At 66.8% G+C, this 112,039-nt stretch carries 108 protein-coding genes and 3 tRNA genes (1 of these 111 running past the window's edge); 64 read left to right on the top strand and 47 right to left on the bottom strand.

All coding sequences use genetic code 11. The annotated features are described in order from the left end of the window. Window positions 1–859, bottom strand: partial view of a 4-hydroxy-3-methylbut-2-enyl diphosphate reductase gene (ispH, locus tag KTC28_RS15740; RefSeq protein WP_216708067.1) — the 5' portion only. Its footprint begins 125 nt before the window's first position; the window shows 859 of its 984 coding nt (coding positions 1–859); the start codon lies at window positions 857–859; its stop codon lies off the left edge, out of view. A 195-nt stretch (window positions 860–1,054) separates the two neighbouring features. On the opposite strand from ispH, the gene KTC28_RS15735 reads away from it, so the two are divergent. After that, window positions 1,055–1,651, top strand: coding sequence for an ABC transporter substrate-binding protein (locus KTC28_RS15735; RefSeq protein WP_216708066.1), 597 nt, complete (start codon window positions 1,055–1,057; stop codon window positions 1,649–1,651). A gap of 3 nt (window positions 1,652–1,654) precedes the next feature. Here the strand turns inward: KTC28_RS15735 and KTC28_RS15730 are convergent, their stop codons facing one another. Beyond that, window positions 1,655–4,204 carry an MMPL family transporter gene (locus tag KTC28_RS15730; RefSeq protein ID WP_255602083.1) on the bottom strand — a complete coding sequence of 850 codons (2,550 nt, stop codon included), beginning with the start codon at window positions 4,202–4,204 and terminating at the stop codon, window positions 1,655–1,657. A gap of 217 nt (window positions 4,205–4,421) precedes the next feature. Here KTC28_RS15730 and KTC28_RS15725 point away from each other — a divergent pair, with 217 nt between their 5' ends. From KTC28_RS15725 to gor, 3 genes are all read left to right on the top strand, one after another. After that, entirely contained in the window at window positions 4,422–6,662 is a 2,241-nt protein-coding gene (locus tag KTC28_RS15725; protein WP_216708064.1) for a transferrin receptor-like dimerization domain-containing protein, read from the top strand. Window positions 6,663–6,670: 8 nt separating this feature from the next. After that, on the top strand, window positions 6,671–7,018 hold the full coding sequence (locus KTC28_RS15720; RefSeq protein ID WP_216708063.1) for a tRNA-binding protein: 348 nt from the start codon (window positions 6,671–6,673) through the stop codon (window positions 7,016–7,018). 199 nt (window positions 7,019–7,217) lie between these two features. Next, window positions 7,218–8,561, top strand: a complete 1,344-nt coding sequence (gor, locus tag KTC28_RS15715) for a glutathione-disulfide reductase (RefSeq protein ID WP_216708062.1) — start codon at window positions 7,218–7,220, stop codon at window positions 8,559–8,561. A 746-nt stretch (window positions 8,562–9,307) separates the two neighbouring features. On the opposite strand, the gene KTC28_RS15710 is transcribed toward gor, so the two are convergent. After that, entirely contained in the window at window positions 9,308–10,315 is a 1,008-nt protein-coding gene (locus KTC28_RS15710; RefSeq protein WP_216708061.1) for an NAD(P)H-quinone oxidoreductase, read from the bottom strand. A gap of 15 nt (window positions 10,316–10,330) precedes the next feature. On the opposite strand from KTC28_RS15710, the gene KTC28_RS15705 reads away from it, so the two are divergent. Further along, a complete protein-coding gene (locus KTC28_RS15705; protein ID WP_369426558.1) occupies window positions 10,331–10,558 on the top strand; it encodes a DUF1192 domain-containing protein in 228 nt (75 codons plus the stop codon). On the opposite strand, the gene KTC28_RS15700 is transcribed toward KTC28_RS15705, so the two are convergent. Next, window positions 10,555–10,761, bottom strand: coding sequence for a hypothetical protein (locus KTC28_RS15700; protein ID WP_216708060.1), 207 nt, complete (start codon window positions 10,759–10,761; stop codon window positions 10,555–10,557). The two genes, KTC28_RS15705 and KTC28_RS15700, sit on opposite strands and share 4 nt — an antisense overlap. Then, the gene (locus tag KTC28_RS15695; protein WP_216708059.1) at window positions 10,758–11,159 is read right to left on the bottom strand and encodes a hypothetical protein; all 402 of its coding nucleotides are present in this window, start codon (window positions 11,157–11,159) and stop codon (window positions 10,758–10,760) included. The genes KTC28_RS15700 and KTC28_RS15695 overlap by 4 nt, the downstream gene beginning before the upstream one ends. A gap of 95 nt (window positions 11,160–11,254) precedes the next feature. On the opposite strand from KTC28_RS15695, the gene KTC28_RS15690 reads away from it, so the two are divergent. Genes KTC28_RS15690 through KTC28_RS15680 form a run of 3 tightly spaced genes read left to right on the top strand, consistent with a single transcriptional unit; the run spans window position 11,255 to window position 13,748 of the window. Then, window positions 11,255–12,355: an acyl-CoA dehydrogenase family protein gene (locus tag KTC28_RS15690; RefSeq protein ID WP_216708058.1), complete on the top strand. Its 1,101-nt coding sequence runs from the start codon at window positions 11,255–11,257 to the stop codon at window positions 12,353–12,355. 12 nt (window positions 12,356–12,367) lie between these two features. Beyond that, entirely contained in the window at window positions 12,368–13,588 is a 1,221-nt protein-coding gene (locus KTC28_RS15685; RefSeq protein ID WP_216708057.1) for an acyl-CoA dehydrogenase family protein, read from the top strand. Between the two features lie 22 nt (window positions 13,589–13,610). Beyond that, window positions 13,611–13,748 carry a hypothetical protein gene (locus KTC28_RS15680; RefSeq protein WP_216708056.1) on the top strand — a complete coding sequence of 46 codons (138 nt, stop codon included), beginning with the start codon at window positions 13,611–13,613 and terminating at the stop codon, window positions 13,746–13,748. 466 nt (window positions 13,749–14,214) lie between these two features. Here KTC28_RS15680 and KTC28_RS15675 read toward each other — a convergent pair whose 3' ends face one another. Then, entirely contained in the window at window positions 14,215–14,403 is a 189-nt protein-coding gene (locus KTC28_RS15675; protein WP_216708055.1) for a hypothetical protein, read from the bottom strand. 22 nt (window positions 14,404–14,425) lie between these two features. Between KTC28_RS15675 and KTC28_RS15670 the strand changes: the two genes are divergently transcribed. The 3 genes from KTC28_RS15670 (at window position 14,426) to KTC28_RS15660 (ending at window position 16,888) form a co-directional block, all read left to right on the top strand. Next, window positions 14,426–15,046, top strand: coding sequence for an Npun_F0296 family exosortase-dependent surface protein (locus KTC28_RS15670; protein WP_216708054.1), 621 nt, complete (start codon window positions 14,426–14,428; stop codon window positions 15,044–15,046). A gap of 175 nt (window positions 15,047–15,221) precedes the next feature. After that, window positions 15,222–16,385, top strand: a complete 1,164-nt coding sequence (locus KTC28_RS15665) for an isovaleryl-CoA dehydrogenase (protein WP_216708053.1) — start codon at window positions 15,222–15,224, stop codon at window positions 16,383–16,385. Continuing rightward, a complete protein-coding gene (locus tag KTC28_RS15660) occupies window positions 16,382–16,888 on the top strand; it encodes a molybdenum cofactor guanylyltransferase (protein WP_216708052.1) in 507 nt (168 codons plus the stop codon). The genes KTC28_RS15665 and KTC28_RS15660 overlap by 4 nt, the downstream gene beginning before the upstream one ends. Window positions 16,889–17,032: 144 nt before the next feature. Here the strand turns inward: KTC28_RS15660 and KTC28_RS15655 are convergent, their stop codons facing one another. The 6 genes from KTC28_RS15655 to KTC28_RS15630 form a co-directional block, all read right to left on the bottom strand. Continuing rightward, a complete protein-coding gene (locus tag KTC28_RS15655) occupies window positions 17,033–17,650 on the bottom strand; it encodes a hypothetical protein (RefSeq protein WP_216708051.1) in 618 nt (205 codons plus the stop codon). Between the two features lie 12 nt (window positions 17,651–17,662). After that, window positions 17,663–19,468 (bottom strand): DUF885 domain-containing protein, encoded by a 1,806-nt coding sequence (locus KTC28_RS15650; protein ID WP_216708050.1) that lies wholly within the window; start codon window positions 19,466–19,468, stop codon window positions 17,663–17,665. Window positions 19,469–19,570: 102 nt separating this feature from the next. Further along, complete coding sequence (locus KTC28_RS15645) at window positions 19,571–21,100, bottom strand: hypothetical protein (RefSeq protein WP_216708049.1); 1,530 nt, start codon at window positions 21,098–21,100, stop codon at window positions 19,571–19,573. Between the two features lie 35 nt (window positions 21,101–21,135). Next, on the bottom strand, window positions 21,136–21,804 hold the full coding sequence (locus KTC28_RS23180) for a phosphatase PAP2 family protein (protein ID WP_216708048.1): 669 nt from the start codon (window positions 21,802–21,804) through the stop codon (window positions 21,136–21,138). Window positions 21,805–22,226: 422 nt separating this feature from the next. Continuing rightward, window positions 22,227–22,301, bottom strand: a tRNA-Glu gene (locus KTC28_RS15635). 65 nt (window positions 22,302–22,366) lie between these two features. Further along, window positions 22,367–23,743 carry a class II 3-deoxy-7-phosphoheptulonate synthase gene (locus tag KTC28_RS15630; RefSeq protein WP_216708047.1) on the bottom strand — a complete coding sequence of 459 codons (1,377 nt, stop codon included), beginning with the start codon at window positions 23,741–23,743 and terminating at the stop codon, window positions 22,367–22,369. 349 nt (window positions 23,744–24,092) lie between these two features. Here KTC28_RS15630 and KTC28_RS15625 point away from each other — a divergent pair, with 349 nt between their 5' ends. From KTC28_RS15625 to KTC28_RS15605, 5 genes are all read left to right on the top strand, one after another. Further along, the gene (locus KTC28_RS15625) at window positions 24,093–26,375 is read left to right on the top strand and encodes a TonB-dependent receptor (RefSeq protein WP_216708046.1); all 2,283 of its coding nucleotides are present in this window, start codon (window positions 24,093–24,095) and stop codon (window positions 26,373–26,375) included. A gap of 113 nt (window positions 26,376–26,488) precedes the next feature. Beyond that, window positions 26,489–27,172, top strand: a complete 684-nt coding sequence (locus tag KTC28_RS15620; RefSeq protein WP_216708045.1) for a Fe2+-dependent dioxygenase — start codon at window positions 26,489–26,491, stop codon at window positions 27,170–27,172. Window positions 27,173–27,577: 405 nt separating this feature from the next. Continuing rightward, window positions 27,578–28,186 carry a hypothetical protein gene (locus KTC28_RS15615; protein ID WP_216708044.1) on the top strand — a complete coding sequence of 203 codons (609 nt, stop codon included), beginning with the start codon at window positions 27,578–27,580 and terminating at the stop codon, window positions 28,184–28,186. A gap of 20 nt (window positions 28,187–28,206) precedes the next feature. Further along, window positions 28,207–29,391 (top strand): cytochrome P450, encoded by a 1,185-nt coding sequence (locus KTC28_RS15610; RefSeq protein ID WP_216708043.1) that lies wholly within the window; start codon window positions 28,207–28,209, stop codon window positions 29,389–29,391. Window positions 29,392–29,417: 26 nt separating this feature from the next. Then, window positions 29,418–29,981 carry a hypothetical protein gene (locus tag KTC28_RS15605; protein ID WP_216708042.1) on the top strand — a complete coding sequence of 188 codons (564 nt, stop codon included), beginning with the start codon at window positions 29,418–29,420 and terminating at the stop codon, window positions 29,979–29,981. 85 nt (window positions 29,982–30,066) lie between these two features. Here KTC28_RS15605 and kynU read toward each other — a convergent pair whose 3' ends face one another. Next, window positions 30,067–31,284 (bottom strand): kynureninase, encoded by a 1,218-nt coding sequence (kynU, locus tag KTC28_RS15600; protein ID WP_216708041.1) that lies wholly within the window; start codon window positions 31,282–31,284, stop codon window positions 30,067–30,069. A gap of 117 nt (window positions 31,285–31,401) precedes the next feature. On the opposite strand from kynU, the gene KTC28_RS15595 reads away from it, so the two are divergent. From KTC28_RS15595 to queA, 6 genes are all read left to right on the top strand, one after another. Then, entirely contained in the window at window positions 31,402–32,091 is a 690-nt protein-coding gene (locus KTC28_RS15595) for a DUF1013 domain-containing protein (protein ID WP_255602082.1), read from the top strand. A gap of 263 nt (window positions 32,092–32,354) precedes the next feature. Next, window positions 32,355–32,600, top strand: coding sequence for an exodeoxyribonuclease VII small subunit (locus KTC28_RS15590; protein WP_216708040.1), 246 nt, complete (start codon window positions 32,355–32,357; stop codon window positions 32,598–32,600). Between the two features lie 7 nt (window positions 32,601–32,607). Beyond that, window positions 32,608–33,504 (top strand): polyprenyl synthetase family protein, encoded by an 897-nt coding sequence (locus KTC28_RS15585; RefSeq protein WP_216708186.1) that lies wholly within the window; start codon window positions 32,608–32,610, stop codon window positions 33,502–33,504. A 54-nt stretch (window positions 33,505–33,558) separates the two neighbouring features. Further along, window positions 33,559–34,005 (top strand): pantetheine-phosphate adenylyltransferase, encoded by a 447-nt coding sequence (gene coaD, locus KTC28_RS15580; RefSeq protein ID WP_216708185.1) that lies wholly within the window; start codon window positions 33,559–33,561, stop codon window positions 34,003–34,005. Between the two features lie 65 nt (window positions 34,006–34,070). Beyond that, the gene (locus KTC28_RS15575; RefSeq protein ID WP_255602081.1) at window positions 34,071–34,769 is read left to right on the top strand and encodes a peptidylprolyl isomerase; all 699 of its coding nucleotides are present in this window, start codon (window positions 34,071–34,073) and stop codon (window positions 34,767–34,769) included. A gap of 14 nt (window positions 34,770–34,783) precedes the next feature. After that, window positions 34,784–35,806 (top strand): tRNA preQ1(34) S-adenosylmethionine ribosyltransferase-isomerase QueA, encoded by a 1,023-nt coding sequence (gene queA, locus KTC28_RS15570; protein WP_216708039.1) that lies wholly within the window; start codon window positions 34,784–34,786, stop codon window positions 35,804–35,806. 165 nt (window positions 35,807–35,971) lie between these two features. Here queA and KTC28_RS15565 read toward each other — a convergent pair whose 3' ends face one another. The 6 genes from KTC28_RS15565 to KTC28_RS15540 form a co-directional block, all read right to left on the bottom strand. Further along, entirely contained in the window at window positions 35,972–36,451 is a 480-nt protein-coding gene (locus KTC28_RS15565) for a DUF4142 domain-containing protein (protein WP_216708038.1), read from the bottom strand. 104 nt (window positions 36,452–36,555) lie between these two features. After that, window positions 36,556–37,908, bottom strand: coding sequence for a DUF2254 domain-containing protein (locus tag KTC28_RS15560; protein ID WP_216708037.1), 1,353 nt, complete (start codon window positions 37,906–37,908; stop codon window positions 36,556–36,558). A gap of 67 nt (window positions 37,909–37,975) precedes the next feature. Beyond that, entirely contained in the window at window positions 37,976–40,213 is a 2,238-nt protein-coding gene (locus tag KTC28_RS15555) for an ATP-dependent helicase (protein WP_255602080.1), read from the bottom strand. A gap of 142 nt (window positions 40,214–40,355) precedes the next feature. Beyond that, on the bottom strand, window positions 40,356–40,664 hold the full coding sequence (locus tag KTC28_RS15550; RefSeq protein WP_216708035.1) for an EF-hand domain-containing protein: 309 nt from the start codon (window positions 40,662–40,664) through the stop codon (window positions 40,356–40,358). A 57-nt stretch (window positions 40,665–40,721) separates the two neighbouring features. After that, window positions 40,722–41,264 carry a 16S rRNA (guanine(966)-N(2))-methyltransferase RsmD gene (gene rsmD, locus KTC28_RS15545; protein WP_216708034.1) on the bottom strand — a complete coding sequence of 181 codons (543 nt, stop codon included), beginning with the start codon at window positions 41,262–41,264 and terminating at the stop codon, window positions 40,722–40,724. Then, window positions 41,261–42,325 carry a pseudouridine synthase gene (locus KTC28_RS15540; protein WP_255602079.1) on the bottom strand — a complete coding sequence of 355 codons (1,065 nt, stop codon included), beginning with the start codon at window positions 42,323–42,325 and terminating at the stop codon, window positions 41,261–41,263. The genes rsmD and KTC28_RS15540 overlap by 4 nt, the downstream gene beginning before the upstream one ends. Before the next feature lie 174 nt (window positions 42,326–42,499). On the opposite strand from KTC28_RS15540, the gene KTC28_RS15535 reads away from it, so the two are divergent. The 4 genes from KTC28_RS15535 to KTC28_RS15520 all read left to right on the top strand — a co-directional run bounded on the left by KTC28_RS15535 (window position 42,500) and on the right by KTC28_RS15520 (window position 47,914). Beyond that, window positions 42,500–42,584: transfer RNA gene (locus tag KTC28_RS15535), tRNA-Leu, on the top strand. Window positions 42,585–42,764: 180 nt separating this feature from the next. Next, the gene (locus KTC28_RS15530; RefSeq protein ID WP_304610482.1) at window positions 42,765–44,354 is read left to right on the top strand and encodes a flavin monoamine oxidase family protein; all 1,590 of its coding nucleotides are present in this window, start codon (window positions 42,765–42,767) and stop codon (window positions 44,352–44,354) included. Window positions 44,355–44,656: 302 nt separating this feature from the next. Further along, the gene (locus KTC28_RS15525; RefSeq protein ID WP_216708033.1) at window positions 44,657–47,332 is read left to right on the top strand and encodes a TonB-dependent receptor plug domain-containing protein; all 2,676 of its coding nucleotides are present in this window, start codon (window positions 44,657–44,659) and stop codon (window positions 47,330–47,332) included. A gap of 75 nt (window positions 47,333–47,407) precedes the next feature. Continuing rightward, window positions 47,408–47,914 carry a RidA family protein gene (locus tag KTC28_RS15520; RefSeq protein WP_216708032.1) on the top strand — a complete coding sequence of 169 codons (507 nt, stop codon included), beginning with the start codon at window positions 47,408–47,410 and terminating at the stop codon, window positions 47,912–47,914. A gap of 4 nt (window positions 47,915–47,918) precedes the next feature. Here KTC28_RS15520 and KTC28_RS15515 read toward each other — a convergent pair whose 3' ends face one another. Next, window positions 47,919–48,611 carry a uracil-DNA glycosylase gene (locus KTC28_RS15515; RefSeq protein ID WP_216708031.1) on the bottom strand — a complete coding sequence of 231 codons (693 nt, stop codon included), beginning with the start codon at window positions 48,609–48,611 and terminating at the stop codon, window positions 47,919–47,921. A gap of 28 nt (window positions 48,612–48,639) precedes the next feature. On the opposite strand from KTC28_RS15515, the gene folK reads away from it, so the two are divergent. Both folK and KTC28_RS15505 read left to right on the top strand, forming a co-directional pair. Beyond that, window positions 48,640–49,155 carry a 2-amino-4-hydroxy-6-hydroxymethyldihydropteridine diphosphokinase gene (gene folK / locus KTC28_RS15510; protein ID WP_216708030.1) on the top strand — a complete coding sequence of 172 codons (516 nt, stop codon included), beginning with the start codon at window positions 48,640–48,642 and terminating at the stop codon, window positions 49,153–49,155. Continuing rightward, window positions 49,146–49,221: transfer RNA gene (locus tag KTC28_RS15505), tRNA-Lys, on the top strand. The genes folK and KTC28_RS15505 overlap by 10 nt, the downstream gene beginning before the upstream one ends. Before the next feature lie 154 nt (window positions 49,222–49,375). On the opposite strand, the gene KTC28_RS15500 is transcribed toward KTC28_RS15505, so the two are convergent. Continuing rightward, window positions 49,376–49,966, bottom strand: a complete 591-nt coding sequence (locus KTC28_RS15500) for a Dps family protein (RefSeq protein ID WP_226896023.1) — start codon at window positions 49,964–49,966, stop codon at window positions 49,376–49,378. A gap of 122 nt (window positions 49,967–50,088) precedes the next feature. Between KTC28_RS15500 and KTC28_RS15495 the strand changes: the two genes are divergently transcribed. Then, the gene (locus tag KTC28_RS15495) at window positions 50,089–50,604 is read left to right on the top strand and encodes a 2'-5' RNA ligase family protein (RefSeq protein ID WP_216708028.1); all 516 of its coding nucleotides are present in this window, start codon (window positions 50,089–50,091) and stop codon (window positions 50,602–50,604) included. A 16-nt stretch (window positions 50,605–50,620) separates the two neighbouring features. On the opposite strand, the gene KTC28_RS15490 is transcribed toward KTC28_RS15495, so the two are convergent. Then, window positions 50,621–50,800, bottom strand: a complete 180-nt coding sequence (locus tag KTC28_RS15490) for a hypothetical protein (RefSeq protein WP_216708181.1) — start codon at window positions 50,798–50,800, stop codon at window positions 50,621–50,623. Between the two features lie 70 nt (window positions 50,801–50,870). Here KTC28_RS15490 and KTC28_RS15485 point away from each other — a divergent pair, with 70 nt between their 5' ends. The 4 genes from KTC28_RS15485 (at window position 50,871) to recN (ending at window position 54,769) form a co-directional block, all read left to right on the top strand. After that, window positions 50,871–51,197: a DUF3297 family protein gene (locus KTC28_RS15485; protein WP_369426557.1), complete on the top strand. Its 327-nt coding sequence runs from the start codon at window positions 50,871–50,873 to the stop codon at window positions 51,195–51,197. Between the two features lie 22 nt (window positions 51,198–51,219). Further along, window positions 51,220–52,176, top strand: coding sequence for an alpha/beta fold hydrolase (locus tag KTC28_RS15480; protein ID WP_216708027.1), 957 nt, complete (start codon window positions 51,220–51,222; stop codon window positions 52,174–52,176). A gap of 10 nt (window positions 52,177–52,186) precedes the next feature. Then, the gene (locus tag KTC28_RS15475; protein WP_216708026.1) at window positions 52,187–52,963 is read left to right on the top strand and encodes an outer membrane protein assembly factor BamD; all 777 of its coding nucleotides are present in this window, start codon (window positions 52,187–52,189) and stop codon (window positions 52,961–52,963) included. 153 nt (window positions 52,964–53,116) lie between these two features. After that, on the top strand, window positions 53,117–54,769 hold the full coding sequence (gene recN, locus KTC28_RS15470) for a DNA repair protein RecN (RefSeq protein ID WP_216708025.1): 1,653 nt from the start codon (window positions 53,117–53,119) through the stop codon (window positions 54,767–54,769). Between the two features lie 9 nt (window positions 54,770–54,778). Here the strand turns inward: recN and KTC28_RS15465 are convergent, their stop codons facing one another. After that, a complete protein-coding gene (locus tag KTC28_RS15465) occupies window positions 54,779–55,654 on the bottom strand; it encodes an AraC family transcriptional regulator (RefSeq protein ID WP_216708024.1) in 876 nt (291 codons plus the stop codon). An 85-nt stretch (window positions 55,655–55,739) separates the two neighbouring features. Between KTC28_RS15465 and ligA the strand changes: the two genes are divergently transcribed. Next, window positions 55,740–57,854 carry an NAD-dependent DNA ligase LigA gene (gene ligA, locus KTC28_RS15460; RefSeq protein WP_216708023.1) on the top strand — a complete coding sequence of 705 codons (2,115 nt, stop codon included), beginning with the start codon at window positions 55,740–55,742 and terminating at the stop codon, window positions 57,852–57,854. 87 nt (window positions 57,855–57,941) lie between these two features. On the opposite strand, the gene KTC28_RS15455 is transcribed toward ligA, so the two are convergent. Next, window positions 57,942–58,886 carry a 50S ribosomal protein L11 methyltransferase gene (locus KTC28_RS15455; protein ID WP_255602077.1) on the bottom strand — a complete coding sequence of 315 codons (945 nt, stop codon included), beginning with the start codon at window positions 58,884–58,886 and terminating at the stop codon, window positions 57,942–57,944. Between the two features lie 166 nt (window positions 58,887–59,052). Continuing rightward, window positions 59,053–59,802 carry an SDR family NAD(P)-dependent oxidoreductase gene (locus KTC28_RS15450; protein WP_216708022.1) on the bottom strand — a complete coding sequence of 250 codons (750 nt, stop codon included), beginning with the start codon at window positions 59,800–59,802 and terminating at the stop codon, window positions 59,053–59,055. Window positions 59,803–59,863: 61 nt separating this feature from the next. Here KTC28_RS15450 and KTC28_RS15445 point away from each other — a divergent pair, with 61 nt between their 5' ends. The 7 genes from KTC28_RS15445 to sdhA all read left to right on the top strand — a co-directional run bounded on the left by KTC28_RS15445 (window position 59,864) and on the right by sdhA (window position 65,806). Continuing rightward, on the top strand, window positions 59,864–60,124 hold the full coding sequence (locus tag KTC28_RS15445) for a hypothetical protein (RefSeq protein ID WP_216708021.1): 261 nt from the start codon (window positions 59,864–59,866) through the stop codon (window positions 60,122–60,124). Window positions 60,125–60,317: 193 nt separating this feature from the next. Further along, the gene (locus tag KTC28_RS15440) at window positions 60,318–61,520 is read left to right on the top strand and encodes an acyl-CoA dehydrogenase family protein (RefSeq protein ID WP_216708020.1); all 1,203 of its coding nucleotides are present in this window, start codon (window positions 60,318–60,320) and stop codon (window positions 61,518–61,520) included. Between the two features lie 182 nt (window positions 61,521–61,702). Further along, entirely contained in the window at window positions 61,703–62,683 is a 981-nt protein-coding gene (locus tag KTC28_RS15435) for a phosphotransferase family protein (RefSeq protein WP_216708019.1), read from the top strand. Continuing rightward, on the top strand, window positions 62,683–63,150 hold the full coding sequence (locus KTC28_RS15430) for a DUF6285 domain-containing protein (protein ID WP_216708018.1): 468 nt from the start codon (window positions 62,683–62,685) through the stop codon (window positions 63,148–63,150). Before KTC28_RS15435 ends, KTC28_RS15430 begins: the two co-directional genes overlap by 1 nt. A gap of 62 nt (window positions 63,151–63,212) precedes the next feature. Continuing rightward, a complete protein-coding gene (gene sdhC, locus KTC28_RS15425; protein ID WP_216708017.1) occupies window positions 63,213–63,632 on the top strand; it encodes a succinate dehydrogenase, cytochrome b556 subunit in 420 nt (139 codons plus the stop codon). A 2-nt stretch (window positions 63,633–63,634) separates the two neighbouring features. After that, window positions 63,635–64,015, top strand: coding sequence for a succinate dehydrogenase, hydrophobic membrane anchor protein (gene sdhD, locus KTC28_RS15420; RefSeq protein WP_216708016.1), 381 nt, complete (start codon window positions 63,635–63,637; stop codon window positions 64,013–64,015). Between the two features lie 3 nt (window positions 64,016–64,018). After that, window positions 64,019–65,806 carry a succinate dehydrogenase flavoprotein subunit gene (sdhA, locus tag KTC28_RS15415; RefSeq protein WP_216708015.1) on the top strand — a complete coding sequence of 596 codons (1,788 nt, stop codon included), beginning with the start codon at window positions 64,019–64,021 and terminating at the stop codon, window positions 65,804–65,806. Between the two features lie 18 nt (window positions 65,807–65,824). Here sdhA and KTC28_RS15410 read toward each other — a convergent pair whose 3' ends face one another. The 3 genes from KTC28_RS15410 to KTC28_RS23305 all read right to left on the bottom strand — a co-directional run bounded on the left by KTC28_RS15410 (window position 65,825) and on the right by KTC28_RS23305 (window position 67,131). Next, complete coding sequence (locus KTC28_RS15410) at window positions 65,825–66,568, bottom strand: SDR family NAD(P)-dependent oxidoreductase (protein ID WP_216708014.1); 744 nt, start codon at window positions 66,566–66,568, stop codon at window positions 65,825–65,827. A 115-nt stretch (window positions 66,569–66,683) separates the two neighbouring features. Then, window positions 66,684–66,863, bottom strand: coding sequence for a type II toxin-antitoxin system BrnA family antitoxin (gene brnA / locus KTC28_RS23310; protein WP_369426592.1), 180 nt, complete (start codon window positions 66,861–66,863; stop codon window positions 66,684–66,686). Window positions 66,864–66,897: 34 nt separating this feature from the next. Further along, window positions 66,898–67,131 carry a BrnT family toxin gene (locus KTC28_RS23305; RefSeq protein ID WP_369426556.1) on the bottom strand — a complete coding sequence of 78 codons (234 nt, stop codon included), beginning with the start codon at window positions 67,129–67,131 and terminating at the stop codon, window positions 66,898–66,900. A gap of 137 nt (window positions 67,132–67,268) precedes the next feature. Here KTC28_RS23305 and KTC28_RS15400 point away from each other — a divergent pair, with 137 nt between their 5' ends. From KTC28_RS15400 to odhB, 10 genes are all read left to right on the top strand, one after another. Beyond that, entirely contained in the window at window positions 67,269–68,054 is a 786-nt protein-coding gene (locus KTC28_RS15400) for a succinate dehydrogenase iron-sulfur subunit (RefSeq protein WP_216708012.1), read from the top strand. Window positions 68,055–68,227: 173 nt separating this feature from the next. Next, a complete protein-coding gene (locus KTC28_RS15395) occupies window positions 68,228–68,683 on the top strand; it encodes a PaaI family thioesterase (RefSeq protein ID WP_216708011.1) in 456 nt (151 codons plus the stop codon). After that, window positions 68,680–69,807, top strand: a complete 1,128-nt coding sequence (gene zapE / locus KTC28_RS15390) for a cell division protein ZapE (RefSeq protein WP_255602074.1) — start codon at window positions 68,680–68,682, stop codon at window positions 69,805–69,807. The genes KTC28_RS15395 and zapE overlap by 4 nt, the downstream gene beginning before the upstream one ends. Before the next feature lie 31 nt (window positions 69,808–69,838). Beyond that, entirely contained in the window at window positions 69,839–70,270 is a 432-nt protein-coding gene (locus KTC28_RS15385) for a lipocalin-like domain-containing protein (protein WP_216708010.1), read from the top strand. A 52-nt stretch (window positions 70,271–70,322) separates the two neighbouring features. Continuing rightward, window positions 70,323–71,285 carry a malate dehydrogenase gene (mdh, locus tag KTC28_RS15380; protein WP_216708009.1) on the top strand — a complete coding sequence of 321 codons (963 nt, stop codon included), beginning with the start codon at window positions 70,323–70,325 and terminating at the stop codon, window positions 71,283–71,285. 294 nt (window positions 71,286–71,579) lie between these two features. After that, window positions 71,580–73,403: a putative bifunctional diguanylate cyclase/phosphodiesterase gene (locus KTC28_RS15375; RefSeq protein WP_216708008.1), complete on the top strand. Its 1,824-nt coding sequence runs from the start codon at window positions 71,580–71,582 to the stop codon at window positions 73,401–73,403. A gap of 74 nt (window positions 73,404–73,477) precedes the next feature. Further along, entirely contained in the window at window positions 73,478–74,677 is a 1,200-nt protein-coding gene (sucC, locus tag KTC28_RS15370; protein ID WP_216708007.1) for an ADP-forming succinate--CoA ligase subunit beta, read from the top strand. A gap of 4 nt (window positions 74,678–74,681) precedes the next feature. Then, window positions 74,682–75,557 carry a succinate--CoA ligase subunit alpha gene (sucD, locus tag KTC28_RS15365; RefSeq protein ID WP_216708006.1) on the top strand — a complete coding sequence of 292 codons (876 nt, stop codon included), beginning with the start codon at window positions 74,682–74,684 and terminating at the stop codon, window positions 75,555–75,557. Between the two features lie 80 nt (window positions 75,558–75,637). Then, window positions 75,638–78,490, top strand: a complete 2,853-nt coding sequence (locus KTC28_RS15360; protein ID WP_216708005.1) for a 2-oxoglutarate dehydrogenase E1 component — start codon at window positions 75,638–75,640, stop codon at window positions 78,488–78,490. Window positions 78,491–78,540: 50 nt separating this feature from the next. Further along, the gene (gene odhB / locus KTC28_RS15355) at window positions 78,541–79,884 is read left to right on the top strand and encodes a 2-oxoglutarate dehydrogenase complex dihydrolipoyllysine-residue succinyltransferase (protein ID WP_216708004.1); all 1,344 of its coding nucleotides are present in this window, start codon (window positions 78,541–78,543) and stop codon (window positions 79,882–79,884) included. Here the strand turns inward: odhB and KTC28_RS15350 are convergent. After that, complete coding sequence (locus tag KTC28_RS15350; protein ID WP_216708003.1) at window positions 79,838–80,821, bottom strand: mechanosensitive ion channel family protein; 984 nt, start codon at window positions 80,819–80,821, stop codon at window positions 79,838–79,840. The genes odhB and KTC28_RS15350 overlap by 47 nt on opposite strands. 101 nt (window positions 80,822–80,922) lie before the next feature. On the opposite strand from KTC28_RS15350, the gene lpdA reads away from it, so the two are divergent. Then, entirely contained in the window at window positions 80,923–82,317 is a 1,395-nt protein-coding gene (gene lpdA, locus KTC28_RS15345) for a dihydrolipoyl dehydrogenase (RefSeq protein WP_216708002.1), read from the top strand. 10 nt (window positions 82,318–82,327) lie between these two features. Here the strand turns inward: lpdA and KTC28_RS15340 are convergent, their stop codons facing one another. Then, the gene (locus KTC28_RS15340) at window positions 82,328–83,518 is read right to left on the bottom strand and encodes a cation:proton antiporter (RefSeq protein WP_216708177.1); all 1,191 of its coding nucleotides are present in this window, start codon (window positions 83,516–83,518) and stop codon (window positions 82,328–82,330) included. 474 nt (window positions 83,519–83,992) lie between these two features. Here KTC28_RS15340 and KTC28_RS15335 point away from each other — a divergent pair, with 474 nt between their 5' ends. Beyond that, window positions 83,993–84,619 carry a trimeric intracellular cation channel family protein gene (locus KTC28_RS15335; protein ID WP_216708001.1) on the top strand — a complete coding sequence of 209 codons (627 nt, stop codon included), beginning with the start codon at window positions 83,993–83,995 and terminating at the stop codon, window positions 84,617–84,619. A 179-nt stretch (window positions 84,620–84,798) separates the two neighbouring features. Here KTC28_RS15335 and KTC28_RS15330 read toward each other — a convergent pair whose 3' ends face one another. Then, window positions 84,799–86,082, bottom strand: coding sequence for a c-type cytochrome (locus KTC28_RS15330; RefSeq protein ID WP_216708000.1), 1,284 nt, complete (start codon window positions 86,080–86,082; stop codon window positions 84,799–84,801). A 100-nt stretch (window positions 86,083–86,182) separates the two neighbouring features. On the opposite strand from KTC28_RS15330, the gene fliD reads away from it, so the two are divergent. Both fliD and KTC28_RS15320 read left to right on the top strand, forming a co-directional pair. Next, on the top strand, window positions 86,183–87,643 hold the full coding sequence (gene fliD, locus KTC28_RS15325) for a flagellar filament capping protein FliD (RefSeq protein WP_216707999.1): 1,461 nt from the start codon (window positions 86,183–86,185) through the stop codon (window positions 87,641–87,643). A gap of 10 nt (window positions 87,644–87,653) precedes the next feature. Next, on the top strand, window positions 87,654–88,088 hold the full coding sequence (locus KTC28_RS15320) for a flagellar protein FliS (protein ID WP_216707998.1): 435 nt from the start codon (window positions 87,654–87,656) through the stop codon (window positions 88,086–88,088). Between the two features lies 1 nt (window position 88,089). On the opposite strand, the gene KTC28_RS15315 is transcribed toward KTC28_RS15320, so the two are convergent. After that, complete coding sequence (locus tag KTC28_RS15315) at window positions 88,090–89,100, bottom strand: sigma-54 interaction domain-containing protein (protein ID WP_216707997.1); 1,011 nt, start codon at window positions 89,098–89,100, stop codon at window positions 88,090–88,092. Between the two features lie 191 nt (window positions 89,101–89,291). On the opposite strand from KTC28_RS15315, the gene KTC28_RS15310 reads away from it, so the two are divergent. Further along, window positions 89,292–90,143 (top strand): MarR family winged helix-turn-helix transcriptional regulator, encoded by an 852-nt coding sequence (locus KTC28_RS15310; RefSeq protein ID WP_216707996.1) that lies wholly within the window; start codon window positions 89,292–89,294, stop codon window positions 90,141–90,143. On the opposite strand, the gene KTC28_RS15305 is transcribed toward KTC28_RS15310, so the two are convergent. The 7 genes from KTC28_RS15305 to KTC28_RS15275 all read right to left on the bottom strand — a co-directional run bounded on the left by KTC28_RS15305 (window position 90,058) and on the right by KTC28_RS15275 (window position 96,919). After that, window positions 90,058–91,062: an alpha/beta fold hydrolase gene (locus KTC28_RS15305; RefSeq protein WP_255602070.1), complete on the bottom strand. Its 1,005-nt coding sequence runs from the start codon at window positions 91,060–91,062 to the stop codon at window positions 90,058–90,060. The two genes, KTC28_RS15310 and KTC28_RS15305, sit on opposite strands and share 86 nt — an antisense overlap. A 26-nt stretch (window positions 91,063–91,088) precedes the next feature. Then, a complete protein-coding gene (locus KTC28_RS15300; protein ID WP_216707994.1) occupies window positions 91,089–92,474 on the bottom strand; it encodes a cytochrome P450 in 1,386 nt (461 codons plus the stop codon). 452 nt (window positions 92,475–92,926) lie between these two features. Then, a complete protein-coding gene (locus tag KTC28_RS15295) occupies window positions 92,927–93,721 on the bottom strand; it encodes a PhzF family phenazine biosynthesis protein (RefSeq protein WP_216707993.1) in 795 nt (264 codons plus the stop codon). Between the two features lie 3 nt (window positions 93,722–93,724). Next, a complete protein-coding gene (locus tag KTC28_RS15290) occupies window positions 93,725–94,654 on the bottom strand; it encodes a cation diffusion facilitator family transporter (protein ID WP_216707992.1) in 930 nt (309 codons plus the stop codon). After that, on the bottom strand, window positions 94,651–95,229 hold the full coding sequence (pdxH, locus tag KTC28_RS15285) for a pyridoxamine 5'-phosphate oxidase (RefSeq protein ID WP_216708176.1): 579 nt from the start codon (window positions 95,227–95,229) through the stop codon (window positions 94,651–94,653). The genes KTC28_RS15290 and pdxH overlap by 4 nt, the downstream gene beginning before the upstream one ends. Before the next feature lie 53 nt (window positions 95,230–95,282). Continuing rightward, window positions 95,283–96,119: a YMGG-like glycine zipper-containing protein gene (locus KTC28_RS15280; protein WP_216707991.1), complete on the bottom strand. Its 837-nt coding sequence runs from the start codon at window positions 96,117–96,119 to the stop codon at window positions 95,283–95,285. Window positions 96,120–96,277: 158 nt separating this feature from the next. Then, window positions 96,278–96,919, bottom strand: a complete 642-nt coding sequence (locus KTC28_RS15275) for an Npun_F0296 family exosortase-dependent surface protein (protein ID WP_255602068.1) — start codon at window positions 96,917–96,919, stop codon at window positions 96,278–96,280. 340 nt (window positions 96,920–97,259) lie between these two features. Here KTC28_RS15275 and KTC28_RS15270 point away from each other — a divergent pair, with 340 nt between their 5' ends. From KTC28_RS15270 to KTC28_RS15250, 5 genes are all read left to right on the top strand, one after another. Continuing rightward, window positions 97,260–98,210 (top strand): DnaJ C-terminal domain-containing protein, encoded by a 951-nt coding sequence (locus KTC28_RS15270; RefSeq protein WP_216707990.1) that lies wholly within the window; start codon window positions 97,260–97,262, stop codon window positions 98,208–98,210. Window positions 98,211–98,223: 13 nt separating this feature from the next. After that, window positions 98,224–99,138 carry a YihY/virulence factor BrkB family protein gene (locus tag KTC28_RS15265; protein WP_216707989.1) on the top strand — a complete coding sequence of 305 codons (915 nt, stop codon included), beginning with the start codon at window positions 98,224–98,226 and terminating at the stop codon, window positions 99,136–99,138. Window positions 99,139–99,150: 12 nt separating this feature from the next. Then, complete coding sequence (gene fabI, locus KTC28_RS15260; RefSeq protein WP_216707988.1) at window positions 99,151–99,954, top strand: enoyl-ACP reductase FabI; 804 nt, start codon at window positions 99,151–99,153, stop codon at window positions 99,952–99,954. Window positions 99,955–100,035: 81 nt separating this feature from the next. Then, window positions 100,036–101,109 (top strand): chorismate synthase, encoded by a 1,074-nt coding sequence (aroC, locus tag KTC28_RS15255; RefSeq protein ID WP_216707987.1) that lies wholly within the window; start codon window positions 100,036–100,038, stop codon window positions 101,107–101,109. 52 nt (window positions 101,110–101,161) lie between these two features. After that, window positions 101,162–101,425, top strand: coding sequence for a TM2 domain-containing protein (locus tag KTC28_RS15250; RefSeq protein ID WP_216707986.1), 264 nt, complete (start codon window positions 101,162–101,164; stop codon window positions 101,423–101,425). Here the strand turns inward: KTC28_RS15250 and KTC28_RS15245 are convergent. The 5 genes from KTC28_RS15245 to KTC28_RS15225 form a co-directional block, all read right to left on the bottom strand. Further along, the gene (locus KTC28_RS15245) at window positions 101,422–102,711 is read right to left on the bottom strand and encodes an adenylosuccinate synthase (RefSeq protein ID WP_216707985.1); all 1,290 of its coding nucleotides are present in this window, start codon (window positions 102,709–102,711) and stop codon (window positions 101,422–101,424) included. The two genes, KTC28_RS15250 and KTC28_RS15245, sit on opposite strands and share 4 nt — an antisense overlap. After that, on the bottom strand, window positions 102,704–103,258 hold the full coding sequence (locus tag KTC28_RS15240) for an NADPH-dependent FMN reductase (RefSeq protein ID WP_216707984.1): 555 nt from the start codon (window positions 103,256–103,258) through the stop codon (window positions 102,704–102,706). The genes KTC28_RS15245 and KTC28_RS15240 overlap by 8 nt, the downstream gene beginning before the upstream one ends. Then, window positions 103,255–104,391 (bottom strand): ATP phosphoribosyltransferase regulatory subunit, encoded by a 1,137-nt coding sequence (locus KTC28_RS15235; RefSeq protein ID WP_216707983.1) that lies wholly within the window; start codon window positions 104,389–104,391, stop codon window positions 103,255–103,257. The genes KTC28_RS15240 and KTC28_RS15235 overlap by 4 nt, the downstream gene beginning before the upstream one ends. A gap of 168 nt (window positions 104,392–104,559) precedes the next feature. Beyond that, the gene (serA, locus tag KTC28_RS15230) at window positions 104,560–106,140 is read right to left on the bottom strand and encodes a phosphoglycerate dehydrogenase (protein ID WP_216707982.1); all 1,581 of its coding nucleotides are present in this window, start codon (window positions 106,138–106,140) and stop codon (window positions 104,560–104,562) included. A gap of 109 nt (window positions 106,141–106,249) precedes the next feature. After that, window positions 106,250–107,389, bottom strand: coding sequence for a phosphoserine transaminase (locus KTC28_RS15225; RefSeq protein WP_216707981.1), 1,140 nt, complete (start codon window positions 107,387–107,389; stop codon window positions 106,250–106,252). A gap of 146 nt (window positions 107,390–107,535) precedes the next feature. On the opposite strand from KTC28_RS15225, the gene KTC28_RS15220 reads away from it, so the two are divergent. Together KTC28_RS15220 and KTC28_RS15215 are read left to right on the top strand one after the other, a co-directional pair. Continuing rightward, the gene (locus tag KTC28_RS15220) at window positions 107,536–108,033 is read left to right on the top strand and encodes a hypothetical protein (protein ID WP_216707980.1); all 498 of its coding nucleotides are present in this window, start codon (window positions 107,536–107,538) and stop codon (window positions 108,031–108,033) included. A 79-nt stretch (window positions 108,034–108,112) separates the two neighbouring features. Further along, window positions 108,113–108,985 (top strand): LOG family protein, encoded by an 873-nt coding sequence (locus KTC28_RS15215; protein WP_216707979.1) that lies wholly within the window; start codon window positions 108,113–108,115, stop codon window positions 108,983–108,985. Between the two features lie 119 nt (window positions 108,986–109,104). Here KTC28_RS15215 and KTC28_RS15210 read toward each other — a convergent pair whose 3' ends face one another. Then, complete coding sequence (locus KTC28_RS15210) at window positions 109,105–109,872, bottom strand: c-type cytochrome (RefSeq protein ID WP_216707978.1); 768 nt, start codon at window positions 109,870–109,872, stop codon at window positions 109,105–109,107. Between the two features lie 169 nt (window positions 109,873–110,041). On the opposite strand from KTC28_RS15210, the gene KTC28_RS15205 reads away from it, so the two are divergent. Continuing rightward, a complete protein-coding gene (locus tag KTC28_RS15205) occupies window positions 110,042–110,950 on the top strand; it encodes a prephenate dehydratase (protein WP_216707977.1) in 909 nt (302 codons plus the stop codon). Window positions 110,951–111,217: 267 nt separating this feature from the next. Here the strand turns inward: KTC28_RS15205 and KTC28_RS15200 are convergent, their stop codons facing one another. After that, on the bottom strand, window positions 111,218–111,709 hold the full coding sequence (locus KTC28_RS15200; protein WP_216707976.1) for a hypothetical protein: 492 nt from the start codon (window positions 111,707–111,709) through the stop codon (window positions 111,218–111,220). Then, on the bottom strand, window positions 111,706–112,020 hold the full coding sequence (locus tag KTC28_RS15195; RefSeq protein WP_216707975.1) for a hypothetical protein: 315 nt from the start codon (window positions 112,018–112,020) through the stop codon (window positions 111,706–111,708). Before KTC28_RS15195 ends, KTC28_RS15200 begins: the two co-directional genes overlap by 4 nt. Window positions 112,021–112,039 lie beyond the last annotated feature (19 nt).

Below are 112,039 nucleotides of genomic sequence, written 5' to 3'. Positions count from 1 at the left end.
CCTCGACGTCGCCGAGCGCGCGGAGCGCCGCGATTACCCCCTGGACGAGCTCCTCGGGGGCCGACGCACCCGCGGTCAGTCCGACCGTGGCGATGCCCGCGACCCATGCTGGATCGAGCGCAGAACCGTCGGCGATGAGGTAGCTCGGCACGCCCATCTCGACGCCGATCTCGCGCAGCCGGTTCGAGTTCGAGCTATTCTTTGCGCCGACCACGAGCAGGACGTCGACCGCCGCGCACAGGTCGCGGACCGCGGTTTGGCGGTTCTGGGTGGCGTAGCAGATGTCCGACACATCGGGACCGACGACATCGCTGAAGCGTACCGACAGCGCCTCGATGATGTGGCGCGTGTCGTCGACGCTGAGAGTCGTCTGGGTGACGTAGGCGATCGGCGTATCGAGCGGCAGGTCGAGCGCGGCAACATCCTCGATCGTCGAAACGAGGCGCACCGGGGCGTCGATCTGGCCGATCGTACCGTCGACCTCGGGGTGGCCGGCGTGGCCGATCAGGACGATCGTCCGACCGCGCGCGGCATAGCGGCGGCCCTGAATATGAACCTTGGTGACGAGCGGGCACGTCGCGTCGATCACCGGCAGTGCGCGGCGAGCGGCCTCGTCGACGATATCGCGGGCGACGCCGTGGGCGCTGAATACAGTCAGCGCGCCTTCGGGGACTTCGTCGAGCTCCTCGACGAAGATCGCGCCCTTTGCCTTGAGCTTGTCGACGACGTGCGCGTTATGAACGATCTCGTGGCGGACGTAGACCGGCGAGCCGTGCATCGTGAGCGCACGATCGACGATCTCGACCGCGCGGACGACGCCCGCGCAAAAACCGCGGGGCTGAGCGAGAATTAATCGCATCCGGTAACCTTCTATGCCTATCCTCCGGGCTACTGAAATCCCGGTCCAGCAGCAACCCCGCACGTCGGGTTCACCATCAGACTGTGTCTTTCGCGCCGCGTGCGGATAATGTTACGCAGCGCCGGGCGTTCAGCCCCCGTTCGTGCGTGCAACGGCACTGCGACGCTGCCGATGCGATATGAGGAGATGAAGCACGTGAACAAGGTCTGGACCCTCGCCCTGTTGCTGGCGTGTGCCACGGGTGCAGCGGCAGCGCCAGCGTCAAGCGACCCGGCGGCGGTCGTCGGTGCGTTCAATGCGTCGCTGCTGGCAACGATGAAGGAGGGCAAGGGGCTCGGATTATCGGGGCGGACGGCAAAGCTGCTGCCGCTGGTCAAGGCGACCCACGACATGCCGGCGATGACGCGGCTCGTGGCCGGCCCGGCGTGGGCGACGACGGCTCCGGCCGATAAGACGGCGCTGACCGATGCGTTCACCCGCCACTCGGTCGTCGCTTATGCAACCAACTTCGCGAGCTTCGACGGACAGCGCTTTACCGTCCAGCCCAAGGTCGACATGCGCGGCGAGGATGCGCTGGTCCACGCCGCGATCGTCGCGAAGGATGGCACGACCCCGCTCAATTATCGGCTGCACAAGACCGAAGGCGGCTGGCGGATCGTCGACGTCTATGCCGACGGGATCAGCCAGATCGCCGTCCAGCGCGCCGAGTTCGCCGCCACGGTCAAGGCGGGCGGCGCGGCGGCGCTGGCGGCGAAGCTCAATGCGGCGGACGACGCGAAACTAGCGAAATAACCGTCAGCGGTAATCTGCGCCGGAGCGCTTCGCCGGTCCGAGCAGCGCCGGTTCGAATACCAATGCGCAGACCAGAGTCCACGCGAGCGAGATCATCAGGATCTTGCCCATGCTCGCGGTGCCGGGGTGGTGCGACAGCCACAGGCTGCCGAACGCGGTCCCGGTGGCGAGCGCGCTGAACAGGACGGCGCGGGCGAGGCTCGACTGGAGCAGGTTCGCCGCGCCGTCCTTCCACGCCATGACGAAATAGATGTGGAAGGCAACGCCGACGCCGAACAGCAGCGGGAAGGCGATGATGTTGGCGAAGTTGATCGGCTGGCCGATGAGAACGCACGTTGCCAGCGTCAAGAATCCCGACAGGACGACGGGGGCGAGGGTGAACAGCACCTCGCGCACCGACCGCAGCACGAAGAACAGGAGCAGCGAGATCGCGGCGAGGCCGTAGATGCTCGCAAGGACGAAGGCACGGGCGATCGTCGCTGCCGCCGCCTGGATCGAGACCGCCGCGCCGCTGGCGTGCGGGGCGACCGCAAGGACCGCCGCGACGAAGCGCTTTAGCGTGGCGTTGTCTTCCGGGTCACCCGCCGGGAAGGCTTGTACCCGCGCGCGGCCGTCGGCGGTGATCCAGTCAGCGCGGAGGTCGGCGGGCAGGGTCGCGCGGGTGACCGGCTCGGCGAGGAGCAATGCGCGGGTCTGGTCGAGCAGGACGTTGAGCGGGGCGACGAGGAGCGCCGAGGCGCGGGCGCGCATGGCAGGGGGCCCCGCGGCGATCCGGTCGAGCGCGCCCGCCAATCGCGTTGCGGCAGGGTCGGCAGGGGCGACCTCGCGGAGTTGCGCCGCGGTATGGCGCAGCGCGGCGATCGTCGCGTCGTCGTCGGGCGCGGGCGCGACGTCGAACGGATTGAGCGTCAGGTCGAGCAGATCGCGGGCGTCGGCGACGAGCGCGAGCTTGGCGGGCTGGTCGTCGGGGACGAAGCTGTCGAGGCTCGCGACCTGGCGGACCTCGGGGAGGCGGCTCAACCGTGCCGCGACCGCTGCCGGATCGCGGGTCAGCAGGTCGATCGTGTTCGGGGTCCGGTCGGGATCGCGGGTCAGGTCGGTCAGCGTCGCCATCGCCTCGCCGTCGGCGGCGCGGAGGTGGTACGGGTTGAAGTCGAAGCGAACCAGCGGCAGCAGCGCGATGCTGATCGCAAGCAACCCCGCGAACGCCCACAGGACCGCGCGGCGGTGCGTCAGCAGCCACGTCTCGGCGCGCGCGAGCGGGAGCCCGGGGTTGCCGCGCGCTGCCGGACGGAACAGCAAGAGCAGCGCGGGCAGCAGCGTGACGTTGAGCGCGAGCGCGACGACCATGCCGCACGCCGCGATGATGCCGAGCTCGGACACGCCGACATATGCGGTCGGCAGGAACGCCGCGAAGCCGAGCGCGACCGCGGTTGCCGCGAGCGCCAGTGCCCCGCCAAGCCCCTTCGCCGCCGCGCGCAACGCCGCCGCCGGCTCGATATTCCCCTCGGCACGGAAGCGGATGCTGAGTTGGATGCCGAAATCGACGCCGAGGCCGACGAACAACGGGATGAACGCGACCGAGATCAGGTTGAACTTGCCGACCGCCGCCAGCCCGATCGCGCTCGTCACGACGAGTCCGCCGAGCGTCACCAACGTAATCGCGGCGACGATCCGCAGCGACCGGACTGCCCACCACAGGATCACCAGCATCGACCCGAGCATCACGCCGCCGACGAGCCACGCGCGGTCGGCGAGGCTGGCGAACTCCTCGTCGGCGAGCGGGACCGCGCCGGTCAGGCGGATACGCGCGTCGAGGCCCTTGGCGTCGGCGCGGATCGCATCGCCCGCGGCTTCGCCGGGCTTGAGCGCACCATAGTCGAGGCGCGGCTGGACGAGGACGATGCGGCGGCGCGGCGGGGTGAGTTTGCCGCTGCCCGCGTCGAACAGGTCAATCCACGAAAAGGTCGTGGGCCGCCCGTTCGCGACCGCGTCGAGCGCGGTGCCGAGCGCGGCGACAGGCTTGGCGATGTCGGACAGCTTGGCGGTCCCTGCACCGACCCCGGTCAGCACCGTCGACAGGCTCGTCATCACCCCGCGCAACGACGGGTCGGCGGCGAGCGGGCCGAGGAAGGGTTGTGCCGCGATCAGCGCCGCGGTCGTCGCGCGGACTTCCTCGGTCGAGCCGAGCAGCAGGCCGTTGCGCTGGAGGAACGGCGTCGCGTCGGGGCGGCGGACCGTCTCGAAATGCACGGTATCGCCTGCCAGCCGTTTAGCCAGCGTCGCCGCGGCGATCTCTGCGGCCTCAGGGGTTGCGCCGTCGACGACAACCGCGATCAGGTCGCGGTTCTGCGGGAAGGCGGTGTCGACCGCGATCTCGTCGCGTCGCCAGTCAACCGTTGGCGCGATCAGCGTCGCGGTGTCGGTGTTCATCGCGAAGTGTGTGGAGGCAAACCAGCCCGCGCCGAGCACGACGGCAAGCGCGACCGCGATCGTCGTCCACGGGCGGCGAACCGAAAAAGCGACGGCGTCGGGGACGAGAGACAGGGTCAAACGATTGTTCCAATACGCGACCGTCATCCGCGGGAGAGCGGGGCCATCTCCAGCCGCTGGAGGTGGGCCCCTGCTTTCGCGGGGATGACGGCGTTGTTCAAGCACCGATAAGCGAACCGCGGACGAGTGCGGCCACCGGGCCTACGAAAGCGGATTGCCATACCCCCCGCTTTCATCGCACGTTCATCGCCTCAACGAACCACGGGGCCCGACCAGAATGAACCTCAACATCCGCGTCTTCGGAATTGCCGCGATTCTCGCCTCGACCGCTTATGCCGCGCCGACGACGCAGGCCGCGCGCGAGGCGCAGTTCGACGCGGGGATCAGCTCGGCCGACCAGATGACGTGGCTCAAGGATTTCTCGTCGGAGCCGAACCATGTCGGGTCGCCGCACGACAAGGTCATCGCCGACAAGACGCTGGCGATGTTCAAGTCGTGGGGCTGGGACGCGCACATCGAGCAGTATGACGTGCTGTACCCGACGCCGATCTCGACGACGGTCGAGATGGTCACCCCCAGGCAGATCACGCTCGGCGGGCAGGAGCCGGCGATCCCGGAGGATTCGACGAGCGGCAATACCAAGAACGCGCTGCCGCCATACGTCGCGTTCCAGGGCGACGGCGACGTCACCGCGCCGTTGGTCTACGTCAATTACGGCCTGCCCGCCGACTATGAGGCGCTCGCCCGGCGTGGCATCGACGTGAAGGGCAAGATCGCGATCGCTCGCTACGGCGCGGGCTGGCGCGGCCTCAAGCCCAAGCTCGCGCAGGAGCATGGCGCGGTCGGCTGCATCATCTATTCCGACCCCGCCGACGACGGCTACGGCCAGGGCGACGTCTACCCCAAGGGCGGCGCGCGCCCGCCGTTCGGCGTCCAGCGCGGCTCGGTCGCCGACATGACGACGTATCCCGGCGACCCGACGACCCCGGGCGTCGGCTCGGTTCCCGGCGTCACCGGGCGGCTGACCCGCGAACAGGCGATCACGATCCTCAAGATTCCGACGCTGCCGATGTCGTACGGCGACGCGCAGCAGCTGCTCGGCGCGCTCGCCGGGCCGATGGCGCCCGAGGCGTTCCGCGGCGGGCTGCCGATCGCCTACCATATCGGCGGTACCGACGCGGTCACCGTCCACCTCGCGGTCAAGTCCGACTGGTCACTGAAGCCGCTGTACGATGTCGTCGCGACGCTCAAAGGCGCGAAATATCCCGACGAGTGGGTCGTCCGCGGCAACCACCATGACGGCTGGGTGTTCGGTGCGGCTGATCCGCTATCGGGCAATGTCGCGATGCTGTCGGAGGCGAAGTCGCTCGGCGAGATGGCGAAGAAGGGGTGGAAGCCCGCGCGGACGATCGTCTACATCAGCTGGGACGGCGAGGAGCCGATGCTGCTCGGCTCGACCGAATATGCCGAGACCCACGCCGCCGAGCTCAAGGCGAAAGCGGTCGCGTACATCAACACCGACGGCAACGAACGCGGCTTTTACAACGCCGGCGGCAGCCACGAACTTCAGCATCTCGCCAACGCGGTCGGCAACGACGTCATCGACCCGCAGACCGGAACCAGCGTCGGCGCACGCGCGCGGGCGAAGCTGCTTGCCGATGGCTATGAAGGACATGGGCGCAGCGACGATGCGGCGGTCAAAGCAGCCGAAAACGGCGGCGACCTGCCGATCGCCGCGCTCGGGTCGGGGTCGGACTATTCGACGTTCCTCCAGCATCTCGGCCTGCCGACGCTCGACATCGGCTTCGGCGGCGAAGGGATGGCGGGCGGCGTCTATCACTCCATCTACGACAGTTACGACCACTTCACGCGGTTCGACGACCCGGGCCTCAAGTACGGCGCGGTGATGTCGAAGACTGTCGGGCGGCTGGTCATGCGGATCGCCGACTCCGATACCCCGCCGGTGCGCTTCGCCGATTTCGCCGACACCGTCGCGCGCTACACGACCGAAGTCCACAAGCTCGCCGACGATCGGCGGACCAAGGACAGCCGGCTCGCGAAGCTAACCGGCGACAAGGCATTCGCGCAGGCAAGCGACCCGCTCGATGCCGTCGCCGCGCCGACCACCGTAACGCCGACACCGTTCCTCGATCTCGCCGCGCTCGACAACGCGGTGGCGAAGCTGGGCATGAGCGCCAAGGCGTACGACGCGGCGTATGCGGCGAAGGGCGCGAGCCTCGCTCCAGCGACCCGGGCGAAGCTCAACGCGACGCTTCGCGACATCGACCAGTTGCTCCTCGACCCGAAGGGCTTGCCGGGGCGCAGCTGGTACCAGAACCTCGTCTACGCCCCAGGGCGCTTCACCGGTTACGGCGCGAAGACGCTGCCGGGGGTGCGCGAGGCGATCGAAGAACGCCGCTTCGCCGATGCCGCCGAGTACGCGAAACGGACGGGCGATGTGCTGATGGCATATGCCGCCCGGCTTGATGCGGCGACGGCGATCGTCAAGGGGAGCTAGGGGACAGCATGGCACTTACCCCGCAGACCGACTTCGCGACCTTCATGCTCGCCGACATCCGCATCGGCACGGTCATCGCGGCGGAGGCGTTTCCCGAGGCGCGCAAGCCCGCGTTCAAGCTGGCGATCGACTTCGGGCCGGAGGTTGGGATCAAGCAGTCGAGCGCGCAGATCACCGTCCACTACACGCTCGACCAACTTCTCGGGCGGAAGGTCGCGGCGGTGGTCAACTTCCCGGCGCGCCAGATCGGGCCGTTCATGTCGGAGGTGCTGACGCTGGGGTTTCCGGATGCGGACGGTGCGGTGGTGCTGTTCGCGCCGGATAAGGACGTGCCGAACGGGTCACGACTGTTCTGATTTTCTCTTCCCCTCCCCTTTAGGGGAGGGGCCGGGGGTGGGGGAGTCGCCACGAGCCATCCGCCTGAGAAAGCCCCACCCCCGGGCCGGCGCAAGCGCGCCGTCTCTCGCCCCTCCCCTGCAGGGGAGGGGAGGCTCCGATCACTCTGATCGCCACTCTCCGTTTGCGTGCAGCCCCCCGGCACCTTACCTCCGCCCGATGACTACATACGACTATGATCTCTTCGTCATCGGCGCCGGTTCGGGGGGCGTTCGCGCCGCGCGGATTTCCTCCGGCCACGGCGCGCGCGTCGCCATCGCCGAGGAGTATCGCGTCGGCGGAACCTGCGTCATCCGCGGCTGCGTGCCGAAAAAGCTGCTCGTCTATGGCTCGCATTTCGCCGAAGACTTGGTCGATGCCCGCCGCTTCGGCTGGACGATCGGCGAGAAGGGCTTCGACTGGCTGACGCTGCGCGACAACGTCATGGCCGAGGTCGACCGGATCAACGGCTCGTACACCGACACGCTGACGAGCCATAATGTCGAGCTGTACCACGACCACGCCGAGCTGCTCGACGCGCACACGATCAAGGTCGGCGACAAGACGGTTACCGCCGACAAGATCCTGATTGCTACCGGCGCGCGCCCGCTCGTTCCCGACCTGCCGGGGGCCGAGCTCGGCATCACGTCGAACGAAATCTTCCATCTCGACCGCCTGCCGAAGTCGCTCGCGATCGCGGGCGGCGGCTATATCGCCAACGAATTCGCCGGGGTCTTCCACGAGCTCGGCGTCAAGGTGACGTTGGTCAACCGCGGTGACACGATTCTGCGCGGCTACGACGAAGCGCTGCGCGATCGCCTGCTCCAGATTTCGATGACGAAGGGCATCAAGTTCGTCTTCAACTGCAACGTCGAGCGCTTCGAGAAAATCGAGGGCGGCGGCGTCCGGGCGTTCGTCGGCGGCGACGACCCGATCGAGGCCGAGATGCTGCTGTGGGCAATCGGCCGCCGCCCGAACATCGAGGGGCTGGGGCTCGAGGCGGCGGGGGTCGAGCTCAACGACAAGGGCGCGATCGCGGTCGACGCGGCGAGCCACACCAATGTCGAGAATATCTGGGCAGTCGGCGATGTCACCGACCGGATCCAGCTGACGCCGGTCGCGATCCGCGAGGGCCATGCCTTCGCCGACACGGTGTTCGGCAACAAGCCGTGGACCGTCGACCATGAGACCGTGCCGAGCGCGGTGTTCTCGAACCCGCCGATCGCCAGCGTCGGCATGACCGAGGCGCAGGCGAAGACCAAGCTCGGCACCGTCAAGATCTTCACCAGCGACTTCCGCCCGATGCGCAACGTGCTGGCCGGACGCAACGAGCGGTCGTCGTACAAGCTCGTCGTCGACAGCGCGACCGACGTCGTCGTCGGCGCGCATATGATCGGGCCGGATGCACCGGAGATCTTGCAGGCTCTGGCGATCGCGGTGAAGGCGAAGCTGACGAAGGCGCAGTTCGACGAGACCGTCGCGCTGCATCCGACGATGGCCGAAGAATTGGTGCTGATGCGGTAAGCGCTGGCGCGGCTGGCGAGAGCGCAGCCGGCCCCCTCGCCGATTAGCAGCTGCCGAACTCGCGCCGAGCCGGCCGGCCTAGTGGCGGTCACAAGCCGCCGAACCCGCCCGACGGAGGACGCAGCCCTGGCGCGGCCACCGCCGGATTTCTCCTCCCACGTGACGCTCGCAACATACTGCTGTCCTACACCGCCTCGCCTGCGGTAGCTTTTGCCGTCGCCACCGGGCGGCGCGTGTTCTTTCTCATTGCTGGACTTTGTGAGACGGTTCGCTTGGAAAGCGAGCTGCAAGAAGACACGCTTTAGTGTGAACTTATTTTGAACTTAGCGTTCGCTGGCGCTTGTGACCGGTCGCGGTACGGAGCGCTCGTGTTGCCGTCCCGCGACGCAAGCGCGATAACCCGGTCGTCCCGTGGACTTGTGTAACTTTCGACGCGCCGCGGACGCGAAATACCCGGTCGTTCCGTGGACTTGTGTAACCTTCGACGCGACGCGGACGCGAAATAGCTGGTCGTTCTACGCGCCCGGTCTTCGCCGGCGTGGCGGGAGAAGGCGTCGGGGTAAATCCGCACCGTCGCGCGGCGTTGTCCCGGTCGTACAGCGCGCCAAATCGGCGATGGTGGCAGCGTCGTCGAAGCGCCGATCGCCGCCTGTTCTTTCTCATTGCAGGACCGTCATGCCGTCGCTCGGCGGTCGCGCTAGCACCGTGAACTTCCACGCGAAGAGCGCGGAATTGCAAGGATCGGGTCAGCCTTCCTCAGCGACCTGAAGCACGATCTTCCCGACATGATCCCCCGCCTCCATCCGCCGGTGCGCGTCGGCGGCATCGGCGAGCGCGAAGGTCTTGTCGCTGACCGCGCGGAGCTTGCCAGCCGCGAACAGCGGCCAGACCTCGCGCTCCAGCGCCGCGGCGATCGCCGCCTTGAATGCGACTGGGCGGGCGCGGAGCATCGATCCGCTCAGCGTCAGGCGGCGGCGCATGACAAGGCCGAAATTGACCTCCGCCGTCGCGCCGCGCTGGAGCGCGATCGAGACGTGGCGGCCATCGTCGCCGAGGCACATTAGGTTGCGCGGGATATAATCGCCGCCGACCATGTCGAGGACGACGTCGACCCCCTTGCCGCCGGTGATGCCGGCGACCTTGTCGACGAAGTCGCTCGCCTTGTAGTCGATCGCGTGATCCGCGCCGAGGCCGCGCGCGGCGGCGCACTTGCCCGCCGACCCGGCGGTGACGATGACCTTCACACCGCGTGCCTTGGCGAGCAGGATCGCGGTCGTGCCGATGCCGCTGGTGCCGCCGTGGATCAGGACGGTCTCGCTCGCCGCCGCGTGGCCGCGCTCGAACAGGTTCGACCAGACGGTGAAGTAGGTCTCGGGCAGCCCGGCGGCGGCGATATAGTCGAGGCCGTCGGGGATCGGCAGGCACTGGCCTGCCGGGGCGACACAATATTCGGCGTAGCCACCGCCGACGACGAGTGCGCAGACCCGGTCGCCGACCGCCCAACGCCCGCCGGAGCGACCGACGGCAACGACTTCGCCCGCGATTTCGAGCCCCATGATCGTCGGCGCCGCGGGCGGCATCGGGTACAGGCCCTGCCGCTGGAGGACATCGGGGCGGTTGACCCCGGCGGCGTGGACGCGGACCAGCACCTCGCCATCACCGGGGACCGGCACCGGGCGGGTCACCAGCACCAGCACCTCGGGACCTCCCGGAGCTGAAGGATCGATCGCGGTCATCGTCGTGGGAATCGTCATACGCGCGATATTGACTTGAGCGGGTGCCGGGTCAACGTCTGCGACATGGACGAGGACCTCCCCCGCGCGAAGCCCGACGACGTCGTCGCCGCATTGATCAAGCAGGATCTCGACCGACTGTCTGTCGGCGAGCTCGACGAACGCATCGTCGCCCTCGAAGCCGAGGTCATCCGGACCAAAGCCAAGCGCGACGGCGCGTCGAAATTCCGCAGCGCCGCCGACTCGCTGTTCGAGCGCGGCTAGGCGGTCAGCGCGGCGATCAACCGGGCGAACATCGCGATATTATCGGTCTGGTGCGCGACGACCCCGGCGGTGATGTCCTGCGTCGTGCCGTCGGGCATTTCGAGCAATGCGCGCACGCCGCCGCCGCCGAACAGCTCGATCTGCCGCGCCGCATCCTCCGATTGACGCTGACACCAGTCGGCCAGCTCGGCATTTGAAGTCACGCAGCCGCCGCGACGATCTTGCGCGCGAGCCCGTCGCCGCTGCCAAAGACGATCCACAATGGCGCCCCCGCCGCCGCACCGAGCACGGTCAGCACCGCGAGCCCGCCGCCGAACAGCGCGATCATCGCCGTCGCCCCGCCGACCGCGGCGCGCTCGGGGTTGCTCCGCTCGTCCCACGCGTTGCGCTTGATCGCGTCGCCAAGGCGTTGGATCAGCGGCCATGCCGCCTTGCTGTCGACCGTCGCCATCAGCGCCGACCGCGCCTTGCCGAAACCGTCCTCCGAGTCGACGCGGATCGCGAGCAGCCGGCTCGCCCATGCCGCAAGAGCGATACGCTGCTCAGGCGTCGCGCCCTCGGTCAGCTCAATCGCAACGCGGTCTTCCATCGCTTCGCTCATCGGAGAGTCTCCTTCGTACCCTGTCTACCATGCCGCGGGGGTTGCGCGAGACTGACGTTAACGTAAGGTCGCGCCAAAGCCTCTGGGGAGATGGCATGGATTTCGACTTTTCCGATGACGCCAAGGCGTTGCGCGAGCAGGCCCGCAAGTTCTTCGACGAGCGCGCTGGACCGGCAGTCGCACGTGCCTCGATGAACGGCGACGCCACGTTCGACGCCCAGCTTTGGCAGGCGGTGGTCGACCTCGGCTGGACCGCGGCGCGGGTTCCTGAAGCGCATGGCGGAGTCGGCATGACGTCCGAAGCCGCCTGCGTTCTCGCTGAGGAGGCCGGGCGCAGCCTCGCGCCGATCCCGCTCGCTCAGGCGCTGGCGGCGACCGAGGCGCTGATCGCGCTTGGCACCGCCGAGCAGCAGGCGCGCTGGCTCCCCGGCATCGCCGACGGCTCGGTCGTCGCGGTCACCGGCTGGGCCGAAGGCGGCACCGCCTCCCCCGCCAAGGCATCGGCCACGGTCGACGGCGGCTCGATCACCGGCACCAAGTCGCCGATCGCCGATCTCGCCGCCGCGACGATGGCGATCGTCAGCGCAGCCGGCCCCGACGGCCCCGCGCTCTATATCGTCGACCTGAGTGGCGAAGGCGTCGGTGTCGCCGCGATCGACACGCTCGACCTCGTTCGCCGCCACGGCACCTTGACGCTGACCGGGGCCGCCGCCGACCCGCTCGGCGACGCTGCCGGCTACCATGACTGGCTCGACCGCGCTGCGATCCTCGGCAGCTTCGAGGCGATGGGGACCGCGACCGCCGCGATGGACATGGCGGTCGCCTATGCCAAGGAACGCACCGCCTTCGGCCAAAAGATCGGGCGATATCAGGGCGTCAAGCACAAGTGCGCCGACATGTATATCAAGCTCGAACTCGCCCGCGCCCACGCCCTCCACGCGGCATGGGCGATGGAGGCGGGCGCCCCCGAGCTCCGCCAGGCGGCAAGCGCGGCGCGGGTCGCAAGCCTCGACGCGCTGGCCTTCGCCGCCGAGGAGAATGTCCAGATCCACGGCGGCATCGGCTTCACGTGGGAAAGCGACTGCCAGTTCTACTACCGCCGCAACCGCGCGCTCGTCGCGGCGCTCGGCAGCCGCAATTTCTGGGCCGACCGGCTGGTGCGCTCGCTGGAGCAGCGCAACCGGGTCGCAGCGTAAGGGAGACCGACGATGGACTTCAACGACACCCCCGGCGACGCCGAGTACCGCGCCAAGGCGCACGCATGGCTCGCCACCGCCGCCGCCGAGTACCGGGATCCGCCCGCGCGCGCCGTCAGCCGCGGTGAGAACGTCCCCGAATCGCGCAAGTGGCAGAAGATCAAGCACGCCGCCGGCTACACCGGGATCACATGGCCCAAGGCGTTCGGCGGGCAGGGCCTGTCGCCGATGCACTCGATCATCTTCAACCAGGAGCAGTCGAAGTATCACGCCCCGACCGAGCTGTTCGCGATCGGCCTCGGCATGTGCATCCCGACCGTCTTCACCCACGGCTCGCCCGCGCTGATCGAACGCTACGTCGCCAAGGCGCTCGAGGGCGAGGAGGTCTGGTGCCAGCTGTTCTCCGAGCCGAGCGCCGGGTCCGACCTCGCCGGCATCCGCACCAAGGCGGTCCGTGACGGCGACGACTGGGTGATCGACGGGCAGAAGGTGTGGACGACCAACGCCCATCTGTCCGACTTCGGCATCATCGTCACCCGGACCGATCCGTCCGCGCCCAAGCACAAGGGGCTGACGATGTTCATCGTCGACATGCACGCCCCCGGGGTCGAGGCGCGGCCGTTGAAGCAGATGTCGGGCGGCAGCGACTTCAACGAGGTGTTTTTCACCGGCGTCCGGGTCAGCGACAGCCACCGCCTCGGCGCGGTCGGCGACGGCTGGAAGGTATCGCTGACGACACTGATGAACGAGCGCCTCGCGGTCGGCGGCAAGCCCGGCCACGCCCCCGGCTACCGCGACCTGATGGCGCTTGCCGCGCGGATCGAGACCGACATGGGTCCGGCGATCGAGGCACGCGACGTCCGCCAGCGGATTGCTGCGACCTACATCGCCGACGAGGGCATCAAGCTGACGCAGATGCGCGCGCTTTCGGCGCTGTCGAAGGGCGAGGCCCCCGGGCCCGAACAGTCGATCAGCAAGGTCGTCGTCGCCAAGACGATGCAGGAGATGGCAGCGTTCGCACTTGACCTGTCCGAGGCGTCGGGCTTCACCACCACCGGCGGCGAGCCCGGCATCCACAAGCTCCAAGGCAGCTACATGGCTTCGGCGGGGCTGCGGATCGCCGGCGGCACCGACGAGATCCTGCGCAACATCATCGCCGAGCGCGTCCTCGGCCTGCCCGGCGACATGCGTCCCGACAAGGATACGCCGTTCAACGAGATCAGGGCGGCGTAGGGGGAGAGCCGCCGCGTCCTGCGTGGAAGGTTACACAAGTCCACGCAACGACTATGTTTTCGCGAGCGGCTTCGTCGCAGAACAGGTGACGCCGGCCGACGCGACGCTCGGGTATTCCGCGCGCGTCACCATTGTCCTGCTGATCCTGCTGCAATTCTAGGTTCGTCACCCCGGCGGAGGCCGGGGCCCATGGTCGTGCAAGCACCCGACCTCGCGTTGCTGGGAGAGTTGGGCCCCGGCCTGCGTCGGGGTGACGGAAAGTTACAGAAGTCCACACAACGACCGGGTTTTTCACATCCGTGTCGTGCGGAAGGTTACACAAGTCCACACAACGACCGGGTTTTCGCCTGCATGACGCGAAAGTCCACGGTCTTGGCGCGACCGAGGGTCCGTAAGCTGATCCAGCGATGAGAAAGAACAGGTGCCGCTCGGCACTCCGACGACGCTGACACCATACCCGATCCAGAACCCTGTAGGACAGCGGCGATAACTCGATGACCTTCTCGATCGTCCTGTCCTCTGGCCCGGATCAATCGCCGGTCGAGGCGACGGGCCATCGTGCAGCCACCAAGGTCACGAAGTTAGCGAGCGGCCTGCCCAACAACCGTCGGCCCGGTGTGGCCTGCTCACCGTAAGCTGCGATTTCCGTGCCATAATCCGGCGGCGCTGCCATCGGTCAACAAATCGTAAGGAACGATTTTCTTCATTAAGAAATCGTCGGAATTCTTTACATATCGATAATGTAATATTTCTAAGTCATTGATATTGCATGTGCCGGAAATTGGCACGGTCTCTGCATAGCGGGTGTCAGGCACGTAAGCCCCTTTGGAGAGAAGAATGAAGAGTCTGTTGCTTTTTGCGTCCGCAGTCGCGCTTGCCGGTTCGGCCCAAGCCCTCACGATCACCTCGTCGCCGCTCGACGTCGCTCCCGCAGCCGGCGAAACCGTCGTCTTCGATTTCAACGGCGGCGCGCCCGCAACCGGCTACAGCTACACCGGCGGCACCATCTTCCCGACCTCGGTGGCCAATGTTGCCGCCGCACCCGCCGGCGATGAGACCCCGTTCCTCGCGATCCAGGGTGGCGAGAGCGCAACCTTCACCTTCGCGCACGCGATCAAGTCGTTCAGCATCTACATCGGCTCGGTTGACTCGTATAACTCGCTCCAGTTCACCGGCCCCGGCTATGACTCGGGCAAGTTCTCGGCGTCGGTCCTCCCGGGCGGCGACAACGGCAACCAGACTGCCGGCGACACCAACCGTCGCTACTTCTTCAGCTTCGGTCCCGGCCAGAGCGTCAAGACCGTGACGCTGTCGAGCTCGCAGAACTCGTTCGAACTCGACAACATCGCCGTTGCGAATGTTCCCGAGCCCTCGACCTGGGTGATGCTTGTCGGCGGCTTCGGCCTCGTCGGCTTCGCGCGCCGCCGCAAGTCGGCCACGAAGACCGTCGCCGCGTAAGCGATCGACGCGTTCCGAGCCTTTCGGGGCCCGAAATCGAAATGACTGCGCGCAACTCCGGTTGCGCGCAGTTTTTTTGCCTGCGCTTGCCAAGGCTGCGTGACGACTTGGCTCTGTTCGCGGTCGAGCCGACTGTTTAACGGTCAGCGTTCGATCCTCACCGCATAGGCGCCCGATGACCCTGTCCACGCTCAACTTCGCCCATGGCGAGACCATCGACATGATCCGCGAGTCGGTTCGCGCCTTCGCCGCTGCCGAAATCGCGCCGCGCGCCGCCGCGATCGACACCGACAATGTTTTCCCGCGCGACCTGTGGCCGAAGCTCGGCGACCTCGGGCTCCACGGGATCACCGTCCCCGAGGCCGACGGCGGCGCCGGGCTTGGCTATCTCGCGCACGTCGTCGCGGTCGAGGAGATCAGCCGCGCGTCGGCGAGCGTCGGCCTGAGCTATGGCGCGCATTCGAACCTGTGCATCAACCAGATCGCGCGCTGGGGGACGGCCGAGCAGAAGACGAAATATCTGCCCAAGCTCATCTCGGGCGAGCATCTCGGCAGCCTCGCGATGTCCGAGAGTGGTTCGGGCTCCGACGTCGTGTCGATGCGACTGCGCGCGGAAAAACGCAACGACCGCTACGTCCTCAATGGGTCGAAGTTCTGGATCACCAACGGCCCGGGCGCCGACACGCTCGTCGTCTACGGCAAGACCGATGCCAACGCCGGGGCGAAGGGCATCACCGCCTTTCTGATCGAGCGTGGCATGGCGGGGTTCTCGACCGCGCAGAAGCTCGACAAGCTCGGGATGCGCGGGTCGGACACCTGCGAACTCGTCTTCGAGGATTGCGAAGTGCCGTTCGAAAACGTCCTCGGGATTGAAGGGCGCGGCGTTCAGGTGCTGATGTCGGGGCTCGATTACGAGCGCGTCGTTCTGGCAGGCGGTCCGCTCGGGATCATGCAGGCATGCCTCGACGTCGTTGTGCCGTACATCCATGAGCGCAAGCAGTTCGGCCAAGCGATCGGTGAATTCCAGCTGATGCAGGGGAAGATCGCCGACATGTACGTCGCGCTGTCGACCGCGCAGGCCTACACCTATGCCGTCGCGCAGGCGTGCGACCGGGGCGAAACGACACGCAAGGATGCCGCGGGCTGCATCCTCTACGCTGCCGAAAAGGCGACTTGGATGGCGTTGGAGGCGATTCAGGCGCTCGGCGGCAACGGCTATATCAACGAATATTCGACCGGTCGCCTGCTCCGCGATGCCAAGCTGTACGAGATCGGCGCGGGAACGAGCGAGATCCGCCGCTATCTGATCGGACGTGAATTGTTCGACGAGACCGCATGACCGGCGTTCTCGGCGCGATCCTTGCGGGGGGCGCATCGAGCCGGTTCGGCAGCGACAAGGCGATGGCCGAGTGGCGCGGCAAGCCGCTGATCGAGCATGTGATCACCCGTCTGCGGCCGCAGGTATCGGACCTCGTCGTGGTCGGGCGAGATTATCCCGGCGAGGTCTCGATCCCCGACCGCCCGGCCCCCGGGCTCGGTCCGCTCGGCGGGCTGTGCGCCGCTCTACGCCACGCCGCCGCCGGGGGCTACGATGCGGTGCTGACGAGCGGGTGCGACCTGCCCGAGTTGCCGCTCGAGCTCCGCGAGGCGCTGGGGGAGGGGCCTGCGTTTGTCCTCGGCCAACCTCTGCTTGCGCTGTGGCCGGTTGGATTGGCGGGGGTAATCGAACTCCACCTCGCCCACAGCGATGACCGCTCGCTTCGCGGCTGGGTCGCGCTGACGGGTGCGACGGGAGTCGACATCGGGCCGATCCGCAACGTCAACCGACCAGGGGATCTTTAGCTTTTCTTCTCCCCTTACTCTTGGGGGAGGGACCGGGGGTGGGGCGGTCGCTGCGAGCGATCCGTCTGAAGAAGACCCCACCCCCGGGCCGGTGCAAGGACACCGTCTCTCGCCCCTCCCCTGAAGGGGAGGGGTAGGTTCGACTTACATCGGCGGCACGACGCCCTTCAGTCCGACCGCGACCTGATTCGTCGCGAGCTTGCCGTCGGGGGTCCGCATCGTGAACGCGAAGATATGCGCGCCGGGCACAAGCTGCGCGGCACTGCCCTCGACGAACGACACGATCGGTGTGTTCGCGGGCACGACGACTTCCTGCGTCCCGCCCTTGTAATCGACCGTCAACGTCCGCCCGCTGTGGTGGCGGATCGTGCCGACCTTGCCGACATTGCCGTTTGTCATCGTGCTCGTCGGACCCTGGTCCCACGCGCGGTGGCCCTCTCCGAGGCCGCGCATCGATTCGGCGAAAACGTGGACCTCGGTCGCTTCGAGGACGCCGTTCTTGCCCGGCTTGGCGGCGGTGCCGATGAAGCTGTTCGCCTTGATGTCGTCGAGGCCGATCTTGCTCAGCGCTGCAACCTTGGCTCCGGGAGCGAGGACGACGGTCAGCGGGGTGCCGTCGTTCGACTTGACGCTAAGTGCGCCCGTCGGATCGACCGCGGTGATCGTGCCGCGAACGACGATCGGCGCAGCGGGCTTCATCAGGTCGGCCGACGCGCCGGTGGCGAGCAGGGTAGCGGCCAGCGCCGCGAACATCGTCTTCATCGTCTTGTCTCCTCAGGTCCGCTTGGTCGCGGCGATCCAGTCGTCGATCTTGCTTTCAAGCACCGCCATCGGCAGCGCTCCCGACATCAGCACCTGCGCGTGAAACGCACGAATGTCGAATTTCGCACCAAGCTCGGCTTCGGCCTTGGTCCGCAGGCGGCGGATCGTCAACTGCCCGACCTTGTAGGCGAGCGCCTGTGACGGGATGGCGATGTAGCGCTCGACCTCGGCGGTCGCGTCGGTCTTTCCCATCGCCGAATTGTCGAGCATGTATTTGATCGCCTGATCGCGGGTCCAGCCCTGGCTGTGGATGCCGGTGTCGACCACCAGTCGCATCGCGCGCAGGATCTCGTCGTTGAGGTGGCCGTAATCCTGGTACGGGTCTTTGTAGAAGCCCATCTCATAGCCGAGGCTCTCCGAATACAGCGCCCAACCCTCGACATAAGCGGTGTTGCCGCCGAAGCGCTGGAATGCCGGAAGCGACGTATTTTCCTGCGCGAGGCTGATCTGGAAATGGTGCCCGGGGATGCCCTCGTGGAGGAACAGCGTCTCGAAGCCCCAGGTGAAGCGCGACGGCAGATCGTAGGCGTCGTAATAGAAGGTGCCGGGGCGCGATCCGTCGGGGGTGCCGCCCTGATACGAACCGGCGGCCTCGGTCTTTTCCTTGTACGCCGGGACAGGGCGAATCTCGAGCGCCGACTTGGGGATCGTCGAGAACTCCGTGCCGACGACCGCCATCACGCGCTTGTCGATCGCGAGAAAGTCTTCGCGCATCGCCTCGCGGGTGGCGGGGGCGAAGCGCGGGTCGGTCCGCATGAAGTTGGCGAATTCAGCCAGCGTGCCCTTGAAGCCGGCGGCATCCTTGACCTTCTCCTCGGCCGCATGGATGCGATCGACCTCGCTCAGGCCGAGCGCGTGGATTGCCTCGGGGGTCATGTCGGTCGTCGTCGTCGACGCGACGAGATAGCGATAATACGCCGGCCCTCCCGGGATCGCACCGAGCCCGACCGTTGTCCGCGCCTTCGGCAAATAGACGTCGCGGATGAAGTCGCGGAGGCGGGTGTGTGCCGGAATCAGCTGGTCGCGAATGAACGCGGCATAGGCTGCGGTCAGGCGCGTCCGGTCGGCGGCGGGAATGCTGTCGGGGAACTTCTTGACCGGCTTGTAGAAGGTCGAGCCCTCGACCCCCTCGGCGTTGAGCGCATCGAGCTGGCCGACGACGTTCTGCATGACGAGCTTGGGGTTGGTCACGCCATCGGCGAGCCCATGCTGCATCCGCCCGATCGAGCGATCGAGCAGGACGACGTAACCGGCGAGCCGCTTGAGGTTGTTGTCATAGTCGGCAACAGTCTTGAACGGGGCCGCGCCTTCACCCGACGACAGGTCGGGCATGAAGGTCTGGAAGCCCGAGAAATGGTCGATCGGGCGGTCGGTCGCTGTTCGCAGCAGCGCGGGATCATAGCCCTTGAGGTCGGTCGTGCGCTGCCATTTGAAGACGTCGTAGCTGATCCGGTCGTTGGCGTTGAGCGCCTTGCGGTCGATCTTCGCCAGCGCCGCGAGCTCGTCGACGGCGGCCTGCTTCTCGGCGGCGTAATAAGCGTCGGTGATATAATCGCCGAACTCGTTGGCGTAGCGCGGGTCGCCGCGGACGAGCGCCTGGATCGGATTGCGCTTGAGCTGCCCCTCGTCGCTTTCGTGAAACAGCGCCTTGAGCTGCGCCGCGGGAGTTGTCGCCGTCGCCGCTGGGGGAGGCGTGGGCTGCGCGACCGCCGCGGTGCCGGAAAGGAGGGTGACGGCGAGCAGCGCTGCGCGGAGCATGAGCGAACTTTCAAGGAGGAGGTGATGTCGTCAGCTAATAGTCGCGTCCGCTCGCTTGACGCCAGCCCCGGCGACGCCGCCGCGAATTCGGCGCGCCGGTCGTCAGGCCAGGGTGGCTATACCATCCCCATGCCGCCGCTCGCGCCGCAGCCGCGTCAGCAGCAGCACCGCTCCCGCCGGGATCAGCCAGACGATCCGCGACTGGTAACGCGGGAACGGTCCCGACAGGATGCCGCAGACCGCGGCGTTGAGGATCACACCGGCGGCGAACATGATCGCCACCGCCAGCAGGCGGCGGTCGTCACCGCGCGCCGCCCCGGGCTGGGCCGTCATGCGTTGGCGGATGACGGTCGCGGCGAGTGCGAGTGCCGCCGCTGCCGCGATCAGCCACGCCCCGTGCCACGACCGCGATTGCGCCATCGTCAGCCGCGACGGGCAGCCTTTGAAGTTTTTGCCGCAGTCGGCGACGCGCTCGATGACCGGCGGCAGGTTGGTCTGCCGCCAGTACGGGTCGGTCAAATAGAAATGCGGATTGCGGATCGGATCCTCGACAAAGATCAGGATCAGCTGTTGCCCCCAGTTCTTGAGCGAGGCGGCGAGCTGGGCACCCGGCGCATACGCCAGTGTGCCGAGGACGAAGCGCGGCTCCTGTTCTTCGAGTTCGACCCGCGTCTTATAGTCGGCGAGCATGAACACGCCGTTCTTGGGCAGGTCGGACCAGAGGACATCCTCCGAATTGCTCAGCGGCTTCGCCTTATACCCGCATAAGGTGTAGACATTCCCCTTCGCGCAGGCGTGGCGGAGGTACGTTCGCCCCGGCCCGTCGGCGAGCAGGCGGGCGGTGAGGAATGGCTGGTTGCGCAGCGGCTCGCCGGTCTCGAGGCGGACGACCGCGCCGTAAAGGCTGTTGGCGGCAAGGGCGACGACGATCGCGACCCCGACGCTAGTCAGCCGCCCTGCCGCCGCGCGCCGCCCGGCCTTGAGCCAGATCAGCATCAGCCCGCCGATCCCGAGCAGGGGGACCATGAACAGGATGTGCGAGGTGTGGACCGCGAGCGCGATCGTCAGCAGCGCCCCGACCGCGCGCCGTTCCCACCGCCCAAGCCGGTCGCCGTAGACGAGGATCAGCACCGCTGCGACGACGACGACACCGGCAAAGATGTCGGGCATCGCGAAGGCGGCGAAGAACGGCAGCGGCGAGACGACGGCGATGACCGTGAGCGCGACGAGTGCACTCCAGCGCGGCTCGGCGGGCAGCGCGGTACGCCACAGCAGCAGCACCAGCCAGCTCACCGCCGATGCCTGCGCCAGCGCGACGAGCCACAGCGTCCCGGCCGATTCGGTGACGTACAGGAACACGCTGTAGATCGCCGAGCGCGACGCCATCTGGGTCAGTCCCATGTGCCGGTCGATCTTGGCCTGGGCGACGTCGGCGTCGGACAGTTCGGGCGGCGGCGGCCCGAGCCCGATATCGGTCATCAGCTCCTTGCCCAGCGCGTAATAATCGTCGGTGTCGGTAAACACCGTCGGATGGCCATTGACCGCGACGACGGCAAGGATGAGCAGCGCGCCCGCGAGCACCGCGCTCCACCATTTGACGAGGACGATCGCGCGCCCGCTCGCTTTGGTCATCGAGGTCCAGTTCGGTTTGTCGTTACAGTCGAACGCTATACGGTGCTCCGCCGCTGCTGCAACGCTGTCCACGCGACAAGTGCGATCGCCGAGCCGAGCGCCCAGCCGGCGACGACATCGGTCGGCCAATGGACCCCGAGGTAAACCCGGCTGATTCCGATCGCGACGACGAGGACGACGCTTCCCGCCATCAGCAGCCGCCGCGCCGCCGGGCGCAATTCCCCGGCGGCGATAATCGCGGCAAGGGTGAAGTAGACCGCCGGGGCCATCATCGAATGGCCGCTGGGGAAGCTCGACGAGCTAATCAGGTCATACTGGGTGACGAACGTCGGCCGCTCGCGTCCAACGAAATGCTTGATCACCTCCGCTGCAACCTGCGCGACGACCGCGGTCGTGCCGAACACGAATGCCTGACGCCGGCGGTCATAGACGAGCAGGACCGCGACCGCCGCGAGCGTCACCAAGGTCAAGACGGTGAAGCCGCCGAGTGCGGTAACGTCGCGCGCCGTCTCGCGCAGCCATAGCGGCCCGATCGTCAAATTTGGATCGGCGGTCTGGCGGAAGGCGAGCAGGACGGCGCGGTCGAACGCGGCGGTATCGCCCTCGCCGACCTCCGAGCCGAGATGCGCGACGCCCCACAGCACCGCGCAGACCAGCGCGATGACGACAAGAATGCGCGGTTCGACGCGGCGGGTGGGAAGCACGATCGTCAGGGCCGGACCCCGCGGTTACCTGTCGCCATCGCCACCTCCGTCACCCGTGCGAGCTGTAACAACCGGCGTAGCGGGCGGTTCAATCTTGTGCGCGCAACCCACAACCTGACGGGGCCGCCCCGCCATGCCCCGGTCACATCGTCGAAAGGTCACACGAAGTTCACGGATTTGGACATCAATTTTCAGCGTCCGGGGAGCGCCTAAACGTTCGTCGAAAGGCAGCGACGGAAATTAGCCGCCGCAGCCGCGCCTCGCGGAATCCGAAATTTGCGCCACAATGAGAAAGAACACGCCGCGCCGCCCGGTGGCGACTCAAGGAAGTTAGAATACAGGCTTAGCCATGGTGTAGGACAGCAGTTTATGCTGCGCCAAGCGCCGACAACGTATGCCAGCCCAATCGATCGGCGATGTGATGGTGACCCCTACGGGAATCGAACCCGTGCTTCAGCCGTGAGAGGGCCGCGTCCTAACCGCTAGACGAAGGGGCCGAGCGAGGCGCGTCAATACCGGCGCATCGGTCGCTTAGTCAAGCCGCCGCAGAGCAGATCGCGTATCAGGCAGCCGCCCGGTGATCGCGGTCGGCTTTCTCCGCCTTGAGGCAATCGGCGAGCAGGAACGCAAGTTCGAGCGCCTGGCTGGCGTTGAGGCGCGGGTCACACTGCGTCTCGTAGCGGTCGGCCAGCCCCTCGTCGGTGATCGCGATCGCGCCGCCGGTGCATTCGGTGACGTCCTGCCCGGTCATCTCGACGTGGATGCCGCCGGCGTGGGTGCCCTCGGCGCGGTGAACCGCGAAGAAGCTGCGGACCTCGCGCAGGATCAGATCGAACGGACGCGTCTTGTAGCCGCCCGCCGCCTTGACGGTGTTGCCGTGCATCGGGTCGCACGACCAGACGACCGAGCGCCCTTCGCGGGCGATCGCGCGGACCAGCCGGGGCAGGGCGCCCTCGACCTGATCGGCGCCGAAGCGCGCGATCAGCGTCAGCCGCCCGGGGACGTTGCCCGGGTTGAGCGTGTCGGTCAGGCGCAGCAGGTCGTCGACGGTGATCGACGGCCCGACCTTGAGCCCGATCGGATTGCCGACCCCGCGGAGGAACTCGACGTGCGCCGACCCGGCGAAGCGCGTCCGGTCGCCGATCCACAGCATGTGCGCCGAGGTGTCGTACCAGTCGCCGGTCAGGCTGTCCTGCCGCGTCAGGGCCTGTTCGTAGCCAAGCAGCAACGCCTCGTGGCTGGTGAAGAAGCTCGTTCCCTTGAGCTGCGGCACGGTCTCGGGCGAGATGCCGCACGCCGCCATGAAGTCGAGCGCCTCGCCGATCCGGTCGGCGAGCGCCTGATACTGCTCGCTCCACAGCGAACGCCCGCCGAAGTCGAGGTTCCACTGGTGGACCTGATGGAGACTCGCATAACCGCCGCTGGCAAAGGCACGCAGCAGGTTGAGCGTCGCCGCCGACTGCATATAGCCGCGCATCATCCGCGCCGGGTCGGGGGTCCGCGACGCCGCGGTGAAGTCGAGACCGTTGATGTTGTCGCCGCGGTAGCTCGGCAGTTCGACGCCGTCGACCGTCTCGGTGTCGCCCGAGCGCGGCTTGGCGAACTGCCCCGCCATCCGCCCGACCTTCACCACCGGCAGCTTCGACGCGAAGGTCAGGACGACCGCCATCTGGAGCAGGACGCGGAAGGTGTCGCGGATATTGTTCGGGTGGAAATCGGCGAAGCTTTCGGCGCAGTCGCCTCCCTGCATCAGGAACGCCTTGCCCGCCGCAACGTCGGCCAATTGCGCCGTCAGGTCGCGCGCCTCGCCGGCAAACACCAGCGGCGGATACGTCCGCAGCTCGGCCTCGGTCGCGGCGAGCACCGCGGCGTCGGGGTAAACGGGAAGCTGCCGCGCCTCGCGGTCGCGCCAGCTATCGGGGGTCCAAGTCGTCGTCATGGGTGCTTCCATGCGGACCTTCGACGCGCCTGACAAGCCGATGCGGCACGGATCGGGTTCGTCGCGGCAGTCGGAAGTTGACGAAGTTGACGCCATGTCGAGCCAGAATCCACCCCCGGCGAACCGGATCGGCTGTTTTTCTTCGTCGAGAAATGAGGGTCGGTCGTCATCACGCGTGGAAAATACGCGCACAGACGGGGTGTAGGACAGCAATTTCCGACGGTCGTCGTGTGCCTGCGGACCATACGATCGAATGCCGGTGCGAACCCGTATTGATTTTCATTCGCAACAAGCTTGCGATTGAGAATGACTCGCAGTATCGAGCGATCTCACTCATCGGGGAAATCCATTGTCGAACACCAGAATGCCGCTGTCGCTGCGGTCGCCCGCGCTCGTACCGTTCACCGCCGCGTTGCTGCTTGGCGGGGCCGCGAACGCTGCTGCTGCCGACGCCGTTGATGCCGATGCAGCGGGCGGGAGCAGCGACATCGTCGTCACCGGCTTCCGCGCTCCGGGCACGAACCCCTATGCCGACGCCGCGGCGCCGTACAAGGTCGACCGGTCGGCATCGTCGAAGCTGACCGAGGCGATCGCCGACACGCCGAAGTCGATCACGATCATCCCGAAGGAGGTCATCCAGGATCTCGGCGCACTCAGCTTCCGCGACCTTGCGCGGACCCAGCCGGGCGTCACGCTCGGCACGGGTGAGGGCGGCAACGCGTTCGGCGACCGTATCTTCATCCGCGGCTTCGACGCCCGCAACGACGTCTATATCGACGGCCTCCGCGATCCCGGCGTGTCGAGCCGCGAGGTCTTCGCGATCGAGCAGGTCGAGATCGTCAAGGGCCCGTCGTCGACCTATGGCGGGCGCGGCACCACCGGCGGCGCGGTCAGCCTGATCAGCAAGGCGCCGCAGATGAACAACTTCGTCGAGGGCGAGATCACTGGCGGCACCGACGCGACGCGGCGCTTCACCGCCGACGTCAACCGCAAGCTGTCGGAGACGGTCCAGGTTCGCGTCAACGGCATGTTCACCGATGCCGGGGTCGCCGGGCGTGACTATACCTACAGCCGCCGCTGGGGGGCCGCCGGGTCCCTCGCGTGGCAGGCGGCGCCGAACTTCGATGTCATCCTCGATTATTATCACCTGACCGCCGACGGCCTGCCCGACTGGGGCGTCCCGTTCGACGTTCGCAGCCAGCAGCCGTTCAACGTCAATCGCAACAACTTCTACGGCCTGCTCGCGCGCGACTTCACCCATTCGCTGACCGACATCGGCACCGCGCGGCTCGAATGGCGCCCGGCCGAGGGGATCAAGCTGACCAGCAAGACCCGCTACGGCGAGACGCTCAACCAATATATCGCCGGCGCTCCCGAGCGGCCGAACATCACCAGCCCCAATCCGGCGCTGTGGACGGTCCAGTCCAACGCGCAAAGCCGCAATGCTCGCGCCAAGACGTGGGCCAACGCCACCGAGGCGAGCGGCGAGTTCGATACCGGCAGCTTCCACCACAGCCTCGTCGGCGGCGTCGAGTTCGACCACGAGGACATCGTCAACCGCCTGTTCCTCAACGGCCGGTCGGAGACCGTCGGGACGATCATCGTGCCGCCGGTGGTCATCACGCAGAACCTGTTCAACCCCGATCCCCGCAACCCCGCCTATGTTCCCTTCCGCGCACTGTCCGGAGCGGTCGCCGATACGCTGGTGGTGTCGAAGGCAGCGTACCTGCTCGATACGATCGACCTGACCAACACGATCAAGCTCAGTGCCGGGGTCCGCTTCGACGACTATATCGTGTCGAGCAACTCGCTGTCGGCGACGCCGTTGACCGCGACTGCGCCGGCGCAGACCCGGACCCTGCTCCGCAACCACAGCAGCTTCGTCAACTGGAATGGCGGACTGGTGTGGAAGCCGGTGCCCAAGGCGACGCTGTACGTCTCGGCGAGCTCGTCGTCGAACCCGAGCGGGGAGCAGACCGACGCCAGCGGAGTCGCCTATGGCGGGCTCGGCCCGACGACGAACAACCTCGATCCCGAGCGTAACTACAGCTACGAGGCGGCGGCGAAGTACCAGGCGGGCAAGGGCGGCCATGTCCTGCTGACTGCGGCGGTGTTCCGCACCGACAAGACCAACGGCCGTGTCATCGACCCGTTGAGCGGCATCTCGCAGGTCCTCGCCGGCAAGCAGCGCGTCGACGGTTTCGAACTCGGCGCGAGCGGCAACATCACCCCGCGCTGGGCGGTATTCGGGGGCTATACCTACCTCGACGCCAAGGTGCTGGCGACGACCAACCCGGTCGTTGCCGGGGGTCCGTTCCCCAACGTCGCCAAGAACAGCTTCGCGATGCTGACGACGTACCGGTTGTTCGACAGCTTCACCGTCGGCGGGCAGGCGTTCTACAACAGCGCGCGCTACGGCGGGACGACGATCGCCCAGACCGCGACGCTGCCGGGCTATTGGCGCTTCGACGCGACCGCCAAGGCATCGGTCACGAGCAAGATCGAGGTCCAGCTCAACCTGCTCAACCTGACCAACAAGACCTACTACGACGCGATCTATCGCTCGGCCGCGCCGTTCGCCTACGAGGCTCCCGGACGGTCGTTGCTGGCGACGTTGCGCTTCAAGCTCTAACTGCGCCTCAAGCTGTAATTGTCATCCCCGCGCAGGCGGGGACCCAAGGTCACTGCCGTCGGTGACTTTGGGTCCCTGCTTTCGCGGGGATAACAGCCACGGTAGGGTCCCCCATGCTCCTCGTCATCCCCGATGTCTTCTCCCCCGAGCAGGTCGCGGCGTGCGTCGCCGACCTCGACGCGGCGACATGGGGCGACGGGCGCATCACCGCCGGGCTGCAATCCGCCCCGGTCAAGGACAACGAGCAGCTGTCCGAGACGTCGCCGGTCGCGCGCAAATGGGGCGACGTGGTCCTCGACGCGCTCGGCGCCAGCGACCTGTTCGTCGCCGCCGCGCTGCCGCTCCGCACCTTCCCGCCGCTGTTCAACCGCTACGCCGGGGGGCAGTCGTTCGGCACCCACATCGACAATGCGATCCGCCCGATCCGGGGGACAAGCGTCAAGCTCCGCACCGACCTCTCGGCGACCTTGTTCCTAAATGACCCCGACAGCTACGACGGCGGCGAGCTGATCGTCGAGGACGCCAGCGGCGGCCAGGTCATCAAGCTCCCCGCCGGCAGCATGGTCCTCTACCCCGCCTCGAGCCTCCACCGCGTCGAGCCGGTCACCCGCGGAGTCCGGCTGGCGAGCTTCTTCTGGGTCCAGTCGATGGTCCGCGACGACGGCGCGCGGGCATTGCTGTTCGACCTCGACCGCACGATTCAGCGGCTCGCTGGCCGCGACGGGATCGGCGACGCCGAGGTGGTCAGCCTGACCGGCATCTACCACAACCTCGTCCGGCGCTGGGCGGACAGCTGAGAGCGTTAAGTTGACAGAGTTGACGTTTCCGTCGTTGCGGACACGAGTCCCGGGGCGTCCGCAGCGGAAAAGTGTTCCCCCGCTTAAGTTGACAGAGTCGACGTTTTCACAACGTTTGAAACGTGTTCGCCTCGTCCGCGAAGGCGTCGACTTGCCGTAGGCCAGCGATGAGAAAGAACGAGCGCGGCCCGGTGGCGACGGGGGGAGGCTAGTCCAGACGGCGGGGTGTAGGACAGCGGTTTGTTTGGGGCGCATGATGGCGGCTTTGCCCCACACGTGGTCGGTCATCGTCTGTCGGACGACAGGAAGGCAACTCTCGCAACGCTTCCGCAAATAAACGTTGACACTGCGCCCTCTGACGAAGATCGTGCCATTCGTTCCGTCACCGTAACGTAAGGCAGAATCATGGTCGACAAGACTGATCAGGTCGTCACCGCCGATGTCGTCGGTTCCATCCCTGTACCACCGCCTCCGCCTCCCTATCCGGACCCGCCGCCGCCGCCGCCGCCGTCACCCAACCCCTGCTTTCTCACGACTGCTGCCGTTCGGGCGATGGGAATGGCCGATGACAGCGAGCCGCTTCAGTTGGCCCGTGGGCTGCGCGACGGGCACATGGACTCCCTGCGCGACCGACAGGCGGTCGCGCTCTATTACCAAGTAGCGCCGCTCATCGTCGCCCGTTCAACGGATGACCAGTGGGTGTCGTTTTGGCAGCACCACATGAAACCGATCACCGGTCTGATCAAAGCCGGGAAATATGATTTGGCTCAAGAATGGTACACGTTCGTCACTGCAAGTCTGATCAATGCCCGCGCGTTGCGTTACACTGATCGAGCGGAAGTCGATGCAGTGTACGCTTATGGGCTGCGGGGCGTAGGGCAGAAGCAATTGCCCTACGGTGTCCGATTCCTTGTACTCAAGGCGGCGATGCGGGTGGAGTTGATTCACAAGCAGGTCCGTCTCGCCTTCCGCAAAAGGTCTTCGGCGGCAACCATCGCTGCATGCGCGAACTGAGACCATATTGGTGGCAGGGCGTGGACAAGGTCTACGCCCTGCCTTGGTTGCGCCGTCGAGTCGAGATTACGAGTGAACCCGAGCGTATCGAGCGCTACGTCAAAAAGAAGTTTACGCGATCGAGCGTACTCATGGCGCTTCTCAGCGCGTTTCACCTCAGCCGAGACTCGATACTCGTAAGTTCCGACGAACATGCCGCATTTATGCGTGGGATGCTGTTGAAGTGTTTCCCGGCGGCCGCGGATTACCCATCCATCGCCGTCGAGCTCGTCGAAAGATTGTTCGACAAGGCGGTTTACGCCACGTGCGAGCATCGCGTCACAATCGCTCCGGTCGCAGTACGTTCGCTATACGTAACCCTGCTTGAAACACTTCTCGGCGCATTCGTACCGCCAAATATTCGCGACTTCATCGACAGCACTAACTTTTCACCTGGCTGGCGTCCGTTGCGTGTCGAGGCCTTTATGTACTCGTTTCGGCTTCACCTGCCCATCTTTGCCCCGATCCGGTGGTTGCTCGACCTAGGCTTATTTCGACAAGCGCGGCGAATGCGGCATTTAGCGCGCAAACTCGAGCAGATGCTCGAAGCATCGGCAGAGCCGCGGCCTGGCTCATGGTTAGAAGCGCTGCAGCATCAGCGTAACGCGGGTACGATAACGGAGAAACAATTCCGCGGTGAGCTGACGGCGATCCTTGTCTCGACGTTTAGCCTCGCCTCGACACTTTCCTTCTGTCTGTTATGCCTCGCTGCGACACCCTGGTATGTCGGCAAGATCAATCGCGATCCTGAGTTCGCAAAGATCTTCCTCTATGAGGTGCTTCGCCTCTACCCTCCCTTTCATCAATTCGGCTATCGAACGCTGCATGACGACGGCAGCGAAGGTTCCGCCGAGTTCCTCATCAGCGCCCTGTTTTTACATCGAAATCCTAAGCATTGGGAAATGCCGGACAACTTCTACCCCGAACGTTTCCAGGAGCCGGCGAGTCATTCTCGGTTTCGCTATCTCCCGTTTGGCATCGGAGCGCGATTATGCCCGGGAAGAAGCTATTCGCTCCGGCTACTCATCGAAGTGCTCAAAGTTGTCTGCGCCGACAGTTCGCCCGTGACGCTGATGCCGAGTGATCGCATGCCGATGGCCACCGCAGACCGGGTCATCTCGTTTCCGCGCGAAGGCCTTCTGACATTCCAGGTTAAACCGCGTTGATTAGTCGGCAGCCATCCGCAAGGACCATGTCGTTGTGTTGGACCAGGGAGCATCAAAGCATCAGCCTCGGATCGGCGACGTTCTCGAACGATGGTCCCACCAACATCTATCCGTCTCATGATCTAGCGCATCTCCTGATCGGCGCGACCACCAACCTCGAATGGGACCCGCGCGGATCAAAGGATCACTCGCGTCTCGCCGAGTATAATGCCGTGCTATTGGATACGCTATTTTCAAAGATCGGCTACTTCGTCCGCGACGGCCATGTTCCACAACGGTCGATCCTCGGAGCAACACTCAAACACATGCGATGGTTCGTCTACAAACACTATAATCCCTTCCCAATTGAGGCAGAGGAGGCATTCTGCCGCTTTTGCACTTTCGTCGATGCGGAGAAGATCATCCGTCTCTCGCCATTTTATTTTGAAATGTGGCTCCAGGAAAACGACGGCACCGATCCCACCGGGCGGGATTGGAGCCTCTTGTTCAATGAGTCCGATGCACCCGGGGGGTCTGACACCGCCCTCCGCGGTCGAACCGTCTTCGCCGAGCAGATCGAGCGGATGCTGAAGGCGGTCAATCGGGCTTAACTGAAATATCACCGCAGGTATGGGCACGCTCCTGAACAATCTCCACTGCTGATGACGGGGCGATTCACCGCTCGCCGCGCAAACCTCAAGTCACCGCGCGCCGCACCGCAAACCTCGCTTCGCGCCACTCCCCGCTCGCCAGCACGCGCGAGAGATATTCGACCGCGTCCCACACGTCGGCGTACCGCACATACAGCGCCGGGAATCCCAGCCGCAGGACGTCGGGCGGGCGGAAGTCGCCGATGACGCCGCGGGCGATCAGGGCCTGGCAGAGTTCATAGGCGTTGGGATGGCTCAGGCTGACGTGTGCGCCGCGGTGGTCGCGCGGGCAGGCGATGCCGATTTCGGGGCAGCGTTGTTCGATCAGGTCGATCATCAGGTCGCCGAGCGCACGCGACTTTGCCGCCGCCGCCGCCATGTCGATCCCGTCGAAGGTCGCGACGCCCGCGCCAAGCGCCGCCATGCCGAGGACGCCTGGGGTTCCCGACAGCATCTGCGCGATCCCGGCGGCGGGGCGGTAGTCGCCCTCGAACGCGAACGGCGCGGCGTGGCCCATCCAGCCCGACAGCGGCTGGCGCAGCCCGTCGTGGTGGCGGCGCGAGACATAGGCGAACGCGGGGGCGCCCGGTCCACCGTTGAGGAATTTATAGCCGCAGCCGACCGCCATGTCGGCGTGCGCTGCGTCGAGCTCGACTGCGATCGCGCCGACGCTGTGGCTCAGATCCCAGCACGCCAGCGCGCCGGCGGCGTGCGCGGCGGCGGTCATTGCCGCCATGTCGTGGACCGCTCCGGTCCGGTAGTGCGTCTGGGTCAGCAGCAGCAGCGCGACCGTTTCGTCGAGCGCGGCGGCGATCGCGTCGCGCTCGACCACGCGAAGGTCGATCCCGGTAAGTGCCGCAAGTCCCTGCAGGACATAGACGTCGGTCGGGAAGTTGCCCGCCTCGGTGACGATGACGCGGCGGTCGGGGCGGAGCGCGAGTGCGGCGGCGGCGAGCTTGAAGATGTTGACCGAGACCGAGTCGGTGACGATCACCTCGTCGCCCGCCGCGCCGACCAGCCGCGCGATCTTGGCACCGATCTTTGCCGGGGCGTCGATCCATTGCGCGTCGTTCCAGCTGCGGATCAGTCCCTCGCCCCATTCGCGCGTCACGGTGTCGGCGACGCGCGTGGCGGTGCGGCGGGGGAGGGCACCGAGCGAATTGCCGTCGAGGTAGATCAGCCCGTCGGGCAACGCGAACCGCGCGCGGGCGAAGGCGAGGCCGTCGGCGGCGTCGAGCGCGAGGCAATCGTTACGGGAAATCATTGCCGGGGGTCCAAGTCATTGGTTGATCGGGCGGGGTATCGCGCCTACATCAACTTGTCACATGGCCGCTCCGCAAGGGGCGGCCCTTTCTATATTCACTTGCAAGGTTTTCAGCCGATGAGCGCTCCGACGACACCCTTGATGGCGCACGCCACTGCCGCGTGGCTGGTCGACAATACGGCGCTGACCTTCGAACAGATCGCGGTTTTCTGCGGGCTCCACATCCTTGAAATCCAGGCGATTGCCGACGATACCGCCGCCACCAAGCTGACCGGGCGCGACCCGATCCGTTCGGGCGAGCTGACCCAGGCCGAGATCGACCGGGTCGCCGCCGACCCGTCGCGCCGGCTGGTTCTCGAAAAGCAGCCCGAGCAGGAGCGCCGGACCAAGGGCCCGCGTTATACGCCGGTGTCGATGCGTCAGGACAAGCCCGACGGCATCGCGTGGATCGTCCGCAACCACCCCGAAGTCACCGACAACCAGATCAGCCGCCTGATCGGCACGACCAAGACGACGATCGCCGCGATCCGCGACAAGTCGCATTGGAACATCGCCAACATCACGCCGAAGGACCCGGTCACGCTCGGCCTGTGCCCGCAGCGCGAACTCGACGTGCTCGTGCTGGCAGCGGCGAAGAAGGCCGGCGTCGACACCAACATCGACGAGGGCAAGATCGTCGAGGAGCGCGCCCAGTTGATCGAGCAGCTTCACGCGGAGCGCGTGGCGGCCGCACACATCGCCGAGCATGGTCCGGCTCCCGAGGTTGGCACCGCTCAGCAGCAGGGCGACGCACTTTTCCGGCGGTAGTTTGGGGAGCCGGCGGCACGTCGCCGTCATCTCGGCCGTCACCCCGGCGAAGGCCGGGGCCCAACTCGCCCCGCAACGCGCAGTTCGGTGCTTGCACGAGGTTGGGCCCCGGCCTTCGCCGGGGTGACGGCAGAAGGTGGGTGTGGGACCGACGGTTGATCCGCATTGCACGTCGCCAATCGCCCCCCAGCAAGCGGGAAGTCGCCGCACCTGCCAACCCGCCGCTTGACCCCCAACTGTCGTCCGTTCACAACCGCGGCGTGATGGAACCAGTATCCGACGTTGCCGAGTTGAGTTTCGAGATCGCGCTCGCGCGGCTGGAGAAGATCGTCCATCGGCTCGAGGCGGGCGATGCGACGCTCGAGGAGTCGATCGACCTGTATACCGATGGACAGCGCTTGAAGAAACATTGCGAAGACAAGCTCGCCGGCGCGACCGCGCGGATCGAGGCGATCGTCGTCGGGGCCGATGGCCAGGCGGCGGGACTTAAGCCGTTCGATGCAGGCTGACCGGATCATGCGGCCGTCGAACAGCCTCAAGCCCGCGCTCGATGCGATCGGGACTGCGATGGACCAGCGCTTCGACCGGCTGCTGCCGATTCCCGGCGACGGCCGCGACCGGCTGTACATGGGGATGCGCCATGCCGCGATCGGCGGCGGCAAGCGGATGCGGCCATTGCTCGTCGTCGCGGCGTGCGACTTGTTCAACGTCGACCGCGAACGCGCGTTGCGGGTCGCGCTCGCGATCGAGTGCGTCCATTGCTACTCGCTGATCCACGACGACCTGCCGTGCATGGACGACGACGACCTGCGCCGCGGCAAGCCGACCGTCCATAAGGCGTTCGACGAGGCGACTGCGGTCCTCGCGGGCGATTCGCTCCACGCGCTGGCGTTCGAGATTCTCGCCGATCCGGCAACGCACGCCGATCCGTCGGCGCGTGCCGAGCTCGTCCTCGAACTCGCCCGCGCGAGCGGCCCGTCGGGCATGGCGGGCGGGCAGATGATGGATCTCGCGGCGGCCGAGACCGACTTCGACCTTACCGCGACGACGCGGCTTCAGCAGTTGAAGACCGGCGCACTGATCGGCTTCTGCCTCGAAGCCGGGGCGATCATGGCACGCATCCCCGACGACCGGCGGACGCCGTTGCGCGGTTATGCTCACGATCTCGGCCTCGCCTTCCAGATCGCCGACGACCTGCTCGACGTCGAGGGATCGTCGGACAAGACCGGCAAGGCGGTCCACAAGGACGCGGCGGCGGGCAAGTCGACCTTCGTCTCGCTGCTCGGCGTCGACCGCGCGCGGACGCAGGCGGGGATGCTGATCGATCAGGCGATCGACCACCTCCACAGCTATGGCAGCGAGGCCGACCTCCTCCGTGCGATCGCCCGGTTTGCCATCGAACGCGACTTCTAGGCCGTGCGGATCGGCGTCTATCCCGGCACGTTCGACCCCGTCACGCTCGGGCACATGGACATCATCCGGCGTGGCGCAAAGCTCGTCGACAAACTCATTATCGGCGTGTCGACCAACCCGTCGAAGTCGCCGATGTTCACCCTCGACGAACGCGTCGCGATGGTGACGCGCGAGACCGAAGACCTTGGCGACGCTGTCGGTGTGGTTTCGTTCGACGCGCTGCTGATGAAGTTCGCCGAGGCGCAGCACGCCCAGCTCATCATCCGCGGGCTGCGCGCGGTGTCGGACTTCGAATACGAATATCAGATGGCGGGAATGAACCAGCAGCTCAATGCGCGGATCGAGACCGTCTTCCTGATGGCCGACGTCGCGCTCCAGCCGATCGCGTCGAAGCTGGTCAAGGAAATCGCGATCTACGACGGCGACATCCGCAAGTTCGTCACGCCGCGGATCGCTGCCGACGTCGTGGCGCGTGTTGCCCAACTCGGGGCGCGGCGCTAGCTGCATCGTTCAGCGCCGCGCAAGCAGGCGATGTGTACGGCGGGAAACCTTTTTTGGGGATGACGATGCGCAATGTACTGCTGGCTTTCGTGGCACTGACGATCGGGAGCCTCGCGTCGGCACAGACAGCGGCGCCGCCCGTCGCGCCGCCGCTGACGCCCGAGAACACTCTCGTCCTCGACCTGTCGACCGGCGGGCGCGTGACGATCGCGATGCGCCCCGACGTCGCCCCAAAGCATGTCGAGCGGATCCGGACGCTCGTTCGCGAGCATTTCTACGATGGCACGATCTTCCACCGCGTTATCGACGGCTTCATGGCGCAGGGCGGCGATCCGACCGGCACGGGCACCGGGGGATCGAAGCTGCCCAACCTCAAGGCCGAATTCAACGACTTGCCGCACGTCCGCGGCGCCGTGGCGATGGCGCGCGCGAGCGACAACGACAGCGCCAACAGCCAGTTCTACATCTGCCTCGCCCCCGCGTTGAAGCTCGACCGCAGCTACACCGTCTGGGGCCGCGTGACGTCGGGCATGGAATATGTCGACGCGATCGAAAAGGGCGAGCCGCCCGCGAACCCGTCGAAGATCGTCCATGCGTCGATCGGGTCGGACAATTATCCCGCCCCCGCGCCGTCGACGCCGATCCCGTCAAGCGCGAAGCCGGTGGCTCCGGCTGCCGACACGCCGATGCCGGGGATGCCGCTGCCGACGAAAGCACTGCCGACCCTGCCGCCCGAAGCTCCGGCGAAGCCGCGGCACCCGTAACGCAGGACACCGTATTGCGCGTCGCCGATTTCGACTTCGATCTCCCCGCCGACCGGATCGCGCTGCGCCCGGTCGTGCCGCGCGACGCGGCGCGGTTGCTCGTCGTTACCCCCGACGGTCTGAGCGACCGCGGCATCGCCGACCTGCCGGGGTTGCTCCGCGCGGGCGACTGCCTCGTGTTCAACGACACCCGCGTTATCCCGGCGCAGCTCGCGGGAATGAAGCACGACGCCAAGATCCGCGTCACGCTCCACAAGCGCGAAGATCACCGGGTCTGGTGGAGCTTCGTCAAGAACGCCAAGCGCCTCAAGATCGGCGACCGCATCGACTTCGGCGGCGGGTTGTCAGGGCTCGTCGAGGCGCGCGGCGAGGATGGCTCGGTCCGCTGGCGCTTCGACAGCGCGCTGCCGTTCGAGGAGGCGCTCGCCGCCGCCGGGCAGATGCCGCTCCCACCGTACATCTCGTCGAAGCGCGCGGTCGATGCGCAGGATCTCGACGATTATCAAACCGTCTATGCGACCAAGCCCGGCGCTGTCGCGGCCCCGACCGCCGGGCTGCACTTCACTCCCGATCTGCTCGCAGCGCTCGATGCGGCAGGCGTCACCCGCGAGACCGTCACCCTTCACGTCGGGGCGGGCACGTTTTTGCCGGTCAAGGCGGACGACACCGACGACCATGCGATGCACGCAGAGTGGGGAAGCATCGACGCCGCGACGACCGCGCGGATCGTCGCGGCGCGCAATGCTGGGGGCCGGATCATCGCGGTCGGCACGACAAGTGCGCGGCTGCTCGAAAGCGCGTGGACGCCCGACGGGCTCGGCGCTTGGGCCGGCGACACGCGCATCTTCATCACGCCCGGTTTCCGCTTCGCGATGGTCGACGGGCTGCTGACCAACTTCCACCTGCCGAAGTCGACTTTGTTCATGCTTGTCAGTGCGTTGATGGGGCTCGAGACGATGCGGGCAGCGTATGCCCATGCTGTCGCCGAGGAATACCGGTTCTACTCATATGGGGATGCGAGCCTGCTGCTGCCGTAGCCTAGTCCAGCTGGCTGCTACGCCAAGATGAACATATCTCAGCAGCGCTGCTCTGATTGCCCCTTAATCCAGTCATGAGAAAAACACGGTGCCGCCCGTTGGCGAGTCGAGCGCGCACCGTATTTAATTCATCACGTTGTAGGACAACGGAAAGTCCGTCGCGTGTCAGCTTGAAAGCTTCTGCGCGGTCTGGAGATGCTTGCGCAGCGTCGGAAGGGTTGCCTTGGCCAGCTTGACCGTCGCGGGATCGTTGCGCGCGATTTCCTTCTCGTACGACGTGATATCGTCGTTGTGGTCCTTGACCATGTGGCTCGCGAATTCCTTGTCGAACGAATTGCCCGACAGGACCTTAAGCTTGAGATATTCGACGTCCGCGCCAGCGGTCATGCCGTCGGGGATCGACATCTTGAGCGGCTGGGCGATCGCGACGAGCTTTGCCTTGTGCGCCGTGTGATCGGCATTGAGCATCTTGCCGTACGCCTTGATCGCTGCCGTCCCACCCTTTTCCTCGGCCATCGCGCCAAGCTTGATCTCGGAGTTATCGCCCTTGATCGCGTCGCTGAGGAAATCCGTGGTCGGTGTTGCGACAGCGGCAGTGGCAAGCCCAAGACCAGCGATCGTCAAGACAGTATTCAGGCGGCGCATAGCAAATCTCCAGTGAATATAGCCCATGTAACGGTAGCGGCTATGGGGAGTTCCGCCGCATCGGCTGAGTGACCGGGACGACTTGTCGCAGCAGCGCGCGGTCTTCAGGCTTTTGCCGCGCCGCTTGCGCTCACGGATCCGGGCCGGTCGAGCCGTGCCAGACACACCGGCCCTTCGGCGATCATGGCGACAAGCCGAGCGTGCCGGCGGCGCAGCTCGTCGAGGTCGGCCGGCGTGGTGATAGTGTGGACGCCGTCGCCGAGCGCGAGGTCTGCGTGGCGGCGCAACGTTGCCAGCCGCCCGGCGTCGCGCTCGCACCCGGCGACCGCGGTCAACACCTCGACGAACCGGATCAGGACCGACATGCTGCTGGCGGCATTCTGTCGGATCATGTCGAGCATCGCGTTGGTCAGCCCGTCGTAGTCGACCGCCGGAACGACCAGCACGACCCGGCCGTCGCGGCTCCAGCGCCCGCTATGGAGGTATCGCGGGGCGAGCTCGCACAGCGCCGCGCCCATGCGGTCGAGCACGCTCATCGCCGTATTCGGATCGTTGATGCCCGGCGACAGCGCGCGGACCGCGACCTCGACCAACTGGCGGACGGCATATTCGAGGTCTTCGTCGCTGACCCGTTCCTTGGCGAGCGCGGTCGCGGCGCGGATCGCGATACCGGCGCCTGCGACCGCCGGAGTGATCAACGCGATCACCGCCCCGGGGAAGACGCAGTCGCCCGGACGGACAAGCAACTGGAGTGTCGTGGCGTTTTTGGCCGCCCAATCGGCGAGCCCGTCGGCATCGAGGTGCTTGAGATAGCCGCGGCGCGCATCGGGGACGGTGAAGACGGCCTCACCAAGCTGCGGTGCGCTGGTTCCGGGCTCGGGGTCGCGCGTCGTCAGCCGTTTGATCGCCGCGGTCAGGTCGCCCGCGACGAGATCGATGACGGTGTCGACGTTGATCCGGCTCGCGGTGTGGCCGACGAAATAGACGAGCGTGCCGACACAGACGAACGCGAGCGCGATGCCGACGCTCATCGACAGATGCGGGATGAATTCGCCCTCGCCGCTGGTGCGGACATTGCGCAGGACCATCAGCGCGTACGAGAAGGTGCCGAGGAAGACTCCGAGCGTTACCTGGTTGCCGCGGTCGCGGACGAAATTGCGCAGCAGCCGCGGACCCATCTGCCCCGCGGCAAGCGACAGCGACGCGATCGTGATCGAGAACACCGTCCCCGCGACCCCGATAGTCGACGACGCGACCGCGCCGAGCAAAGTCCGCGCACCGGTCGCGCCGCCGTTGTAAAGCCAGCGATTGTCGACCAGCAGCCCTGCGAGCAGACCGGCACGGTCGACCGCGACGAGACCCTCGGCAAGCCCGATCGCGGCGACGATCACGACCGCCGGAACGATCCAGAAGCTGTCGGCAACCGTGCTGGCGATGCGGCGCAGTCGCGCGATCACGTTGTTTCCGGCCGTTCGATCATCGCGGCGACGTATCCATCACAGCAGGTTAGGCCGGGTTGCCGCGTCAGACCAACTCAATAAAGCTATCGAGCACCCGCTTCCGCCCGGCTTTCTCGAACTCGATCTCGAGCTTGTTGCCCTCGATCGCGGCGACCGCGCCGTAGCCGAACTTCGAGTGGAACACGCGGGCACCAACGGCGACGTCCTTGCGGCCGGGCTGGCCGACGCTGACCGCGCTGGCGCGGGCCTCGATCTGGAGGCCGCCGCGGCCGGGAACGCTCGCCCCGCCCATCGCCGTCGCGCGCGCCCAGCCGGGGCCGCGACCGGCCCCGCGCGTGACGTCGGCGAAGGGGTCGCCGCCGCCCAGCGCGGCGCGCCACAGGCTCGGGCCACCGCTCATCGTGCTCGACACGTCGATATGGTCGTCGGGCAGGTCGCTGACGAAGCGCGACGGGATGCTCGACGTCCATTGGCCGTAGATGCGGCGGTTGGCGGCGTGGCTGATCGTGGCGGCGCGTTTCGCCCGGGTGATGCCGACATAGGCGAGGCGGCGTTCCTCCTCCAACGACGCGTTGCCGCCCTCGTCGAGCGAGCGCTGCGACGGGAAGACGCCTTCCTCCCAGCCGACGAGGAAGACGTGGTCGAATTCGAGGCCCTTCGCCGCGTGGAGGGTCATGATCGTGACGCGCTCCTCGTGATCGGCCTTGTCGTTCTCCATGACGAGGCTGACGTGTTCGAGGAACGCGGTCATTGATTCGAACTCGTCCATCGCGCGGGTAAGTTCCTGGAGGTTCTCGAGCCGCCCATCGGCCTCCGACGTCCGCTGGTTCTGGTACATCGCGATATACCCCGATTCCTCGAGGACGATCCGCGCGAGTTCGGCGTGGGGCAGGGTGTCGACCTGGTCGCGCCACCGCTTGAGGTCGGTCATGAAATTGCTCAGCGAGCGTCGCGCCGCCGGGGTGAGTTCGTCGGTCTCGATCAGCGCGTTCGCCGCCGACGACAGCGGCTTGTTCGTCGCGCGGGCGTGGGCGTGGAGCGACTGCATCGCCTTGTCGCCGAGCCCGCGCTTGGGCGTGTTGACGATCCGTTCGAACGCCAGCCCGTCCGATGGCTGGACGACGACGCGGAGGTAGGCGATCGCGTCGCGAACCTCCGCGCGCTCATAGAAGCGGAAGCCGCCGACGATCTTGTACGGCAGGCCGGTGGTGATGAAGCGGTCCTCGAACTCGCGCGTCTGGAACTGGGCGCGGACGAGGATCGCCATGTCGTTCAATGACGCGCCCTCGCGCTGGAGGCGCTCGATCGCGTCGCCGGTCAGCCGCGCTTCCTCGGGGCCGTCCCAGACGCCGACGACCTTGACCTTGTCGCCCGAGTTGCGCTCGGTCCACAGAGTCTTGCCGAGGCGTCCCGAGTTCTTGGCGATCAGCCCGCCGGCGGCGCCGAGGATATGCGGGGTCGAGCGGTAATTCTGTTCGAGGCGGATGACAGTCGCGCCGGGAAAGTCGACCTCGAAGCGGAGGATGTTGGCGACCTCGGCACCGCGCCACGAATAGATCGACTGGTCGTCGTCGCCGACGCAGCAGATGTTGCGGCGGTCCTGCGCGAGCAGCCGCAGCCACAGATACTGGCTGACATTGGTGTCCTGATATTCGTCGACGAGGACGTATTTGAAGCGCCGCTGGTATTCCGCCAGCACATCGGGGTGGCTGAGGAAAATCGTCAGCATGTGGAGGAGCAGATCGCCGAAATCGCACGCGTTGAGCGCGACGAGACGCTCCTGATAGCGCGCATACAGCGCGACCGATCTGTTGTCGTAGCCGCCTTCCTCGGTCGCGGGGACCTGCGCCGGGGTCCAGCCGCGGTTCTTCCAGCGGTCGATCAGCGACGCCAGCCCCTTCGCCGGCCAGCGCTTGTCGTCGACGTTCGCCTCGATCAGGACCTGCTTGAGCAGCCGCAACTGGTCGTCGGTGTCGAGGATCGAGAAGTTGCTCTCCAGCCCGACGAGCCCGGCGTTGCGTCGCAGCATGCGCGACGCAACCGAGTGGAAGGTGCCGAGGAACTGCATGCCTTCCGCGCTCCCCCCAAGCAGCAGCCCCATGCGATGCTGCATCTCGCGCGCCGCCTTGTTGGTGAAGGTCACCGCAAGGATCTCGGACGGCCACGCTCGCCGCGTGTAGATGATGTGCGCGAGGCGGCTGGTCAGCGCGCGGGTCTTGCCGGTCCCGGCGCCGGCAAGGAGGAGCACCGGGCCTTCGGTGGTCAGCACTGCCTCGCGCTGCGCCGCGTTGAGACCGTCCATGTACGGCGGTTCGGGGGCCGGGGAGTGTGGGGCGGGCGAGGCGTGCATCGCTGAACACATAGGGAACGGCGACGCGTTTGTCACGATGCGGCTTGCCCGCGCGCGATGTTCGGACCGAAGCTTGGCCGGTCAGGGCGGCGGACTAGTTGCCCTTCGCCTCACGCATCGCGCGCATCTTCTCGCGACCGGCCTTGAGCTCGTCCATCGTCAGAAAGCCGTCGTGGTCGGCGTCCATCATGTCGAAGCCGCGTTCCTGGCGGCCGGCGGCGAGCCACTCGGCCTTGCTCACTTTGCCGTCGTGGTCGGTGTCCATCGCCGCGAACCGCGTCGCCATGCCTTCATGCTGGCCCGATGCGGGGGCAGCTTCCTGTGCCGCGACTGGCATGCCGACGACGACGGCAAGCGCGGCGACGAAGGTGGCGACGAACGCGACGAATAAGATGCGGCCCATGGCAGTAGCTCCTCGACTATGCCCGAGATACGCGCACCCCGGCGGCGATCCCCCGAGTCAGTCGGCGCGAAACAGATGGAGCCGCGCCTTGCCGTGCGCGCGGACGGTGTCGAGGGTGAAGCCCGGCGGTTCGAGCGCTTCGCCCTTCGCCGTCTCGACCGACACCCATGCGTGCGGTGCGACCCAGCCATATTCGAGCAGCCGGGCGAGCGCGGGCAAAGCATGGCCTTCGCCGTACGGTGGGTCGAGGAGGATCAGGTCGAACGCGGCAGGGGCACGGCCGATCGCCTGCACAGGCTGTTGCAGCACAGTCGTCGCGGCGTCGGCGCCACATTTCAGGATGTTGGCGCGCAGCGCAGTCACCGCCGCCTTGTCGTTCTCGACGAAGGTCGCGTGCGCCGCGCCGCGCGACAGTGCCTCGAGCCCGAGCGCGCCGGTCCCGGCGTACAGGTCGGCGACGCGCAGCCCGTCGAAGTCGCCGAGGCGGCTGGCGAGCATGGAGAACAGCGCCTCGCGCGCTCGTTCGCTCGTCGGTCGCGTCGCTTCGCCCGGCGGCGCGACCAGCGGCCGCCCGCGATATTGTCCCGCGATGATCCTCATTTGGCCTTCGACACCGATTTGCGCAGCTGGTCGATCGCCTGCGGGTTGACCTCCTCGACCGCGCGCGCGGGCAGGTCGCTCAATTCGAACGGGCCGTACGCGACGCGGATCAGCCGCGAGACCTGGAGGCCGAGGAATTCGAGGACGCGGCGGATCTCGCGATTCTTGCCCTCGGTAAGCGTGATCGACAGCCATAGGTTGCGCCCGGTCCGGCGCTCGATGTCGGCGTTGATCGGGCCGTAACGCATCCCGTCGATCTCGATACCCTCGATCAGCCCTTCGAGGATCGCCTGCGTGACTTCGCCGTAAGCGCGGACGCGGTAGCGGCGCGCGACCGCGTTGACCGGCAGTTCGAGCTGTCGCTTGAGCGCGCCGTCGGTCGTCAGCAGCAGCAGCCCCTCGGTATTCATGTCGAGCCGTCCGACCGGCACGAGCCGCGGCAGTCCGGGGGGCAGCGCGTCGAAGATCGTCGGGCGGCCGCCGGGATCACGGACCGTCGTCAGGAAGCCCGCGGGCTTGTGGAAGCGGAACAGCCGCGTCGCCTCGATCGCCGCAACCGGGCGGCCATCATACGTCACGCCGTCGAGCGACGAGATGATGTGCGCAGGGGTCGTCAGGACGGTGCCGTTGATCGCGACGCGCCCCTCGGCGATGAAGCGCTCGATGTCGCGACGCGATCCGACCCCGGCGCGCGCGAGCAATTTGGCGATCCGCTGCGGCTCGATCTTGCCGGGGGCCGCCGCCGCCGCTTCGGCGCGCGCATTGCCGCGGTCGCGACGCGGGGCGTTGTTGGCGCGCGAAGGCTTGGCCGCTTCGTCGCGGGCGCGGGGCACCTTGACCGGACGCCCGCCGAACGGATTCGACGTGCTCCCCGCCTCGGGGCGCTTGAGCATCGGGCGCTCGGCCTGGTTGGCGCGGCGATTGGCCTCGCGCGGATTGGTCGACAGCGGATCGCCGCCGGCGGGCTCGCGGCGGCGGACGGGAGGCCGGGGACCGGCGGGGGGATCGATGGGCGGACGGCCCGGAGGGCGGCCGCCGGTGCGGCGCGGGGGCTGTGACATGCGGCGTTCGTGGAACGAGAAGCGCGAATTGGCAAGGTGCGCGCGCTATCGCTCGACCAGCCCGCGAAGCGACCCTAGCAAATACAGCGCCTTGTCCCGAACGATTGCTATTCCCCCGACGCCCTTCTTTGCGCTACAAGCCCGTCCGCAGCGCGAGAACGATCGCGCGCCCACGCGGGTGTGGTGAAACTGGTAGACGCGCGGGACTCAAAATCCCGTTCCGCAAGGAGTGCCGGTTCGACCCCGGCCACCCGCACCAACAACATTTATGGGTGTTGCCGAGGCGCAAAAGTCGCGCCATCATGATCGTAACAAATCGCAAAGCGGTTTCGCGGGGAAGAAATGGTGTCGGACCGCAAGGTCCCGCGGGTCGGGCTGACATCGCCATGCCCGAGCGCCATCGGTTCCGGGGGCGGTTGCCCCCAGCGCGGGGGTTTTGATGATTACACGACGCAATCTGCTGACGCGCCTCGGAATGCTGGGCGGGCTCGGCGCAACCTTCGGGGCAATGCAGGCGCTCGGGCTCAACGGCGCGGCGCGCGCGGCGACGATGCCCGCGCTGCCGTCGGTCGCCGGGCGGGGGCTTCACATTGCGGTGCTGGGGGCGGGGATCAGCGGGCTCGTCGCCGCGTACGAGCTCGAACAGGCGGGGTATCTCGTCACCCTGCTTGAGGCCCGCGACCGCGTCGGCGGGCGCGCGTGGACGATCCGCGACCGCGACACGATCGAGATGAACGGCGAGGCGACCCAGACCGCCAAATTCTCGAACGGCATCTACATGAACGCCGGACCGGCGCGCATCCCGAGCTTCCACACCGGGCTGCTCGACTATTGCGACAAGTTCGTCGTCCCGCTCGAGGTCGAGGTCAACTCAAGCCGTTCGGCGTATGTCATGGCCGCCGACGGGACGAAAATTCGCCAGCGCACCGCAGTCAACGACATGCGCGGCCACATCGCCGAGCTGCTCGCCAAGGCGCTCAATCAGGGGTCGCTCGACCAGGCAATCAGCGCCGCCGACAAAGCCAAGTTGCTGCCGTTCCTCAAATTCTATGGTGACCTCGACGACAAGGGCGACTTCACCGGCTCCGCGCGCTCGGGCTTCGCTAAACTGCCTGGGGCAGGGGTGACGCTTGCCAGCCCGGGGACGGCGATGCCGCTCGACCAGTTGCTGGCGAACGAGCAGCTGCCGATGACGCTGTTCGACGACGTCCTGTATATGCAGGCGACGATGGTCGAGCCGATCGGCGGGATGGACCGGATCCACGCCGGCTTCGATCGCAACCTCCGCAACCCCGCAATCCGCGGCGCCGAGGTGACCCGCATCCGCCACACGGCGAAGGGCGTCGACGTCGTCTACCGCGACAAGGCCAGCGGCGCGGTCCAGACCGTCCACGCCGACTATATGGTCTGCACGATCCCGTTCGCGGTGCTGAAGGACATCGACACCGACTTCACCCCTGCAACCAAAACCGCGATCGCCGGCGTGATCTACGACTATTCGAACAAGATCGCATTCGAATCGCCGCGCTTCTGGGAGAAGGAGCAGATCTATGGCGGCATCTCGTTCGTCGGCGGCCCGACCAGCCTCGTCTGGTATCCGTCGGCTGGCCTCCACACGCCGCGCGGGATGCTCCTCGCCTGCTACGGCTCGGGGCCGATGGCGGCGGAGTTCGAGAAGCGGCCGATCGTCGAGCAGATCGAATTCGCCCGCGGCGTCGTCGAGAAGCTTCACCCCGGCCACGGCGGCGACCTCGTCAACGGCATCGCGGTCAACTGGCACAAAATCCCGTACAGTCTCGGCCCGTGGCCCGACTTCAGCGGCGGCAAGGGCGGCGTCGGGCTCGAAGCCGCGATCGACACCCCCGGCTTCCGCCACCTGCTCGAACCCGACGGGCGGGTCTATTTCGCCAGCGCCGCGCTGAGCCAGACACCCGGCTGGCAGGAGGGCGGGATCGCGTCGGCGTGGGCGCAGGTCGCGGCGCTGGCAAAGCGCGTCGCCGCCGACATGCCGGTGCGGAAGGCGGCGTGAGGGCACCCGGCCCGCATGTCGGGATGCTGTGCCCTTGAGCGGGCAGCTGTTGCACTAATGTTACGGTGTCCGGATTTAACTTTGCCGAGGTCGATATCGGTTAATACGGACTTGTTGTCGTCGAGCCAATGCGTCAGCTTGATAACAGTTGCTCGGCACGCACTGGGGTTTGTCGAAACTTATCATTAGGTAGTCGGCTCGGCATTATTTGCTGAGTGCTTGGTTTTGCCCGGCAGTATGCGCGGCGAAGATCGCGCGTTGCTGGACAGGGGAGCCGTGTCTGTAATTCAGGGGGTTCATCGATGCTCAAGACTTCACAATTGTCGCACACCGCACTCGCCGTCGCGATGCTCAGCGCCGTCGCCTTCGTTCCGACCGGTGCCATCGCGCAACAGGTCGCCGCCGCCGATACCGCCGCCGCAACGCCGGCGCAGGCCGACGAGATCATCGTCCTCGGCACCCGCCGCACCGACCGGACCCTGACGACGTCGGCATCGCCAGTCGATGTCATCAGCGCAAGCGAGCTCAAGACGCAGCCCGCAGCGAACATGCTCGAAGTCCTGAAGAACATCGTCCCGTCGTTCTTCGTCGGCCAGAATACGATTTCCGACGCCTCGAGTTTCGTCCGCGCGCCGTCGCTGCGCGGCCTGCCCGCCGACGAAATCCTCGTCATGCTCGACGGCAAGCGGTACAACCGCTCGGCGCTCGTCCAGGTCTATTCGGGCGGCGACACCGGCCTGTCGTACGGCTCGCAGGGGTCCGACCTGTCGGCGATCCCATCGATCGCGATCAAGAGCCTCCAGATCCTCCGCGAAGGCGCGACCGCGCAATACGGGTCGGACGCGATCGCCGGCGTCCTCAACTACGGCCTCCGCGACAACAAGACCGGGTTCGAGGCGATCGCCCGCTACGGCCAATATTACGATCACGGTGACGGCAAATCGAAGCAGATCTCCGCGAACCTCGGCCTGTCGCTCGGCGAGCGCGGCTTCGTCAATCTGAGCGGTGAATATGACGATGACGGCCAGACCAGCCGCGGCGCGACCCGCCCGCTCGCGCTCGTCTTCGCCCAGCAGAATCCCAGCCTCGCATCGCAGCTGCCGAACTATCCGGGACCGGTGCAGATCTGGGGCTCGTCGCCGAGCCACGGCTGGAAGGCGGTGATCAATTCGGGCTATGAGGTCACCGACAACAGCAAGTTGTACTTCTTCGGCAACGCCGCGCGGTCGAAGGCGAACGAGAGCTTCAACTACCGCTCGCCGATCAGCGGCACCGCTGTCGACGTGACCGGCGCGACGCAATCGCTCGGGGCCAATGGCGCACTGTCGCGGGTGTTCTACCTGACGCCGTGCCCGGCCGGGAACGCGACGTGCCCGGCAGGCGGCTTCGTCTCGAACGGCAACACCTTTAGCGTCAAGTCGATCTACCCGGCGGGCTTCACCCCGCGCTTCGTCGGCACGACCGAAGAATTGATCGGCACCGTCGGCTACAAGGGCAAGACGCCGGGCGGTTTCACCTACGACTTCTCGGCGACGACGAGCCGCAACTCGCTCGACCTGTCGATGTATAATTCGATCAGCCCGACCTACGGCCCGGCATCGCAGACCGCGTTCAAGTTCGGCGACCTGATCCAGAAGGAAACCGACGCCAACATCGACCTCAGCCAGCCGGTCAACATCGGCCTGTACAGCCCGCTGACGATCTCGGCCGGTGCCGAATACCGCCGCGAGAGCTACACCGCGACCCCCGGCGACCCGCAGTCGTACGGCGCGGGCCCCTACACGGCGTCGCAGAACCTGTATCTCAACAACGGTGGCGGCATCTATACGCCGAACGGTACCAGCGGCGGGTCGTCGCCGGGCGCGAGCGGCTACGGCGGCACCGATCCCGCCGCCGCCGGCTCGCACTCGCAGTCGAGCTACGGCATCTACGGCGACCTCGAAACCGACATCGTCAAGGCGCTCAGCGTCGGCATCGCCGGCCGGTACGAGCATTACAACACCTTCGGCGGCGCGTTCGTCTACAAGGCGAATGCGATCTACAAATTCTCCGACGCCTTCTCGCTTCGCGGAACCGTCGGCTCGGGCTTCCACGCCCCGTCGCCCGGCCAGTCGAACACCCAAATCCTGACGACCAACTTCATCGGCGGCAACCAGGTCCAGACCGGCACCTACCCGACGACGAGCCCGATTGCGCAATATTACGGGGCGAAGCAGCTGACGCCTGAAAAGTCGTATAACTACGGCGTCGGCTTCATCGCCACCCCGGTTCACAACCTGACGCTGACGGTCGATGCGTATAGCATCAAGGTCAAGAACCGCATCTTCATCACGCAGAACTTCACCGTGACACCTGCCGATATCATCGCCCAGCCGGCGTTGTTGTCGGTTGGAGCCGGCGGCGCGATCACCTACTTCACCAACGGCCTCGACACCGTCACCAAGGGCATCGATTTCGTCGCAACGTACCGCGCGGCGCTCATCGAGCCGGGCGACCTCAACCTCACACTGGCGTACAACTACAACACCAGCCGGGTATCGCGCGCCGACGCGAACGTGCTCAGTGCGAACCAGATCCTCGATATCTCGCACCTTGCGCCGAACCACCGCGCGACGCTGTCGGCGGCGTGGAGCCACGACAAGTTCTCGGTCAACGCCCGCGAGAACTTCTACGGCGACTGGATCGATTCGAACGACTATCCGGTCTTCAACTCCGCCGGGAAGCTGGTCGGCCAGAAGTTCGGGTCGAAGTTCACCACCGACCTCGACGTCGGCTACGACCTGACCAAGTATCTGACCCTGTCGGTCGGCGGCTCGAACATCTTCAATATCAAGCCCGACCGCATCGCCAACAGCCCCGCCAACACCGTCTACGCCGCGACCGGCTCGACCGCCGACGGACAGATCTATCCGCGGAGCGGCGGTCCGTTCGGGATCAACGGCGGCCTCTGGTACGTCCGCGCCCGGGTTGCCTTCTAGGCCCGAAGCGCACAGCATCGAGCATGACGGGTGCGGGCCGGCGGCTCGCACCCGTTGCAACATGGGGAGCCTGACATGATCCGGACGATGACAGCACTGCTGGGTGCCAGCCTGCTCGCGACGGCCGCGAACGCCGAGGCGATCAAGCACGCCAACACCCCTCCGGGATTGATCCTCGAGAGCGTGACGGTGACCCCGGGGACCGAGATGCTCTACCTTAGCGGGCAGGTCGCCTCGCCGGTCGACATGTCGAAGCCGATGTCGGCGATGGCGTCGATGAGCATGGCCGATTTCGGCGATACGAAGACCCAGACGATCAGCGTGCTGGGCAAGATCAAGAAGATCCTCGCGAGCCACGGCTACACGATGGCCGATATCATCAAGCTGACCGTGTTCGTCGCCGCCGCACCCGACATGGGCGGCAAGATGGACTTCGCGGGGATGAACGACGGGTTCAAGACATTCTTCGGCACGTCCGAGAACCCCGGCACCGTCGCCCGCTCAACGGTCCAGGTCGCCGCGCTCGCAGGGCCAGCGTTTCTCGTCGAGATCGAGGCAACTGCGGCGAAGCCTGCGAAGTAGGCGCTTACCGCGCCGCGATCGCCGCCGCGAAGGCGTCCTCGAACATCGGCGCCGTCAGCCGCCCGGTGTTCGTGTTGTAGCGCGAGCAGTGATAGCTATCGACGAGCGTGAACCCGGTGTGGAGCCGGTGAACCGCGGCGTGGGCGAACGGCACCTTGGGCAGCTTGCCGCCGAGCGCCTTGACCGCCGACTGGTGCGCGATCGTCCCCAGCGCCAGCACGACCTTCAGGTTCGGCAGCGCCGCGAGCTGGGCGCTCAGGAACTGGCGACAGGTGTGAATCTCTGCCGGAACCGGCTTGTTCTCGGGGGGCACGCAGCGGACCGCATTGCTGATGAACACGCCGTCGAGCCGCAGCCCGTCGTCGGCGCGCGCGTCGAACGTCCCCTGCGACAGGCCGAACTTTGCGAGCGTGGCATAGAGCAACAGTCCGGCATGGTCGCCGGTGAACGGACGCCCGGTCCGGTTCGCCCCGGTCACACCCGGAGCCAGCCCGACGACGCACAGCCACGCCGCCGGGTCGCCCCAGCCCGGGACCGGGGCGTTGAACCAGTCGGGATGCGCGACGCGGTTGGCGGCGCGGTAATCGGCAAGGCGCGGGCACAGCTGGCAATCACGCGGCGGCTCGGCTTGAGCCGCAACATGTGACGGCTCGGCTAGCGGCGACGCGGTGTGAAGGTCGGCGGGGTTGGGTTCCATGGCGGCGACCTGTAAAGCGCGAGCGGCCATGCCCGCAATCATCCACATCGCCCTCGGCAGCAATCGGCGGCACGGCCGTCACGGATCGCCGCAGGGCGTCGTCGCTGCCGCCATCGTTGCGCTGGCCGATGCAGGCCTCACCGTCGTCGCGCGGTCGGCGATCCGCACCACCAAGCCGATCGGCCCGAGCAAGCGCGCCTTCGCAAACACCGCGATCGCCGTCGAGACCGACGTTCCGGTCGACGACCTGCTAATCGTGCTCAAGCAAATCGAGCGCGACTTCGGCCGCCGCCGAGGCCGCCGCTGGGCCGAACGCGTCCTCGACCTTGATATCGTCACCGCCGGCGGCGCGGTCACACACGACTGGCGGCGAGCACGGCAGGGACTCATCGTCCCCCACCGCAGCCTTGCCACCCGCGCCTTCGTCCTCGACCCGCTGGTCGATATCGCCCCTTTGTGGCGGCATCCGGTGCTGCACTTGACCGCACGCCAGTTGCGCGCGCGGCAACGTCGCCCTAAACCGCAATCCGCTGGGAGCCCTTAGCTCAATCGGTAGAGCAATTGACTTTTAATCAATAGGTCGCGGGTTCGAATCCCGCAGGGCTCACCAGCTTCATTTTTGCCGATTTCGGCCACGATTTTGGTTCTCACGACACCGTGCGTGGCCAGAACAGTGAGCGCCATCGGCCAGCGCATTTGCTCATCAATGAGCTAAGATCAAATGCTGAACTGGCGAGCCCCCGTGGGCTCGCCAGCAGATTCAGTTAGCGGTCCGAACGGACCAGCGTGGTCTCAGCCAGGTGCTCGGCGATGAACCAGACCTGGGGTTCGCCGGTGCGGATGATGTTCGACACCAGCAGGTCATTCGTGCCGTCGTCGCCCGACTCGTCGGCGGCATCGGCACCCTCGTGCGCCTGGCGCAGGATGATCTCGTGCGCCTCGAGCAGCCGCGACAGCTGGGTCGGAACGTCCTCGCGGCCCTTCGGGGGGCGGGGAATCTTGGTCATCTCAGCGACGTCGGCGGCCATCGCGATGCTGATCCCGCCCAGCGCCATGATCCGCTCAGCGATCATGTCGACGAGTTCGGCCTGCGCTTCATAGTGCGTGTCGAGCAGGAGGTGGAGCTGGTAGAACGTCGCCCCCGACATCTGCCAGTGGTGCTTCTTATACATGTCGCGGAGCGTCATCGTGTCGGCGAGCATCTGGTTGAGCGTCTCGACCGACTGAGCGCGGGCATTGCCCTCGAGCGCGATCGGCAGGTCCTTGAGCGTCCCGTACGGCTGGATCTCGCGGTACTCGACCTTGTACTGCGGCTGGGCTTCGCTGCTGGGGGCGGGGCTGGGCTTCTTGGCCATGATGGACATCCTTTGTTTGGGGGAGTGGCTGGCGATTAGCGACTTGAGTAGGAGGTAATCGTGACGAGCGAACGTTACGCCTTCCGCTGGGTTCCACTTGGTACAGACATTGCGGAGCTGCAATGACCGATTTCCGACCGTTGGTGATCACTGCGCGACCCGATGACGCGATGCTCGCGCGTTTCGAGGCGCTGCGCCGCGCGCATTTCCCGCCCGCACTCAATCGGGTGCCGGCGCATATCTCGTTGTTCCACCAGATTCCCGGGAGCGAATTCGACGCCGTCGTCGAGCGGCTTAAGGCCATGGCGCGCGAGCATCCGGCACCGCAGGTGGAGGTCGCTGGCTTGCGCTCGCTCGGCCGCGGGGTCGCTTATGTTCTGCGGTCGGCGGGGCTGTCGGCGTTCCACGACGACCTATCCGAGGCGTGGGAGCCGCTGTTGATCCCGCAGGACCGCCACCGCCTCGCCGCGCACGTCACGATCCAGAACAAGGTGACGCCCGAGGTGGCGCGGGCGACGCTGGCGGCGTTGTCCGAGGGGTTCGAGCCGTGGCGCTTCGATGTCGTTGGGATCGACGTGTGGCGGTATCTCGACGGGCCGTGGGAGCATCTGAAGACAGTCGGGCTGCGCCCGGCCTGAGCGGAGCGCAGCAGGGCTAACGCAGCTTCGCCAGCTTGAGCGAATCTTCCTTCGCCCGCGCCTTGACCGACTCCTCGCTCCGGGTCAGCGCCTTGGCGATCGCGCGGACCGACATCCCCTTCTCGGAAAAGCGATGGAGCTTGGCGACCTCTTCCGAAGTCCATGCCTGCTTGTGACGAACGAAATCCTCGGCCATGCGGCGATAGTAGCGCAGGCCGGTCCAACTGGCTATCACGCGCAATCATTCGATCCGAAGGCCCGCCACCATGACCGACGAAACCATCGAGACCACGACCGGCACCGAAACGCCGAACGCCGCTTCGGCGAATCCGGACGCTGCGACCCCCGAAGCCGCGATCGTCGACACCCCGCCCGACCGCCTGTCGAACAACCCGAACAGTCCGCATTACGAGCCGGCGATGCTCGAGCGCGGCATCGGCATCCGCTTCAAGGGCGTCGAGCGGACCAATGTCGACGAGTATTGCGTTTCCGAAGGCTGGGTCCGGCTGACCGTCGCGGGCTCGAAGGACCGCTATGGCAATCCGATCACGATCAAGCAGCAGGGCGAGGTCGTCCCGTATTTCCGCTCCTAGGCCTGGGCGCCCGATCGCGCGGATGACGGCGCTGGGTTGCGCGGCGGCGCTCGCCGTTGTCCTGACCGTCACCGTCACCGCCGCCGCACCCCTCGCCGACCCCGGGGTGCAACTCGCCCGCTTGCCTGACGGGCGACACCTCGCCTTCCGCTGCACAGGGAGCGGCACTCCGACTGTCCTCCTCGAAGGCGGCTGGGCAGCGTCGTCGCTCGCTTGGAGCAAGGTCGAGCGGCTCGTCGCACTGGTCACCCGCGTCTGCAGCTACGATCGCGCCGGCCTTGGGCTCAGCGATGGCGGCCCGGCGCCGCGCGACGGCGCCGCGATCGCCCGCGATCTCGACGAGGGGCTCCGCGCGCTCAAGATCGCCGGGCCGTTCGTCGTCGCCGGACACTCGGCGGGCGGGTTATACGTCCGCGTCTTCGCCGATCGCCGTCCGGGCGACGTCGTCGGCATGGTCCTCGTCGACCCGAGTGTCGAATACCAGGACAAGCGCCTCAGCGCGGTGTTCGGTCCGGGCGCGGGCAGCACCGCCGGGATTCGCAACCGCGCCGCAGCGTGCCTCGCCGCCGCCAAGGCGCATGCGCTGCCGTCGCCCGATCCCAAGCTCGTTAGATGCGCCGCCGCGACCCCGATCGCGACGTGGGAGACGCAGGTCGCTGAACTCGACAGCCTGTGGGGTGCAACGTCGGACGAGGTCGCAGGCGGCCGGTCGAGCTATGGCGCGCTGCCGTTGATCGTCCTCACCGCGGGCGACACCAACGCCGCGCTGCCCGATCCCTCGCGCCGCGTCGCCGATCGCGTCTGGGCCGGACTGCACCAGGAACTTGCCGAACACTCGACGATCGGCGTGCGGCGGACGGTCGAGCGGACCGGCCATCTGATCCCCAGGGACCGCCCCGATGCCGTCGCCGACGCGATTATCGAGGTCGTCAAAGCGGCGCGGGGAGAGCCGCTTGGCACCCCCCGGCCCATCGGCTAAGGACACGAACATGATCCAGTCCCGCGTGCTTCGTCTCGTCCTGCTGCCGTCGTTCGCCGTCGGGCTCGCGCTCAGCGGCTGTGCCTCGACCAAGGCGAAGAAAGACCGTCCGTACGTCGCGCGCGACGTCGACACGCTTTACACCGCGGCGCAGGAGACGCTCGCCCGTCGCCAGTATAAGCTCGCCGCCGCGCAGTTCGACGAGGTCGAGCGCCAGCATCCATACTCGGTCTGGGCGCGACGGGCGCAGTTGATGTCGGCGTATAGCTATTACGTCAGCCAGGATTACAACGAGGCGATCCTGTCGGCGCAGCGCTTTATCTCGCTCCATCCCGGCAGCCGCGAGGCACCATATGCCTATTACGTCGTCGCGGTCAGCTATTACGAGCAGATCACGTCGGTCGACCGCGACCAGAAGATCACCCTGAAGGCGCTCGATGCACTGCAGGAACTGATCCGCCGCTACCCCAATTCGGAATACGCCGCCGATGCCCGGCTCAAGGTCGACCTGACGCGCGACCATCTCGCGGGCAAGGAGATGGAAGTCGGGCGTTATTATCAGGCGAACAAGCAGTTCATCGGCGCGGTCGACCGCTTCCGCACCGTCATCGACACCTACAACACGACGAGCCACACCCCCGAGGCGCTCGAGCGGCTCGTCGAATGCTACCTCGCGCTCGGCCTGCCCGAGGAAGCGAAAAAGGCCGCAGCAGTTCTCGGCTACAACTATCCCGGGACCAAGTGGTACAAGCACAGCTATACGCTGATGACCAAGAAGGTCGCCTGAGCTCCTATGGCGCGCTTCGGTGCCTGAGCGCCCGTGGCGCGCTTCGGTGCCTGAGCGTCTGTGGCGCGCTTCGGTGCCTGAGCGCCCGTGGCGCGCTTCGGTGACTGATGTGCGCTTGCGGCTCGGTGCCGACAGCGTTGGGATTTCGCGGCCATGTTAACCGCCATCGATATTCGCGACGTCGTCCTGATCGAAGCCTTGCGCCTCGACTTTGCCGCAGGACTGAGCGTCCTCACTGGTGAAACCGGGGCGGGCAAGTCGATCCTGCTCGACAGCCTCGGTCTCGCGCTCGGCGCGCGCGGTGATGCCGGCCTCGTTCGTTCGGGCGCCGCCTTCGCCAGCGTCACCGCGAGCTTCAGTGTCGGCGCGTCGCACCCCGCGCGCGCGCTACTCGACGACAACGATCTCGATCATGAAGGCGACATCATCCTCCGGCGGCGGATCGCAGCCGACGGCGGCGGGCGCGCGTTCATCAACGATCAGCCGGTGTCGGTCGCGTTGCTCCGCGAACTCGGCACGCGATTGGTCGAGATTCACGGCCAGCACGATGATCGCGGCCTGCTCAATCCGCGTGGCCACCGTGACCTGCTCGATGCATTTGGCGGATTGACCGTCGAGGTTAAATCCGTCGCCACCGACTATGCCGCGTGGCGTGCTGCCGAAGCCGCGCTCGAGGCGGCGAAGGTCGCGCTCGAGGCGGGGCAGCGTGACCGCGAGTGGCTCGACCATGCGGTGGCCGAATTGACCGCGCTGGCACCTCAGCCGGGGGAGGAGGCCGAACTCGCCGAGGCGCGATCGTCGATGCAGAAGGGTGCGCGGCTCGCGGGTGATCTCGACGCTGTGACAACGCATCTTCTTGGGTCGGACGGTGGTCTCGCGAGCCTGCGGCAGGCGGCGCGGCGGCTCGACCGGCTCGCTCCCGAGCACCCGTTGCTCGCTAGTGCGCTGGAGAGCCTCGATCGCGCGGTGATCGAGGCGAGCGAGGCCGAGGACGCGCTCGCCGCCGCCGGTCTCGCGCTCAGTTTCGCTCCCGAGCAGCTCGACGCGACCGAGGCGCGGCTGTTCGAACTGCGCGCGCAGGCGCGCAAGCACCGCGTCGACCCCGACGCACTCCCCGCGCTCGCCGCAGACCTCGCCGCGCGCGCAGCGGCGATCGACGCCGGGGAGTTGGGTTTAACCGCGCTGACGAAGACGATGGCTGCGGCAAAGGCGGCATTCGTCAAGTCGGCGGCGGCCCTGACCACCGCGCGGATCGCCACCGCCGCCCGGCTCGACGCCGCGGTGACCGGCGAACTTGGCCCGCTCAAGCTCGACGCCGCGCGCTTTCGCACCGCGATCGCGGCGGCTTCCGAGGGGGCCGGCGGAGCCGATGCGGTTCAGTTCGAAATCTCGACCAACCCCGGCGCGCCGTTCGGCCCGCTCGTGAAGATCGCCTCGGGGGGCGAGCTGTCGCGCTTCATTCTCGCACTGAAGGTCGCGCTCGCCGAAACCGGAACGGCGGGGACGATGATCTTCGATGAAATCGATCGCGGGGTCGGCGGGGCTGTGGCGAGCGCGATCGGTGACCGGCTCGCCCGGCTGTCGGGAACCACGCAGGTTCTCGTCGTCACCCACTCGCCGCAGGTCGCGGCGCGCGGCGCGAACCAATGGCGCATCGCCAAGTCGGTCGACGGCACCGTCACCCGCACCGGCGTCACCCCGCTCGACGCGGACGAACGCCGCGAGGAAATCGCCCGGATGCTGTCGGGGGCGGAGGTCACCGACGAAGCGCGGGCGCAGGCGGCGCGGCTGCTCGCGCTCGCCTGATCCCGGCGGTCACACCGCTACGGGAACATGAAAGTCGATCGTCGCCCCAGGCTTAATCGGGGCGAATTTGCCGTCGTAACGCTCGAAGTCGGGGCTGTCGGCGACCGTCAGCCCCGATGCCGGGATCAACTCGCCCCACACCGCCGCCATCGCCGCCTTGACCTGCGGGTGGACCGGGCCGCCGTTGAGGACGATGCGAAACACCGCGTAAGTCGCTGAAGGGATTGGCATGACGGCGAAGCCCTCGGGCACGGCCGCGTCGGCGACGATCTCGACGCCCGCCATATAATCGAAGCTGCTTTCGCTGCGGTCGGCTTCGGAGACGACGCCGAATGTCGCCCAGCTATCGATCTGGCCAGCAAACGGCAGCGCCCCGATCAGCCGCGACCAGAGGTGCGGAATCGCGGCCTTGGTCGACGCATCGAAGCGGCTCGACGGCCCTGCGACGACGAAGGCGGGGATTGCAACGAGATCCGGCAGGAGGGTGACAGCGGCGGCGACGTGGTGGGTGTCGGGCATCGTCATCGGATATTGTCCTTCGATCGGAGTGAGGGCGAAACCCTGGCGAAAGCGTCCGGGAGCGACCCCGAAGACGCGGCGAAAAGCGCGGGTGAACGCCTCCTGCGATTCGAATCCGCAGTCGAAGGCGAGGTCGATCAGCCGGGCATCGGGGTCGTTGACGAGGCGCTGGCCGGCCCTGATCAGCCGCCGCCCGCGGACATGCGTCATCACGCTGCGGCCCATCCGCGCGGTGAACAGCCGCGAGAAGTGATACGGCGACCGCCCCGAATGATCGGCGATCGCGTCGAGCGTCAGCGGCTCGTCGAGATGCGCCTCGATCCAGTCGACGACTGCGATCAGGCTGGGGTGCGGCGGCGTGTCCATGCCGGCTCTATGGCGGATCGCGCGCGGGTCTGTCCTGACCGGTCTTGCTCTCCCGCACGGGGAAATACGCTGCTAAAGCCGGTTCATGGCCGAAGATACCGCTCAACCTGCCGAACCCGCCGCCGAACTCGCGCGTCTCGCGGCGGAAATAGCCGAGCACGCCGCGCGTTATCACCGCGACGACGCGCCGACGATCAGCGATGCCGACTACGATGCAATGGTCCGGCGCAACGCCGAGCTAGAGGCGGCGTATCCAGACCTGAAGCGCGCCGATTCGCCGTCCGAAACCGTCGGGGCTGTGGCTGCGGCGGGGTTTGGCAAGGTCGTCCACTCCCGCCCGATGTTGAGTCTCGACAATGCATTCGCCGATGACGAGGTGGTCGAGTTCATCGCACGGGTCCGACGGTTTCTCCGGCTTGGTGATGACGAAGCCGTCGCCATAACCGCCGAGCCGAAGATCGACGGGTTGTCGGTGTCGCTCGTCTATCGCGACGGCGTACTGGTCAGCGGGGCGACGCGCGGCGACGGGGCGGTGGGCGAGGACGTTACCGCCAACCTCGCGACGGTCAGCGACGTTCCGCAGCGGCTGCCCGATGGGGCGCCGGCGATCGTCGAGGTGCGTGGTGAAATCTATATGTCGAAGGCCGACTTCCTCGCCTTGAACGCGGCGCAGGCGAGCGCGGGGCAGCGGCTGTTCGCCAATCCGCGCAACGCGGCGGCGGGGTCGCTGCGCCAGCTCGACGTCGCGGTGACGCGCGCGCGGCCTCTGCGCTTGTTCGCACATGGCTGGGGCGAGATGAGCACCGTCCCCGGCGACACCCAGGCGGGGGTGATGGCGGCGATCTCCGGCTGGGGCTTTCCGGTAAGCGATCGCCTTAAGGTCTGCGATACCGTCGACGACGCGCTAAGTGTCTATCGCAGCATCGAAATCGACCGTGCCGAGCTGCCGTACGACATCGACGGGGTGGTCTATAAGGTCGATCGACTCGACTGGCAGGCGCGGCTTGGGCAGGTCGCGCGGTCGCCGCGCTGGGCGCTCGCGCATAAATTCCCCGCCGAGCGCGCGACGACGACGCTGCTCGCGATCGACATCCAGGTCGGGCGGACGGGGCAGTTGACCCCGGTCGCGCGGCTCGAACCTGTCGGCGTCGGCGGGGTGATCGTGACCAACGCGACGCTCCACAACGAGGATGAGATCGCGCGCAAGGACGTCCGCGTCGGCGACATCGTCGAACTCCAGCGCGCCGGCGATGTCATCCCGCAGATCCTCGGCCCGGTGCCGAGCGACGCCCCGCGCGGCGAAGCCTTTGTTTTCCCAGGCGTCTGCCCGGCGTGCGGCAGCCTTGCGGTGCGCGAGGCGGGGGAGGTCGCGCGGCGCTGCACCGGCGGGCTGATCTGCCCGGCGCAGCGGATCGAGCGGCTGCGGCACTTCGTGTCGCGGCGCGCGCTCGACATCGAGGGACTCGGGTCGGAGCGGATCGAGCTGTTCGTCGGCGAGGGGCTGATCACGACTCCGGCCGATATCTTCCGTCTCAGGGATCACCGCGATGCGCTCGTCGCGCGCAAGGGGTTCGAGGCGAAGTCGGTCGACAACCTGCTCGCGGGGATCGAGGCGCGGCGCGACGTGCCACTCGACCGCCTCCTGTTCGGGCTCGGCATCCGCCACGTCGGCGAGGTCACCGCACGCGATCTGGCGCGGGCGTTCGTGACATATCAAGGCTTTGCCGAGCGGGTCGCGGCGGCGCTCGAGCATCTGCAGGCGGCGGTGCCGGTGATCGGCGAGACCGACGACAAGTTCCGCAAGCGGCGCGCCGGAGAGCTGGCGGCGCTGTTCGCGGTCGGCGGGGTCGGCCCCGAGATTGCCGAGGCGATCACCGACTTCTTCGCCGAGGCGCATAACCGCGATCTCGTCGCCGACCTGCTCGCGGCGATCACGGTCGCCGATCTTGTCCATGCGACCGAGGCGTCGCAGGTGTCGGGCAAGATTGTCGTGTTCACCGGCACGCTCGAAACGATGAGCCGCGACGAGGCGCGGGCGCAGGCCGAGCGGCTGGGGGCGCGGGTCGCGGCATCGGTGTCGGCGAAGACCGATCTGGTTATTGCTGGTCCCGGTGCGGGGTCTAAAGCAGCGAAAGCGGCGGCGCTCGGGATCACGGTGATCGACGAAGCGGCATGGCAGGAAATCGCCGGAGCGGTTTGAATCGGCGCAGCTTTGTCGCGCGCACATAGGCCCGCACAAGGCCGAACTTCGAACCGAACCGCGGTTGCGGCCGAACGCACATCCGGCTCAGCCGCGTTCGAGCACCAATGTCGGCCATTCGCTGCGGTCGAGCCGTTCGACCAGCCGGAAACCGCGCGCGGTGTAGGCGGCGGCAACGCGGCGGGCCTGCGTCGTCAGCAGCCCGGCGAGGACGAGGATGCCACCGGGGGCAAGCGTTGCGGCGACCGGGCCCGCCATCGCGACCAGCGGGCCAGCAAGGATATTAGCGGTGACGAGGTCGAACCGCCGGCGCAGCCGGGGATGTTCGACTCCGGGCGCGGTGACGAGGTCGATCGCGCCGCGCCCCCGCCCTTGCCGGACGCCGTTCGCGGCGAGGTTGGCGCGCGCGACGATCGTCGCGACCGGGTCGATGTCGCTCGCGACGACGGTGGCGCGCGGCCAGCGCTTCGCGATGGCGATGGCGAGGACGCCGGTGCCGGTGCCGAGGTCGGCGGCGCGGGTGAAGCGATGCGTTTTCGCCAGCGCATCGAGTGCGGCGAGACACCCGTGGGTGGTGAAATGCTGGCCGGTGCCGAACGCGAGCCCCGCCTCGATGGCGATGCCGATGTCGCTCGAGCGGACCGCGTCGGCGTGCGCGGCGGTGTGGACGACGAACCGCCCGGCGCGGACGGGGGGGAAGCCCGACTGGCTGAGCGTCACCCAGTCGGTGTCGGCGATCGGTTCGACCGTCGCGCTGCCCGGCGCGGCGGCGGGGACGAGGGCGTAGAGGCGGGCGATGTCGTCGGGGCCGGGCTCGTCGACGAAATACGCGTCGAGGGTCCAGTCGTCGGGGCGCGACGGGTCGGGCTCGTCGGTCAGGAGGGTGGGGGGCGGTTCGCGGTCGGGGAACGCGTCTTCGGCGAAGGGGATGGCCTCGGCTTCGGCGCGGGTTGCGGGGAGGCGGACGCGATAGCCGCTGGCGGGGCTGGTTGGGAGTGGCGGGGAGGGGGCGGGCACAGGGGAATGGGGCACTCAGCGGTCGCCCATAACACTGCCGTCATCCCCGCGCAGGCGGGGACCCATCACCAAGACATTCGGGATGATGGGTCCCCGCCTGCGCGGGGATGACGACCAAAAGTTGAGCAGGGTGCTACCATCCGCTTCGCCGCCATTTACTCGCTTACGATCGATGCGCCCGCTACCGGACATAGCTCGCCCCGTTGACGTCGAGCACCGCCCCCGTCAGCGACGCGGGCGCGTCGAGGCTGAGCCAGCGGATCGTCTCGGCGACCTCGGCGGCGCTGGCGACGCGGCCGAGCGGGATGTCGGCGATGACCTTGCCGCCCTCGCGGCTGGCGAGGAATTCCTCGGCCATACCGGTCATGGTGAACCCCGGGGCGACGACGAAGGCGACGATGCCGTCGGCGGCATAGGCGCGCGCGATGCTGCGGGTCATCGCGACCATCCCGGCCTTGGCGGCGGCATAGTGCCAGTGCGCGGGCGAGTCGCCGCGGAAGGCGGCGCGGCTCGAGACGTTGACGATGCGACCGGCGACTCCCGAGGCGTCGCGGCCCTTCTTATCCAAGCTGCCGTGTTCCTGGAAATGCAGGACCGCGCGGCGTGACAGGTCGGCGGCGGCCTGGAGGTTGATCCGCCACGACCGCTCCCATGCGGTCTCCCACGCGGCGGCATCGGCGAGCGGCGCGGCCTCGAACACCCCGGCGTTGTTGACCAGCACGTCGATCCGCCCGCCGAGCCGGTCGAGCGCCGCGTCCCACAACCGGTCTCCCGCTCCGGGTTCGGCGAGGTCGGCCCCGATCGTTACCGTGTCGGGGCCGTCGCCGTCGCGGCTGCCGTGCCCGACCACCGTGGCTCCGGCGGCGATAAGAGCGGCGTGCGCAGCGGCCCCGATGCCGCGGGTGCTGCCGGTGAGGAGAATGTTGGTCATGGCTGCGGGTTAGCCGAGGCGGTGCGGCGCGGGAAGGGGTGTTCAAAGCTCCCACCCGTTCATGGTTTTGCAAACCCCGTTTCGTGCTAACGATGCGCCGCTGCCAACCTTGCAAGGCTCGTCGCTCATGTCGGAATCAGAGAAGCCGCTGCGCCAGCAGATGGCCGATGCGATGGAGGCGATCCGCCAGCAATTGGAGGTTCTGCGCGCGGGGCCGAGTATCGGCGACGCGCTCGACAACCGCAGCGTGATCGCTGATCTCGAGGCTGAGTTCGTGGCGCTGAAAGAGGCTCGAGCGGCGATGGGTCCCGCGGACGGATGACGCGCGACCAGTCGTTCCGCGCATAGTCGTTGGGCCGCGCGACCGTTCGCGCCGGCTGCCGAGCCGATCGCAATCGAGCAGTCGCGATCGCGAGGGCCGACAGACCATTTGGCTGGAGTTCGCCTTCCCACACCCCCGGCGTTGCGTTCTGACCGCAGCGGCCTAACCTCGCCGGAAAACGGGGAGTGAGGCGATGGTTGCACCGAACTGGGTCGACATGCGCGCGCGGGTCAAGGCGTTCGTCGAGGAGCGCGTCTATCCGGCGGAGGACGTGCTCGACAACGGGGCGCCCGACGCGGCTCGGGCGAAGCTCGCTGAGTTGATGGCGGCTGCCAAGGCCGAGGGGCTGTGGGCGCTCGGGCATCCGGTGGCGATCGGCGGGCAGGGGATGCCGTTCCTCGATTACGTCCATGTCAACGAGGTGATCGGGCGGAGCCAGCATGCGATGGTCGCGCTGGGGACCCACTCGTTGCAGGACGCGCTGATGCTCGACCGCTACGCTGCGCCGGAGTGGCGCGAGAAATATCTGCTGCCGCTGGTGGCGGGGACGATCTTCCCGAGCTTTGCGATGACCGAGCCCGATGTCGCGTCGAGCGACCCGACGCAGTTGCAGACGACCGCGACGCTGGATGGCGATCATTGGGTCATTCGCGGGCGCAAGTGGTTCACCACCGGCGCGGCGGGGGCGGCGTATACGACGGTGATGTGCCGGACCGAAAGCGGCGACGCGGCCCCGCATGCGGCGTTCTCGATGATCGTCGTGCCGACCGACACGCCGGGCTACCGCATCGTCCGCGATACGCCGGTGCTCGGGCTGCATCACGGGCTGAGCGGGCATTACGAGGTCGCCTACGACGACGTTCGCGTGCCGGCGGCGAACCTGCTCGGGCCGCGGGGGCAGGGGTTCGCGATCGCGCAAATGCGGCTCGGGCCGGGGCGCATCTTCCATTGCATGCGCTGGCTGGGACAGGCGCAGCGCGCGTTCGACCTGATGTGCCGCCGCTTGAACGAGCGGTGGGCGGGGGGCGAGAAGCTCGCCGACAAGCAGTTGATGCAGCAGTTCGTCTTCGACAGCGCGGCCGAAATCCAGTCGGCGCGGCTGCTGACGCTCGATGCGGCGGCGAAGATCGATGCCGGGTCGGATGCGCGGGTCGAGATTGGGCTGATCAAGGTCGTCGGCGCGAAGATGCTCCACAATGTCGTCGACCGCGCGGTGCAGGTGTTCGGCGCGAAGGGCCTGACGCCCGATACGCCGCTCCACATCATGTACCGCCATGCGCGCGAGGCGCGGATCTATGATGGGCCGGACGAGGTGCATATCACCAGCGTCGGCAAGCGGTTGTTGCGGGCGTATGCGGGGAACGGGCCGGGGATCGACTTCGGGGCGGCGGGATGAGGGGAGCGGTGGCTTACTCCTTCCTCTTTCTAGATCCTCCCAGACTTCGGGGAGGGGGACCATCGCTCTTGCGATGGTGGAGGGGCGGTCGAGCGGACTCAGATTGTGAGTTTGCTCGCCCGCCCCTCCACCACGCCCCAAGAAGGGCGCGGTCCCCCTCCCCGAAGACGGGGAAGATCTAGATGCGTGCTGACCGCGCTGCACCGCTCGCTGCTCTCCTCCGCCGCGCCGGGCACGATGCGGCGGTTGAGCGCGTCACCCCCCTTTCGGGCGGAGCGTCCTCCGCAACCTTCGCGGTCGAGGCGACGCGGAACGGCGCACCTTGGCCGCTGATCTTCCAGCGCGGCGAAGGCCAGATCGGCATGGCGAAATCGGTCCAGGCCGAACTGCAGCGGATCGCGGGAAACCACGGCGTGCCCGTCGCCGAGGTCGTCGCCATCGCCGCATCGGACGACAATCTCGGCGACGGCTTCGTCATGGCGCGGGTCGAGGGGGAAAGCCTTGCGCCGCGCTGGCTCAAGGGCGAAGGCTTCGCGGCGGCGCGGGCGGCGATGACAGTGCAGTGCGGTGCCGCGCTCGCACACATCCACGCGATCCCTCTCGACGCCGTCGCGCACCTGCCGCTCGCCGGGGGCACGGCGGCGGCACAGTGCGCGGCGATGTTCGCGCTGTACCGCAGCTTCGGCGTCGACGAGCCGGCGTTCGACCTCGCCTTCGCTTGGTTGCGCGAGCGGATCGGCGACGCCCCGGCGCGGGTGGTGTGTCACGGCGACTTCCGCAGCGGCAATTTTATCGTCGACGAGCGCGGGATGGCGGCGGTGCTCGACTGGGAACTCGCGCATCTCGGCGACCACCACGCCGACCTCGGCTGGCTGTGCGTCAATGCGTGGCGCTTCGGGCAGTGGCGGCTTCCGGTCGGCGGGTTCGGCGAGCGCGCCGACCTGTACGCCGCATACGAAGCCGCCGGGGGAGCCGCGGTCTACCCGGAGAAGGCGCATGTCTGGGAGGTCTACGGCTCGTTGCGCTGGGGGATGTCGTGTCTCCAGCTTGCCGACGACCATCTGTCGGGGCGGGTGCGGTCGGTCGAGCGCGCGACGATCGGGCGGCGGGTGACCGAGGTCGCCGCCGACCTGCTGTGGCTGATCGAATACGGGAGCATCTGATGGCGGGACATCCGAGTGCGCGCGAGCTGGTCGCGGCGGTCCGCGAGTTCATCGCCGGGCTCGAGATCGAGGGGCGCGAGGGGTTTCATGCGAAGGTCGCGGCGAATGCGCTGGCGATCGTCGAGCGGGAGCTCGTGGCGAGGCCGGATGTGGCGGAGGTGGCGGCTTTAGCCTCCATCAACTTGTCATCCCCGCGCACGCGGGGACCCAAGGTCACAACTGTCGCGACATTGGGTCCCCGCGTGCGCGGGGATGACAGGGAAGAGGGGGATGACGAGGGAGAATGGGATGAGGCCGCCGACCTCCGCGCGTGTGTCTGCACCGCCCTCCGCAACGGCACCCTCACCCCCGCTACCCCCTGCCTCCTCGCCGCCCTCACCGCTGCGAACCTTGCCCGTCTCGCGGTCGACAACCCGCGCTATTCGACCTTCCTCCGCCGGACCGCCGCTGCCGCACCGCCGCGATGAACGGTTGCGCGCGCGCGCCAAGGGGTTAAACCGTCGCCAATCCAAAGACTCCCGAGGAACTAATGGCCTCAGCCACCCGCCCGCGCGCTCCCGGACCCAGCCGTCCGCTCTCCCCGCACCTGTCGATCTGGCGGTGGCGGGTCAACATGACGGTGTCGATCCTGCATCGTGCGACCGGCAATGCGATGGCGTTCGGCGCGGTCGTGCTGTTCCTGTGGTGGCTTGTCGCCGCCGCGACCGGCCCGGCGGCGTACGCGACCTTCTACGGCGTCGCGACCGGCTGGTTCGGTATCCTCGTCGGCGTCGGGCTGACGTGGGTGTTCTTCCAGCACATGATGAGCGGTATCCGCCACCTTGTGATGGACACCGGCGCGGCGCTCGAGGTCCACACCAGCCAGACCTTCGCGACCATGACGATCGTCGGCTCGCTCGTTCTGACCCTGCTGACCTGGGCCGCGATCTACTTCACCAAGGGCATCTGAGAATGGGAACGGGAACCGAGATCGGCCGGGTCCGCGGACTCGGCGCAGCAAAAAGCGGCGTCGGCCATTGGTGGCAGCAGCGCGTGACTGCGATCGCCAACATCGCGCTGCTGCTGTGGTTCGTCATCAGTCTCGTCCGGATGCCGGGGCTCGATTACGCCAGTGTGGTGCTGTGGCTGCGGCAGCCTGTCGCTGCGATACCGATGCTCCTTCTCATCGTTTCGGTCTTCTATCATTTTAGGTTGGGCGTGCAGGTATTCATCGAGGACTATCTGCACAACGAAGGGACCAAGCTGCTCGCGCTGCTGGCCCTTAATTTCTACGCACTCGGGGGTGCGGCCGCGGCCGTGTTCGCGGTGCTGAAGATCGCGCTAGGAGCGTAGTTTATGGCCGAAGCGTATAAGATCATCGATCACACCTACGACGCGGTCGTCGTCGGCGCAGGCGGCTCGGGCCTCCGCGCGGCGATGGGCATCGCCGAAACCGGGCTCAAGGTCGCGTGCATCACCAAGGTCTTCCCGACGCGGTCGCACACCGTCGCGGCGCAGGGCGGCATTGCCGCATCGCTCGGCAACATGGGGCCCGACCACTGGCAGTGGCACATGTACGACACCGTCAAGGGGTCGGACTGGCTCGGCGACCAGGACGCCATAGAATATCTGTGCCGCGAAGCTCCCAAGGCGGTCTACGAGCTCGAACACTTCGGCGTGCCGTTCAGCCGGACCGAGGAAGGCAAGATCTACCAGCGCGCGTTCGGCGGCATGACGCAGAACATGGGCGACGGACCCCCGGCACAGCGCACCTGCGCGGCTGCCGACCGCACCGGCCACGCGATGCTCCACGCGCTGTATCAACAGAGCCTCAAGCACGACACCGACTTCTACATCGAGTATTTCGCGATCGACCTGATCATGGTCGACGGCGAGTGCAAGGGCGTCATCGCGCTCAACATGGAAGACGGCAGCATCCACCGTTTCCGCTCGCACAGCGTTGTGCTGGCGACCGGCGGCTATGGCCGCTGCTATTTCTCGGCGACATCGGCGCACACCTCGACCGGCGACGGCGGCGGCATGGCGATCCGTGCCGGCGTGCCGATGCAGGACATGGAGTTCGTCCAGTTCCACCCGACCGGCATCTACGGCGCGGGGGTCCTCATCACCGAGGGCGCGCGCGGCGAGGGCGGTTACCTGACCAATGCGCAGGGTGAGCGCTTCATGGAGCGCTATGCTCCGTCGGCGAAGGACCTCGCCAGCCGCGACGTCGTCAGCCGTTCGATGGCGATGGAAATCCGTGAAGGCCGCGGCGTCGGTGCCGAGGGCGATCACATCAACCTCCACCTCAACCACATCGACCCGGCGGTCCTCCACGAGCGCCTGCCCGGGATCAGCGAAACCGCGAAGATCTTCGCCGGGGTCGACGTCACCAAGGAGCCGATCCCGGTCACCCCGACGGTCCATTACAACATGGGCGGCATCCCGACGAACTATCACGGCGAAGTTGTCACGCTGAAGGACGGCGACCCGGACTCGGTCGTCCCCGGCCTGTTCGCGGTCGGCGAAGCGGCGTGCGTCTCGGTGCACGGCGCCAACCGCTTGGGCTCGAACAGCCTGATCGACCTCGTCGTCTTCGGCCGTGCCACCGCGCACCGCGTCGGCGCGACGATCAAGCCGTTCACGACGCATAGCCCGCTGCCCAAGGACAGCGCCGACTTCGCGCTTGGCCGCCTAGACGGCTACCGCTTCAGCAAGGGCGGATCGCCGACGGCGGCGGTGCGGCTGGCGATGCAGAAGACGATGCAGGCCAACGCGGGCGTGTTCCGCACGTCGGAAGTGCTTGAAGAAGGCCAGCGCAAGATCGACGCGGTCTACCAGCAGATGGCCGACATCGGCATCGCCGACCGCAGTATGGTGTTCAACACCGACCTGATCGAGACGCTCGAACTCGACAACATGATCGGCCAGGCCGTCCTGACGATGCACATGGCCGCGAACCGCCACGAAAGCCGCGGCGCGCACATGCACGAGGACTTCCCCAAGCGCGACGACGACAGCTGGATGAAGCACTCACTCGGCTGGTTCAGGGATGGCGGAGTGCGGCTGGATACGCGGCCGGTGCACAGCTACACGCTGAGCGACGAGATTGCGTACATCAAGCCGAAGGCGCGGGTTTACTAAACCCGCGCCCCAGCATCGTCAGATCGAGAAGCCGCCGTCGATGTCGATCGTCGTGCCGGTGATGTAGCTCGACTCGTCGCTGGCGAGAAACGCGGTCAGGTTGGCGACTTCTTCGGCGGTGCCGTAGCGCTTGAGCGGCGTCAGTGACGTCAGCAGCGTGGCGAAGTCGCCGGTCGCCGGGTTGAGATCGGTGTCGATCGGGCCGGGCTGGACGACGTTGACGAGGATGTTGCGCGGGGCGAGGTCGACCGCCCAGCCGCGGGCGAGGCCCGCGACCGCCGCCTTGGTCGCGCCATAGACCGCGACGCCGGGGAAGGGCGATGTGTGGCCGTTGACGCTGCCGATGATGATGATCCGGCCGCCGTCGCGCAGGTGCGGGAACGCCGCGGTCGTACCGAAATAGACGCCGTCGACGTTGAGCCCAAACTGCTTGCGGTAGCTCGCGTCTTCGGTCGAACCGAGGGGGGCGGCCTCGAACGTGCCGGCATTGTGGATCAGGATGTCGATGCCGCCGAGCGTCGCTGCGGCCTGCTCGACCGCCGCCTTGACCGCGACCGGATCGCCGCCGTCGGCCTGGATCGCCTCGCCCTTGCGGCCCGATGCGGTAATCGCCGCGACGGTCGCCGCGGCGGCTTCGTGGTTGCCGGCGAAGGTGATGACGACATCGGCCCCGTCGGCTGCGAGGCGTTTCGCGATCGCCGCGCCAATGCCGCGCGATCCTCCGGTGACGAGGGCGGTCTTGCCGGCAAGCCGATCGGTCATGGTATTTCCTTCGTTGTGTCGCCGTATCGATGTAGCAATCACATCGAAGCGAACAACCGCAGCGGCGGCGCAGATTAGCTTGGAGGTGCTAAAGAACCGGCGGCTTGCAACGGCGCTATTTCGCCGCCTCGAGCCGGTCCGCGAGCCACATCTTGATCAGCGCCTGCCGCGTCACGCCGCGCTTTTTCGCCTCCCGATCGAGGCTGAAGACCATCCATGAGGGGAAATCGACGTTGACGCGCTTTGGGTCGAGGCCGGGGCGGCGGGTAGTGGTGAAGTCGAGATATTCGCTGATGTCTTCGCCGTCGTCGAACTTCCGGTCGAACTCTTCAACCGAGATAGAAGCGGGCTTCGTCGTCGCGGGCGCGTCTGACTGAGATGAGGCGGATGCGTTCGCCGCGGCGGGTGATGATCGCCGTCCAGCATTTCCCTGCGATTTGGCCGATGACGCGGCTTCGCTGTTCGTCGCCATGAAATGCACCTCCGGTCTCAACGCGGTTCTGGTCGCTCCAGATCGCCTGCGCTTCCTCGAAATCGATCCCGTGCTTCGCGGCGTTGGTCACGCTTTTCGCAGGATCATATTCGAACACGTCACGGTATAATATCTATACCCTTTTCGCACAAGCGGCGGTGCGACGAGATGCGGGTTGAGCCTCGCCGCGCAACCCCCTATGCCCGCCGGGCAAGACAGGACCGAAGCATGGCCGAATTTTCCCTTCCGACGAACTCGCGCATCCGCAACGACGGCAAGCGCTATCCTGCGCCCGCCGGGGCGACGCACACCAAGGCGTTCAAGATCTATCGCTGGAACCCCGACGACGGGGCGAACCCGCGCTACGACACCTATGAGCTCGATCTCGATACGACCGGGCCGATGGTCCTCGACGCGCTGATCCGGATCAAGGCCGAGGTCGACCCGACGCTGACCTTCCGCCGGTCGTGCCGCGAGGGCATCTGCGGATCGTGCTCGATGAACATCGATGGGACCAACACGCTCGCGTGCACCCAGGCGATCGAGGACATCAAGGGCGAGATCCGCATCACGCCGCTGCCGCACATGGACGTCGTCAAGGACCTCGTCCCCGATTTCAAGCACTTCTACGCGCAATATGCCTCGATCAAGCCGTGGCTCCAGACCGTTACGCCCGCCCCCGCTGACGGCGAGCGCATCCAGACGGTCGAGGACCGCTCGAAGATCGACGGGCTTTACGAATGCATCCTGTGCGCGTGCTGCTCGACCGCGTGCCCGAGCTATTGGTGGAACAGCGACAAGTTCCTCGGGCCGGCGATCCTGTTGCAGGCGTATCGCTGGCTGGTCGATAGCCGCGACGAGATGACCGGCGAGCGGCTCGATGCCCTTGAGGATCCGTTCCGGCTGTACCGCTGCCATACGATCATGAACTGCGCCAACGTCTGCCCCAAGGGGTTGAACCCGGCAAAGGCGATCGCGGAGATCAAGAAGATGATGGTCGAGAGAGCCGTTTAGCGGCCGAGCCTAAGGCGAGCTTCGCACTTTCGCGAAGATTGACTTAGGCGCTGACTCGCGCGGCTCCGGGCGGCGAGGCGGCGGCATCAAGCCGCCGAACTCGTCCGACGAAGGACACGGCTTTGCCGCGGCCCCGCTTGCTCACCCGCCAAGCCCCCGCTAACCACCGCCGCATGAGCGAAACAAATTACCCCGCCCCCGACGCCGATGGCTGGGTGCCGTGGATCGGCAAGCCCGATGGGCGCTTCCACGATCTCCTCGGCCAGATGTATTTCCGCGTCACCGCGAACGGCGTGGAGACCAAGATGGACACCGACCGCAGCCACTCGAATGGCCATGGTTTCCTCCACGGCGGCTTCCTGATGTCCTTCGTCGACATGGCGATGTTCGCGATCATCCGCCCGCGCTTTTCGAAGGGGGAAGGGGCAGTGACGTTGAGTTGCGCGACCGATTTCCTAACCGCCGGTATTGTCGGCGAGCCGATCGAGGCGCACGGCGAGGTGCTCAAGGAAACCGGCAAGATGTTTTTCGTCCGCGGGCTGGTAACGCAGGGCGGCGACAACGTCTGTTCGTTCACCGGCACGATGCGCAAGATCACTCGGCGTCCGGTCGTTCCGACGGCATCGTGACGGCCGTCCCCGCGGGCGCGCTGAACACCGCTTACCGGCAACTGGTTGCGGCGGGCGAACTCCAGCCCGATCCCGATCAGGCGGCGGCGGCGGAAAAGCTGTATCGCCTGCGCCGCGCGCTCGCGGTCGAGCCGAAGCGCGGGCTGATCGGACGGCTGTTCGGGGCGAAGGCCGAGGCGTTGCGCGGCATCTATCTGTGGGGCGGGGTCGGGCGCGGCAAGTCGATGCTGATGGACCTGTTCTTCGCGCACGCGACGACCGAGCCGCGCCGCCGTGTTCACTTCCACGAGTTCATGATCGAGGTCCACTCCGCGATCCACACCCATCGCCAGCATTCGGGCGACGACCCGATCCCGGTCGTCGCTGCGGCGGTCGCGGCGAGTGCGCGGTTGCTGTGCTTCGACGAGATGCAGGTCCGCGACGTCGCCGACGCGGCGATCCTGTCGCGGCTGTTCACGGCATTGTTCGAGGCGGGGACGACGATCGTCGCGACGTCGAACCGGCCACCGTCGGACCTGTACAAGGACGGCCTCAACCGCCAGCTTTTCCTGCCGTTCATCGCGCTGCTCGAGGAGCGGCTCGACATCGTGCCGTTGAACGGCCCGGTCGATTACCGCCTCGACCGGCTCGGCGGCGCGCCGACCTATTACGTCCCGAACGGCCCCGAGGCGACCGCCGCGCTCAGCGCCGCCTTCTTTCGCCTGACCGACTTCCCCGTCGAGGACCGGATCCGCGTTCCATCGGAAACGATCGCGGTGCCCGGCGGGCGGACATTGTTCGTGCCCAAGGCGATCAAGGGCGTCGCGGTATTCTCGTTCACCCGCCTGTGCCGCGCGGCGCTCGGCGCGGCAGATCATCTCGCGGTCGCGCGGCGGTTCCACACGGTGATCCTCGTCGGCGTGCCGGTGATGGGACCGGCAAACCGCAACGAGGCGGCACGCTTCGTCACGCTGATCGACGAGTTGTATGAACACCGCGTCAAGCTGCTGATCGCCGCTGATGCGGCCCCGCGGGAACTGTACCCGGCAGGCGACGGTGCGTTCGAATTCGAGCGGACGGTGTCGCGCTTGCAGGAAATGCAGTCGGCTGATTACCTTGCACTGGGCCATGGGACCGAAGCCTGACGACGACCGGAACGCAGCAGGGGAGGACAGAATGACCGACGACGCCTTGATCGGAACGTGGCTGCTGCGCTCGCATCAGGTCGAGGACCGGAACACCGGCGAGCGGACCGAACCGTTCGGCTCCGCCCCGTCGGGGGTGCTCATCGTTCTCGCCGACGGCCGCATGTCGGCGCTGATCACCGGCCAAGCGGTCGGCGACGCGGGCGCGCCGCTCATCGCCTATTCGGGACACTACCGCGTGCCGTCGCCCGGCAGCTTCATCACCGCGGTCGATGTCGCGTCGATCGCGCCGTGGGTCGGCACCGAGCAGGCGCGCAGCTATACCGTCGACGGTGACAGGCTCGAACTGTCGACCGCCCCGGCGCGGATGCCAAACCCCGATGGCACCGCCGAGACCCGCGTCGGCCGCATGGTCTGGGTCCGCGAGACGACGGCGGTTGCGAGTAACCAAGCGAGCGACTAAGCCGACGCCGTCTCCAGCGGGCCGCGCCCGCGCCCACCGACGAGGAACCAACATGGCCCGCAACAAGATCGCCCTCATCGGCGCCGGCAATATCGGCGGGACGCTCGCGCACCTCGCCGCCGCCAAGGGCCTTGGCGACGTCGTCCTGTTCGACGTCGTCGATGGCGTGCCGCAGGGCAAGGCGCTCGACCTCGCGCAGTGCGGTCCGGTCGAGGGCTTCGACGCCGTCCTCAAGGGCACCAACGACTATACCGACATCGCCGGCGCCGACGTCATCATCGTCACCGCCGGGATCGCCCGCAAGCCGGGGATGAGCCGCGACGACCTGCTCGGCATCAATCTCAAGGTGATGAAGGCGGTCGGCGAGGGCATCGCCGCCAATGCTCCGGGCGCGTTCGTCATCTGCATCACCAACCCGCTCGATGCGATGGTCTGGGCGCTGCGTGAATTCTCGAAGCTGCCGCACCACATGGTCGTCGGCATGGCGGGCGTCCTCGACTCGAGCCGCTTCCGTCACTTCCTCGCCGACGAGTTCAAGGTCAGCGTGCAGGACGTCACCGCCTTCGTCCTCGGCGGCCACGGCGACACGATGGTCCCGGTGATCGAATATTCGACCGTCGCCGGCATTCCGATCCCGGCGCTGATCGAGATGGGCTGGTCGACCAAGGAGCGCATCGACGCGATCGTCGCCCGCACCCGCGCTGGCGGCGGCGAGATCGTCGCTTTGCTCAAGACCGGCAGCGCCTATTACGCCCCCGCCACCAGCGGCATCGCAATGGCTGAAGCGTATCTTTACGACCAGAAGCGCGTCATCCCGTGCGCGGTGAATTTGACCGGCCAGTACGGCGTCAACGACCTTTACGTCGGCGTGCCGTGCGTGATCGGCGCGGGCGGGGTCGAGAAGATCGTCGAGATCGCGCTCAATGACGAAGCAAAGGCGAACTTTGCCAAGTCGGTCGAGGCGGTAAAAGAGTTGCTGACTGCATGCCGCGCGATCGACAACTCGCTGAACTAGTCTAAACACCACATTTCGATAGTCATGGCGGCGTGCCTCGGCACGCCGCCTTTTTTTTGTCCGTTCGTGGTAGATAAAATATAAACAGCGTGAATGTTCAGCGGAATCAACGCTGAATGCCCGTGACAAGCATCCCTCCACCATTGAGTTTTGTACAGTATCGTATATCCAGTGTCTTGAATGGTACGATAGCTAGGTTCAAGGATTTGCGTGACCACCCCCAACAGCCGTTCGGCCGGGAGATGATTGCAAGTTCACAGGTTGCTTTACGTACCGCGTACGTTCGGAGGAATTGTGCCGCTTACTAGGTTGCAGGAAAAGGCGCGGCTCGCTGCACTGTACAAGTACGATGTCCTCGATACACCGGCTGAGGCATCGTTCGACCGGATCAGTCGCGCTGCTGCCGAGATCTGTTCGACCCCGATGGCGTTGGTGAGCCTCGTCGACGACGATCGCCAATGGTTCAAATCGAATATTGGCGTTACGGTTTCGGAAACCCCGCGCGCAGTTTCATTTTGCACGCATACCGTGGATCGCGGCGAGCTTCTTGTTGTTCCGGACGCTTCGGTCGACCCGTTGTTCTTCGACAGCCCATTCGTGGCTGGCGAGATGTCGTTACGCTTCTACGCGGGGGCACCGCTGACGACACCCGATGGACATTGTATTGGTGCGTTGTGTGTCCTTCATACGGAAAAGCGCGACGAAGGACTGTCGCCAATTCAGGCGCAGATGCTCGAAGCCCTCGCGGCGCAGGTCGTCGTCGAGCTCGAGCTGCGGCGCTGTGTGGCACAGCTCCAGTGGTCGGCGCATCACGACGCGCTGACCGGGCTCGGCAACCGGGTGTACTTTCACAAGCAGCTCGACGCGCTGCTGGCCAGGCAGATCGGGCGCGATCCGCCGGCCCGGGTTGCCCTCGCACTGCTCGACCTCGACCATTTCAAGCAGGTCAACGATGCTTACGGCCACGACGCCGGCGATGCCCTCCTCAAGGTCGTCGCGGCGCGGCTCGACGATTTTCTTATGCCCGACGAGATGGCAGCGCGGCTTGGCGGCGACGAATTTGTCCTGATCCTGCCCAACTGCGGCAGCGACTTCCTCGTCGAGCGGCGATTGGCCCAGCTCATCGAAAAGCTGCGCGAACCTTATGTGTTCGAGGGGCGCCAGCTCGACGTGTCCGCGAGCATCGGCGTCGCGTGCTCGCCGCGGGCGGGCCGGGACAGCAAGACCCTGCTCAAACACGCCGATATCGCGATGTACCGGGCGAAGGCGGCGGGACGGAGCGTTGTCTGGATGTACCGGCGCGCGCTCGGCGATGATGTCGAACGGCGGGTCGAGATCTTCAACGTCGTCCGCGCCGCGATCCGCAGCGGCGACATTTTTCCGTATTATCAGGCACAGTTCGACCTTGAGACTGGAGCCATCATCGGCTGCGAGGCGCTTGCCCGGCTGCGCGACAGCACCGGCAAGATCCGCCTTCCCGCCGAGATCGAGGAGGCGTTCGACGATTTCGACCTCGGCGTCGGGATCGGCGTCTGCATTCTCCGGCGGGTCGTCAAGGACATCCGCGGCTGGATCGACCAGGGCATCGACGTCGGCCATGTCTCGATCAACGCGTCGGCAGCCGAGCTGCGCCGCGTCGATTATGCCGACGCCATGCTCAACACCCTTGCGGAGGCGGGCGTGCCGCCGGCGTATCTCCAGGTCGAGGTCACCGAGAGCGTCTTCCTCGGGCGCGGGTCGGAGCGGGTCGAGGAGACGTTGAACGCGCTCAACGCTGCGGGAATCGCGATCGCGCTCGACGACTTCGGCACCGGTTTCGCCTCGCTGTCGCATCTCAAGCGGTTTCCGGTCGATATCATCAAGATCGACCGCAGCTTCGTCTCGAACGTCGAGGACAATGACGACGACGCGACGATCGTTGCGGCGGTGATCGGGCTCGCGCGCAACCTGGGGATGAAGATCGTCGCCGAAGGGGTCGAGACTGCCGGACAGGCGGGAATACTGCGCGGCCTCGGCTGCCGCGTCGTCCAGGGCAACCACTTCAGCCGCCCGGTAACCGCGGACGCCTTGACCCGGATGCTGGAGGCGGACACCGCCGTCGACGCGGCGCGTAGTTAAGCTCCGCCTTGCGGTCGGCCGACGGGCATTCCATAGAGCGGTGCGTCTAGCATCTGCCGGGGAACACCGCGCCAATGAACATCCACGAATATCAGGCGAAGGAACTCCTCGCCAAATTCGGCGTCGCCATTCCGGCGGGCTATGCCGCGATGTCGGTCGACGAAGCGGTCGCGGCCGCCGGCAAGCTCCCCGGGCCGCTGTACGTCGTCAAGGCGCAGATCCACGCTGGCGGGCGCGGCAAGGGCAAGTTCAAGGAACTCGGTCCCGATGCCAAGGGCGGCGTCCGGCTGGCGAAGACGCTCGACGAGGTCCGCGCCGCGGCGAACGACATGTTCGAAAACACGCTCGTCACGATCCAGACCGGCGAGCACGGCAAGCAGGTCAACCGCCTGTATGTCACCGACGGCGTCGACATCGCCCGCGAATTGTATCTCGCGCTGCTCGTCGACCGCCAGTCGAGCGAGATCGCGCTGGTCGCCTCGACCGAGGGCGGCATGGACATCGAACACGTCGCCGAGCACACGCCCGAGCGCATCCACACCTTCATGGTCGACCCCGCCGCCGGCATCCAGCCGCACCACGGGCGCAGCGTCGCCTTCGCGCTCGGCCTGACCGGCGACCTCGGCAAGCAGTGCCAGAAGGTCGTCGCGCAGCTGTACGACATGTTCGTGTCGACCGACGCGGCGCAGGTCGAGATCAACCCGCTCGCAGTCACCGACGACGGGAAATTGCTCGTCCTCGATGCCAAGGTCGGCTTCGACGACAACGCGATGTTCCGCCACCCCGACGTCGCCGAACTCCGCGACTTCACCGAGGAGGACCCCGCCGAGGTCGAGGCGTCGAAGTACGACCTCAGCTACATCAAGCTCGACGGCACGATCGGCTGCATGGTCAACGGCGCCGGCCTCGCGATGGCGACCATGGACATCATCAAGCTCAACGGTGCCGAGCCGGCGAACTTCCTCGACGTCGGCGGTGGCGCGACGACCGAGAAAGTGACGGCGGCGTTCAAGATCATCCTCAGCGATCCGAACGTGAAGGGCATCCTCGTCAACATCTTCGGCGGAATCATGCGCTGCGATATCATCGCCGAGGGCATCATCGCCGCGGCGAAGGAAGTGAATTTGAGCGTGCCGCTGGTCGTTCGCCTCGAAGGCACCAACGTCGAGCTGGGCAAGAAAATCCTCGCGGAGAGCGGCCTGCCGATCATCAGCGGCGACAATCTCGGCGACGCAGCGGCGAAGATCGTCGCCGAAGTGAAGAAGGCGGCCTAATCCCATGAGCATTCTCGTCAACGCCGCCACCCGCGTCATCTGCCAGGGCTTCACCGGCAAGCAGGGGACGTTCCACTCCGAGGCGGCGATCGCGTACGGCACCAAGATGGTCGGCGGCGTCGCTCCCGGTAAGGGCGGCTCGACCCACCTCAACCTGCCGGTATTCGACACCGTGCTCGAGGCGAAGGAGCGCACCGACGCCGACGCCAGCGTGATCTACGTCCCGCCGCCGTTCGCCGCCGACGCGATCCTCGAGGCGATCGACGCCGAGATCGGGCTGATCGTCTGCATCACCGAGGGCATCCCGGTGCTCGACATGGTCAAGGTCAAGCGCGCGCTGTCGGGGTCGAAGTCGCGGCTGATCGGGCCGAACTGCCCCGGCGTGATGACCCCGGGCGAGTGCAAGATCGGCATCATGCCCGGCAATATCTTTATGAAGGGCTCGGTCGGCGTCGTCTCGCGCTCGGGAACGCTGACCTATGAGGCGGTCCACCAGACCACCGCGGTCGGGCTCGGCCAGACGTCGGCGGTCGGCATCGGCGGCGATCCGGTCAACGGCACCGACTTCATCGACGTCCTCGAACTCTACCTCGCCGACCCCGCGACGACGTCGATCATCATGATCGGCGAAATCGGAGGAGCTGCGGAAGAAGACGCCGCCGAGTTTATCCGCCTGAACAAGGTCAAGAAGCCGATGGTCGGCTTCATCGCCGGTCGCACCGCTCCCCCGGGCCGCCGCATGGGCCACGCCGGGGCGATCGTCGCCGGCGGCAAGGGCAAGGCCGAGGACAAGATCGAGGCGATGCGCGCCGCCGGGATCCGCGTCGCCGATTCACCCTCGGCGCTGGGCACGACGCTGATCGAGCTGCTGCGGGGTTGAAGCTCCGTCATGGCGGGGTGACATACGGTGACCCCGCCGTTATGACCCCTCGCGCGGGCGACAATCCGAGGACGTGACCAATGGACTATGAGGGCGGAATTCCCGCGGCCAGCGACATGGCCGGGCCGTCGTGGGCGCGCGCCGATTGGCCGCCGCAGCCGACCGATGTGCTGACGCTGGCGCTCGATGCATCGGGGATCGACCTGCCGCCGAAGGCCGCGAAGCCCGCACCCGGCAAGCCGGCAACGGCAGCGCCGGCCAGCGCACCGGCCGCACATGCACCGGCTCACGACGCCGCCGCGATCGAGCAGGCCGCGCAGGACTCGATCAGCGCGATGATGCTGATCCGCACCTATCGCGTCCGCGGCCATCTCGCGTCGAACCTCGATCCGCTCGGCCTGACCAAGCGCGAACTGCCTGCCGACCTGACGCCCGAATATCATGGCTTCAAGGAGGCCGACCTCGACCGCGAAATCTTCCTTGGCGGTGCCTTGGGCATGGAACGCGGCACTGTCCGCGAACTCGTCTCGATCCTGCGCGCGAACTATTGCGGCAATGTCGGCGTCGAATACATGCACATCAACGACGTCGAGGAGCGCCGCTTCATTCAGGAGCGCATCGAAGGGCGCGATAAGGAAATCCAGTTCAGCGAGCTGGGCAAGAAGGCGATCCTCAACAAGCTGATCGAAGCCGAGCAGTTCGAGCGTTTCCTCGGCAAGAAATACGTCGGGACCAAGCGCTTCGGTCTCGACGGCGGTGAATCGATGATCCCGGCGATGGAGTCGATCATCAAGATCGGCGGCCAGAACGGCATCAAGGAAATCATCTTCGGCATGCCGCATCGCGGGCGGCTCAACATGCTCGGCAACGTCATGCAGAAGCCGTTCCGCGTCATCTTCCATGAATTCGGCGGCGGCTCGGCGAACCCCGACGACGTCGGTGGGTCGGGCGACGTCAAGTATCACCTCGGCACTTCGACCGACCGCGAGTTCGACGGCAACAAGGTCCACCTGTCGCTGACACCGAACCCGTCGCACCTCGAAGCCGTCGATCCCGTCGTCCTCGGCAAGGTCCGCGCGATCCAGACCGTCCGCGGCGACGACGACCATGGCGAAGTCCTCCCCGTCCTGATGCACGGCGACGCCGCGTTCGCGGGGCAGGGGATCGTCGCCGAGTGCTTCGGTTTCTCAGGCCTCACCGGCTACAACACCGGCGGGTGCATCCACTACGTCGTTAACAACCAGATCGGCTTCACCACCAGCCCGCAGTTCGCGCGCTCGTCGCCGTACCCGAGCGACGTCGCCAAGATCGTCCAGGCGCCGATCTTCCACGTCAACGGCGACGACCCCGAGGCCGTGACTTTTGCCACCAAGGTCGCAACCGAATTCCGCCAGCAGTTCAAGCGCGACGTCGTCATCGACATGTGGTGCTACCGCCGCTTCGGCCACAACGAATCCGACGAACCGAGCTTCACCCAGCCGCTGATGTACGCTGCGATCGGCCACCATCCGCCGGTCAGCGAGCTGTACGCCAAGCGCCTGATCGCCGAGAATGTCGTCGACGAGGCATGGGTCGCCGACAACATCGCGCAGTTCACCAACCGCCTCGAAGGCGATTTCGCCGCCGCGACCGGGTACAAGGCGAACAAGGCTGAATGGTTCGAGGGCCGCTGGTCGGGCCTCGGCAAGCCGAAGGAAGAAGTCACCGGACGCCGCGCCGCCGAAACCGGCGTTGCCACCGACGACCTCCGCACCGTCGGCACCGCGCTGGTTACGGTCCCCCCGGCGTTCACCGTCCACAAGACGCTCGCCCGCATTCTCGACGCCAAGGCTTCGACGATCACCACCGGCGAGGGGATCGACTGGGCGACCGCCGAGGCGCTGGCGTTCGGCACGCTGTTGCAGGACGGCTATGGCGTCCGCCTGTCGGGACAGGATTCGGGGCGCGGCACCTTCTCGCAGCGCCACTCGGTCTGGGTCGACCAGGTCGACGGCAGCAAATACACGCCGTTAAAGTCGATCGACGCGAAGTTCGAGGTGCTCGACTCGCCGCTGAGCGAGTTCGGCGTCCTCGGTTTCGAATACGGCTATTCGCTCGCCGATCCAAAGACGCTCGTGCTGTGGGAAGGCCAGTTCGGCGACTTCGTCAACGGCGCGCAGGTGATGATCGACCAGTTCATCGCGGCGGGCGAGGCGAAGTGGCTGCGCGCGACGGGGCTTGTCATGCTCCTGCCGCACGGCTTCGAAGGGCAGGGGCCCGAGCATAGTTCGGCGCGGCTCGAACGCTTCCTCCAGCTCTGCGCCGAGGACAATATGCAGGTGGCGAACTGCACGACGCCGGCGAATTATTTCCACCTGCTGCGGCGCCAGATGATGCGCGATTTCCGCAAGCCGTTGATCGTGATGACGCCGAAGTCGTTGCTACGAGCGAAGCGCGCGGTGTCGAGCCTCGCCGACATGGCGGCGGGATCGAGCTTTCACCGCTGCCTCGACGACATCAACCCGGTCCCCGACGCGCAGGTCCGGCGGCTCGTATTGTGTTCGGGCAAGGTCTATTACGACCTGCTCGAAGCGCGCGAGAAGAACGCCCGCGACGACATCTACATCCTGCGTGTCGAACAGCTCTATCCGTTCCCGGCAGACGTTATCGCCGACTATGCCGCGCGCTTTACCGGCCTCGAAGAGGTCGTCTGGGCGCAGGAAGAGCCGCGCAATGCCGGGGCGTGGAGCTTCGTCGCGCCGCTGATCGAGGATGCGCTCGAAAAGCGCCCGGCCTATGCGGGCCGTGCTGCAGCGGCGGCGACCGCGACCGGGTTGCTCAAGCGGCATAATGCCGAGCAGGCGAAGCTGATCGCCGAGGCGCTCGGCGCGACGCGCGGCGAAATCACCGCCGCGATTCGCGGCGGCCTGAAGTCGGTCCAGGCGGCCGAGTGACGCCGCGCGGCACCATATTCTCATTCGACGGCATTGTTTGGAACTAGATCATGGCAACCGACGTCACCATCCCCGCGCTGGGTGAATCGATCACCGAGGCGACCGTCGGCGAGTGGCTCAAGGCCCCCGGCGACGCGGTCGCGGTCGACGAGCCGATCGTCAGTCTCGAGACCGACAAGGTCGCGGTCGAAGTGCCGTCGCCGGTCGCGGGCACGATGGGCGAGCAGTTGTTCAAGGTCGGCGACACCGTCAACGTCGGCGCGCTGATCGCGCGGATCGAGAGCGGGGCAGGAGCTGCGGCGCAAATGGCGGCACCGACCCCGGCGGTCGTCGAGAGCGTCAAGCCTGCCGCGACCGCGTCAGCAAAGGCCGAGCCGAGCAAGGCCGAAACGCCCAAGCCCGAGACCAAGGCCGACGCGCCCGCTCCAACCGCTGAGCCGCTGCCGTCGAAGACCGCCCCCGCCGAACCGGCCCAGGCTCCAGCCGCGGCAGCGCATGACGAGATGGAGGCGATCGCCCCCGCCGTCCGCCGCCTGCTCGGTGACTATAACCTCGACCCGGCGTCGATCACCGGTACCGGCCTCGATGGCCGCCTGACGAAGGGCGACGTTCTCGCGGCAATCGAGGCAGGTACCGCGAAGGTCATCGGCAAGCCCGCCGCCGCCGCTCCGGCTGCCGCCGCTGCTGCGCCCGAGCGCAAGGAGGAGCGCGTCCGCATGACCCGCATCCGCCAGACGATCGCGCGGCGGTTGAAGGAGGCGCAGAACACCGCGGCGATGCTGACGACGTTCAACGATGTCGACATGACCGCGGTGATGGCGGCGCGGACCAAGTACAAGGATCTGTTCGAGAAGAAGCACGGCGTCCGCCTCGGCTTCATGTCGTTCTTCGCCAAGGCGGTCGTCCTCGCACTGCGCGACATCCCGTCGGTCAACGCCGCGATCGAGGGCGATGAGATCGTCTACCGCGATTACGCCGACCTCGGCATCGCGGTGTCGTCGCCGGGCGGGCTCGTCGTGCCGGTCCTCAAGGACGCCGACAAGCACAGCTTCGCCGACATCGAAAAGGCGATCGGCGACTTCGGCCGCCGCGCGCGCGACGGCAAGCTGACGATTGCCGACATGCAGGGCGGCACCTTCACGATCACCAACGGCGGCGTCTTCGGCTCGCTGATGTCGACCCCGATCCTCAACACCCCGCAGTCGGGCGTGCTCGGCATGCACCGCATCGAGGATCGCGCCGTGGTCCGCGACGGCCAGATCGTCATCCGCCCGATGATGTATCTCGCGCTCAGCTACGACCACCGCCTCGTCGACGGTCGCGAGGCGGTCACGTTCCTCGTCGCGGTCAAGGACGCGATCGAGGATCCGGCGCGCCTGCTGATCGATCTGTAGCGGCGTCTCCGGACGGCAGTGTCCGGCGCCGGGGCTTCGGCGGGTTGGTGCCGGCGGGCCAGCCCTCGCGCTGCTTCGTCCGGTCGCCGTCGGTTTCCTCGCTCTGGTCGTGGAGCAGGACGACCGTCGTCGGGAACGGCAGGTCGATGCCGTGCGCTGTCGCCGTCTTATGGATCGCGAGAATGACGCGGGCACGAGCGTGGACGACATCGGTCCGCTTCGAGCTGACCCACCAGCGGGCTTTGATGTTCACCGTCGACTCGGCGAGTTCCCACACCAGTGCGTCGGGCGCGGGGTCCGCCAGCACGCCCTCGACTGCGGCGATCGCCGCGACGAAGGTTGCCGCCGTCGCCTCGGGATCATCACCATAGCCGATCCCGATAAGATATTCGTCGCGGCGGTGCGGGAACGCCGTGTTGACGACGACCGGCGAAGTATAGACGTCGCTGTTCGGGATGATGACGCGGCGGCCGTCGTAGGTCTTGATCAGCGTCGCACGACTTTCGATGTGCTCGACCGTTCCTTCGAACCCCTTGACGACGATCTGGTCGCCGCGCCGATATGGGCGATTGACGAGTAGAAGCAGCCCGGCGAGCAAATTCTGTAAGATATCCTTGAAAGCAAAGCCGATCGCCACTGATCCGACGCCGAGCGTTGCGAACACCCCGCCGGGATTGACGCTCGGGAAGACGATCGCAGCCGCGAACAGCACTGCAATGATCTGAATTCCGCCCTTGGCCAAGCTACCGAGCAAATTGCCGAGATCATTGCGCCCGCGCGTCGCCGCGACGCGAGCGATCGCCGATTTGACGAGCCGAGAGACGAACCATGCGATCGCAAGGAAGACGATCGCCGCGACCATATTGGGCAGCAGCAGGAAAAACTCGGCGACGAAGCTGTTAACTTTGGCGGTGATCAGATCGATGGGGGCGCGCATCGTCGGCAAACTGGTCGCGGACGACGTTGGTTCCCCCTCGGGGTAGCGCGACGGGTCCCGACCGCCTATCTGCTGCGGTGCAGCGCCAGCGAGGGTACGACATGGCCGACGACTTCGACGTAGTAGTGATCGGCTCCGGCCCCGGGGGGTATGTCGCCGCGATCCGCGCCGCGCAACTCGGGCTCAAGACCGCGTGCATCGAGAAGCGCGACCGGCTCGGGGGCACGTGCCTCAACGTCGGCTGCATCCCGTCGAAGTCGCTCCTCCACGCATCCGAATATTACGACGAGGCGCGCGGTGGCCACCTCAAGAAGTTCGGCATCACCTTTCCGAGCGTGGATATCGATGTCCCGACATTGATGGGTGAAAAGGACAAGGCGGTCCGCGAACTGACCGACGGCGTCGCCTTCCTGTTCAAGAAGAACAAGGTCGAGTGGATCAAGGGCGAGGGCAGCTTCACTGACGCGAAGACGCTCAAGGTTGGCGACCGCAGCATCACCGCGAAGAACTTCATCATCGCGACGGGGTCGGAGGTTTTGCTCCTCCCCGGCATGGTCCCCGACGGCGAAGTGCTCATCACCTCGACCGAGGCGCTCGCGCTGCCGAAGGTGCCCGAGCATTTGGTGATCATCGGCGGCGGCTATATCGGGCTCGAGATGGGGTCGGTGTGGCGGCGGCTCGGCGCGAAGGTCACCGTCGTCGAATACGCCGACCGTGTCGTGCCCGCGATGGACGCCGAGGTCGGGATCGCCTTCGCCAAGCTGCTGGTCAAGCAGGGCATGGTCCTCAAGACCGCGACCAAGGTGATCGAAGCGCGGCGCGACGGGGCGGGGGCGATCGTCGTCGTCGAACCAGCGAAGGGCGGCGCGCGCGAGGAGATTGCCGCCGACATCGTCCTCCTGTCGATCGGGCGGCGGCCGAACACCGATGGGCTCAACCTCGCCGCGACGGGGCTCAAGCTCGACGAGCGCGGACGCGTGCCGATCAACGCCGACTTCTCGACGAGCGTCGCGGGCATCTGGGCGATCGGCGACGTCGTCCCCGGGCCGATGCTCGCGCACAAGGCCGAGGACGAGGGCATCGCCTGCGCTGAAAACATCGCCGGGCTCAACGGGCTGGTCAACCACGCGGTCATCCCGGCGGTGGTCTATACCCAGCCCGAAGTCGCCTCGGTCGGCCGGACCGAGGAGGAACTCAAGGCGGCGGGCGTCGAGTATAAATCCGGCAAGTTCCCGTTCAGCGCCAACAGCCGGGCGAAGGCGAACCGCGAGACCGACGGCTTCGTCAAGGTCCTCGCCGATGCTGCGACCGACCGCGTCCTCGGCGTCCACATCCTCGGGTCGATGGCGGGGGCGATGATCGCCGAGGCGGCGGCGGTGATGGAGTTTGGCGGGTCGTCGGAGGACATCGCCTACACCTGCCACGCCCACCCGACGCATTCCGAAGCGCTCAAGGAAGCGGCGATGGCGGTGCAGGGCAAGCCGATCCACATGTAGTTTGCCGGGGTCACGGCGTCGCCCGGAAGTAGCGGGCGAGCCGCGGCGTCACGACCGGGATCGTCAGCATCGTGCTGCCCAGCGCCATCAGCAGCAGCGCGGTGAAGATCTCGTTGGTGATGATCGCGCGATCGAGCAGGATGTTTGCGAAGATGATCATGATCAGTGCCTTGGTCTGAAGCAGCCACCCGATGATGGACGCCTCGCCGGGCCGCCACTTGAGCAGGCGTCCGGCGATGTGAACCCCGATCAGCTTGCCTCCTACCGACGCTGCGAGCAACAGCGCGGCGGCCGCGAAGACCGATACGCCGCCGACGTTCCACTGCGTCTTCAGGCCCGTCGACAGGAAAAACACCGGCATCACCGCGAGCAGGACGAAGTGGCGGAAGCGGTCGATCGCCTCGCGGTCGAACCACTTCGCATCGAGCACCGCGCCCGACAGGAAGGCGCCGACCATATAGTGCAACCCGGCCCAGTCGGCGGCGAATCCGCAGCCGGCGAGCCAGATCAGGCTGAGATACCAGCGGTCCCGCTCGGTCGACCGCGCCATGATCCAGCGGAACACAACCGTCGCGACCGCGAAGCCGATGAAGAATCCCGCCTGCCGCCCGACCCGGTTCCAGTCGAGCAGGATCAGCGCGAGGACGCCCCAGATCGCGACGTCGTCGAGGCTCGCATAGCGCAGGACGCGCTGGCCGAACGGCGTCCGCAGGATGTCGAGCTTCTCGAGGAACAGCACGAGGATCGGCAACGCGGTGACCGCGCATGCCATGCCGATGCCAAGGACGACCTGCCACGTCGCCCCCGCCGGTCCGCGCCAGCCGGGAAACTGGAGCATCACGATCGCTGCGAGACTTCCCGCGATCAACGGCATGACGAGCGCGAGACCTGCCGTGGTCCCGGTCTCGCGGCGGCGCTGCCACGCCTCGCCGAGGTCGAGCTCGATTCCAGCAACCCAGACGAACATCATCACCGCCCATGCCGCGATGCCGTTCAATGAGCCGATCGTCGCGGGGGTGAAGATCGTCGCGTAATAAGACGGGGCGGCGGTGCCGAGGACGCCGGGGCCGAGCAGGATGCCGCCGACGATCTGGACGACGACGAGGGGTGCCCAGTAGTCGGTCCGGGCGACCCGCCAGACGAGGTACGGCGCGGTGAAGACGATCAGCAGCGCGAGGAGAAAGACCTCGGTTGGACTCATGTGCATGTTACGATCCCCCCGATGGTAGCGGTAACGTGCAGCGCGCGCGGTGGGAAGGGGGCGAGGTTTGCAGCCGGGGACGCAAGGCTGCGAGTACGCGAGGACGCGAGGCTTAATCAGTGTCATCCCCGCGAAAGCGGGGACCCAAGGTCACGATCGTTGGCGACCTTGGGTGCCCGCTTTCGCGGGGATGACAGTAACTAAGCCTCGCGTCGCGCCTCGCGCCCGCGTGGTCGGCCCTGCTTCCGGTATTCATCGAGCCGCCGTTTCAGGGTCGAAGAAACCGCTGTCCTACACGCCCTGCGATCGTCAGACTCGTGGCATGGCGCTCACCCTCACCCTTCGGAACCTCGCAGACCCTTCAGGAGCCCGACGGGGAGCCGCGTTTCATTCCGACGTGGCGTCAACTTCATCAACTTTGGAATATTGTTGCGCGAAAGAAACGGTCTCGACTCGCGTCGGAGTAGAAGTGGCATGATCGCCGGGTTCGCCGACGTTACCCCCCTGATCGCCGTCCTCGACTATGCCGGGGTCGCGGTATTTGCCGCAACCGGCGCGCTCGCGGCGGCGCGGGCGAAGCAGACCATCGTGACGTTCGTCTTCTTCGCTGCGGTGACCGGGGTCGGCGGCGGCACGCTCCGCGACCTGCTGATCGGCGCACCTGTATTCTGGGTCCATCGCAGCGACTATCTCGGGGTGTGTATCGTTGCCGCCGCGCTTGTCTGGCTGCTCCAGGCCGATCGCTGGCGGTTGCGCACCTTGCTGTGGCTCGATGCGGCGGGAATGGCGGCGTATGCGGTGATCGGTGCGGCGAAGGGCGCGGCGTACGGGGTGCCGCCGGTCGCGCAGGTGGCGATGGGCGTGCTCACCGCGAGCTTCGGCGGGATCATCCGCGACCTGCTGGCGAATGAGCCGTCGGTCCTGCTCAGCCGCGAAATCTATGTATCGGCGGCGGCGCTGGGGGCGGTCGTCTATGTCGTCGGGACGCAGGCCGGGGCGTCGACCTTCGTCGCTGGCGGCGCAGGCGTCATCGCCTGCTTCGGCGTGCGAGCCGCAGCGCTCGGATGCGGCCTGACACTTCCCGGCTACCGGGACCGGTAAAGCGGCGCTGTCCTACACCCATGCCAATGATCATAGTCACACCGTCGAGTCGCCAACGGGCGAGGGAGTGCGCCTTCTCATCGTCAGTTGCCGCGGCGATCACAACAGGTGGCGAGAGCATATCTCGCTGATTCTCGCCGCGGCAATTTCCAAGATACGTTTAGTGTCCCTCGGTTATCTCAGCTGCCACGCTGGGGTTGGACGAGCTTGGCTTCGGCCTTGAGAACATTAGCGCCATACGGCGTCTGGGCGGCGTAGTAGGCTGACACCGCGCCGATCTCGCGATCGGTCAGGTTCTTTGCCACACCAACCATCGGGTTGTATTTGCCCGAGTTACCACGGCCACCGGCACGGAACAGCTTGAGCTGGTTGATCAGATAATCCTCGTTCTGGCCGTTGAGGCGCGGGTAGGCGCGAACATCGGCGTCGGCCAAGGCGTGGCAGCCGCTGCACGCGCCGATCTTGCGATCACGCAGGCCCTGAAGGGCAATCTGCTGGCCGTAGGCAACGTCGGCAGCGGGGACCTGGAAGGTCGCCGCAGCGAGCGACTTCGCCTTGGGCTGGCTCGAATAATACGCCGCAACCTGCTGGATCTGCTGCGGTGAGAGCTGGTCGGCGACGGTCTGCATGTAGGCGCTGTGGCGCTTGCCGCTGGCGAACGAAGTCAGTGCGCTGGCGATATACTGCTGGCTGAGGATCGCGAGGTTGGGGAAGGCCCCGACCGCCCGCCCGGTCCCCGCCGACCCGTGGCAGCGCGAGCAGGTTTCGATCACCGCGCCGGTCTGGCCGAACTGGTCGGGGCCGGTCGCCGGGAAGACATAATGGTTGATGTCGCCCTGCGGGATCGTCGAATTGTGGCTGACATAGGGGCGCAGAACCGGGTCGCTGCCGAAGTCGATCCGGGGGAGGTTGGCGTTGCCGCTGGCGCTCTCGCCGAGCGCAACGCGGCGGTAGATGTCGTACTTCAGGTCGGGCAATGTCTTGACGAAGGCGACCATCGACCAGATTTCGTCGTCGCGAAGCTGGGTCGGCCAGCCGGGCATCGCGCTATACTTGACGCCGTGCTTCAGAACCCAGAAAATCTCCTTATCATTCAAGTCTTTGATCTGGGCGGGCAAATACGGCGGGCGCGGGGTCATCGCGAGCGCGATCGGGTTCTGGCCGGTTCCCGGCGCGCCGTGGCAATTGGCGCAGACGTTGGCGTAATGCGCCGCCCCAAGTGCGACCCGGTTCGGGCTGTTGAGATCGGCCGGTGGGGTCAGGTCACTCGAGTGGAACGAGACCGAGCGGCTGAAGACGAAATGGAGGAACTTCGCCCACAGCTGCGGGTGCGGGGTGGTCGCGGCCAGATTGGGGATGCCGGACAGGACGACGATCGTCGCGACAACCAGCGCGGTAAAGCCGGCAGCGATGAGCGGGCCGAGCCATTGCAGGAGCCGCCGGGGGAAGAGATCACGGAGCATCGGCGAAACCCTTTAATGGTCTCGCTCAAACTGATGCCCGCCAACCCGGTTCCGTAACAGACGCGGCTAAGCCTTGGGTGCGACAAGACGTTAACCTGACATGACCAGCATCCTCACCACGCTCGGGGTTGGATCGGGGCTCGACACGACCGCGCTGATCGACGCGCTGGTCAAGGCGCAGCACGACCCGCGCGACACCGCGCTGACCACGCGGTCGACGGTCAACGACGCGCGCATCTCGGGCGTGTCTCAAGTCAACTCGGGGCTGAGCGGGCTGATCACGGCGCTGTCGTCGCGGACCGTCGGCGGCGCGCTCGGGCCCTTGCCGTCAAGCAGCGATCCGGCGGTGGTCGCCGCGAGCGCGACCAGCGGGGCGACGCCGTTGCTCGACCCGATCGACATCGTCGTCAATGCCCTCGCCGCCGGGCAGACCCTCGTCGCCGGGACGGTCGCGTCACCCGCCGCGCCGGTCGGGCTCGGCACCCTGACGCTGACCTTCGGCACCGCGACGAGCGACGGGCAGGGCGGCTTCGGCTTTGCCGGGGGAACGGCCGCGCCGATCACGGTCACGATCGACCCGACAAACAACAGCCTGACGGGGCTCCGCGACGCGATCAATGCCGCGCAAAAGGGCAACGCGACCGCGGTCGTCGCGAGCATCATCGCCGACTCAACCGGCGCCCGCCTCGTCCTCAAGGGCCCGGGGGGCGCGGCTTCGGCGTTCATCGTCGCCGCCGACCCAGGGGCCAGCGCGGACGGCGTCGCCGATACCGGGCTCAACCGCTTCGTCTACACGCCGGCAGCCAGCACGATGACGGTCGCCGCGACCGCCCATGACGCCTCGCTTACCGTCGACGGGATCGCGATCAAGCGCCCGACGAACCACTTCTCCGACCTGATCGACGGGGTGACGCTCGACCTTCGCAAAGCATCTCCGGGGACGACGGTGACGATCGCCGCGACCCGCGACGGCGACGGCCTGAAGAGCGCGATCCGCGACCTCGTCGCGGCGCTCAACGCGGTCAGCGCGACCGCCAAGGGGCTGACCCATACCGCGACGACGTCGGATCCGGCGGGGGCATTGGTCGGCGATGCAACGATGCGGCGCTTCGAGCAGCAGCTCGCCGCATTGACGTCGAGTGTAACCGGCAGTGTGGCGGCGGGGGTGCCATCTCGGCTGGCCGATCTCGGCATCACAACGGCGCGCGACGGAACGCTAAGCGTCGACGAGACGAGGCTTGGGGCCGCCGTCGCCGCTTACCCCGATGCCGCCGAGAAGATCCTCGTCGGGCTGACCGCCAGCGGCGCGACCAAGGGGGCGCTGACCGCGCTCGCCGCCGACTTCGCTGCGGTGACAAAGACTGGTGACGCCTCGAACCGCTACGCCCGCGAGACGACCGCGATCGCGTCCGAGCGGGCTACCCTCGACGCGCGGATGACGACGTACCGGGCGACGCTGGTGAAGCAATACGCCGCGATGGAGGCCGCCGTCGCCGCCTCCAAATCGACCCAGGCCTTTCTCGACGAGCAGATCAAGGCGTGGAACCAGACGACTAACTGAGGAGACGTCGATGTCGCTTGCCCATGCCTTTGCCCCGCGCGCCAACGTAATGCCGAACCCGGCGGCGGCGATCGCGCGGCGCTACCGCGACGCCGACCTCCGAGATCGTATTGCCGCCGCGACTCCGCACGGCCTTGTCGCGATGCTCTACTCGGGCGGCCGCGAGGCGCTGGCGGCGGCGGCGGCTGCGACTTCCGCTGGCGATGCGGCGGCTCGGGTTGCGGCGACGACGCGGGGCTTGCGGATCCTCGACGCCCTCGATGCCGCGCTCGACCATGGCCGCGGCGGGACCGTCGCGCGGGCGCTGGCCGATGCCTATGCGCAGGTTCGCGCGGTGACAGTCGCCGCGAGTAGCGAGCGCCGCGCCGACCTGTTCGCCGGTGCCGCGACCCAGCTCGGCGAGCTGGCGCGGGCGTGGGGGAAGATCGAAGTCACGGCCAGATAGGTCAGCAATCCGCCGGGCGCTCGATCTGGAGCCGCCGCATCTTCTCGATCAGCGTTGTCCGGCGCAGGCCGAGCAGCCGCGCCGACCCGGCGATGCCGCCCGCAGTTCTGCCAAGGGCGTCACGGATATACGCCTGCTCGACGTCGTCGAGGACCGCCTTGAGGTCGATCGGCTCGCCGTCGCGCCACGGCCCGCGGTCGGGGAGCGGTAGCGTCGTCGGCAGGGCAAGTATGTGCCTCTCACCGTGGAGCAACGTCGCCGCGAGGGTCCGGTCGACCAGCGCGCCGGGGTGGAGGGCGGTTGCCCGAGCGACGAAGTTCCTGAGCTCGCGAACGTTCCCGCGCCACGGCTGGCTGGCGAGATAGTCGGTCGCGCCCGCGGTAAAGCCGACCCGGGGGCGTTCGCTGTTGCGGGCGAAGTGTTCGAGCAGCAGGGGGACGTCGCTCGCGCGCTCGGCGAGGCCGGGAAGGCGGATCTCGACGACTGCCAGCCGGTAGAACAGGTCCTCCCTGAAGCGCCCCGACGCGACCGCCTCGGCGAGATCGACGTTGGTCGCCGCGATCAGCCGGACGTCGACCGGGAAGGCGAGCATGCCGCCGACGCGCTCGACGAGCCGGGTTTCGAGGATACGCAGCAGCTTGACCTGGAACTCGGCGGGCATGTCGCCGATCTCGTCGAGGAACAAGGTGCCGGTGTCGGCGAGCTCGAAGCGCCCGCGACGCGCCTTGGCGGCACCGGTGAACGACCCGGCTTCATGTCCGAAGATCTCGCTTTCGAGGAGGTCGCGGGGGATCGCGGCGCAGTTGATCGCGACGAATGGCTTGGCGGCACGGCTGCTCCGCTGGTGGAGCAGCTGCGCGACGACTTCCTTGCCGCTCCCCGACGGCCCGGTGACGAGAACCGAGACCGACGACGCCGCGAGTTGGTCGACGAGCGCGCGGACCTTGACGATCGCGGGACTCGCTCCGATCAATTCGGCGAGCTTGGTCGGCGGCGACGCAGGGGCTTTCATGGGAAAAGTCCTGTTGGTGACGCAACACTTATGGGCAAACTGCGCTACACACCCCGCAGGTAAAAGCGGCTAGGCAGGAACCTATACTTGCCCGTATAGGCGTAAAGTCATTCTGCATCCGAAATGGTCGGAAAGTACGAACGTTTTCGGCAGCTTGGCGTGCGGTGCGTTTTAGTGGGGATTGACATATTTTGTTAACCGAAAAAGCTGCGGCGTTACGATTCGGCGATGTAACGACGCTGTGCGCGGTGTCTCCGGCATGGGCTGATCGCTACCGCGAGGCGCTTGCCGGGGAGGGGCTTGCGGTCGGCTTCGTCGCCGATGGCGCAGCATTGACGGCGACGCTTGCGGATCATTGGACGATCGATGTCGTCGTCCTCGATCTCGCCCTTGCGACTCCTGCGCTGGCAGCGCGGCTGAGTGCTTCGGGGCCACGCGTGCTTGCCTTCGGCAACCCGGAGCATGCGGGCTTGGCGCTCGCGAGCAACCTTGCAGACTTCATTGCCGAGGTGCCGGCTGCCGCCGACCTCGTTGCCGCGATCCGGGAAGCTGCCGCCGCGCCTAAGGCCGCCGGCGTCGCCGACCGGTCGGACCAGAGTTCGGCGCGGCTCGGGGCGTTGGGAGCCGAAGCCGAGCGGGTCGCGGCGGCACTCGCGCGGCTGATCGCACCGACCGATGCGAGCGACCCGCCACCGGTCGATCCCGGAGCCATTCGCCAGATCGTCCGGGCGCGGCGGGCGCGCGACCGGTATTTCCCTGCCGACATCTTCGCCGACCCGGCGTGGGACATGCTGCTCGACCTGGCCGCCGCGCGTGCCGAAGGGCAGCCGGTGTCGGTGTCGAGCCTGTGCATTGCCGCGTGCGTGCCGCCGACGACCGCGCTCCGCTGGATACGGACGCTGTGCGACGCTGGGCTGTTCGATCGGACCAGTGACCCGCTCGATGCGCGGCGGGCGTTCATCGCGCTGGCCGAGCCGACGGCGCAGGCAATGGCGCGCTATTTGGGGGTGTTTGTCCGGCCGGAGAACCAAGACCAGCGATGAAACCCCCAACGTCGGCCGCCGAGCGGTCGGGCATCTCCTCCATCGGCAAATGGCCGATGCCGTCGTAGATGATCGTGCGGCTCTGGGGCAGGTTGGCGGCGAAATAGGCGGCTGAAGCGACCGGGATGAAGCGGTCGTCGCGGCCCCACAGGATCAGGACAGGGGCGTCGATCCGGGCAAGGTCGGCCGGGCTGACCGACGAATAGCCCTGCGCGAAGCGGTCGAGCGTCGCCGCGCGATTGCCCGGGTAGCGCAACAGCTCCCAATAGCGGTCGATCATCGCCGGGGTCATCACCGCCTTGTTCGATACCGCCCCGGCGAACGATGCCGCGATCAGCGAGCGTGGGGTGATGCTGCTGGCGATGTCGCGGATGATGGGGGCGCGGGCGATCCGCAGCGCGAGCGGGGTGTCGCGGGCGCCTTCGGGGTAAAGCGCGCCGCTGGCATCGACGAGGATCAGCCCGGCAATGCGGTCGGGATGATCGGCGGCATAGCGCGCAGCGACGCCGCCGCCCATCGAGTTTCCGGCGAGGACGAAGCGCGTTAGTCGGCGGTTGGCGACGACCGCCGCGAGCACCTTGGCATAGGCAGACTGGCTATATTGACCGTCGGGGGCGGGGCCGGTCAGGCCGTGAGCGGGTAAGTCAAAGCTGATGATCCGGAAGCGGTCGCCGAGACGCGCGACCCATGGCTCCCACGTATGGAGCGAAGCGTTCGAGCCGTGGAGCAGGACCAGTGGGACGCCGTCATGCTTGCCCTCGTCGCGGAGGTGAACGGTCAGCCCGGGCATGACCTCGATGAACTGCGACGCGGGCGAGGCGTACTTCGCCCGGAGTGTTGCGACGGGTATGTCGGGGACGCGGAAGACCAGCCACGCGACCACCGCGACGGCGATCAGCGCCGCCACGATCCATGCCACGATACGCAACCCGCGACGCGCCGCCACTAGAGCCGTTCGAGGCGGATCGGCAGGCCGTCCTTGGGCTTGGGGATCGGGAACATCTGAAAATCGCAGACATATTCCGGATCGACGACGACACGGCACTCGCTCAGCAGCGTGTAGAAGAACGACTTCATCTGCATGTAGGCGAAGTGCAGTCCGATGCACATGTGCGCGCCCCCACCAAACGGCACCCATGCGTATTTGTGGCGGCCCTTAGAGCGGTTGTGGCTGAAGCGCGACGGGTCGAACGTCTCGGGGTCTTCCCAATATTCGGCCATGCGGTGGGTGTACATCGGGTTGACCCCAACGTGCGTCCCCCCGGGGATGGTGAAGCCGTTGAAGGTGAAGTCGCGGAGCGCGCGGCGCGGGACCGACGGTACCGGCGGGAGCAGCCGCAGCGCTTCCTTGAACGCCCACTCGGTCTGTTCGAGCTCGCCGAGGCGGTCGAACGGCAGCTCGGGTCCGGCGGTGGCGCGGACCGCCATGATCTCGGTCCGCAGCCGGTCCTGCCACTCGGGGTTTTTCGCCAGATAATAGATCGTCGAGGTCAGCGACGACGTCAGCGTGTCGTGCGCCGCCATCATCAGGAAGTTCATATGGTCGATGATCTCCTGGTCGGTCAGGAGGTCGCCGGCGTCGTTGCGGGCGTTGCAGAACTGGGTGAAGAAGTCCGCGCCGGTCGCGCCGCGGCGCTTGGGGATTTCGCGGGCGAAGAACTTCGACATGAACTTGTGGCCCTTCACCCCGCGGCCCATCGCGGTGAACGGCAGGGGGACGCGGACGATGCCGATCGACGCCGCGACCATGTCGACGAACGCCTTGTTGATCGCGTCTGCCTCCGGGCCCCACGCGATGCCGAGGAACGAGGTGGCGGCGAGGTCGAGGGTCAATGCCTTGATCGCGGGGTAGAACTTGAACTCGGTCCCGGTCGGCCAGCCGGCGATGCCGCGCGCGATCCCGCTGTTGAGCGCACCGAGATAGTGGCGCATCGGCTCGGGCTTGAACGCGACCGACAGCGTTTTGCGATCGGCGCGGTGGTGGTCGAAGTCGAGCAGCATCAGCCCGCGCGGGAAGACGCGGCCGAGGATCGGGGTCCAGCCGAGCTCGGACGAGAAGTTCTTGTCCTTGTCGAACAGCACCAGCTCGTTGGCGTCGGGCCCGATCAGTCCGACGTTCCAGCCGCCGAAGTTGTTGACCCGGTAGACCTTGCCGAAGTTGGCGACGTTGGCGGTGACCCCGGCGAGAGGGTCCTTGAGGAACTCGATCGTGCGGAGGAGCGGCAGCGGATGCGGCTTGAGCCCAGGCAAATGCGACAGTTCGGCGTAGGTCGGGAGGTGGAGGTCCTTGTCGGCGGGGACAAAGGTGCCGGATTTGACGGGGGCGTTCATCGGGTCGGCTCCTCGAGTTTTACGGAGTGATGATACGCAGCTTCACGGACCTACGCAACGGGGTATGCGCGGCCCGGCAGGTAATTGATTCGGCGCAGGCCGCAGTCGCCAAAGGTTACACAAGTCCATAGAACGACCAGGTTTTTCACGGTCGCGCCGCTCCGAAGGTTACACAAGTCCACGGAACGACCAGCTTTTCAGCATTTGCGCCGCGGCTCGTGGAGTGGCGGAGCGAGGCTGGAAGCTCGGGGATGGGGAGGAGCGGGCACATCTTTCGACGCTATGCCGAAACGCACGCTGTAGGACAGGCTTGGTGTGCGGCCTTCAACGCGAGCTATATTTGCTTGAACCGTCATCCCCGCGCAGGCGGGGACCTATCACCCACACTGTCGGGGCGATGGGTCCCCGCCTGCGCAGGTATGACGGCTAAAATGCGGAGCTCACGGCGCCCGCTAAAGAATGAACACGCCTTCGATTACCTCGACGCACGTCCCGCCGAGGATCACCCGGTCGCCGTCGAGGCGGCACGCGACGTGGCCGCCGCGCGCGCTCGCCTGATACGCGGAGAAGGCGTTACGACCCAGCCGGTCGGCCCAATACCCCGCGATGACGCAGTGCGCTGATCCGGTGACGGGGTCTTCGTCGATCCCGGCGCTCGCGGCGAAGACGCGGCTGACGACGTCGGTCTTGGTCCCGGGCGCAGTCGCGATGACGAGCGTGTCGGCGATCGCGCGGAGGGCGGCGAAGTCGGGAGTCAGTGCGCGGACCGCCTCCTCGTTCTCGAGGACGAGGACTGAATAACCGTTGTCGCGCCACAGCGTTGCGACCGGCGAAACGCCCAGCGCCGCTTCGATGTCAGGACGGCGCTCGCCCAGCTCGGCGCTCCATGACGGCAGGTCGAGCCGCAGCGCCGCGCCGTCGCGGGCGACGGTCAGTACGCCCGCCTTACGCGTCGCGAAGGTCACTGCCGACCGGCTGCGGTCGCGCATCAGCGCCCAATGCCCGCTCGCCAGCGTCGCGTGGCCGCACAGCGCGACTTCGACCGTCGGCGTGAACCAGCGCAGGTCGTAGTCGGCGACACCATCGGTCCGTGCGACGAGGAAGGCGGTCTCGGCGATGTTGTTCTCCGCCGCGATCGACTGGCAGGTCGCGTCGTCGAGCGCGGCGTCGAGGATCATCACCGCTGCCGGGTTGCCGCTGAACGGGCGGTCGGCGAAGGCGTCGATCTGGTGGAACGGGATGCGCATCGGTCAGGCCCTCAACACTTGCGGCCGGTCGTAATGACCGAGCGGATCGATATGAATCATGATCTCTGCGCCGGGGAAGGTCGTGGCGACATCGGCCTCGATCTCGTCGACGATGTCGTGGGCGCAGCGGACGCTCATCTCGGGTGAGAGCCAGATGTGGAACTGAATGAAATCAACGACGCCGCTGCTGCGGGTGCGGAGCTCGTGGACGCCGTCGACCTGCGGGTGGCGCGCGACGACGCCGAGCAAAGTCTGGCGTTTCTCGTCGGGCCATTCGCGGTCCATCAGCATGTCGAGCGCGGCGCGGGCGGACGTGATCGCACCATAGGCAAGGTATAGCGCGATGCCGATGCCGAACACCGCGTCGGCGCCGTGGAGCCCCGCGAACGCCTCGAGCGCGAACGCGGCGATGACCGCGAGGTTGAGCAGCAGGTCGGATTCGTAATGGACCTGGTCGGTGACGATCGCGATCGACTGGGTCATGCGGACGACGTGGCGCTGATAGGCGACAAGGCACAGGGTCAGCGCGACCGCGACGACCGACACGCCGATGCCGACATCGGCGCGCTGCGGAGGGGTTCGCGTGCCGATCTCCATCGCCGCGCGCACACCGATTGCGACCGCCGAGCCGAGGATGACGAGAGTCTGCATCAGCGCGGCAATCGCCTCCGCCTTGCCGTGGCCGAAGCGATGATCCTCGTCGGCAGGCTGGCCTGCAAGCCAGACGGCGTAAAGCGTGACACAGCTCGACAGCAGGTCGAGGCCGGTGTCGGCGAGCGAGCCGAGCATCGCCACCGACCCCGTTGCCGATGCCGCCCACGCCTTGAGCACGAGCAGGACGGTCGCCGACGATACCGAGGCGATCGCGGCGCGGCGAGTAAGGGTCGCGCGTGAAGGCGCGCTCGCGTTCGGAGAGGACGAGACCGTACTCATGGGTACAGCATCCCGGTCGTCCAGCCGTCGCCGCTGCGCGTGTAGAGCGTGCGCTCATGATGGCGGAAGTCGACGTCCTGCCAGAATTCGATCTGCTGGGGAACGACGCGAAAGCCCGACCAGCGCGCCGGGCGGGGGACGGCGGTGCCGTCGTACTTCGCCGTGGCATTGGCGAGTTTCTCGCGGAAGACCGCGCGGTCGGGCAGCGGGCGCGACTGGTCCGAGGCCCATGCGCCAAGCTGCGAATCGCGGGGGCGGGTGTCGAAGTAGGCGTCGGCCTCGGCGTCGCGGACAAGCTCGGCGCGGCCGTCGACGCGGACCTGCCGCCGCAGCGACTTCCAGTGGAAATCGAGATGGACCGCGGGGTTGGCCGCGATTTCGGCGCCCTTGCGGCTATCGAGGTTGGTGTAAAAGACGAAGCCGCGCTCGTCCCACGCCTTCATCAGGACCACGCGGACCGATGGCCGTCCGTCGGGCGTCGCCGTCGCCAGCGCCATCGCGTTGGGGTCGTTGACCTCGGCTGCAGTCGCGGCGGCAAACCAGTCGGCGAAGATCGGGAAGGGGTCGTGCAACATCGCCGCAGGTGTAAGGCCCGCGGCGATGGGGAGCAACCGGTCAGGCTTCCGGACTAGTTACGATAGCCGGTCTGCGACTGCGCCTTTGTATCGCGGAGCCGCTGGCTCATCGCATCGAGGCGCGCCTGGATGTTCGCCTCGTTCTGCGGCGAAAGCTGGCCGTTATAGTGGCGCATCGACCGCTCGCTGCGGCGGATCGAGTCGAGATCGGCGCGCGCGCGATAGACCTGGTCGCGGTTCATCGTGCCGTCGGCAGCGAACCGGTCGATCCGCTGCGCAAGGCGGTCTTCACGGCTGCGGATGTCGCGCGGGCCCTCGTCGCCCTGGTATCCTTGCGTGCGCGGATCGCCCTGATAGCCCTGCGCGCGCGGGTCGTATGCCGGCTGCGGGGCCGAATAGCCCACGGCGCGCGGATCGATGTAGCTGCCATCGGCAGCGTAATACGCTTGGTCACGCGCGGGCACCCAATAGCCATTGCTGTCGCGATAGCCGCCATTTTGCGACGCGATGTAGCGTCCGTCGTTGTCATAATAGCCGCTCGGCGCGCCGACGACCCAGGCACCATTGCGGTCGTAGTAACCAGTTGCGCTGTTGCCCTCGATGCGGTTGGCATGCCAGCGACGGCTGTTGTCGTAATAACCGTACGCACGCTCGCAGCCGCCATCGTTCGACTTGGTCAGCTGATTGCCCGCAACACCGCCGCCGACCGCGCCGAGGACGGCACCGAGCCCGCCGCCGGAGATCGCGCCGCCGAGGACCGCGCCGATACCGGCACCCGCGACGGTGCCGATGACACGGTTGTCGCGGCGCTCCTGGCAAGTCTGCTGCGCGGTTGCGGACGTCGTGATCGTGGCGGCGGCGAGGCCGACAGCGAGGATGAAATTACGCATAAAAATCCTTCGAAATGACGTTTGGTCGCCCCGTAACGATCAACAAGATTGCGAGGTTCCGGTATGGCTCTTTAGGCAGCCTGCGATGAACCCAGCCTCAACGCACACAAAAAAAGGGCCCCGGCGAACCGGGGCCCTTCGTTTGATCTTGAGCCAGGTTAGGCGGCGACGGCCGGTGTGGTGGCCCGACGGCGGCGGGCGGCAAAGCCGACCATGCCGAAGCCAACGATCATCAGCGCCCATGCAGCAGGCTCGGGGACTGCCGTGCCGGCAACGTCATCGAGCTCGAACGCCACTCCGGTCGAGGCGAAGCGCAACCCGGTGATGACTTGGCCGCTGCCAGCGGTGAAGTAGACCCGGCGGTTGGTTGAAGCAGCCGATTGGTCGCCGTTCGCTGGTGCGAACGCCGAGCCGCCATAGGAGCCGAGCGAAACGCCGCCGGCACCGAGGACATCGACCGTATTGTACGCGTCGATCGATCCCCAATAAAAGCTGATCGATTTCAATGCGTGCGCAGTGGTCAATGTCGCGTTATTCGGCGTCAGCGCCGATGAAACGTAGAGATACTGCGTCGTGTCGCCAGCCGGCGCAGCCGCGAACGACGTCGTTCCCGTCGCGTACCCATAACCGCCCGACAGTGCGTAGCCGGTCGGAAGCGTCGTTGAGTTGAAGTCGACCAGCATCGTCTCGCCCATCGCCGGACCGGAATCAGGCGAGCCGAACGCCGATGTAACAGTCATCGCGTGACCCGCCGCTGCCAAAGCCATGAACGCCGCGGCTGCCGCAAATTTAATAATCATTTTAGCGAACCCTTTCGACAAAATCCCCAAGGCCGACCCAAAAATGCCAGTCCAGCATAATCGAATGATTACGCATAGGTTAATATTAGCAAGACTCGTGCCAATTTCTCGAATCAAGCCTTGTCAGCGACTTGAACAATCAATACGGTCCCGGAATGTAAACAAATCCGACACTTTTATGAATATTTGATTGCATCATGCGGTGTCGCAGCAGTCCGCGGCGCACAAACCGACGTTTCGCTTGCTGTAATGGAGATTGGTGACGGGACGATCCGCTAAGGCGAACGCCCGGCCGCACCAACATACTGGACAGCGCGCCGCCACTGTGGTGACGGGGATCATGGCAAAAGACCTTTATTCGACGCTCGGTGTCGCGCGCGGGGCAAGCGCCGCCGACATTAAAAAAGCTTATCGCAAGCTCGCCAAGGCGAACCACCCCGACACTCATGCGGGTGACGCGGCGGCGCTGGCGCGGTTCAAGGACGTCTCGGCAGCGTACACGATCCTGTCGGATACGGGCGAGCGCGCCAAGTATGACCGCGGCGAGATCGATGCCGATGGCCAGCCGAAAGCACCGCCGGGGTATGGTGGGTTCGGCGGCGGGAGCGGCGGTGGGTTCGGTGGCGGCGACGGCTTCGGCCCGCAACCGGGAGGCGGAACACGCTTCGACTTCGGCGGCGATCCAGGTGACATTTTTTCCGAGCTGTTCGGACGCAGCGGTGGCCCGTTTGGCAGCGATCCGCGAATGCGCGCTGCCCCGGTCAAGGGCGCCGACGTGTCGTACCGCCTGAACGTCCCGTTCGAGGATGCGGCGCTGCTCAAGCCGCAGCGGATAGCGCTGAAGAACGGCAAGACGCTCGACCTCAAGCTGACTCCGGGGCTCGAAAGCGGCAAGCAGGTGCGGATGGCGGGGCAGGGCGATCCCGGTCCGGGCGGCGCGGGCGATGCGCTGGTGACGATCGATATCATGCCGCATCGCTTCTTCACGCGCGACGGTGCCGACATCCGCCTCGACCTGCCGGTGCGTCTGGGCGAGGCGGTGCTCGGTGCGAAGGTCCGGGTGCCGACGCCCGAAGGCCCGGTCATGCTCGGCGTCCCCGCCGGAACGACGTCGGGGCGCACCTTGCGACTGCGCGGGCGCGGCTTCTCCAAGGCGGACGGCAGCCGGGGCGACCTGCTTGCGACACTGATGGTCGATTTGCCCGCCGACGATGCGGAGCTTCGCAGCTTTGCCGAGCGTTGGGAGGGGGACGCGACCCGTAATCCGCGGAGCGCGCTCGGGATCGACTGAGGGGCACACCGACATGCACGTTCCGGCGGCCCTGGCCCGTTTTCTCGCAACGCGCCCATGCCAGATCGTCACGCGGGTTGTCAGTGGTACCTGGATCGACGGCTTCGTCCTCGCCGGGAACCTCGCCTATCTATCGCTCCTGACGCTGTTTCCGTTCTTCATCGTGGTTGCGACGATTGCCGGGGCATTCGGACGGACGGAGGATGGCATTCACGCGGTCAACGCCTTCATGCGGACCGTCCCGCCCGATGTCGGCAAGCTGATCGCCGCGCCGGTCCGCGCGGTGTTGACGGCGCGCTCGGGCAAGGGACTTGTAACGCTCGGTATTCTCGTGACCTTGTGGACGGTGTCCGGTTTTATCGAGACGATACGCGAGATCATCCGCAAGGCGTACGGCACGAGCAGCACGCGCCCGGTCTGGGAATACCGCGTCGGCGCGATCGCGCTGATCGTCGGCGCGGTTTTTCTGATGGTCATCGCCTTCATCGTCCAGGTCGTGATGACCGGCATCGAGCAGTTCATCGTCCAGCTCCTGCCATTCAAAGAGAACCTCATCAGTCTCGTCGGGCTTGGACGGATCGCGCCTGCGCTTGCGCTGTTCGGCTCGCTCTGGGGGCTGTTCTACGCGCTCACCCCGCGCAAATTTCGCGATGCCGGCGCACCGGTGTGGCCAGGCGCGCTGCTCATTGCAGTGGTGTGGATTGGCACGACGATGCTGCTGCCGGTCGTTCTGTCGAGTTTTGGCAGCTATGACCGCACCTACGGCAGTCTTGCCGGGGTAATCGTCGCCTTGCTGTTCTTCTATATCATCGGATTCGGGGTGGTCATCGGCGCACAGCTCAACGCAGCGCTGGCGATTGTGCCGAAACTGGGCCAGAAAGCGGCGACGATCGAACCGGGCCAAGGCGTCGACTGCGCCAAGAGTTAACAAGGACCATAAATGGCAGGACTGATGGCCGGAAAGCGCGGCCTGATCATGGGGGTGGCGAACGACCGGAGCCTCGCATGGGGCATCGCCCAGGCGGTTGCAGCGCAGGGCGGCGAGATCGCCTTCAGCTTTCAGGGGGAGGCCCTCGAAAAGCGCGTTCGCCCCTTGGCGGCGTCGCTCGGCAGCGACCTGCTTATCGAATGCGATGTCGCCGAACCCGAGAGCATCGATGCGTGCTTCGCGACACTCGCCGAGCGCTGGCCGACGATCGACTATCTCGTCCACGCGATCGGCTTTTCGGACAAGAACGAACTCCGCGGCCGCTATGTCGATACCAGCGCCGAGAACTTCGCGACGACGATGAATATCAGCGTGTTTAGCTTCACCGCGGTCGCTCAGCGCGCGTTGGCGATGATGCCCGACGGCGGGTCGATGCTCACGCTGAGCTATTACGGCGCCGAGAAGGTCATCCCGCATTATAACGTCATGGGCGTCGCGAAGGCGGCGCTCGAGACGAGTGTGCGCTACCTCGCGATGGACCTCGGACCCGACAAGGTGCGGGTCAACGCGATCAGCGCCGGTCCGATCAAGACATTGGCGGCGAGCGGGATCGGCGATTTCCGCCACATCCTCAAGTGGAACGAATATAACTCGCCGCTCCGCCGCAACGTGACGATCGACGATGTCGGCGGGGCGGGCGTGTACCTGCTGAGCGACCTCGCGAGCGGGGTGACGGGCGAGGTCCATCACGTCGACGCGGGGTATAACGTGATCGGGATGAAGGCCGAGGACGCGCCGGATATCAGCGTTGCCTGATACCCCTTTCCCACTTGGAGAGAGAAACAAGCCCGCGCCCGCTTGGGTGTGGGGAGGTGAAGGTAACACGGTAGAACCTTCATGACCTTCAACACCTTTGGCCACAGCTTCCGCTTCACCACCTGGGGCGAATCGCATGGCCCCGCGATCGGCGCGGTCGTCGACGGCTGCCCCCCCGGCCTATTGCTGTCCGAGACCGACGTCCAGCCGTGGCTCGACAAGCGCCGCCCCGGCACATCGCGCTTCACGACGCAGCGGCAGGAGCCCGATCAGGTCCGCATCCTGTCGGGCGTTTATGAGGGGCGCACCACCGGCACCCCGATCCACCTGATGATCGACAACGTCGACCAGCGGTCGAAGGACTATGGTGACATCGCGCAGGCGTATCGCCCCGGCCACGCCGATTATGCCTATGACGCCAAGTACAGCCTCCGCGATCCGCGTGGTGGCGGGCGGTCGTCGGCGCGTGAGACCGCGAGCCGGGTCGCGGCGGGGGCGGTCGCGCGGCTGGTCATCCCCGAGGTCTCCATCCGCGCGTATCTCGTCGAGCTCGGCGGCGACGCGATCGACCGCGCCGCGTTCGACGATGCCGAGATCGACCGCAACCCGTTCTTCTGCCCCGATCCTGCCGCTGCTGCGCGGTGGGAGACGCTCCTCGATGCCGCGCGCAAGTCAGGGTCGTCGCTCGGCGCGATCGTCGAATGCTGCGCGAGTGGTGTTCCAGCAGGGTGGGGAAGCCCGGTCTACGCCAAGCTCGACAGTCAGCTAGCCGCCGCGATGATGAGCATCAACGCGGTCAAGGGCGTCGAGGTCGGCGACGGCTTCGGCGCCGCACGGCTCCGCGGCGAAGAGAATGCCGACGCCATGCGCCCCGGCAACGACGGGCGGCCGGTGTTCGGCTCAAACCACGCGGGCGGCACGGCGGGCGGAATCTCGACCGGGCAACCGGTCGTCATTCGCATCGCGCTCAAGCCGACTTCGTCGATCCTTACCCCGGTCGATACGATCACCTCGACAGGCGACGCCACCATGATCGTCACCAAGGGCCGCCACGACCCGTGCGTCGGCATCCGCGCGGCACCGGTCGCTGAGGCGATGATGGCGCTGGTGCTCGCCGATGCGAGACTGATGCATCGCGGGCAGACGGGCTTTTAATCTCGCCACGTGGCGACTATCTTAGCTGGGTAACACACCCGGGAGGAATGCCATGGCGATCGATCGCTACCGTACGAACGAGGTCGGGCCGCCGGTCGCGTCGACGCTGATCACCTATGTCGTCTGGTTCTTCCTTGGCAACATTGGCGGTCACCGTTTCCTCACCGGGCGTGTCTTCAGCGGCGCAGTCATGCTCGTGCTTCACGTTCTCGGATGGTTGACGTGGTGGTTCGGCCTCGGCTTTTTGATCTGGGGCTTTGTCGGCCTATGGTGGTTGGTCGACGCCTTCCTAATCCCGGGGTGGCTCCGCGATTAGTCGACGAACGGATCGCGCACGAGGATCGTATCCTCGCGCTCGGGTGATGTGCTGACCAAAGCGACCGGGCAGTTGGTCAGTTCCTCGATGCGGCGAATGTACTTGATCGCCTGTGCCGGAAGTTCGCCCCAGCTGCGCGCGCCCATCGTCGATTCGCTCCAGCCGTCGAAGCGCTCATAGATCGGGACAACCGCCGCCTGGTCCGCCGCGTGCGCCGGGAAATGGTCGAGCGTCTTCCCGTCGAGCGTGTAGCCGTTGCAGATCATCAAATCGTCGAGCCCGTCGAGGACGTCGAGCTTGGTCAGCGCCATGCCGTGGACGCCGCTGACCTGCACCGCCTGCCGGACCAGCACCGCGTCGAACCAGCCGCAGCGGCGCTTGCGCCCGGTGACGGTGCCGAATTCGCGCCCGCGCTCGCCCAAGCGCTGCCCGATCGCGTCGTCGAGCTCGGTCGGGAAGGGGCCGCCGCCGACGCGCGTCGTGTACGCCTTGACGATGCCGAGGACGTAGTTGATCGCGCCGGGACCCATGCCGCTGCCGCTCGCGGCGGTGCCGGCGACGACGTTCGACGAGGTGACGAACGGGTAGGTGCCGTGGTCGACGTCGAGCAGCACGCCCTGCGCGCCCTCGAACAGGATGCGTTTTCCGGCGCGGCGGGCATCGCCGAGGCTCGACCAGACGGGCGCGGCAAATGGCAGGACGAACGGCGCGATCTCCTCGAGCGACGCGACCAGCGCCTCGCGGTCGACCGGGGGGATGCCGAAGCCGACGCGGAGCGCATTGTGATGCGCGAGCAGCCGGTCGAGCTGCGGTCCCATCTTGTCGAGGTGGCCGAGGTCGCAGACCCGCAGCGCGCGGCGTCCGGCCTTGTCCTCATACGCCGGGCCGATGCCGCGCCGCGTCGTGCCGATCTTGCCCGCGCCGCTGGCGTCCTCGCGCAGGCCATCGAGCTCGCTATGGAGCGGCAGGATCAGCGGGCACAGTTCGCTGACCTGCAGCGTCTCGGGGCTGATCGCGACGCCCTGGCCGCGGAGCTTTTCGACCTCGGCCTTGAAGTGCCACGGGTCGAAGACGACGCCGTTGCCGATCACCGACAGCGCACCGCGAACGATGCCACTCGGCAGCAGGCTGAGCTTGTAGACCTCGTTGCCGACGACGAGCGTGTGTCCGGCGTTGTGCCCGCCCTGGAAGCGGACGACGACGTCGGCGCGCGCCGACAGCCAGTCGACGATCTTGCCCTTACCCTCGTCGCCCCACTGCGCCCCGATAACGACGACATTAGCCATGGGGGGCAGTCCTTCCGATCCAGGTGGTGAACGCAGCCATGATCTTGGCGAGGAATTCGTGCGACGCGGGCATGACGCTGCCATCGTCGGCAAACATTTTGGCGACGTTGCCGAGGTAAGCCTCAGGCTGCTGCATCGTCGGCATGTCGAGGAAGACGAGCGATTGGCGGAGATGATGGTTCGCGCCGAAGCCGCCCAACGCGCCGGGGGTGCAGCTGATGACCGCCGCCGGTTTGCCGCTCCACACGCTCTTGCCATACGGCCGCGACCCGACGTCGAGCGCGTTCTTAAGCACGCCGGGAACCGAGCGGTTATATTCGGGAGTGACGAACAGAACCGCGCCATATCCGGCCATCGCCGTGCGAAATTCGGTGTAGGCGGGGGGCGGCGTGCCGTCGTCGTCGAAGTCCTGATTGTAGATCGGCAGCGCGCCGATTTCGACGATCGTGCAGTCGAGGTCGGGCGCGAGGTCGATCATCGCCTGCGCCAGCTTGCGGCTGAACGAGGCGCGGCGAAGGCTGCCGACGAGTACGGCGACTTTGGTCATGCGTGTCCTTCCAAAGGTTCGGCAGTGTCGCCGGTCCAGCGGTGCGTGCAGCCGGCGGGAATATCGCCATCGAGCGCCGCGACGGTGATCCAGCCTTCGCGGCGCAGGCGGTCGCCGACGGATGCAGGCGTGCCAAGGGGGAGCAGGATACGGTCGCGCGCGACGATCCCCAATCCGGCATCGACGAGGCCGTCGATATAGAGCGAGAAACCGACTGCGGGCTCGCGCGCGCCGTCGGGATGGACGATGCTATACGCGCCGCCGCGACCGATCTCGCCGCGAACGCCATCGGCGAACAGCGTGAAGCCGATCCAGCGCTGATACTCGAAGCCGTGGCGCTCGGTCGGGTCGAGCGTTACCGCAACGCCCTCCCCGTTCCCGGCGGCGAGCGCGGCGACGACGTCGGCAACATCGGCGAGGCGGTCCGCAAGGGCCGGGGGCAGGTCGAGGCGGCCGAGCGCGGCGAGAGCGGCGGCAGCGGGACCGGCGGCGGCGATCAGCGGCTGGTAGAGTGACGCGCCTCCGGCAGCGAGGCCCGCGCTGTCTTTGGCGTCGAGCAGGTCCTCGACCGTGGCGAGATCGGCGATCGGCGCGGGCCCGGCCCAGGCAGCGGCGAGGTCGGCGACGAAGCTCGGCAGGGTCAGGTCGACGGTCAGTCCGGTGACTCCGGCGCGGGTCAGCGCGGCGACCGCGAGCGTCAGCACCTCGACGACAGCGGCGACGCTGTCGCGCCCGATCAATTCGGCGCCGACCTGGAGCATCTCGCGCTCGGGGCGCAACTGGCTACCCTTCACCCGCAAGACCGCGCCGCCATAGGCCAGCCGCAGCGGCCGAGGGATGTGGGCGAGACGGGTCGCGGCGATCCGGCCGACCTGCCCGGTCATGTCGGGGCGCAGCGCGAGCGTGTGCCGCGACACAGGGTCGGTGAAGCGCAAAAGTTCCTGCCGTCCGGTCACGCCCAAGCGCCCGGCGAGACTTTCCTCGAACTCGACGAGCGGCGGCTGGACGCGTTCGTAGCCGTGGCTGGCGACGTGATCGAGCAGCCCGCGCATGAGGTGTTCGGCGGCGGCAGCCTGCGGGGGGAGCCGGTCGCGGAGGCCTTCGGGGAGGAGGCCTGCGGTGATGTCGGTCACGACCGTTCCTCCCCCCGCGAGGGGGAGGGACAGGTCACGCGCTGGCGTGACCAGGGTGAGGGTGAGGGGGGGCGCGTCGACTTTGGCTTGTGGCGCACGCACCCTCTCCCTGGTCGCCGAGGGGCCACCTGTCCCTCCCCCTCACGGGGGGAGGGAAGAAGTATTTTCTCACCCAAAATTCAGCGCCTTGACCTGCTTCACGCCGGGCAGCGCCTTGATCTCGCTGAGCACTGCCGCCGGGATTACCTCGTCGACCGACAACAGCAGCACCGCCTCCGCCCGGCTGTCACGCCGCCCGAGGTGGAACGTCCCGATGTTGACGCTCGCAGTACCGAGGGTGCTCCCGAGCCGTCCGATGAACCCCGGCTTGTCCTCGTTGACGATGAACAGCATCGGTCCGTGGAGGTCGGCCTCGACCTTGATGCCGATGATCTCGACCAGCCGCGGCTCGCGGTTGCCGAACAGCGTGCCCGCGACCGAACGCTCGCCGTCGGGGGTCCGCACCGTGACCCGGACGAGCGTGTGATAGTCGGTCTCGCGCTCGTGGCGGACCTCGGCGACGTCGATGTCGCGTTCGCGGGCGAGGAACGGCGCGTTGACCATGTTGACCGTGTCCGAATGGACCCGCATCAGCCCGGCGAGGACGGCGGCGGTGATCGGCTTGATGTTGAGCTCGGCCGCCGCGCCCTCGACCTCGACCGTCACGCCCGAGATGCCGTCGCTGACGAGCTGCCCGGTCAAGGTACCGAGCCGGTCGGCAAGCGCCATGTATGGGCGCAGCCGCGGTGCTTCCTCCGCCGACAGCGACGGGACGTTGAGCGCGTTGGTGACGCCGCCGCTCATCAGGAAGTCCGACATCTGCTCAGCGACCTGGATCGCGACGTTGACCTGCGCCTCGTCGGTCGACGCGCCGAGGTGCGGGGTCGAGATGAAGTTCGGCGTGCCGAACAACGGCGATGCCTTCGCCGGTTCGGTGGCGAAGACGTCGAGCGCCGCGCCGCCGATATGCCCCGAATCGAGCCCGGCCTTAAGCGCGACCTCGTCGATCAACCCGCCGCGCGCACAGTTGATGATGCGGACGCCCGGCTTGGTCTTCGCCAGCGCCTCGGCCGACAGGATATTCCGCGTAGAGTCGGTCAGCGGGGTGTGGAGCGTGATGATGTCGGCGCGCGCGAGCAGGTCGTCGAGCGTGACCTTCTCGATGCCGAGGTCCTGCGCGCGCTCGGGCGTCAGGAACGGGTCGAAGGCGATGACCTTCATCCGCAAACCGAGCGCGCGGTCGGCGACGATCGAGCCGATATTGCCCGCGCCGATCAGCCCGAGTGTCTTCGCGGTCAGCTCGACCCCCATGAAGCGGTTCTTCTCCCACTTGCCCGCCTGCGTCGACGCGTCGGCCTCGGGCAGCTGGCGGGCGAGCGCGAACATCAGCGCGATCGCGTGCTCGGCGGTGGTGATCGAATTGCCGAACGGGGTGTTCATCACGACGACGCCCTTGGCGCTTGCGGCAGGGATGTCGATGTTGTCGACGCCGATCCCGGCGCGGCCGATGACCTTGAGGTTGGTCGCGGCGGCGAAGACGTCCTTCGTCGCCTTGGTCGTCGAGCGGACGGCGATGCCGTCGTAATTGCCGATGATCTTGATCAGTTCGTCTTTCGACAGACCGGTGATTTCGTCGAAGTCGACCCCGCGCGCGCGGAAGATTTCGGCGGCCTTGGGGGACATTTCGTCGGCGATGAGGACTTTGGGCATGGTTTGTTATCCGATCTTCTTGCCGTCATCCCCGCGGAGGCGGGGACCCATCACCACTGAAGGTCGGGCTGATGGGTCCCCGCCTGCGCGGGGATGACGAAATTGGGGGTTAGGCGGCGACGGCCTGCTGCGTGACCTGCGCATGCGCCCAGTCGAGCCACGGTCCGAGCGCCGCGATATCGGCGGTGTCAACCGTCCCGCCGCACCAGATGCGCAGGCCCGGAGGCGCGTCACGATAGCCGCCGATGTCGAAGGCGACGCCTTCCTTCTCGAGCAGCGAGGCGATCGCCTTCGGCACGTCGGGCGACGCGCCCGGCAGCGACAGGCAGACGCTGGTGTTCGACCGCGTTCCGGGCTCGGTCGCGAGGTGCGCGACCCACGGCGTCGCCTCGACCCAGCGGTCGAGCGCGGCGGCGTTGGCGTCGGCGCGGGCGTAGAGTTCCTGCAGCCCGCCGATCGATTTCGCCCACGTCAGCGCGTCGATATAATCCTCTACCGCGAGCATCGACGGGGTGTTGATCGTCTCGCCCTCGAAGATGCCGGCGATCAGCTTGCCCTTGCTGGTCAGGCGGAAGATCTTCGGCAGCGGCCACGCCGGGACGTAGCTCTCCAGCCGCTCGACCGCGCGCGGGCCGAGGATCAGGACGCCGTGCCCGCCCTCGCCGCCAAGCACCTTCTGCCAGCTATAGGTGACGACATCGAGCTTCGCCCACGGCAGCTCCTGCGCGAACACCGCGCTCGTCGCGTCGCACAGCATCAGCCCTTCGCGGTCGTCGCGAATCCAGTCGCCGTTGGGCACGCGAACGCCCGACGTCGTGCCGTTCCACGTGAAGCAGACGTCGTGCGATTGCGGTACGCGGGTGAGGTCGGGAAGCTCGCCATACGCCGCGTTGACGACGGTGCAGTCGGCAAGCTTGAGCTGCTTGACCGCGTCGGTCACCCAGCCTTCGCCGAAGCTTTCCCACGCCGCCATCGTCACCGGGCGCTGCCCAAGCATCGACCACATCGCCATTTCGAAGGCGCCGGTGTCGGACGCGGGGACGATGCCGATGAGGTGGGTGTCGGGAACCTGCAGTACCTCGCGGGTCATGTCGATCGCGAGCTTGAGGCGCGCCTTGCCGAGCTTCGACCGGTGCGAGCGGCCGAGCACGTCGGTTTTGAGTTGGTCGGGGGTCCAGCCGGGACGCTTGGCGCAAGGGCCGGACGAGAAAAAGGCGCGCGCCGGGGGCGCGTTCGGTCGGTCAATCATAGTCTCTCCTCACAGAGAGCTCGCGCCGCGTTGGGACGGCGTGGCCCGTCGCCGTGAGTAAAGAAGCCTCCGCTCCAGTCAAGCGGTTTGCACCGGAGCCGAATCGATCCGATACCGTTTTGCGCTCGACTGTCGAAAGGTCTCTTATGCAAATTTTCCGTCTGACCGCCGCCGTGATGCTGCTCGCGACCACCCCGCTTGCCGCGCAGACGACGCCGGGCGACGAGCGCAGCGTCGCGACGATCGCGGGGTCGCCGCTGCACGATTTCGGCATCAAGAAGACCAAGGTCTCGCCGGTTCTTGTCCGTGCGGCGGAACATCCGTACACGACCGACGGGCTCAAGACGTGCAAGTCGATCGGTGCCGCAGTCACGGAACTGAACACCGCGCTCGGCCGCGACGTCGACGCGCCGACCGACGGCACGAAGCCGAGCGAGGCGACCGAATTGTCGATGGACGCCGGGCAGGACACGATCAACAGCCTGATCCCCGGGCGCTTCATCATCCGCCGCCTGTCGGGTGCCGCCAACGCCCAGCGCAAGGCGCGCTCGGTGGTCTACGCCGCCTCGGTCCGCCGCGGCTTTCTCAAGGGCTATGGTGACGCGAAGGGGTGCAAATGGCCCGCGGCACCGCGCGTGAAGTAGAGCTGCGCGGCGGAAGCGGGGGCGACAAGCGACGGCGAAGCGCGTAAGTCGCCCCCGCCGTGCCCCGCGAGACCCTGCCATGACTTCCAGCCCAGCATCACCCGCAGCCAAACCGGCGCGCCTGTTTCCGACCGCGCGCGACGAAGCCGCCGTCGCCAACAAGCCGACGTCGACTGCGCAGACCGAACATTCCGCGTACCGCCTCGCATTCCAGGACAATGAATTCCTGCTCCGTGACGAGGCGCGACCGGTCCGTCTCCAGCTCGAATTGATGAAGGCCGAACTCGCGCTCGCCGAAGCGCGAATTGCGTCGACCTTCGTGATTTACGGTTCGGCGCGGATCCCGTCGCCGGAGGACGCAGCAGCACTCGTCGCGGCGTCGGAGCCGGGCGAGGACCGGCGGATCGCCGAGAGCCTCGCCGCCAAGTCGCATTACTATACCGTGGCCCGTGAGCTGGCGCGGCTGGCGTCGTCGGTCGGCGAGGACGCTGCGGGCAAGCAGTTCGTCGTCTGCTCGGGTGGCGGGCCGTCGATCATGGAGGCAGCGAACCGCGGGGCTGCCGACGTCGGCGCGATCTCGATCGGATTGAATATCGTCCTGCCGTTCGAGCAGGTGCCGAACCCGTACGTCACCCCGGGGCTGTCATTCCAGTTCCACTATTTCGCGCTGCGGAAGATGCACTTCCTGATGCGTGCGAGGGCGGTCGCGGCGTTCCCGGGCGGCTTCGGCACGTTCGACGAACTGTTTGAGCTGCTGACACTGGTCCAGACCGGCAAGGTGCCGCCGCTGCCGATCTTCCTGTTCGGGCGCGACTTCTGGAGCCGGGTGGTCAACTTTGACGCGCTCGCCGAGGAAGGCACGATCGCCCGGACCGACCTCGATCTGTTTCACATCGTCGAGACGGCGGACGAGGCGTGGGCGATCGTCAAGGCGCATTACGGGCTGGCCTGAGACGACCGCCGCGGCGGCGTGACCCCGGTGAAGGCCGGGGCCCGCCGATCCTGCACCGCGAAGTTCGTCGCCTGCACGAACCTGGACCCCGGCCTTCGCCGGGGTCGCGGGTAGGTATTTTAGGCGGGCTTCGACCCGGGGGTCGGAACGGTCTTCGACGTGCCCTGCTGCTTCTCTGCGCCAGTGCTGCCCGGCGCAATGTCGGGAGCCTTGCCGGCTTGCGGCGCAGGCTTTTCGGCGGTCGGCGTGGCCGCAGGCGCGCCGGCGGCGGATGCCGCCGCAGGGGCACCAGCAGCTGCAGGCGCACCAGCTGCGGCGGGGGCCGCTGCCGGGGCGGCAGCCTCGGCCGGAACCGGCGGGATCGGCAGCGGGTGGTCGCTCTTGCTGTTGAGGTAGGCGATGACCGCAGCGCGTTCCTCGGGCTTGGCGATCCCGGCGAACGCCATCTTGGTGCCCGGAACGAAAGCCTTGGGGTTGGTCAGCCACGTGTTGAGCTCGTCCCAGTCCCACTTCTGGCCGCTCGTCTTCTGCATCGCGTCCGAATAGGAGAAGCCGGGCATGTGATCGTGCGGGCCGCCGACGACGCCATATAGGTTCGGGCCGATCCCCGCCGCGCCGCCCTTTTCGGCGTTGTGGCAGGCGCCGCACTTCTTGAAGACATCGGCGCCCTTGTCGACGCTGGCCGACGCGAGATAGAATTCGATCGGCTTGTCTGCGACGGGCGCGGGGCCCGCGGCGGCGACTTCCTCGACGCCCTCGACGATGTAGCCTGGCTTGGCGAGCTTGCCCGGGTGGAAGACCTCACCGGTGAACAGGACCAATGCGAGGACCGTCATCGCAGCGGCGAGCGTCCAGCCCGCGATCTTGTTCCACTCGAAACTGTCCACGATGTTCTCCGGAAAGCGGGGCGTACACTCGCCCCGGCAAAGCGGGCGGACCATAGTTGCCGCGTCCCGCGCTCGCAAGCCATGTATCGTCGCACTGCAGCATGCGCGCGCAGGGCGGTCGTTCCGGCGCGGCATTGTAACCGCCAGTTACATTTCGTACCCACCGCCGATGACCAGCTACCCCGCTCCCGCCGCCGCGCTCGTCGCCGCGATGCACGCCGCCGCCGCCGCTGACCCAGCGCGCGCGGTCGCGTTCCAAGGCGCGCCCGGGGCGTATTCGCACCAGGCGGTCCGTGAGGCCTTTCCCGACGCGCTGCCGTTGCCGTGCTTCAGCTTCGATGACGCGATCGAGGCGGTCCAGTCGGCACGAGCAGGGCGCGCGGTGATCCCGATCGAGAATTCGCTCCACGGCCGCGTCGCCGACATCCACTTCCTGCTGCCCGAGTCCGGGCTGGCGATCGTCGGCGAGCATTTCGTCCGCGTGCGCCACTGTTTGCTTGGCGTGCGCGGGGCCGTGCGCGAGGACGTGCGCGTCGCGATCAGCCATGAACAGGCGCTCGGGCAGGTCCGCCGCCGCCTCGCCGGCTGGGGCATCGCCGCCGAGCGATACGCCGACACTGCGGGTGCCGCTGCGCTCGTCGCCGAGGCGGGCGATCCGGCGCAAGCAGCGGTCGCGTCGCGCCTCGCCGCCGAGCTGTACGACCTCGACGTCCTCGCCGAGAATATCGAGGATGCCGCCCACAACACGACGCGCTTCGTCGTTTTGTCGCGTGAAGCGAAGCTTCCCGCGCCGGGCTACCCGCTGATGACCAGCCTGTTGTTCGAGGTCCGCTCGGTCCCGGCGGCGCTGTTCAAGGCCTTGGGCGGGTTCGCCACCAACGGCGTCAACCTGACCAAGCTCGAAAGCTATCTCAAGGGCGGGGCGTTCTCGGCGGCCGAATTCTACGCCGACATCGAGGGAGCTCCCGACGATCCCGGCGTCGCCCGCGCGCTCGACGAACTGCGCTTTCACACCAACTGGGTCCGCATCCTCGGCACCTACCCGCAAGCCCGCAGCCGCGAGCTGCCCGGCGGCTGATCGAGTCGCGCGGCGAAAAGTGTCAAGCCAGCTTGTCGAAGTTGATGAAGTTGACGCCACGCCGGATCGAAACGCACCCCCTCCGCAGCGGCCCGGGCGACGCTGGCGGCTGGCGAGGGGGTAGAGGGCGGTCATCGGCCAAAGGCTGGCAAATCGAGGGCGTGTAGGACAGCGTTATTTCGGGACATGCGCTCGCCACCGACTCCAAGCAGCGATCGAGGAACTGCCGATCAACTCAGCTAAGGGGGGCGTTCGTTGAGCCGGTGCCTAATGCGACCCCGAAGCTGGCCTGAGCCAGCGGATCGTCAGAAACCGGCTATGGACCGCAGTGTCGATCACTTCCTCGTGATATCCCTTGGCCTCGAGAAAATCCGCCGTGCCGGCCCGCAAAGCAACAGTGCAGAGCGGAAAAAGCAGCAGGCACAAAAGCGCAACCCCGACCACCCGCTGGCCCCGGTTGAGACGCTTCCCGCCGCCTCCCCGATTACGACAACCGGACGCCGGCACATCTTCCGGGGGCAGAAGGGCGAACAAGCCGAAGCCCATGATCGCAACCCCCATGAGCAACAACCCCGGCGTGCCGGTCATCACATCGATCGATGCCGGCAGCGTAAGCAACGCTTTTCCGATTGTCGCCAGCTGCGCCATCCCGGCAATCACCATCGCCAACCCACCAATACCGGCGACCCCGGCGTAAAGCCGGCGCTGCCACGGTCGGAGCGGCGGAACAACTTCTGACAGACTGTCGGTGCGGCTCATAGAAAACCCATTTCCCAACGCACCATCGAAGCCTGTCGCTCGACCCAGTCAGCGGATACTTGCGAAGCCCGCGACAGATCGCGCACCGCCCCTGAATTTTCCAGTCGGTGCCATGTAGCAGCCCCGGCAACCTTGGCCGACTCAGTTAACGTCTTGAGTTTGTCGAGCCCTTCTTCGCAAAGCTTGCCTAATTTCTCGGTTACCCCGAAATGCTTGTCGAGCATGTCCAAAACGATCGCGAGTCCGACGCCGACAACCAAGGCAGCCACAACCGGTCCGATTGCGACGATAGCGGTACCCATGATCGCCACTGTACCAACTCTAACCAAA

Origin of the sequence: Polymorphobacter megasporae (assembly GCF_018982885.2) — a bacterium.
GTDB lineage: Bacteria > Pseudomonadota > Alphaproteobacteria > Sphingomonadales > Sphingomonadaceae > Polymorphobacter_B > Polymorphobacter_B megasporae.
Note: the sequence above shows the minus strand (reverse complement) of the source record. Positions and strands in the feature narration are given on the sequence as shown.

What these genes read in the sequence shown, in the direction of transcription:
- KTC28_RS15335 (WP_216708001.1), top strand. Translation starts at nt 83,993, where the DNA reads ATGATCGCCGGGTTCGCCGACGTTACCCCCCTGATCGCCGTCCTCGAC.
- KTC28_RS15670 (WP_216708054.1), top strand. Translation starts at nt 14,426, where the DNA reads ATGAAGAGTCTGTTGCTTTTTGCGTCCGCAGTCGCGCTTGCCGGTTCG.
- coaD (WP_216708185.1), top strand. Translation starts at nt 33,559, where the DNA reads ATGGACATCATCCGGCGTGGCGCAAAGCTCGTCGACAAACTCATTATC.
- mdh (WP_216708009.1), top strand. Translation starts at nt 70,323, where the DNA reads ATGGCCCGCAACAAGATCGCCCTCATCGGCGCCGGCAATATCGGCGGG.
- KTC28_RS15660 (WP_216708052.1), top strand. Translation starts at nt 16,382, where the DNA reads ATGACCGGCGTTCTCGGCGCGATCCTTGCGGGGGGCGCATCGAGCCGG.
- sucC (WP_216708007.1), top strand. Translation starts at nt 73,478, where the DNA reads ATGAACATCCACGAATATCAGGCGAAGGAACTCCTCGCCAAATTCGGC.
- KTC28_RS15630 (WP_216708047.1), bottom strand. Translation starts at nt 23,743, where the DNA reads ATGACGACGACTTGGACCCCCGATAGCTGGCGCGACCGCGAGGCGCGG.
- ligA (WP_216708023.1), top strand. Translation starts at nt 55,740, where the DNA reads ATGGCCGAAGATACCGCTCAACCTGCCGAACCCGCCGCCGAACTCGCG.
- KTC28_RS15265 (WP_216707989.1), top strand. Translation starts at nt 98,224, where the DNA reads ATGCACGTTCCGGCGGCCCTGGCCCGTTTTCTCGCAACGCGCCCATGC.
- KTC28_RS15690 (WP_216708058.1), top strand. Translation starts at nt 11,255, where the DNA reads ATGGATTTCGACTTTTCCGATGACGCCAAGGCGTTGCGCGAGCAGGCC.
- KTC28_RS15360 (WP_216708005.1), top strand. Translation starts at nt 75,638, where the DNA reads ATGGACTATGAGGGCGGAATTCCCGCGGCCAGCGACATGGCCGGGCCG.
- KTC28_RS15295 (WP_216707993.1), bottom strand. Translation starts at nt 93,721, where the DNA reads ATGCGCATCCCGTTCCACCAGATCGACGCCTTCGCCGACCGCCCGTTC.
- serA (WP_216707982.1), bottom strand. Translation starts at nt 106,140, where the DNA reads ATGCCCAAAGTCCTCATCGCCGACGAAATGTCCCCCAAGGCCGCCGAA.
- KTC28_RS15445 (WP_216708021.1), top strand. Translation starts at nt 59,864, where the DNA reads ATGGTTTTGCAAACCCCGTTTCGTGCTAACGATGCGCCGCTGCCAACC.
- odhB (WP_216708004.1), top strand. Translation starts at nt 78,541, where the DNA reads ATGGCAACCGACGTCACCATCCCCGCGCTGGGTGAATCGATCACCGAG.
- KTC28_RS15475 (WP_216708026.1), top strand. Translation starts at nt 52,187, where the DNA reads ATGATCCAGTCCCGCGTGCTTCGTCTCGTCCTGCTGCCGTCGTTCGCC.
- KTC28_RS15520 (WP_216708032.1), top strand. Translation starts at nt 47,408, where the DNA reads ATGATCCGGACGATGACAGCACTGCTGGGTGCCAGCCTGCTCGCGACG.
- sdhA (WP_216708015.1), top strand. Translation starts at nt 64,019, where the DNA reads ATGGCCGAAGCGTATAAGATCATCGATCACACCTACGACGCGGTCGTC.
- KTC28_RS15710 (WP_216708061.1), bottom strand. Translation starts at nt 10,315, where the DNA reads ATGACGATTCCCACGACGATGACCGCGATCGATCCTTCAGCTCCGGGA.
- KTC28_RS15330 (WP_216708000.1), bottom strand. Translation starts at nt 86,082, where the DNA reads ATGCTCCGTGATCTCTTCCCCCGGCGGCTCCTGCAATGGCTCGGCCCG.
- KTC28_RS15315 (WP_216707997.1), bottom strand. Translation starts at nt 89,100, where the DNA reads ATGAAAGCCCCTGCGTCGCCGCCGACCAAGCTCGCCGAATTGATCGGA.
- fliD (WP_216707999.1), top strand. Translation starts at nt 86,183, where the DNA reads ATGACCAGCATCCTCACCACGCTCGGGGTTGGATCGGGGCTCGACACG.
- KTC28_RS15200 (WP_216707976.1), bottom strand. Translation starts at nt 111,709, where the DNA reads ATGAGCCGCACCGACAGTCTGTCAGAAGTTGTTCCGCCGCTCCGACCG.
- KTC28_RS15650 (WP_216708050.1), bottom strand. Translation starts at nt 19,468, where the DNA reads ATGCTCCGCGCAGCGCTGCTCGCCGTCACCCTCCTTTCCGGCACCGCG.
- KTC28_RS15595 (WP_255602082.1), top strand. Translation starts at nt 31,402, where the DNA reads ATGAGCGCTCCGACGACACCCTTGATGGCGCACGCCACTGCCGCGTGG.
- KTC28_RS15450 (WP_216708022.1), bottom strand. Translation starts at nt 59,802, where the DNA reads ATGACCAACATTCTCCTCACCGGCAGCACCCGCGGCATCGGGGCCGCT.
- KTC28_RS15385 (WP_216708010.1), top strand. Translation starts at nt 69,839, where the DNA reads ATGACCGACGACGCCTTGATCGGAACGTGGCTGCTGCGCTCGCATCAG.
- KTC28_RS15250 (WP_216707986.1), top strand. Translation starts at nt 101,162, where the DNA reads ATGGCGATCGATCGCTACCGTACGAACGAGGTCGGGCCGCCGGTCGCG.
- KTC28_RS15565 (WP_216708038.1), bottom strand. Translation starts at nt 36,451, where the DNA reads ATGCGCCGCCTGAATACTGTCTTGACGATCGCTGGTCTTGGGCTTGCC.
- sdhC (WP_216708017.1), top strand. Translation starts at nt 63,213, where the DNA reads ATGGCCTCAGCCACCCGCCCGCGCGCTCCCGGACCCAGCCGTCCGCTC.
- KTC28_RS15725 (WP_216708064.1), top strand. Translation starts at nt 4,422, where the DNA reads ATGAACCTCAACATCCGCGTCTTCGGAATTGCCGCGATTCTCGCCTCG.
- KTC28_RS15220 (WP_216707980.1), top strand. Translation starts at nt 107,536, where the DNA reads ATGCAAATTTTCCGTCTGACCGCCGCCGTGATGCTGCTCGCGACCACC.
- KTC28_RS15275 (WP_255602068.1), bottom strand. Translation starts at nt 96,919, where the DNA reads ATGATTATTAAATTTGCGGCAGCCGCGGCGTTCATGGCTTTGGCAGCG.
- KTC28_RS15395 (WP_216708011.1), top strand. Translation starts at nt 68,228, where the DNA reads ATGAGCGAAACAAATTACCCCGCCCCCGACGCCGATGGCTGGGTGCCG.
- KTC28_RS15485 (WP_369426557.1), top strand. Translation starts at nt 50,871, where the DNA reads ATGACCGACGAAACCATCGAGACCACGACCGGCACCGAAACGCCGAAC.
- KTC28_RS15290 (WP_216707992.1), bottom strand. Translation starts at nt 94,654, where the DNA reads ATGAGTACGGTCTCGTCCTCTCCGAACGCGAGCGCGCCTTCACGCGCG.
- rsmD (WP_216708034.1), bottom strand. Translation starts at nt 41,264, where the DNA reads ATGAGGATCATCGCGGGACAATATCGCGGGCGGCCGCTGGTCGCGCCG.
- KTC28_RS15530 (WP_304610482.1), top strand. Translation starts at nt 42,765, where the DNA reads ATGATTACACGACGCAATCTGCTGACGCGCCTCGGAATGCTGGGCGGG.
- recN (WP_216708025.1), top strand. Translation starts at nt 53,117, where the DNA reads ATGTTAACCGCCATCGATATTCGCGACGTCGTCCTGATCGAAGCCTTG.
- KTC28_RS15695 (WP_216708059.1), bottom strand. Translation starts at nt 11,159, where the DNA reads ATGAGCGAAGCGATGGAAGACCGCGTTGCGATTGAGCTGACCGAGGGC.
- KTC28_RS15400 (WP_216708012.1), top strand. Translation starts at nt 67,269, where the DNA reads ATGGCCGAATTTTCCCTTCCGACGAACTCGCGCATCCGCAACGACGGC.
- KTC28_RS15280 (WP_216707991.1), bottom strand. Translation starts at nt 96,119, where the DNA reads ATGCGTAATTTCATCCTCGCTGTCGGCCTCGCCGCCGCCACGATCACG.
- sucD (WP_216708006.1), top strand. Translation starts at nt 74,682, where the DNA reads ATGAGCATTCTCGTCAACGCCGCCACCCGCGTCATCTGCCAGGGCTTC.
- KTC28_RS15435 (WP_216708019.1), top strand. Translation starts at nt 61,703, where the DNA reads ATGCGTGCTGACCGCGCTGCACCGCTCGCTGCTCTCCTCCGCCGCGCC.
- KTC28_RS15240 (WP_216707984.1), bottom strand. Translation starts at nt 103,258, where the DNA reads ATGACCAAAGTCGCCGTACTCGTCGGCAGCCTTCGCCGCGCCTCGTTC.
- KTC28_RS15515 (WP_216708031.1), bottom strand. Translation starts at nt 48,611, where the DNA reads ATGGAACCCAACCCCGCCGACCTTCACACCGCGTCGCCGCTAGCCGAG.
- fabI (WP_216707988.1), top strand. Translation starts at nt 99,151, where the DNA reads ATGGCAGGACTGATGGCCGGAAAGCGCGGCCTGATCATGGGGGTGGCG.
- kynU (WP_216708041.1), bottom strand. Translation starts at nt 31,284, where the DNA reads ATGATTTCCCGTAACGATTGCCTCGCGCTCGACGCCGCCGACGGCCTC.
- KTC28_RS15615 (WP_216708044.1), top strand. Translation starts at nt 27,578, where the DNA reads ATGGTCGACAAGACTGATCAGGTCGTCACCGCCGATGTCGTCGGTTCC.
- KTC28_RS15490 (WP_216708181.1), bottom strand. Translation starts at nt 50,800, where the DNA reads ATGGCCGAGGATTTCGTTCGTCACAAGCAGGCATGGACTTCGGAAGAG.
- KTC28_RS15320 (WP_216707998.1), top strand. Translation starts at nt 87,654, where the DNA reads ATGTCGCTTGCCCATGCCTTTGCCCCGCGCGCCAACGTAATGCCGAAC.
- KTC28_RS15655 (WP_216708051.1), bottom strand. Translation starts at nt 17,650, where the DNA reads ATGAAGACGATGTTCGCGGCGCTGGCCGCTACCCTGCTCGCCACCGGC.
- KTC28_RS15590 (WP_216708040.1), top strand. Translation starts at nt 32,355, where the DNA reads ATGGAACCAGTATCCGACGTTGCCGAGTTGAGTTTCGAGATCGCGCTC.
- folK (WP_216708030.1), top strand. Translation starts at nt 48,640, where the DNA reads ATGCCCGCAATCATCCACATCGCCCTCGGCAGCAATCGGCGGCACGGC.
- KTC28_RS15500 (WP_226896023.1), bottom strand. Translation starts at nt 49,966, where the DNA reads ATGGCCAAGAAGCCCAGCCCCGCCCCCAGCAGCGAAGCCCAGCCGCAG.
- KTC28_RS15555 (WP_255602080.1), bottom strand. Translation starts at nt 40,213, where the DNA reads ATGGACGGTCTCAACGCGGCGCAGCGCGAGGCAGTGCTGACCACCGAA.
- aroC (WP_216707987.1), top strand. Translation starts at nt 100,036, where the DNA reads ATGACCTTCAACACCTTTGGCCACAGCTTCCGCTTCACCACCTGGGGC.
- gor (WP_216708062.1), top strand. Translation starts at nt 7,218, where the DNA reads ATGACTACATACGACTATGATCTCTTCGTCATCGGCGCCGGTTCGGGG.
- KTC28_RS15225 (WP_216707981.1), bottom strand. Translation starts at nt 107,389, where the DNA reads ATGATTGACCGACCGAACGCGCCCCCGGCGCGCGCCTTTTTCTCGTCC.
- sdhD (WP_216708016.1), top strand. Translation starts at nt 63,635, where the DNA reads ATGGGAACGGGAACCGAGATCGGCCGGGTCCGCGGACTCGGCGCAGCA.
- KTC28_RS15525 (WP_216708033.1), top strand. Translation starts at nt 44,657, where the DNA reads ATGCTCAAGACTTCACAATTGTCGCACACCGCACTCGCCGTCGCGATG.
- KTC28_RS15205 (WP_216707977.1), top strand. Translation starts at nt 110,042, where the DNA reads ATGACCAGCTACCCCGCTCCCGCCGCCGCGCTCGTCGCCGCGATGCAC.
- KTC28_RS15550 (WP_216708035.1), bottom strand. Translation starts at nt 40,664, where the DNA reads ATGGGCCGCATCTTATTCGTCGCGTTCGTCGCCACCTTCGTCGCCGCG.
- KTC28_RS15720 (WP_216708063.1), top strand. Translation starts at nt 6,671, where the DNA reads ATGGCACTTACCCCGCAGACCGACTTCGCGACCTTCATGCTCGCCGAC.
- pdxH (WP_216708176.1), bottom strand. Translation starts at nt 95,229, where the DNA reads ATGTTGCACGACCCCTTCCCGATCTTCGCCGACTGGTTTGCCGCCGCG.
- KTC28_RS15585 (WP_216708186.1), top strand. Translation starts at nt 32,608, where the DNA reads ATGCGGCCGTCGAACAGCCTCAAGCCCGCGCTCGATGCGATCGGGACT.
- KTC28_RS15440 (WP_216708020.1), top strand. Translation starts at nt 60,318, where the DNA reads ATGGTTGCACCGAACTGGGTCGACATGCGCGCGCGGGTCAAGGCGTTC.
- KTC28_RS15645 (WP_216708049.1), bottom strand. Translation starts at nt 21,100, where the DNA reads ATGACCAAAGCGAGCGGGCGCGCGATCGTCCTCGTCAAATGGTGGAGC.
- KTC28_RS15300 (WP_216707994.1), bottom strand. Translation starts at nt 92,474, where the DNA reads ATGAACGCCCCCGTCAAATCCGGCACCTTTGTCCCCGCCGACAAGGAC.
- KTC28_RS15665 (WP_216708053.1), top strand. Translation starts at nt 15,222, where the DNA reads ATGACCCTGTCCACGCTCAACTTCGCCCATGGCGAGACCATCGACATG.
- KTC28_RS15620 (WP_216708045.1), top strand. Translation starts at nt 26,489, where the DNA reads ATGCTCCTCGTCATCCCCGATGTCTTCTCCCCCGAGCAGGTCGCGGCG.
- KTC28_RS15410 (WP_216708014.1), bottom strand. Translation starts at nt 66,568, where the DNA reads ATGACCGATCGGCTTGCCGGCAAGACCGCCCTCGTCACCGGAGGATCG.
- KTC28_RS15540 (WP_255602079.1), bottom strand. Translation starts at nt 42,325, where the DNA reads ATGTCACAGCCCCCGCGCCGCACCGGCGGCCGCCCTCCGGGCCGTCCG.
- KTC28_RS15605 (WP_216708042.1), top strand. Translation starts at nt 29,418, where the DNA reads ATGTCGTTGTGTTGGACCAGGGAGCATCAAAGCATCAGCCTCGGATCG.
- lpdA (WP_216708002.1), top strand. Translation starts at nt 80,923, where the DNA reads ATGGCCGACGACTTCGACGTAGTAGTGATCGGCTCCGGCCCCGGGGGG.
- KTC28_RS15245 (WP_216707985.1), bottom strand. Translation starts at nt 102,711, where the DNA reads ATGGCTAATGTCGTCGTTATCGGGGCGCAGTGGGGCGACGAGGGTAAG.
- KTC28_RS15495 (WP_216708028.1), top strand. Translation starts at nt 50,089, where the DNA reads ATGACCGATTTCCGACCGTTGGTGATCACTGCGCGACCCGATGACGCG.
- KTC28_RS15430 (WP_216708018.1), top strand. Translation starts at nt 62,683, where the DNA reads ATGGCGGGACATCCGAGTGCGCGCGAGCTGGTCGCGGCGGTCCGCGAG.
- KTC28_RS15465 (WP_216708024.1), bottom strand. Translation starts at nt 55,654, where the DNA reads ATGGACACGCCGCCGCACCCCAGCCTGATCGCAGTCGTCGACTGGATC.
- KTC28_RS15340 (WP_216708177.1), bottom strand. Translation starts at nt 83,518, where the DNA reads ATGAGTCCAACCGAGGTCTTTCTCCTCGCGCTGCTGATCGTCTTCACC.
- KTC28_RS15350 (WP_216708003.1), bottom strand. Translation starts at nt 80,821, where the DNA reads ATGCGCGCCCCCATCGATCTGATCACCGCCAAAGTTAACAGCTTCGTC.
- KTC28_RS15685 (WP_216708057.1), top strand. Translation starts at nt 12,368, where the DNA reads ATGGACTTCAACGACACCCCCGGCGACGCCGAGTACCGCGCCAAGGCG.
- KTC28_RS15215 (WP_216707979.1), top strand. Translation starts at nt 108,113, where the DNA reads ATGACTTCCAGCCCAGCATCACCCGCAGCCAAACCGGCGCGCCTGTTT.
- KTC28_RS15575 (WP_255602081.1), top strand. Translation starts at nt 34,071, where the DNA reads ATGCGCAATGTACTGCTGGCTTTCGTGGCACTGACGATCGGGAGCCTC.
- KTC28_RS15270 (WP_216707990.1), top strand. Translation starts at nt 97,260, where the DNA reads ATGGCAAAAGACCTTTATTCGACGCTCGGTGTCGCGCGCGGGGCAAGC.
- KTC28_RS15480 (WP_216708027.1), top strand. Translation starts at nt 51,220, where the DNA reads ATGACGGCGCTGGGTTGCGCGGCGGCGCTCGCCGTTGTCCTGACCGTC.